Raw genomic sequence first — 115,343 nt, forward strand, 5'->3', positions numbered from 1 at the left:
TGCAAATCGAATACCTGACCGAGGAGCACCCGTTGGGAACCGGCGGCGCCATCGCCAACGTCGCGGGGCAACTGCGTTACGACACCGTGATGGTGTTCAACGGCGACGTGCTCTCGGGCGTGGATCTGGGTCGGCTGCTCGAGTACCACCGCGACAGCCGGGCCGATGTCACTTTGCACCTCACCCGGGTTTCTGACCCCCGGGCATTCGGCTGTGTGCCCACCGAGAACGGCCGGGTCACCGCATTTCTCGAAAAGACCGAGGACCCGCCGACCGACCAGATCAATGCGGGTTGCTATGTCTTCTCCCGCGAGATCATCGGCCGCATTCCCCGGGGCCGGGAGGTCTCGGTGGAGCGCGAGGTGTTTCCGGCGCTGCTGTCCGCGGGGGTCAAGATCTGCGGCTATGTGGACGGCAGCTACTGGCGGGACATGGGCACGCCGGAGGACTTCGTGCGGGGTTCTGCGGATTTGGTGCGTGGCATTGCCCTGTCTCCGGCCCTGCACGGTCACCACGGTGAGAAGTTGGTGCACGACGGGGCGGCGGTGTCCCCGGGGGCGGTGCTCATCGGCGGGACGGTCGTCGGGCGGGGCGCCGAGATCGGCCCCGGTGTCCGGTTGGACGGTGCGGTCATCTTCGACGGCGTGCGGGTCGAGGCCGGCAGCGTGATCGAGCGGTCGATCATCGGCTTCGGGGCTCGTATCGGCCCGCGGGCACTGATCCGGGACGGTGTGATCGGCGACGGCGCCGATATCGGCGCCCGCTGTGAGCTGCTGCGTGGTGCCCGGGTGTGGCCCGGGGTCGTTATTCCCGACGGCGGTATCCGCTACTCCAGCGACGTCTGAGTCGCCCGGGAGACCGGGTAGGCCAGCGCGTCGTCGCTGCCCGGCGGCAACGACTCCACCGGCCACCAGCGCAGATTCATCGACTCGCGGCTGATCGCGATCTGCGCCCCGGGCGGCGCGTGGGCCGTGAACTGCGGGTCCAGGTGGCGGGTCGAAAGGCCCGGTGAGCAGCTGACCGGGGCACTTATTTGCTCATTTGCGCACCAGCAGATCCGCGGGCGGGGCCGGGTCCCGCGGTTGTACCGGCTGGTGGGGGTAGCCGATCGCGATGGCGCCCAACGGTTCCCAGTCGTCGGGCAGCTCCAGCTGGGCGCGCACCACCTCGGCCGCGAAGATCGTCGATCCGATCCAGCAGCTGCCCAGGCCACGCACCGCCAGCGCGACCAGCAGGGCTTGCACGGCCGCGCCTCCCGCGACCGTGAACATGGTGTGCTCGGCGGTGCTGCGAGCGGCATCGGGGTAGCGGTGCGCGCCGTCGGCCACCAGCATCGGGAGAACGACTTCGGGTGCCTCGTAGAGGATCTGGCCCCGCGCCACCCGCCGCTCCACGGCGTCGGTGGGCCGGCCGTCGGCGATCAGGTCGGAGCGCCACTTGGCGCGCATCGCGTCCAGCAGCCGGGTGCGAACCGGGGGTGTCTGCAGCCACACGAACCGCACCGGGTGGGTGTGATGCGGGGCCGGGGCGGTCAGGGCCTCGGCGACGGCGGCCTCGAGGAGGTGCGCGGGCACCGGCCGGTCGGCGAACTGGCGGATCGACCTGCGCAGCAACTGGGCCTGTCGGCGGCCCAATTCGAGGGCTTCGGCGGTGCCGAGCCAAAACAGATCCTCGTCGCCGGGTCGCAGCAAGTCTTGTGCCGTGGAGCCGTTGTCGGTCACGATGCGGCCGCCAAGTCCGCGCACCACCGCCACCGGCACGGCGCCCAGTTTGCCTTTGACCAGATCCGCCGCGGCCGCGATCTCGTCGGCCACGGCGATTTCGCTGACCCGCAACTCGTTGCCGTGCCGGTCGAAGGCGCCGGTATACCTGTGCAGCACAGTCAGACCGGCGGCGCCGACGGCGGCGTCGATCTGGCCGGTGCGCCAGGCGCGGCCCATGGTGTCGGTGACCACGACGGCGACCGTGACACCGAGACGTTCCCGCAAGGCGGCGCGCAGCGCCGCGGCACTGGCATCCGGGTCGACGGGCAGCAGCGCCAGTTCGGCCGGGCCGACGTTCGAGGCGTCTACCCCGGCGGCGGCCTGCACCACACCCAGGCGGCCCTCGGTGATCAGGGTCCGGCCCTTGCGGGCCAGCACCCGCACCGACTCCTGGCTGATCAGCTTGCGCCGCAACCGGTCTCGTTTCACGGCGTCGTTGGGTGCTGGTATCAGCCGGCCCTCGCACTTCGACACCACCTTGCTGGTCACGACCACCACGTCGCCGTCGCGCAGCCAGGGCGCGGCCGCCGCCAGGGCCGCGCCGAGGTCGTCGCCGGGCCGGAATTCGGGAAGCCCGGCGACGGGAAGGATCTCGACGGGCGAGCCGGAGCCGTGGTCCGGCGGCACCGGATCCCCGACGTTCACGCCGGCACCCCCGCCAGCTCCAGGCCGGCGCTCACCATCTTGGCCGTCGCTTCCGGGTCGGTCATCAGCAGGGGAACCGATCGCACGGCCACACCGTCGATCGCGGCGTGCTCGCCGTCATGCACGAGCCAGCAGTCCAATATCCCGGTGTCGCTGCGGGCCCCGTAATAGCGGCCCACCGCCTCCGCGGTGGACTCCACACCGATTGCGGTAAGACACTCATAAGCCATGCCGCGCAACGGCTTTCCATCGATGATCGGCGAGTATCCGACAACCGGGGCAGTGGCTGAGCGCAGTGCCGCCCGGATGCCGGGGACCGCCAGGATGGCGCCGATACTCACCACCGGGTTCGACGGCGCCAACAAAATGATGTCAGCCTCGGCGAGGGCTTGCGCCGATTCGGTTGCTGCGCTGGCCGTTTCAGAACCGATGAAGGCGAAGCCGTGCGTGGGCACCTGGGCGCGGTAGCGCACCCACCATTCCTGAAAATGGATTGCCCGCCGGGTGCCGTCAGCAGGGTCGGTGATGACCACGTGGGTTTCGCACCGATCGTCGCTGGCCGGCAGCAACCGCGCCCCCGGCCGCCAGCGGTCGCAGAGCGCAGCGGTGATCTGCGACAGCGGGTAGCCGGCCCGCAGCATCCGGGTGCGCACCAGATGGGTTGCCAGATCGCGATCGCCCAGGTGAAACCAGTCGGGTTGCACACCGTAGCGGGCCAGTTCCTCCATTGCGTGCCAGGTTTCGTCGCGGTGGCCCCAGCCGCGCTCCGGGTCGACACCGCCGCCGAGGGTGTACATGCAGGTGTCCAGATCGGGGCAGACCCGCAGCCCGTGGATCCAGGCGTCATCGCCGATGTTGACGATCGCGGTCAACTCGTGGTCACCGCTCGGAAGGTGTTGGGGGGCAAACTGACCCAGGCCGAGCAGGCGCTGCACCCCAAGCAGGAAACGGGCGCCGCCGACTCCGCCGACGAGAACCGTGACCTTCACACCGCAGACAGTACGCGGAGTTCGCGAGGCCGCGGGGGTGGGCCGCGCTTCCCCATCTCCCGGCGACAGCCGGCGAGAGCGCAACCAGCCCACCCGGTGCGACACGCCGCAGGCCAAAGCACCGCAGAACCGCCAAATTTTGATCACGAGATGGTATGAAATTGCATTCCGGATCTTGACCGCGGTTGCTTACGCGTGTGTAATCACATGAGTGTCATTTCTCGGCCCGACCAATTACCGTGTCGCAGCCGGGATTCGGTCACATGTTCGAATATTGAGATGGTCGCAGATCCAACCACATCACAATAGCGGGCGACATTCACGAACAACCAGGTGAGGAGTCGGAGCATGTCCTGTGAGCACCTGCGGGGCGTGGTGGGAGGCACCCCGCACGTCAATGCCGGCACCGCGAGAACGGCCGCGATAACACGGCCGCATTTGAGTTTGGTTGCCGATGCGCCCGAGCTATTTCCGCGGGTGGCGGTAACGGCGGTCACCAGGGAGCAGTGGCAAGACCGGGCATTGTGTGCGCAAACCGACCCCGAGGCGTTCTTTCCCGAAAAGGGCGGCTCCACCCGCGAGGCCAAAAAGATCTGCCTCGGCTGTGAGGTCCGCGCCGAGTGTCTGGAGTACGCCCTGGCGCACGACGAGCGTTTCGGCATCTGGGGTGGTCTCTCCGAGCGGGAGCGCCGCCGGCTCAAGCGCGGCGTCGTCTAGCGGCGCGGGCGATCAGCCCCCGTTCTCATCGATCGTCGGGTCGATCACCGACGGCTCGACGTCGAGATAGGTGGCTACCTGAGCCACCAGGATTTCATGCAGCAATTCACCCAGTTCCACGGTGTCCTTGGCGCGTCGCTCAATCGGCTTGCGGAACAGGACGATTCGCGCCCGCGTAGCGTTGCCGCGGACATCGACTCCCGCGGGGATCAACCGGGCCAGCGGGATCGCGCCGTCAGCGAGCACCTCGGGCGGCCACTGCACGCTGTCGGGATCCTTAGGGGCAATCCGGGGGATCTCGTCGACCGCGATGTCCAGTTCCGACAGCCGCTCATGCCAGCGCTGCTCGATGGGTTCATACGCCTCCAGCACGGCCATGTCGAATCGCTCGGCCCGGCTGCGCCACCCGGGCACCGTCGGCGGTAGCAGCGGCCCGCGGATATCCCGGCCCCGCCGCAACGCCGATCTGCCCGGCGACCGGGCGCGTCGGTGGAAGCCCCGCGAATCACCCATTGACCGATGGTAACGGTTGCACATCGCGGCCCGGGGCACTGCGCGTGTCCGGCGCTGCCGGGCCGTTTGTTGACGATAGCCTCTGGGTCGTGACCGTTCCCCGTCGCTGTTGCCGGCCCGGGTGTCCGCATTACGCGGTGGCGACGCTGACGTTCGTCTATTCGGATTCCACCGCGGTGATCGGTCCGCTTGCCATCGTGCCCGATCCCCATTCTTGGGATTTGTGCGTGGGTCACGCCGGGCGGATCACCGCGCCGCGGGGCTGGGAACTCGTCCGCCATCCCGGCCCGCTGCCCGCCAATCCCGATGAGGACGACTTGGTTGCGCTCGCCAACGCGGTACGTGAGGGGCGGCAGCGGTTGACGACCGCCCCCTCGCTTAACGGTGTTCCTCCACAAGCAGCGGATGCCGCCGCCGATTCCGGCCGACCCGTCGGTGGCCACGCCGGCATGGCGGATGCCGGGCGGCACGCCCCGACCGGGCGCTCCAGCCGCGCCGGACGCCGGCGGGGCCATCTGCGGGTGCTGCCCGATCCCCCCGACTAGCGGCGGCTCGGCGGAAACTCACAGGGGTTCGGCGCAGCGACGGGCAACCGAATTCGCAACGACTAGGCTTGGGTGCCAAGAGTCCACGTCGTCAGGAGCCCGGTATGTCTCGGCCCGTCGCGGCTGTCAACCACGTGATCAAGGCCTATGACGTGCGGGGATTGGTCGGCCAGGAGATCGACGAGTCGCTGGCAGCAGACATCGGCGGCGCGTTCGCCAGGATGGTGCGCGGGGAGGGTGCGCGCCGGGTGGTGATCGGCCACGATATGCGAGACAGTTCGCCATCGCTGGCCGCCGCCTTTGCCCGCGGGGTTCTCGCTCAGGGCCTGGATGTGGTGCGCATCGGCCTGTCCTCCACCGATGAGCTGTATTTCGCCTCGGGGCTGCTGGATTGCCCCGGCGCGATGTTCACCGCCAGCCACAACCCGGCGGCCTACAACGGCATCAAGATGTGTCGGGCCGGCGCCAAACCGGTGGGTCAAGACAGCGGGCTCGCCGCAATCCGAGACGAGCTGATCGCCGGTGTCCCCGGCTATGACGGGCCGCCCGGCCAGCTCACCGATCGCGACGTGCTGGGTGACTACGGAGCGTTTTTGCGCTCGCTGGTGGATTTATCGGGGCTGCGTCCGCTGCGGGTGGCCGTCGACGCCGGCAACGGGATGGCCGGGCACACCGCTCCGGCGGTGTTCGGCGCGATCGATTCGATTACCTTGCTGCCGTTGTACTTCGAACTTGATGGCAGGTTTCCCCACCACGAGGCCAACCCGCTCGATCCCGCGAACCTGGTGGATCTGCAGGCCTACGTGCAAGAAAACGGCGCCGATATCGGGCTGGCCTTCGACGGCGACGCCGACCGGTGCTTCGTGGTCGACGAACGTGGCCGTGCGGTCGCGCCGTCCACGGTGACCGCCCTGGTTGCCGCGCGCGAGCTGAACCGGGAAGCGGGTGCGACCGTGATTTACAACCTGATCACCTCGCGGGCGGTGCCCGAACTGGTGCTCGAGCGTGGCGGCACGCCGGTGCGTTCCCGTGTCGGGCACTCCTACATCAAGACCCTGATGGCCGAGACCGGCGCGATTTTCGGTGGCGAGCATTCCGCGCACTACTACTTCCGCGATTTCTGGGGCGCCGATTGCGGGATGCTGGCCGCGTTGCATGTGCTGGCCGCCCTCGGCGAGCAGCGGCGGCCGTTATCGGAGCTGACCGCCGACTACCAACGCTATGAGTCCTCCGGCGAGATCAACTTCACCGTTGCCGACGCGGCGTCGGCGATCGACGCGGTGCTGAGGTCCTTCGGCCCCAGGATCCGCTCCGTCGACCACCTCGACGGGGTGACCGTGGACTTAGCCGATGGCAGCTGGTTCAACTTGCGCAGCTCCAACACCGAGCCGCTGCTGCGGTTGAATGTCGAGGGGCGCAGCGTCAAGGAGGTCGAGGCGGTGGTGCAGCAGGTCGCTGGGCAACTGGCTGCAACGGGTGCCGTGCGCGAGCGACCGCGTGAAAAGGCGCGGCGGTGAACGCTATTCCTGCCGTGATCGACCTCGATGACGCCCCCGGCCTGATGGCCGCCGACCGTGACGGTCTGCTGCGCGCCGCGGCGAGCGCGGGCGCGCAGGTGCGGGCCACCGCCGCAGCGCTCGACGAGGGCCTTTTGGACTCGGTGCGCGAGCAGGGTCGCCCGCGCACCGTGACCTGGGTGGCCGGCCGGGGCACCGCCGAGACCGCCGGCGCCATGCTGGCGGCGGCGTTGGGCGGTCTGGCCGACGAGCCGATCGTTGTCACGGCCCAGCCACCGCGGTGGCTGGGGACGCTCGATGTGCTGATCGTCGCCGGCGACGACCCGGGCGACCCCACGCTGGTCGGTGCGGCTGCGGCCGGGGTGCGTCGTGGCGCTCGGGTGGTCGTGGTGGCGCCCTACGAAGGTCCGCTGCGCGACGCCACGGCGGGCCGGGTCGCGGTGCTGTCGCCGCGGCTGCCGGTGCGCGACGAATTCGGGCTCTGTCGATACCTGGCCGCCGGCCTGGCCGCGCTGGGATGCGTGGACGCCAAGCTTGGCACCGACCTGGCGGTGCTGGCCGACCAGCTGGATGCCGAGGCGTTGCGCAATAGTCCCGGCCGCGAACTGTTCACCAACCCGGCAAAGACGCTCGCCGAGCGCATGTCCGGCCGGCGGGTGGCATTGGTCGGCGACTGTGCGGCCACCCTGGTGCTGGCCCGCCACGGGTGCTCGGTCTTGCTGCGGGTAGCCCATCAGGTGGCCGCCGCGGCCGGGCTGGCGGATGCCGTGGCGGCGCTGCGCTCCCCGGCGGTGTTCGGGCCCACCCCGGTGGAGGCGCTGTTTCACGACGACCAGATCGACGGTCCGCTGCCCGAGCGGCTGCGGGTGCTGGCCTTGACGTTGCCCGGCGACCGGACGGTGGTGGCCGCGCGAGTCGCCGGGCTTGACGACGTGGACCTCGTCGGCGCCGAGGATGTACCCGATTCGCCCGATTCGCCCGGCAGTGCGACGCCGCCGGGTGCGCGACGGACCGAGCAGCAGCTGGCCATTTTGGCGCTTCGGCTGGAAATGGCCGCGGTTTACTTGCGACTGGTGCGGGGATAACACGATCGTGGAACTGCTACGCGGAGCGATACGGACCTACGCTTGGGGCTCGCGGACCGCAATCGCCGAATTCACCGGACGACCGGTGCCGGCCGCTCACCCCGAGGCCGAACTGTGGCTGGGCGCGCACCCCGGGGACCCGGCGTGGCTGGAAACCGAGCACGGCGAAACATCGCTGCTAGACGCGCTCACCGCCGATCCAGACGGACAGCTCGGCACGGCGGTGCGGGCCCGTTTCGGGGAAACGCTGCCGTTCCTGGTCAAGGTGCTCGCGGCCGAGGAGCCGCTGTCGCTGCAGGCCCATCCCAGCGCGGCGCAGGCGCGGGAAGGCTATCAGCGCGAGGAGCAGCTCGGCATTCCGGTCACCTCGCCGGAGCGAAACTACCGCGACAGGAGCCACAAACCCGAGCTGGCTATCGCGCTGGCGCCTTTTGAGGTGCTGGCCGGGTTTCGACCGCCGGGGCGCACCGTGCAGCTGCTCCGGGCGTTGGCGGTCTCAGACCTCGACCCGTTCATCGATTTGCTGAGCGGCCAGTGCGACGCCGACGGCCTGCGAGCACTGTTCACCACGTGGATCACCGCTCCGCAGCCCGACATCGACGTGCTGGTGCCCGCCGTGCTCGACGGCGCTATCCACTATGTCAGCTCGGGGGCGACGGAGTTCGCTGCGGAAGCCAAGACGGTGCTGGAGCTGGGGGAGCGCTACCCCGGTGATGCCGGTGTGCTGGCGGCGTTGTTGCTCAACCGGATCAGCCTGGCCCCGGGGGAAGCGATCTTCGTCTCGGCCGGTAATTTGCACACCTATTTGCGCGGGGTAGCGCTAGAGGTGATGGCCAACTCCGACAACGTGTTACGCGGCGGGCTTACCCCCAAGCACGTGGATGTGCCCGAGCTGCTGCGGGTGCTGGACTTCACCCCCGCTACCGAGGCCCAGTTGCGGGTCCCGACACACAAAGACGGACTCGAGCTGGTCTATGACACGCCCGTTGAGGAGTTCGCGGTGTCGCTGTTGAGCCTCGAGGACGGCTACCTCGGCCATCAGGTCGACGTACCGTCGGCACACGACGGGCCGCAGATGCTGTTGTGCACCGAGGGGCGCGTGACGGTCTGCGGGAAGTCGGGGATGCTCACGCTTCGCCGCGGCATGGCCGCCTGGGTGGCGGCCGACGACGGGCCGATCCGGCTGCTGGCGGGCCGGCCGGCCGCGTTGTTCCGGGTGACCGTGGGCCTATGAGCGGAACGGGGAGCGGTAGGGCGGCCTCCGCTAGCAGGCGGGCCATCATGGCGGCACTGGCGGCCAACGCCGGTATCGCGTGTGCCAAGTTCGCCGGGTATCTCATCACCGGCAGCTCGTCGATGCTCGCCGAGTCGGTGCACTCGCTGGCCGACACCGCCGATCAGGGCCTGCTGCTGCTGGGCCAGCGGACGGCGGTCAGGCAAGCCGACAGCCTGCATCCCTTCGGCTACGGGCGCAGTCGCTACTTTTGGTCCTTTATGGTCGCGCTGGTGTTGTTCGCGGTCGGATCGGTGTTCGCGCTCTACGAGGGCTACCGCAAGATCACCCACCCGGCGTCGCTGAGTTCACCCGTGGTGGGGATCGTGATCTTGGTGGTGGCAATCACGCTGGAAAGCTACAGCTTTCGCACCGTGATAGCCCAGTCGCGGCCGTTGAAGGGCAACGACGGCTGGTGGCGGTTTATCCGGGGCTCCCGCAATCCCGAGCTGCCGGTGGTGTTGCTGGAGGACACCGCGGCGCTGATCGGGCTGGCGGTCGCGCTGGCCGGCGTGGGCCTGACGGCGGTCACCGGGGACCCGGTGTGGGACGGCCTCGGCACGATCGGCATCGGGGGGCTGCTCGGGGTCATCGCGATCATTCTGATGGTCGAGACGCACAGTCTGCTCATCGGCGAGGGCGCCACCGGGGCCGAGGACCGGGCCATCCGCGCGGCGCTGGAGCACACCGCGCACGTTGATCGCCTGATCCATCTTCGGACCCAGTACCTGGGCCCCGACGAGATGCTCGTCGGGGCCAAGATCGCGCTGGCTCCCCAGGTGCAGCTGGCAACCGTGGCGGCCGTTATCGACGCCGCCGAGGCCAATATCCGCGCGGCGATACCGACCGCGCGGGTCATCTATATCGAGCCCGACCTGGATCGGTCGGGCACCCGGTAGCGGCCGCGCCGCGTCCGCCCGCGCTTTCCGGGCGCGGCGGTCCGCTCCGTCACCAGCGTCTGCCCGGACGGCAACATCCTCGGTTCCGTCTCCCCGGGTCAACAACCGCGACACCCGGACAACCCCGGCAACCCAGCGAGCACCCAGGAAACCCGCCACCCCACGAGGCAACCGGCAGCTGACACGCACCAAGACCGTGCTCACAGAACCACGGCAAAAATCCAGGCGACCCACGACCGTTCGGGGCCGCCCACCGGGCGAAACTCAGTTTCACCCAGTGTTGAGGAACGGTGTCGGACAACCCGGGCGGTCGGCCCCGGCCGACGGCACCGGATCGCCGCCGTCCAGAAGGGCGAAGCGACGCAAAAACTCGCCGCGCAGCTGCGCACCGTAGTCGGTACTGTGCCCACGAAAGGAACAAGAAACGCAAAAGGCAAAAGGAAAGACGGAAGCAAAGCTGAAAGGAAAGGTGCATGACCGGCCGCTGGCGCACGAAGTCGGTCGAGCAGTCGATCGCCGGCACCGACGTACCGGGAACGCGGCTGCGCAAGGAGCTTAATTGGCGCGACCTGGTGGTATTCGGGGTCTCCGTGGTGGTCGGGGCCGGTATTTTCACGGTCACCGCGTCCACCGCGGGTGACATCACCGGGCCGGCCATCTGGGTCTCTTTCCTGATCGCTGCGGTCACCTGCGGTCTGGCGGCCCTGTGCTACGCCGAATTCGCTTCGACCGTTCCGGTTGCGGGCAGCGCCTATACCTTTTCGTATGCCACCTTCGGCGAATTTTTCGCCTGGACTATCGGCTGGAACCTGGTGCTCGAGCTGGCGATGGGCGCGGCCGTGGTGGCCAAAGGCTGGTCGAGCTACCTCGGCACGGTGTTCGCCTTCATCAACGGCACCATCGCTGTCGGCTCGTTGAAGGTCGATTGGGGCGCGCTGCTGATCGTCGCGCTGGTGGCGGTGTTGCTTTCGCTGGGCACCAAGTTGTCGTCGAAGTTTTCCGCGGCCGTCACCGCGATCAAGGTTTCGGTGGTGGTGCTGGTCGTCATCGCCGGCGCTTTTTACATCAATCCCGCAAACTTCTCGCCGTTCATCCCGCCGCCCCGGGCCGGCCGCGCCGGAACGGGTGTCGACCAGTCGGTGCTGTCGCTGCTGACCGGCGCCCATACCAGCCACTACGGTTGGTATGGCGTGCTGGCGGGGGCGTCGATCGTGTTTTTCGCGTTCATCGGGTTTGACATCGTGGCGACCATGGCAGAGGAAACCAGGTGTCCACAGCGTGACCTGCCGCGGGGAATCCTGGCCACGCTGGCAATCGTCACCGTGCTTTATGTCGCGGTTTCGGTCGTGTTGTCCGGGATGGTCCCCTACACCGACCTGCGGACCACCCCGGCCGGCCGGCACGCCAACCTGGCCACCGCGTTCGCCGTTGACGGGGTGTACTGGGCATCGGGCGTGATCTCCGTCGGTGCGCTGGCGGGGCTGACAACGGTGGTGATGGTGCTGATTTTGGGGCAGTGCCGGGTGCTGTTGGCAATGTCGCGTGACGGACTGCTGCCCCGGCCATTGGCCAAAACCGGCCCCCGCGGCACGCCGGTGCGGATCACCGCACTGGTGGCGTTGTCGGTGGCCGCGGCGGCGCTGGTGTTACCGATGGGCAAGCTGCAGGAAATGGTCAACGTCGGAACGCTGTTCGCGTTTGTGCTGGTGTCCGCGGGGGTGATCGTGTTGCGCCGCACCCGACCGGACGTGCAGCGGGGTTTCCGGGCCCCCTGGGTGCCGCTGCTGCCGATCGCATCGGTGTGCGCGTGCCTGTGGCTGATGCTCAACCTCACCGTGTTGACCTGGATCCGGTTTGCCGTCTGGATGGTGGCGGGGACGGTGATCTACCTGGGCTATGGTCGCCGGCACTCGGTGCTGGCCGGCCGCCGGGCGGCACACCCCGCGGCCGAGCGCTCCGGTGGCTCGGCGCGGCTGCGGGCCGGATGACGGAGCCACGGGTAGGGTGCTCAACCGACTCAACCGGCCGGCTTTCCCACCCCCGCTGCGTCGTGGCTAACGTGGAGCCCAGCCAAGCAGTTGCACCGACGACGATGGGGTTCAGGATGACGACTACGGAAACGGCACTGACCGCCGATGTTCGCAACGGCATCGAGTTCAAGGTCGCCGACCTGTCGCTGGCGGACTACGGCCGCCGCGACATTCAGCTCTCCGAACACGAGATGCCGGGGTTGATGTCGCTGCGTCGCGAATACGCCGGGGTTAAGCCGCTGAAGGGCGCCCGCATCTCCGGCTCGCTGCATATGACCGTGCAGACCGCAGTGCTCATCGAAACCCTCGTCGAGCTGGGTGCCGACGTCAGGTGGGCGTCGTGCAACATTTTCTCCACCCAGGATCATGCCGCCGCGGCGGTGGTGGTGGGCCCGCACGGCACCCCCGAGGAGCCCCGTGGTGTCAGCGTGTTCGCGTGGAAGGGTGAGACCCTCGACGAGTACTGGTGGGCTTGCGAGAAGGCGCTGACCTGGCCCGATCCCGACAAGCCGGTCAACATGATCGTCGACGACGGCGGGGACGCCACCCTGATGGTGCTGCGCGGCAAGCAGTATGAGAAAGCCGGTGTGGTGCCGTCCGCCGACGAAGACGACCCGGCCGATCTTAAGGCGCTCCTGAACCGGCTGCGGCAGGGTTTCGAGGCCGACAAGACCAAATGGACCCGGATCGCCGGGTCGGTCAAGGGCGTCAGCGAGGAGACCACCACCGGTGTGCACCGGTTGTACCAATACGCCGCCGCCGGGGATCTGCCGTTCCCGGCGATCAACGTCAACGACTCGGTGACCAAGTCCAAGTTCGACAACAAATACGGTTGCCGGCATTCGCTGATCGACGGCATCAACCGTGGCACCGACGTGTTAATCGGCGGCAAAAACGTGCTGATCTGCGGTTACGGTGACGTTGGCAAGGGCTGCGCGGAGTCGATGAAGGGCCAGGGAGCCCGGGTCACCATCACCGAGATCGACCCGATCAACGCGTTGCAGGCGCTGATGGACGGCTATGACGTCAAGACCGTCGAGGACGTGATCGGCGAGGTCGACATCGTCATCACCGCCACCGGCAACAAGGACGTCATCACGCTCGAGCACATGAAGGCGATGAAAAACCAGGCGATCCTGGGCAACATCGGGCACTTCGATAACGAGATCCAGATGGCCGCGTTGGAACGCTCCGGTGCGAGCAAACTCAACATCCGGCCCCAGGTCGACCTGTGGACCTTTCCCGACACCGGTAAGTCGATCATCGTGCTCTCCGAGGGCCGGCTGCTCAACCTCGGCAACGCCACCGGGCACCCGTCGTTTGTGATGAGCAACAGCTTCTCCAACCAGGTGATCGCCCAAATCGAACTGTGGACCAAAAACGATAAATACGACAACGAGGTCTACCGGCTGCCCAAGCACCTCGATGAGAAGGTGGCCCGGGTGCACGTCGAGGCGCTCGGCGGCAAGCTGACCAAGCTCACCAAGGAGCAGGCCGACTACATCGGTGTCGACGTCGACGGCCCCTACAAGCCCGACCACTACCGCTACTGAGGGTCTGTTTCGGTCGGCGCGTGGCGACCGGGGCAACGTCGCGGGCGAGATCGCGACCGGCTGCGGTGGCAGTGTCCCGGTCAGCGAGGACCGCCTGGCGCGCTGCGGCGCACTGCCGCCGAATGTCGGCAGGCGGCCGGGTTTTCTGGGTAGGCTCGCGCCGTGTTGATCGCCATCGAAGGGGTGGACGGTGCCGGGAAGCGCACACTCTGCGACGCCCTACGCGCAGCGATCGAAGCCGATGGGCTCTCGGTGGCCACATTGGCGTTTCCGCGCTACCGGGAGTCGGTGGTGGCCGATATCGCCGCCGAAGCGCTGCGCGGGCAGCACGGTGACCTGGCGTCATCGGTCTACGCCATGGCGTTGCTGTTTGCACTGGACCGTGCGGGCGCCAGGGACCAGATCGGCGGGCTGTGCCGCGACCACGACGTGGTGATCCTCGATCGCTACGTGGCCTCCAACGCCGCCTACAGCGCCGCGCGCCTGCACCAGGACGCGATGGGCGAGGTGGCGGCCTGGGTGTACGCCATCGAATACCGCCGGCTGCGTCTGCCGGAGCCGGATTGCCAAGTGCTGCTCGGTGTGTCCCCCGAGCTGGCCCGGCGGCGGGCACGCCGCCGGGCCCGGCTGGACGCCGGCCGCGGGCGCGACAGCTACGAACGCGACGACGACCTTCAGCGGCGCGCCGGCGCGGTGTACGCGGGGCTGGCCGCCGCCGGATGGGGTGGGCGATGGGTGGTCGTCGACGCCGGGGTGGACCCCCGCCGGCTGGCCGCCACCCTGATCCCCCGGTGAGCCGGGGTCTTCGGTCGCTGCCCCGGGCGAGTGTTTGCCGGCCTCGTCTGCAAGAAACGCGCGTGTGATACCTCAGATTTGTCGCGAACTGGTGACACCATGGACACCATGAAGCAAAGGATTCTGGTCGTCGATGACGACGCCTCGCTGGCCGAGATGCTGACCATCGTGCTGCGTAACGAAGGGTTTGACACCGCGGTCATCGGCGACGGCAGCCAGGCGCTCACCGCGGTCCGCGAACTGCGCCCCGACTTGGTGCTGCTGGACCTGATGCTGCCGGGGATGAACGGTATCGACGTCTGCCGGGTGCTGCGTGCGGACTCCGGTGTGCCCATCGTGATGCTGACCGCCAAGACCGACACCGTCGACGTGGTGCTGGGGCTGGAGTCGGGCGCAGACGATTACATCATGAAGCCGTTCAAGCCCAAAGAGCTGGTCGCTCGGGTGCGCGCGCGGCTGCGGCGTAACGACGACGAGCCCGCCGAGATGCTCTCGATCGCCGATGTCGACATCGACGTGTTGGCCCACAAGGTCACCCGCAATGGTCAGCAGATTTCGCTCACCCCGCTGGAATTCGACTTGCTGGTGGCGCTGGCACGCAAACCCCGCCAGGTGTTTACTCGTGATGTGCTGCTCGAACAGGTGTGGGGTTACCGACATCCCGCGGACACCCGTTTGGTGAACGTGCACGTCCAGCGGTTGCGAGCGAAGGTCGAGAAAGACCCGGAGAACCCGCAGGTGGTACTGACCGTTCGAGGAGTAGGTTACAAGGCCGGACCTCCGTGATCCGCGCCGGCGACGATGCAGAGCGCCGCGATGCCGGCGATATTCGGGGGCGGCGCCGGTGATCTTGACCTCGAGGCGGCGTATTCACCGCCGCTCGGCACCGCTGACGCGCGGGCTGACCGCGCTAAGTCGAGCCGTGGGTGTTCTTTGGCGTCGTTCGTTGCAGCTGCGGGTAGTGACACTGACCCTGGGGCTTTCGCTCGCGGTGATTTTAGTGCTCGGCTTCGTGCTGACCAGCCAGATCACCAACCGGGTGCTTGACATAAAACTCAAGGCCGCAACCGAGCAGATCGAGCGGGCGCGTAACACGGTGAGCGGCATCGTCAATGGTGAAGAGGCGCGCTCCCTGGACAGTAGCCTGCAACTCGCGCGCAACACGTTGACATCGAAGACCGACCCGACCTTGGGTGCCGGTCTTGCGGGTGCGTTCGACGCGGCACTGGTGGTTCCCGGTGACGGCCCGCGGGCCGCCACCGCGGCCGGGCCCATCGACCAGGTTCCCGTCGCCCTGCGAGATTTCGTCAAGGCCGGGCAGGTGGCCTACCAGTACGCGACGGTGCGCACCGAGGGCTTCTCGGGGCCGGCGCTGATCATCGGCACCCCGACGCGCTCGCGGGTGGCCAACCTGGAGTTGTACCTCATTTATCCGCTGAACAACGAGCAGGCCACGATCGCCCTCGTGCGCGGCACCATGGCCACCGGCGGTCTGGTGCTGTTGGTGTTGTTCGCGGGCATCGCGCTGCTGGTATCGCGTCAGGTAGTGGTGCCGGTGCGCTCCGCGTCGCGCATCGCTGAACGGTTCGCCGACGGGCATTTGTCGGAGCGGATGCCGGTGCGCGGCGAGGACGACATGGCCCGATTGGCGCTGTCGTTTAATGACATGGCGGAGAGTTTGTCGCGACAGATCACCCAACTCGAAGAGTTCGGCAATCTGCAGCGCCGCTTCACCTCCGATGTCAGCCACGAGCTGCGGACCCCGCTGACGACCGTGCGGATGGCCGCCGACCTGATCTATGACAACAGCGAAAACCTCGACCCGGCGTTGCGGCGGTCGGCTGAGCTGTTGGTCAGCGAGTTGGACCGGTTTGAGGCGCTGCTGAACGACCTGCTGGAAATCTCACGGCACGACGCGGGTGTGGCCGAGCTGTCCGTCGAGTCGGTCGACCTGCGCTCCACCGTGACGAGTGCGCTGACCAGCGTGGGTCACCTGGCCGCCGACGCCGGTGTCAAGCTGATCGTGGATCTGCCCGAGTCCGCGGTGATCGCCGAGGTCGACGCGCGCCGGGTGGAGCGCATCTTGCGCAACCTGATTTCTAACGCCATCGACCATGCCGAGCACAAGCCGGTGCGAATTCGGATGGCCGCCGACGAGGACACCGTCGCGGTCACCGTGCGCGATTACGGGGTAGGGTTGCGGCCCGGCGAGGAGAAGCTGGTGTTCAGCCGATTCTGGCGGGCCGACCCGTCGCGGGTACGGCGCTCCGGGGGGACCGGGCTGGGTTTGGCGATCAGCCTCGAAGACGCGAGGCTGCACCAGGGCCGGCTGGAGGCCTGGGGCGAGCCCGGCAAGGGCTCCTGCTTCCGGCTGACGCTTCCGTTGGTACGCGGACACAAGGTCACAACCAGTCCGCTACCGCTGAAACCGATTGCACCGGAACGATATTCTCAACACGAGCGTGAGCACGCCGAAAGGAGCGGGTAATGCGGCGGCTGGCCGTGTTGCTCCTGGCTGTGGTACTCGCCGGCTGCGCCGGGGTGCCCGGCATGTCGGCACCGCAGGCTATCGGTACCGTGGAGCGGACTGCTCCGTCGAACCTGCCTAAACCGGCCGCGGGCATGGATCCCGATAAACTGCTGCGCGAATTTCTCAAAGCCACAGCCGATCCGGCGAACCGGCACCTGGCTGCCCGGCAGTTTCTGACCCAGTCGGCATCCAATGCCTGGGATGACGGGGGCAGCGCCACCCTGATCGACCATGTGATGTTCGTCGAAAACCGCGGTGCGGACCGGATTTTGGTCACCATGCGGGCCGATATTTTGGGTTCGTTGTCTGACATGGGGGTTTTTGAAACTGCTGAGGGCGCACTACCGGATCCGGGGCCGATCGAATTGGTCAAGACACCCGGCGGCTGGCGCATCAATCGGCTGCCCAATGGGGTGTTTTTGGATTGGCAGCAGTTCCAGGCGACCTACAAGCGCAACATGCTGTACTTCGCCGATCCGACCGGGAAAACCATGGTTCCCGATCCGCGCTATATCGCGGTGGCCGACCGCAATCAACTGGCTACCGAATTGGTGTCCAAGCTGATTTCAGGTCCGCGTCCCGAATTGGCGCACGCGGTGCTGAATCTCCTGGCGCCGCCGCTGCGCTTGAGCGGCCCGGTTACCCGGGCCGATGGCGGAAAGACCGGCGTCGGGCAGGGTTATGCCGGTGCGCGGATCGACTTGCAAAACCTTTCCACCACCGATCCGCACAGCCGGCAATTGGTTGCCGCGCAGATTATTTGGACGCTGGCCAGGGCGGACATCAAGGGGCCGTATGTGATCAACGCCGATGGTGCTCCCCTGGATGACAGGTTCGCCGACGGGTGGACCACCTCCGATGTCGCGGCCACTGATCCGGGCGTGGCCGACGGCGCCGGCGCCGGGGTGCATGCGTTGGTGGGCGGGTTGTTGGTAGCGCTGGACGGACAGCATTCCGTCCCGGTGCCGGGAGACTTGGGGCGGATACCGGATCAGACCGCCGCCGCGCTGTCGCGCAGCGGGCATCGGGTGGCGTCGGTGGTGACCCAGCACCCCGGCTCCCCGGATATGGCGGCCACGCTGTGGATCGGTGATCTAGGTGGTGAGGCGGTGGCGTCCGCCGACGGGCGCAGTCTGTCGCGGCCCAGCTGGGCGCTCGACGACGCGGCATGGGTGGTGGTCGACACCACCAGCGTGCTGCGGGCTATCCGGGAGCCGGCTTCCGGGCAGCCCACCCGCATCCCGGTGGATTCCGCGGCGGTATCCAGCCGTTTCCCGGGGCCGATCAGCGAGCTGCAGCTGTCGCGGGATGGCACCCGGGCGGCGATGGTCATTCAGGGGCAGGTGATCTTGGCCAGTGTCGAGCAGCGGCAGCCGGGCCAGTTCGCCCTGACCTACCCCCGACGGCTGGGATTTGGGCTGGGGTTTTCGGTGGTGTCGTTGGCGTGGCGCACCGGTGATGACATTGTGGTCAGCCGCACCGACGCGGCTCATCCGGTGTCGTACGTGAACCTGGATGGGGTGAATTCTGATGCGCCCAGCCGTGGTTTGCAGCCTCCGGTGTTCACGGTTGCGGCCAACCCGTCAACGGTGTATGTGGCCGCCCCCCCGGGGGTGGCGCAGTTGTCGACTTCGGCGCCGGAAAACGAGCAGGGCTGGTCGATCGTGGAGGGGTTGGCGACACCCGGGGCGCTGCCGGTGCTGCCGGGCTAGCAGCACTTTTCGGATCTAGTCGTCGGATCTAGTCGCCGGTGGCTTCGCCGCGGTTCTCGGCTAGCTCGCGGGCACGCTTTTGAGGAAGTCCCTGCCGATCGCGTCGGCGGTGAGGATCGCGTCGATGACCGTCTCCGGGACGACTTCGAATGGCTCGTTGTGAATGGTTTCGCCGGGGGCGGTAGCACGGTCGGCGATCGGCGCCAGGCGTTCCCGAGTGGCGTCGCCAAGGCCGATCTCGTTGAGAGTGATGGGCAGATTCACCGCTCGGGAGAACCTCAACACCTCGGTGAGCGTTTCCTGCGGCGCCCCTTCGAGCACCAGCTGCACGAGAGTGCCGAACGCGACTTTTTCCCCATGGTAAAAATCGTGGGTTTCGGGGGCTACGGTCAGACCGTTATGGACAGCGTGGGCAGCCGCCAATCCGGCTGATTCGAAGCCGAGCCCCGAAAGAAGCGTGTTGGCCTCGACGAGCCGTTCGAGGGCCGGCGTGACCGACCCGGTGGCAACGGCGGCCAACGCGTCGGTGCCGTCAGCCAGCAGCGTTCGATAGCACAGCTCGGCGAGACCCAGGGCGGAACGCGTCGACGCGCCCCCCCGCATGTTGCGGACCGAGGTGGCGGCGCAGGTCCGGGCCTCGAACCAGGTGGCCAGCGCGTCACCCATGCCGGCCGAGAGCAGCCGCGCCGGTGCCTGCGCAATAACCGCGGTGTCGACCAAGACCAGCTCGGGGTTCTGTGGATAAATGCGGTATTCCTCGAAAACGCCGTCGTCGGAATAGACCACCGACAGGGCGCTGCAGGGGGCGTCGCTGGAGGCAATCGTCGGGCAGTTCACGATCGGAAGACGCAAATCAGCCGCGGCGGCGCGCGCCGTGTCGAGCACCTTGCCGCCGCCGGCGCCGATGATGGTCCGGGCCGAAAGCTCACGCGCCTGTGCCTTGACCCGTTCGATCTCGGTATTGCAGCATTCGCCCGTGAAATGGTGCACGCCGTAGGTGATGTTCTCGGCGGCCAGGCTGGTTTTCCAGGTGGGGCCCAACAGGTGAGCGACCCGTTGGCTCGCCACGATCAGCGCGGGGCCTTGCAGGCCGATCGTGGTCATTTCGGCGCCGAGGGCGGCAGTTGCGTTCTTGCCCTGGGTGTAGCGGGTCGGGGAGCAGAAGACCGAAAGCATTATCAGCCTGCCTTCCTATGAGTTGGTTTCGTCGGGTTGCAGCGGGCGACCGCCAATCGGCGCCGGAGCGTATCGACCGCTTTCGACGATGGTGAACACGGTAGAAGGTGCGGCTCACGGGATGGGGGTCGCCCCACGCTGTTTTGTGGCGTCGTTTTTGTGACGCTACGCCCCTGTCACCCGCTGCTGCCACACTGCGGTTGTGCTCGATCTCATCCTGCCGTTGGCATGCGGCGGCTGCGGCGCGCCGGCCACCCGCTGGTGTGACGTGTGCGCACAGCAACTCGAGGTCGGCCCCGACCAGCCACACGTGGTGAGCCCGCGCGTCGACCCGACGGTGCCGGTGTTCGCGCTCGGGCGCTACGCCGGTGTGCGTCGTCAAGCGATCGTCGCGATGAAAGACCACGGCCGTGCCGATCTCATCCCGCCGCTGGCGCGCGCCCTGGCCCTCGGTGTGCATCGGCTGCTGACCTGGGGAATGCTTCAGACGCCGCTGACGATCGTGCCGGCACCGACGCGACGCGCGGCGGCGCGGCGGCGCGGAGGTGATCCGGTGAGCCGGGTAGCGGTGGCCGCGGTGGCGGGTCATCCGGGGATCGGGGTAGTTCCGGGGTTGCGCCTTAAGGGGTGGGCCCGCGATTCGGTCGGCCTGAGCTGCGCTGCGCGGGAGCGCAACATCGTCGGCCGGGTGGTTTTGCGAGGGCCGCTTCCCGAAGCCGGCGAGGTGCTGATCGTCGACGATGTCGTCACCACCGGGGTGACGGCGCGGGAGTCTGTTCGTGTCCTGCGAAGCGCGGGTGCTCGGGTAGCCGCGGTGCTGACGCTCGCCGCCGCCTAATTCGCCACCGGTACCTGAGGGGTGCTCATCGGACCGCGGATGTCAACAACTCGCAACAGGTGCGCGCAAGCACTAGCACTTGCCGGTGAACACAGGCTACCGTCGGATCAGATACCCGTGAACCGACTCGCGGTGACGATTTTGCGAGGTTGAGCGCCACTTCACCGGTAGCGGTAGGAGGTGACTTCCCGATACCTTTCATCCGCGGGTGGTCTGCCGCAGATGCTGCGTGAACCCCCGCCGGCAGCTGTGGATCAAAAGCAGGGCACGCCCGGCGCGTGCAACGCGAGAGAGAAACGAGATGTCAGGTATGTCAAGCCAAATCGTGGATTCCGGCCAGGGGGGTTCAGGAGTGGTTGAAGCCCAAGAGCGGGACGAGGCGGCACCGCGTGCCGAGGTCGTCGTCAAGGGCCGCAACGTCGAGATCCCCGATCACTTCCGCGTCTACGTTTCGCAGAAACTCGCCCGCATGGAGCGGTTCGACCGGAGCATCTACCTGTTCGACGTCGAACTCAAGCACGCACCCAACCGCCGCCAGCGCAAATCGTGTCAGCGTGTCGAAATCAGCGCCCGCGGCCGGGGGCCGGTGGCCCGCGGCGAGGCCTGCGCCGACAGTTTCTATGCCGCGTTCGAATCCGCCGTCAACAAGCTAGAGAGCCGGCTGCGTCGGGTCAAGGATCGCCGCAAGGTCCATCACGGCGACAAGACCCCGGTCTCGGTGTCCGAGGCCACCGCGACGGCGGTGCCGCCGACGGCCTTCAGCACCGAGGCTGCTGCGGCGCATGAGCATGGCGGTGCCGCGACCGACCACGAACCCGGCCGGATCGTGCGTGTCAAGGAACACCCGGCCACGCCGATGTCGGTCGATGACGCGCTCTATGAAATGGAGCTTGTCGGCCACGACTTCTTTTTGTTCCACGACAAAGACACCGACCGGCCGTCGGTCGTCTACCGTCGCCGCGGCTACGACTACGGCCTGATCCGGCTCTCCTGAACCCCCGGCGGGCCCCGGCCGTCGGGTTGTCAAAGCCCGTGGGTCGACGCGGCACCCCGCAACGTGCGGTCACCTAGGATGGACTGGCGAGAACGCCCAACCACACCGTCTACCCATAGGGGACCTAGCTGTGCTGAGTAAGTTGCTGCGGCTCGGTGAAGGCCGCATGGTCAAACGCCTGGCGAAGGTCGCCGACTATGTCGAGACTTTGTCCGATGACGTGGCCAAGCTCACCGACGCCGAGCTGCGGGCCAAAACCGACGAGTTCAAAAAGCGCCACGCCGACGGGGAAAGCCTCGATGACCTGCTGCCCGAGGCGTTCGCGGTGGCCCGTGAGGCCGCCTGGCGGGTGCTTGATCAGCGCCCGTTTCACGTGCAGGTGATGGGCGCGGCGGCGCTGCACTTCGGCAACGTGGCCGAGATGAAGACCGGTGAAGGCAAGACCCTGACCTCGGTGCTGCCCGCCTACCTCAATGCGCTGGACGGCAAGGGTGTGCACATCGTGACGGTCAACGACTACCTGGCCAAGCGCGACAGTGAGTGGATGGGCCGGGTGCACCGCTTCCTGGGCCTGGATGTCGGGGTGATCCTGGCGGGGATGGGCCCCGACGAACGCCGTGCCGCCTACGCCGCCGACATCACCTACGGCACCAACAACGAGTTCGGCTTCGACTACCTGCGCGACAACATGGCCCATTCGCTGGACGAATGCGTGCAGCGCGGCCACCACTACGCCATCGTCGACGAGGTCGACTCGATCCTGATCGACGAGGCGCGCACCCCGCTGATCATCTCCGGCCCGGCCGACGGCGGCACCAACTGGTACGCCGAGTTCGCCCGGATCGCGCCGCTGATGCAAAAAGACGTGCACTACGAGGTTGACCTGCGCAAGCGCACCATCGGCGTGCATGAGGCGGGCGTGGAGTTCGTCGAAGACCAGCTGGGCATCGACAACCTCTACGAGGCCGCCAACTCCCCGCTGGTCAGCTACCTCAACAACGCGCTGAAAGCCAAAGAGCTGTTCCACCGCGACAAGGACTACATCGTCCGCGACGGCGAGGTGCTGATCGTCGACGAGTTCACCGGCCGGGTTCTGATCGGCCGGCGCTACAACGAAGGCATGCACCAGGCCATCGAGGCCAAAGAGCACGTCGAGATCAAGGCCGAAAACCAGACGCTGGCCACCATCACGCTGCAGAACTACTTCCGCCTCTACGAGAAGCTGGCCGGGATGACCGGGACCGCCCAGACCGAGGCGGCCGAGCTGCACGAGATCTACAAGCTGGGTGTGGTCAGCATCCCGACCAATAAGCCGATGATCCGCACCGATCGGCCTGATCTCATCTATAAGACCGAGGAAGCGAAGTACCAGGCGGTCGTCGATGACATCGCCGAACGCTACGAGAAAGGCCAGCCGGTCCTCGTCGGCACCACCAGCGTCGAGAAATCCGAGTACCTGTCCCGGTTGCTGACCAAGCGGCGCATCCCGCACAACGTGCTCAACGCCAAATACCACGAGCAGGAGGCGGCCATTATCGCCGAGGCGGGCCGCCGCGGCGCCGTCACCGTCGCCACCAATATGGCCGGCCGGGGCACCGACATCGTGCTGGGTGGCAACGTCGACTTTCTCACCGACAAACGGCTGCGCGAGCGTGGCCTTGACCCGATACAAACACCCGAGGAGTACGAACGGGCCTGGCACCAGGAGTTGCCCCTCGTCAAAGCCGAGGCCGCCAAGGAGGCCAAGGAAGTGATCGAGGCCGGGGGGCTGTACGTGCTGGGCACCGAGCGTCACGAGGCCCGGCGCATCGACAACCAGCTGCGCGGGCGCTCCGGGCGTCAGGGCGACCCCGGCGAGTCACGCTTCTACCTGTCGCTGGGCGACGAACTCATGCGCCGTTTCAACGGCGCCACCCTGGAGGCATTGCTTAATCGGCTTAACCTGCCCGACGACGTGCCGATCGAGGCCAAGATGGTCACCCGCGCGATCAAGAGCGCGCAAACCCAGGTCGAGCAGCAAAACTTCGAGATCCGAAAGAATGTCCTCAAATACGACGAGGTGATGAACCAGCAGCGCAAGGTGATCTACGAGGAGCGCCGCCGCATCCTCGAAGGTGAAAACCTCAAGGAGCAGGCGCTGTCGATGATTCGCGACGTGATCACCGCCTATGTCCACGGGGCGACGGCGGAAGGCTACGCCGAGGACTGGGATCTGGAAAAGCTGTGGGAGGCACTAAAGACGCTCTATCCGGTGGGGATCGACCACAAGCAGCTGCTCAACAGCGACGCGGTCGGTGAACCCGGTGAGCTGACCCGTGAGGAGCTGCTGGAGGCGCTGCTCAAGGATGCCGAACGTGCTTACGCCGCACGGGAAGCCGAGATCGAGGCGCTTGCGGGTGATGGCGCGATGCGCCAGCTGGAGCGCAGTGTGCTGCTCAACGTGATCGACCGCAAGTGGCGCGAACACCTCTACGAGATGGACTACCTCAAAGAAGGCATCGGGCTGCGCGCGATGGCGCAGCGGGATCCGCTGGTCGAATACCAGCGCGAGGGCTACGACATGTTCATGGCCATGCTCGACGGCCTCAAAGAGGAGTCGGTCGGATTTTTGTTCAACGTGGCCGTCGAGGCGATGCCCGCGCCCCAAGCCGCCGCGGAGCCCGATGAGCTCGTCGAGCTGGCCACCGCGGCGGCGGCCACCGCTCAGCAGCGGGTCGCGGCCGGGTCACCCGGGGCGACTCCGAATACCGTGCGCGCCAAAGGTGTTGACGACGAGTCTCGGGCACTGACCTACACCGGACCCTCGGAAGACGGGTCTGCCCAGGTGCAGCGCCGCGGCGACGGTTCCCCCCGGACACCGGCGGCGGCGCACGCCGTGCCGGGTGCCAGTCGGCGGGAACGGCGCGAGGCCGCGCGCCGTCAGGGTCGTGGCCCCAAGCCGCCGAAATCGGTGAAGAAGCGGTAGGCGGTAGGGCGACGAATTCGCTTCCCGCAGCTAGTCCTCGACGAGCTCGGCGATCCGTTCCAGAGTGGCGCGCATCGCGTTCTCGGTTTGCTTGGCGGCCAGCTTGACCAGTGGTCGCTGCCGATCGGTGGATATGTCCCACGTTTCCCGCACCAGGGTGCCGCCGTCGGTCGGGGTCAGCTCGTAGCGCCAGATGCGGCCGCCGATCAGCCCGCCCAAAGCGGTGGTCTTCCAAGCGATGCGGCGATCCGGCTCGTACTCGACGACGGTGTTGCTGGTGCGGTAGGGCAGAAACAGCGATTCCCGCCGGCCCCGCATCGCCATGGTGAACGTCGTTCCCAGCGATAACGGCACCGAATCCCGGGCGGCGTGGTCGACCCCGCCCGACCCGTCGAAACTGGCATGTTTGCCGGCGTCGGCCAGCAACGCGAAAATCTTGCTGGCGGGCGCGTTGATGGCTCGCTCGACACTGATGGTATTTGGGTCCATCCGCCTACAGTACGGCGGCTCGGCGGGCCGAATCCACGAAATCGGTCCCGAGCGCGCCGCATTGCCGGTGTTGTGGCAGGTGGTGGAGGATCAAGCGCATGGACGTCAAGGAGGTGCGGCTACCGGGCATCGGTGTGCGCTACGAGTTCACCAGCCACGACGGTGACCGGATCGGCATCATCGCCCGGCGCAGTGGGGGCTTCGAGATTTGCCGATACGCCCGCGACGACCCGGACCGGGCGCAACCGCTGCTGCGCTTCACCGATGACGAGGCCGACGCGGTGGCCCAGATCCTGGGTGCACCCCGGATCGCCGAACGGTTCACCGAGCTGACCCGGGAAGTTCCCGGGCTGGATGTCGGGCAGGCTCACATCGAGCCGGGCAGTCCGTTCGTGGATCGTCCGCTCGGCGATACCGGTGCCCGTAGCCGCACCGGCGCGTCGATCGTGGCGATCGTGCGCGACAAAAAGGTGCTGCCGTCGCCCGCGCCGGCGGAAGTCCTGCGCGCCGGAGATGTCCTGGTCGTGATCGGCACCGAAGAGGGCATCGCCGGGGTCGAGCAGACCGTCGACAAGGGCTAAGCCGGTGGCGATCCCGGTGGCGCTGCTGCTGCAACTGGGCGCCATCTTGACCGTGCTCGCCCTGTTGGCCGGCGTCGCACGGCGATTCGGGTTGTCGGCGATACCCGTATATCTGCTTGCCGGCCTGGCGCTCGGCAAGGGGGGAATCGCCCCGGTGGCCGCCGCAGGTCAATTTATCACCACGGGCGCCCCGATCGGCATCGTGCTGCTGCTGTTGACCTTGGGTTTGGAGTTCTCTGCGGCGGAATTCGCCAGCAGCCTGCGCCACCACCTGCCGTCCGCCGCGCTGGATCTGGCGCTGAACGCCACGGCCGGTGCGCTGGCCGGGTGGCTGGTGGGGCTCGACGGGGTCGGCATGCTGGCTCTGGCCGGCGTCACCTACGTCTCCTCCTCGGGGGTGATCGCCCGGTTGCTGGAGGACTTGCAGCGGCTCGGCAACCGGGAAACACCGGCGGTGCTGGCGGTGCTGGTGCTCGAGGACTTCGCGATGGCGGGCTACCTGCCGCTCTTTGCGGTGCTCGCGGCGGGCGGCACGTGGTTGCCCGCGGTGGCCGGCATGGTCGCCGCGGTCGGCGTGTTATGGGCGGTGTTTACCCTGTCGTATCGCTGGGGCCACCACGTCGGGCGGCTGGTGACCCACCCGGATTCCGAGCAGCTGCTGCTGCGGGTTTTGGGCGTCACCCTGCTCGTGGCCGCGGCGGCCGAATCGGTGCATGCGTCGGCCGCCGTCGGCGCGTTTCTGGTGGGGCTCACCCTGACCGGTGAGACCGCGGAGCGGGCCCGCAACGTGCTCGGCCCACTTCGCGACCTGTTCGCCGCGATTTTCTTTCTCGGGATCGGCCTTTCCACGGATCCTCGAGAGCTGCTCCCGGTGCTGCCGACCGCCCTGGCGCTGGCCGCGGTCACCGGTGCAACCAAGGTGGTCACCGGGGTTGTCGCCGCCCGGCGGGACGGTGTGGCGCGCCGCGGGCAGTTGCGGGCCGGTGCCGCGCTGATCGCCCGGGGCGAGTTTTCACTGGTCATCGTCGGATTGGTCGGCTCGTCGATCCCCGGGCTCACCGCGCTGGCGATGTCGTATGTGTTCGTCATGGCGATCGCCGGCCCGCTTCTGGCCCGTTTCGCCGGTGCTCCAAGGCCGGTTGTCGCCGGCGTGCAGAAGTAGCGCGGAGGTAGCGCGGTTGCGGATCGATCAGCCGATGTGCAGGGCGACTATCTGCCACCGGGTTCCGCCGGTGGCGGGCAGCAGTTCGACCCGGCAGGCGATGGCGTGCACGCGGCGCCCGCGGCTGTAGGTGCCGAACACCTCGGCGGCGCGGAACTCGCCGTCGCGGCCGGCCGTTTGCAGCCGCAGCCGGCGCAGCACCGCCGCCCCGTGCCCGCCCACCGCCCGGTTTCCCGCGAGCACGGCGTCGAGCAGGCCCGCCGCCAACACCGGACGCAGCTGGGCCGCCGGGCGACGACGGTCGATGACTTCCAGCACTCGGCGCAGTGCCGAGTCGGCGAAAATCGCCGCCTGCCGCATCGGCGGGGAAAGGCCGGGCGCTTCGGGCGCCGGCGGCCGCGGGCCGCCGGGCCGCTGTGGCGCGCGGGTGGGGCGCTGCCGCAGCGTCGCGGGCGACACGCCCCGGCAGTGCTCGACGGTCCCCGGCGGCGGCTCATAGTCCACGACGGGTGTGACGGCGAACGCGGCGCGCGGTTCGGGCGTGCGGGTCAACTGGCACCTCTCCAGTGTTCGGGCTACCGGATGGGCCTGCTGGAGAGTGGCAGACAACAGACAACCGCCGATGATCATCGCACAACTCGCGTTGTCAGGTATGCGCCCCGCGGCCCGGCCGAATCGGCGGTACCGTGACGGCAGGTCTCGATCGGCGGATCCCGGGCGGATCTCGCGACGGATGCAGGGAGGACGGCCGCCATGGTGACCCGGCTGACCACCGCGGACGCCGCCTTCTACCGGTTGGAGAACACCGCCACCCCAAGGTATCTCGGGTCGGTGTGGATTTTGCGCCGGCCGCGTGCCGGGTTGAGCTATGAGACCTTGCTGGACACCGTCGAAAAGCGGCTGCCGCAGGTGCCGCGGTATCGCCGGAAAGTCCGCGAAGTGACGATGGGCCTGGGCAGGCCGGTGTGGGTCGATGATCGCGATTTCGACATCACCTACCATGTCCGCCGGTCAGCGTTGCCGTCGCCGGGCAGCGACGAGCAACTGCATGAGCTGGTCGGGCGGCTGGCCGCGCGGCCGCTGGACAAATCCCGGCCGCTGTGGGAGATGTACCTGGTCGAAGGCCTCGCCGACAATCGCATCGCGCTCTACATCAAGTCCCATCAGGCACTGGTCGCCGGGGCGGGCGCGGTGGCGCTCGAGCATGTCATCGCCGATCGGACGCGACACCCGCGATCGTTCCCCGAAGACATCTGGGTACCGGAGCGCGACCCCAGCGGCACGCGGCTGCTCCTGGGCGCGATCGGTGACTGGATATCCGGCCCGCGGGCTCAGCTGCACGCCACAGGTTCCGCACTTGCGGGCCTGGCAACGAATTCCGGGCACGTTGTGCGCCCCGGTCGGCGGCTCCTCGAGATGGCGCGCACCTGGGCCCGGGGCGCCGCGCCCAGCAGCCCGCTTAATGCCCCGGTCTCCCGCCACCGGCGTTTCACGGTTGCCCGCGGGCGCCTGGACGATTACCGGACCGTGCGGGCCCGCTACCACTGCGACGTCAACGACGTGGTGCTGGCGGTGATTACCGGTGCATTGCGCAACTGGCTGCTGTTGCGCGGTGAGCCGCTGGCGCCGACCGCGACGATCCGCGCGATGGCACCGATGCCGGTCTACCCGGACGATCATTCCGATTCGGGCCGCCGCGGTGGGGCGATCGGCCAGGTGGCACCGTTCCTTGTCGACCTGCCGGCGGGGGAGGGTAACGCGGTGGTGCGGCTTTCGCAGATCGCCCACGCCACCGAAACGCACCCGACGGCCCCCAGCCTGATCGACGCGCGCACCATTTTGACGATGCCGGGCTTTGTCCCACCCACCCTGCACGCCATGGGCATTCGGGTCGCCAGCGGTTTTTCCTCGCGGTTGTTCAACCTGCTGATCACCAACGCGCCCGGTACCCAATCGCAGATGTTTGTCGCCGGCGCCAGGCTGCTGGAGACGTACCCGGTGCCCCCACTGCTGAACAACCAGGTGCTGGCCGTCGGTGTGACGTCCTATGACGGCATGCTGTATTTCGGGATCAACGCCGACCGTGAGGCGATGAGCGATGTCGATGTGCTGCCGACGCTGCTCGGCGAATCACTTGACGAACTGCTGGAAGCGGCCCGGTAATCGGGCTACCCGGGCCGGGACGCTGACATAGCATTGGCTGGTGAGCAAGGCCGGTAAAAACAGCGCCGCAACCGAGGCGGACGGCACCGGGCCGATGGCGCGTAAGCTCCCCAACCACGTCTATAAAGCCGAATTGTTCCGGCTACAAACAGAATTCGTCAAACTGCAAGAGTGGGTGCGCCATTGTGGAGCGCGCATCGTGGTGATCTTCGAAGGTCGTGATGGCGCGGGCAAGGGGGGTACGATCAAGCGGATTACCCAGTACCTCAACCCGCGGGTGGTGCGGATCGCGGCACTGCCCGCCCCGACCGATCGAGAACGTGGCCAGTGGTACTACCAGCGATATATCGCGCATCTGCCGGCCAAAGGGGAAATGGTACTTTTCGACCGGTCGTGGTACAACCGCTCCGGTGTCGAGAAAGTCATGGGATTCTGCACCCCGAAGGAATACGTACTGTTCCTGCGCCAGACGCCGATCTTCGAGCAGATGCTCATCGACGACGGGATTCTCCTGCGGAAGTATTGGTTTTCGGTGTCCCAGCAAGAGCAGCTGCGACGGTTCAAAGCACGCATGAATGACCCTGTGCGGCAATGGAAACTCACCGCCATGGACCTGGAGTCGGTGTATCGGTGGGAGGATTACTCGCGGGCCAAGGACGAGATGATGGTGCATACCGACATTCCGGCAAGCCCCTGGTATCTCGTCGACTCCGATATCAAAAAGCACGCCCGGCTGAACATGATGGCGCACCTGCTGTCCAGTATCGACTATCACGATGTCGAGAAGCCGAGGGTCGAGCTGCCCGCGCATCCGGTGGTGAGCGGCAACTACCAGCGCCCGCCTCGCGAGTTGTCGACCTATGTCGATGATTACGTGGCCACGCTGATCGGGGCTTGAGGCGTGCCGGCGGGCATCCGGGTTGGCGTCTCGTGACGCGGGTCTACATTCCGGCCACCCTGGCCATGCTTCAGCGTTTTGTCGCCGACGAGTCGCTATGGCCGCCCGGCGGCACCGCGTTCGCGGTGACGCCGGCGTTGCGCGAGGCGTACCTCGAGGGTGACGATGACGAGCTCGCCGAGGTGGCGCTGCGGGAGGCGGCGCTGGCCTCGCTGCGGCTGCTTGCCACCGACACGCCTGACGAGTTGCCGCCGCGGCGCGCGGTGGTGGTCGCCGACGTGGACGACGTCACCTCGCGCCCCGACCTCGACGCCGCCGTCGTCAGGCTGGCGGCTCCCGTGGCGATCACCCGGGTCATCGCCGTGTTCGTCGACACTGCTGACGCCGAGGCGGACGTGGTGGCCGCGCGAGCGGTCATCGACGCGGCCGATCTCGGTGACGAGGACGCGGAACTCCTCGTCGGTGACGCCCAGGACCACGATCTGGCGTGGTACGCCACCCAGGAGCTGCCGTTTCTGCTTGACCTGCTGTAACCCCGATCGATCTGCCGACGATTGCCCTACCAGAGCAAGTTACGGTACCGTAGGTTCGTCGAGGATGGTTGACTTCCGGGCCCATCGCAAGGAGCTTTGTCACGAACACGTTTCCCAGGAACATGAAAACGACCAAGGTGACTGCCAAGGTTACCGCCAACCTCGTCGACACCAAGCCGCCCACCGTCGTCGGCGCGGACCGCCATCCGGGATGGAACGTGCTGCGCAAGCTCGGCACCCGCATCACCACCCCGCTGTTGCCCGACGACTACCTGCATTTGCTCAATCCGCTATGGTCGGCGCGGGAGTTGCGGGGCCGCGTGCTGGAAGTCCGCCGCGAGACAGCCGATTCTGCAACTCTGGTCATCAAACCGGGATGGGGTTTTAGCTTCGACTACCAGCCGGGCCAGTACATCGGGATCGGCCTGCTGGTGGACGGGCGCTGGTGGTGGCGGTCGTATTCGCTGACGTCGAGTCCGGTGACCGCCGGTGCCCGCCGGCGATCGCGCACCGTGACCATCACGGTCAAAGCGATGCCGGAAGGGTTTCTGTCGGCGCATCTGGTGGGTGGGGTTGAACCCGGCACGATCGTGCGTCTGGCCGCCCCGCAGGGCAATTTCGTGCTGCCCGATCCGGCGCCGCCGGCGATCCTGTTCATCACCGCGGGATCCGGGATCACGCCGGTGATGTCGATGCTGCGGACGTTGGTGCGCCGTAACCAGATCACCGACATCGCGCACCTGCACTCGGTGCCTACCGCGGCGGATGTCATGTTTGCCGACGAACTGGGCGAACTGGCTCGCAGCCACCCCGGTTACCGGTTGCGGATCCGCACCACCCGCACCGAGGGCCGACTCGACCTTGCCCGGCTGTCCGACGAGGTGCCCGATTGGTCCGAACGCCAGACCTGGGCCTGCGGGCCGGAGGGCATGCTGCACCGGGCCGAGCAGGTCTGGTCGTCGGCGGGAATCGCCGAACGGCTCCACGTGGAGCGGTTTGCGGTGTCGCGGGCGGCCCCGGCCGGGGTGGGCGGCACGGTCACCTTTGCGCAAAGCGGCAAGAGCACGGCCGCCGATGCCGCGACGTCGCTGATGGACGCCGGTGAGCGGGCCGGTGTGCAGATGCCGTTCGGCTGCCGGATGGGTATCTGCCAGTCGTGCGTGGTTTCGCTGCTGGAGGGCCACGTGCGTGATCTGCGGACCGGTGTCGAACACGAGCCCGGCACCCGGATTCAGACCTGCGTCTCGGCCGCATCCGGCGATTGCGTGCTCGACATCTAACGATTACTCCCTGGTAACCTACGCTTTCGTAGGTTACGATAGCGTAGGTCAGTGACTACCGACCCGGAAGGCGACAGATGGCGATCACCGATGTGGACGAATACACGCGCCTGACCGACGCCGACATCGACAGCCTGGCCGCCGAGCTGGACGCGATCCGCCGCGACATCGAAGATTCCCGGGGCCAACGCGACGCCCGCTACATTCGCCGTACCATCGCCGCGCAGCGTGCGCTGGAGGTGACCGGGCGGGTGTTGTTGACCGCCGGCTCGCGGCGGCTGGCGTGGTGGGCGGGCGCCGTCACCCTGGGCGTGGCCAAGATCATCGAGAACATGGAGATCGGCCACAACGTCATGCACGGCCAGTGGGACTGGATGAACGACCCGGAGATTCACTCCTCGACCTGGGAGTGGGACAACCTCGGGGCATCCAAGCACTGGCGCTACAGCCATAACTTCGTGCACCACAAATACACCAACATCCTGGGCATGGACGACGACGTGGGCTACGGCCTGCTGCGGGTCACCCGTGATCAACGCTGGAAGCGACACCACCTGTTCAACCTACTGTTTAACACCATCCTGGCGATCGGCTTCGAGTGGGGAGTGGCGTTGCAGCACGTGGAGCTCGGCAAGGTTTTCAAGGGCCGGGCCGCCCCCGAGGACACCCGGGCCCGGTTGCGGTTGTTCGCACGCAAAGCCGGTCGCCAGCTGTTCAAGGACTATGTCGCCTTCCCGGCGCTCACCGGGCTCTCACCGGGCGCGACCTTCAAATCGACGCTGAAGGCCAACGCGCTGGCCAACGTGATCCGCAACGTATGGTCCAACGCCGTGATCTTCTGCGGGCATTTTCCCGACGGCGCCGAGAAATTCACCAAGACCGACATGGCCGGAGAGACCAAGGGCCGGTGGTATTTGCGGCAGATGCTGGGCAGTGCCAACTTCAACGCCGGGCCGGTGATGCGGTTCATGAGCGGCAACCTGTGCCATCAGATTGAGCACCACCTGTATCCCGATCTGCCCAGCAACCGGCTGGCCGAGATCTCGGTACGGGTGCGCGAGGTCTGCGACAAATACGATCTGCCCTACACCACGGGCCCGTTCTTGCTGCAGTACGCGAAGGCGTGGCGGACGATTGCCAAGCTGTCGCTGCCGGACAAATATCTGCGCGCCACTGCCGACGATGCGCCCGAGACCCGCAGCGAGCGGATGTTCGCCGAGTTGGAACCCGCTTTGGTGGCGGGCACCGATCCGGCAACCGGCCGCCGGCGTGGCCTTAAGACCGCGATCGCAACCGTGCGGGCCTGGCGACGCAACAAGCGGGCCAAGGCGGTTGATGCCACGCCACCGGGCAGCACGCGCCGGCCGTGCGGCCTAGCGGCTTAGGTGATCGCGGTCGGCCCACGCTACGTTTCCCGCAGCACGGCCAGCAGCCGCCGGGCGGCGGCCACCCGACGAGCTTGCGCCGGCGAGGTCAGGCGATCCAGGGCGCACTCGGGGTCGGCTGGCGGACCCAGGTGTCCGCAGCCGCGCGGGCAGTCCTCGATGGTCGTGGCCAGATCGGAAAACGCCAGGAGCACGTCGTCGGGCTTGATGTGCGCCAATCCGAACGAGCGCACGCCGGGGGTGTCGATCACCCAACCGGAATCGGGAAACGGCAGCGCCACCGACTGCGCCGACGTGTGCCGCCCCTTTCCGAACTCGGTGACCTCACCGACAGTTCGATCTGCCTGTGGCACAAGACGATTCACCAATGTCGATTTGCCCACTCCGGAATGTCCCAGCAACACGGTCACTTTCCCGGTCAACAAGGGAGCGACGGCATCAAGCGGGTCGTCGCGCCCTGCGGTGACGATGGTCAGATCCAGGCCGGTGAACTGCGCGGCGAACGGTTCCGGTGGGGCGAGGTCGGTCTTGGTCAGGCACAAGATCGGGGTCAGCCCGCCGGCGTAGGCGGCTATCAATGCCCGGTCCACCAGCCCGGTGCGCGGCGGCGGGTCGGCCAATGCCACCACGATCAGCAGCTGGTCCGCGTTGGCCACCACCACGCGCTCGGTGGGGTCGGTGTCATCGGCCGTGCGCCGCAACACCGTTCGCCGCGGCCCCCGACGGACAATGCGGGCCAGGGTGTGCGGACGCCCGGACAGGTCGCCGACCAGGTCGACGTCGTCGCCGACGACGATTGGCGTCCGGCCCAGCTCGCGAGCCCGCATCGCGGTCACCCGGCGCTGCGGATCCCCGTCGAGCACGCAGCCCCAGCGGCCCCGATCGACGCTGACCACCATGGCCGTTCTGGCGTTGGCATGGCGGGGGCGGGTCTTGGTCCGCGGCCGCGATCCTCTACCTGAGCGGATCTTGACGTCGGACTCGTCGTAGTCGCCGAGCCTCACCCGCCGGGCCCCTGACCCGCCATGTCCGCCCAGAGCCGCGGAAACTGGGGCAGTGTCTTGGCCGTGGTGGCGATGTCGTCCACCTCGACCCCGGCGACCCGAAGCCCGACGATCGCGCCGGCCATCGCCATCCGGTGATCGGCATACGAGTGCCAGACGCCCGGCCGCAGCGGTGTCGCGGTGATCACCAGACCGTCGGGTGTCTGCCGGCAGTCGCCGCCCAGCCGGTTGATCTCGGTGCTCAGCGCGGCCAGCCGGTCGGTCTCGTGGCCGCGCAAATGCGCGATCCCGGTGAGCCGTGACACCGACCCCGGGTCGGCCAGTGCCGCCAGCGCCGCCAGTGCCGGTGTCAGCTCACCGACATCGTGCAGGTCGGCGTCGAGGCCGCCGTAGCTCGCTGATCCGCGAAGTTCGAGGAACGAATCGGTGTGAATGACAACGGAGTTCAGCCGTCTCAGGAGACCCAGAACGGTATCGGTGGGTTGGGTGCTGCGCTGCGGCCAACCGGTGATGCGTACCGTGCCGCCGCTGACCACGGCGGCCGCCAGGAACGGAACGGTGTTGGACAGATCCGGTTCCACGGCCCAGTGCCGGGCCGCCACCGTGCCCGGCCGCACCGCCCAGCGATCGGGGACCGAGTCGTCGATGTCGACCCCGGCTTGGCGCAGCATGGCCACCGTCATCGCGATATGAGGTGCCGAGGGCAGTTCCGGACCGATGTGCCGCACGGTGAGCCCCTCGACGAATGCGGCCCCGCACAGCAGCAGGCCGGAGACGAACTGCGAGGACGCCGAGGCGTCGATTACCGCGGTGCCGCCGGGCACCGATCCGCGGCCGCGCACCCGAAACGGCAGACCCGCGCCATCGACGTCGACGCCGAGACCGCGCAACGCGTCCAGCAGCGGTGTGATCGGGCGGGCCCGGGCTTGCTCGTCACCGTCGAAGGCGACCGGCGCGGCACCCAGCGCGGCCAGCGGCGGGACAAAACGCAACACCGTGCCGGCCAGACCGCACTCGACGCGGGCGTTCGGGGGCACCGCGATTCGGCCGCGGACCAGCAGTTCGGATCCGGCCGCGTCGACCCGCAGACCCAGGGTGCGCAGCGCTGCGATCATCAGGTCGGTGTCGCGGCTGCGCAGGGCACCGCTGATGGTCGAGGGACCCTGACCCTGCGTGGCCGCCAACGCCGAGAGCACCAGCGCCCGGTTGGTCTGGGATTTCGAGCCGGGCACGGACAGGGTCGCGTGCACCGGTCCCGATGGGCACGGGGCCGTCCAGGTCGTCACTCGTCCATCATCGCTTGTCCTGAGATCATGGAGGGGTGTGCGGTCGATTTGCGGTGACCATCGACCCGGCGCAGCTGGCCGAGAAGATCACCGCGATTGACGAGGCCACCGGCCACGGGGTTGCCGGAGGCCCGAACTACAACGTGGCCCCGACGGCCACCATCGCGGTCGTGGTGAGCCGGCACGGCCAACCCGGCGATCAGCCGACCCGGCGCGTTCGGGCGATGCGGTGGGGGCTGGTGCCACCGTGGGCGAAGCCGGGTCCCGCCGGCGGGCTCGAGGGCCAGCGGCCGCAGCTGATCAACGCCCGCGCGGACAAGATCATTACCTCGCCCGCGTTCCGGTCGAGCGCTCAATCCAGGCGCTGCCTGGTTCCGATGGACGGCTTCTACGAGTGGCGTGTCGCAAATGACCTGCCCAGCGGTATGAAGCGGCGCAAGACGCCGTTTTACATCTACCGCGAGGACGGCGAGCCGCTGTTCGTGGCGGGCCTGTGGTCGGTGTGGCGGCCGGCCCCCGCCGCCCCCCCGTTGCTGAGCTGCGCCATTATCACCACCGGCGCGGTCGGTGAACTCGCCGGGATCCATGATCGAATGCCGTTGCTGGTGCCCGAGGGTGACTGGGATCGCTGGCTGGACCCCGACGCCCCACCGGATACCGAGCTGCTGGTCCGCCCGCCCGAAGTCAGCGGTGTCCGGATACGTGAGGTCGCCACGCTGGTCAACAACGTGCGCAACAACGGTCCCGAGTTGATCGAGCCGGTCGGCCCACGGCGCGAGTCGCCGACACTGCTGTAGCGGCAGCAGCGCGCCGGCGTGCGCGGAGGGCGACGGCGGGGGAAACCCGGTGTCCGTTGGGCGGCGGAGAAGGGCGCATTACGGCAGCATTACGGCCGGCATTACGGTCGGAGGTAGCCCGGAGGATTGACGGAGTCCACCCACAGGTCGACGACGAGCTCGGCGCCGGGCACCACGTCATATACCGACAAGTCGGTCACCCCCGACTCCAGCAGCACGTCCTCGCACAGCAGCGAGTTGCCGGTGAAGTCGCGGGCGGGCTTGTTGAGGATGACGTAGGCGGCGTCGGCGTACACCTCGGGTTTACGGGCTTTCGCCATCGCCTCATCGCCGCCCAGGAGGTTTCGCACCGCGGCGGTGGCGACCAGGGTGCGCGGCCACAAGGTGTTGGAGGCGATGCCGTCGGCGCGCATCTCCTCGGCGATCGCTAGCGCGCACAACGTCATCCCGAACTTGGCCATCAGGTACGCCGTGGGCCGGAGCCATTTGGGCTCCAGCCGCACCGGCGGGGAGAGCGTCAGGATGTGCGGGTTCTCCCGGCCTTTCAGGTGTGGAATGCACGCCCGCGACACCGCATAGGTGCCACGCACCTGAATGCCGTTCATCAGGTCGAAGCGCTTCAACGGTACTTCGGTAATGGAGCCAAGGTTGATCGCCGACGCGTTGTTGACGCAGATATCGATACCGCCGAACTGTTCGACGGTGCGCGCCACCGCGGAATCCACCGAGTCGGCGTCGCGGACGTCACCGACGATCGGCAGTGCCTGCCCGCCGGCCTCCTCGATCTCCCGGGCCGCGGTGTAGACGGTTCCCGGCAACTTTGGGTGTGGTTCGGCGGTCTTTGCGAGCAACGCGATATTGGCTCCGTCGCGCGCCACCCGCTTGGCGATGGCCAGGCCGATCCCACGGCTGGCACCCGAAATGAACATGGTCTTGCCGGAAAGCGACATGGCCGTCACCCTAGCGTTATGCCCGGTTGCACCGCCGGCGTGGCCCGGCGCCGGGTGAGGCCGGATACCGCGCCGGAAATAGCGGGCCGGTGTAGACGGTTGACTGAGGCGATCTGGCGTGCCTGCCCCGGGCCGCAGCAGACGGCCACGGTGGCGGCCTCTAGATTGGTGAGGAGGGAAGTCTGGTGTCGGCGGCGATGAGTCTGCTGGACGGGAAGCCGTTGACGCATTGCCTTGAGGGCCCGGTGTTGGCATCGGAGCCGTCCGGTGGCACTGCGGCGGAAGGGACTGTGTTACTCACCATGGCCGATGTCGATGGCGCGACTGGGCCCGAGGTGGCGGAGGGTCCGGAGCCCGCCGGCGCCGAGGAAACCGACGAACAGCTGACGGCGCGTTTCGAGCGTGACGCGATTCCGTTGCTGGACCAGCTCTACGGCGGCGCGTTGCGGATGACGCGCAATCCGGCCGACGCCGAAGATCTGCTTCAGGAGACCATGGTGAAGGCCTATGCGGGTTTCCGGTCCTTTAAGCAGGGCACCAACCTCAAGGCGTGGCTGTATCGGATTTTGACCAACACCTACATCAATAGCTACCGCAAGAAGCAGCGCCAACCACCGGAGTATCCGACCGAGGAGATCACCGATTGGCAGTTGGCGTCCACGGCCGAACACTCCTCCACCGGTTTGCGTTCGGCCGAAATCGAGGCCCTCGAGGCGTTGCCGGACACCGAGATCATTGAGGCGTTGCAGGCATTGCCGGAAGAGTTCCGCATGGCGGTCTATTACGCCGACGTCGAGGGCTTCCCGTACAAGGAGATCGCCGAGATCATGGATACGCCGATCGGGACGGTGATGTCGCGGCTGCACCGTGGCCGGCGCCAGTTGCGCGGCCTGTTGGCCAATGTGGCCAAGGAGCGGGGCTTCACCCGCGGGGGATCAAGCACCCGAGGAGGTGTCGCCATGACCGAGTTTTCGTGTGGGCGCAACCCCGCTGACCATCCGGGTCATGTCGGCGGCAGCGAATTCACCCTCGACTGCAGGCAGGTGATCGCCGAGATCTGGACCCTGCTGGACGGGGAATGCACACCCGACACCCGAAAGAAGCTGCGACAGCACTTGGAGGACTGCCCCGAATGCCTGCGGTACTACGGGCTTGAGGAGCGGATCAAGGCGCTGATCAGCAAGAAATGCAGCGGCGAGAAAGCCCCCGAACGGCTGCGCGAGCGGCTGCGGCTGGAGATCCGCCGGACCACCATAATTCGTGACCGGCAGCCCTTCTAATCCCTCAGCGCGGCCGTTGCTACGAAGCGTTGGGACGTTTGCCGTGGTTGGCCTTGCTGTACTTGCGGTCGCGTTTCTTGCGGCCACGCTTGGCCATGACTGCTCCTCCCTGCAGGACCTGACGCTACGTCAGTCTCTCACGGGAGTCTCTCACGAGGCCGGCGGTACCCGGGATCGACTACACCACCGGGCTGGTGGTCACCGACGTATTCGGGCTGAGGTAGCCCGGTGATGCGGGATTCTGTCCCGGCAACAGCGGGCCCTGCCCCGGCAGCGCCGGGGTTTGCCCCGGCAACAGCGGACCGGTAGAGCCGGGAGTCAAGGGATTGGCACCGGAGGCGGCGGGCATGAAGATCGGGCCGAGGCCGGGGAACACCTGATTGAGGAGAGAATCGAGCTCGCCGAAGATCGCGTTGGCGGCACTTACGCCCGCGGCGGGGTTCGGCGCGACGGGAGCGGGATCGTCGACGAGCACCGGCTGCTGGGGGGAGGCTCCGGCGACCCCGCTGCCGAGCCCGATCACGCCTAGTGCCGCCAATGCGAGCCCCGCACCGGCGGTCGCCCGGGCCAACGACCCCCGATTCTTAACGACCGTAAACATGTTCACGGACAAGGGAGACTCCTCTCACGCAAGCAACGAACGAAGAGTGCTTCACACACTTAAATCACTGTGGTAACGATTCTGCTCAGAAATCACAGCTGTAAGACGACACGATCACAAATCGGATTCTATAGATTCACTTACTAATCTTGGGGTTCGCTTATTCTGCTGCTAGTCGGGGCGACGTGTGGCTCTTCACAGTCCTGAGCCACGCCACCCGCAGCAGAGTCGATGCTCACCGATCAGCCGCCGATTGTGGTTCGATGGAGCGACAGAATTACCCAAGCATCGACTCGGGGATGAATGAGGTGATGATGGCTGAGGACGTCCGCGCGGAGATCGTGGCCAGTGTGCTCGAGGTCGTGGTCAACGAGGGCGACCGGATCGGGGAGGGTGACACTCTGGTGTTGCTGGAGTCGATGAAGATGGAAATACCCGTCATCGCCGAAGTCGCCGGCACGGTCAGCAAGGTGAATGTCTCGGTGGGCGATGTCATCCAGGCCGGCGACCTAATAGCGGTGATCAGTTAAGCCGTTGATTTTCTGTGCCGGCCGTCCGGGATCGGCCCGGAGGTAGCAGATGTCGACTCTGGGTGACCTGCTTGCTGAACACACCGTGCTGCCGGGGAATGCCGTCGACCACTTGCACGCCGTGGTCGGGGAGTGGCAGCTGCTGGCCGACTTTTCGTTCGCCGATTATTTGATGTGGGTTCGCCGCGATGATGGCGCGTTGGTCTGCGTAGCGCAATGCCGCCCCAACACCGCGGCTACCGTCCTGCTGACCGACGCGGTGGGCACGGTGGTTGCCGCTGACCGCCTGCCGCTGGTGGCAGCCGCGTTCGAATCGGGCACGATAGGAAGAGAAAATAATGCGGTCCAACACTTTTCGTGGCAGCAGAAAGGCCTGAACGTAGAAGCCGTGCCGGTGCGCTACGGCGAACGGGTAGTCGCGGTGCTGACACGTCAAACCGCTCTGACCGCGACCCGCAAATCCAGCCCGCTGGAAACCGCCTACCTGGACTGCGCCGCGGATCTGGTCCACATGCTGTCGGAGGGCACCTTTCCCAACGTGGGTGACGTCGCCATGGCACGATCCAGTCCCCGGGCCGGAGACGGCTTTATCCGCCTTAATGTAGACGGTGTCGTCTCCTATGCCAGCCCGAATGCGCTATCGGCCTACCACCGGATGGGCCTAACCTCGGAATTGGAGGGTCACAACCTTATTGAGGTCACCCGGCCGCTGATATCCGACCCGTTCGAGGCGCAGGAAATGGCCGAGCACGTGCGCGACTCACTTACCGGGGGGGCAAGCATGCGGATGGAGGTCGACGCCGGTGGTGCTACGGTGCTGCTGCGCACACTCCCGCTGGTGGTGCATGGCTCGGCGGCAGGTGCAGCGGTGCTGGTCCGTGATGTCACCGAGGTGAAGCGCCGCGATCGCGCGCTCATGTCGAAGGACGCCACGATCCGGGAAATTCATCACCGCGTCAAGAACAACCTGCAAACGGTGGCGGCGCTGTTGCGCCTGCAGGCGCGCCGGCTGACCAACGCCGAAGGACGGGAGGCATTACTGCAGTCGGTGCGCCGGGTGTCATCGATCGCCTTGGTGCACGACGCGCTGTCGACGTCGGTGGACGAGCAGGTGAACCTCGATGAGGTGATCGATCGGATCTTGCCGATCATGAACGACGTGGCGTGTGTGGACTCGCCGATCCGGATCAGTCGGGTCGGTGCGCTCGGTGTCCTGGACTCCGACCGCGCGACGGCACTGATGATGGTGATCGCCGAACTCGTGCAAAACGCCATCGAGCATGCGTTCAAGCCCGAGGCCGACCACGGGCAGGTGACGATCCGCGCGGAGCGCTCGGCACGTTGGCTGGACGTGGTGGTCCACGACAATGGGCGCGGCCTGCCTGAGGGCTTCAATCTGGAACGGTCCGATCGCTTGGGCCTGCAGATTGTCCGGACGCTGGTATCGGCCGAACTGGACGGCACACTGCACATGCAGGCCGCCCCTGCGGGCGGTACCGACGTGGTGTTGCGGGTTCCGATCGGCCGCCGCTCCAGGCCGACCCAATGACGGTGCAAAGGCGCATAGTGCGGCCCCGGCGACTGCCGGGGCCGCACTATGCGCAAATGCCGTGGTGAGGTCAGACTCCGCTGCGCGCCGTTGTCCGGACATTGCGACGCTTCAGTGCGCGCCGCTCGTCTTCACTCATTCCGCCCCAGACGCCGGAGTCCTGGCCCGTGTTCAGCGCCCAGGTGAGGCACTCTGTGGTCACCGGGCACCGGGCACAGACCAGTTTCGCTTCAGCGATCTGCGCGAGCGCCGGGCCGCTGTTTCCGACCGGGAAGAACAGCTCCGGATCCTCGTCGCGGCAGACCGCCCTGTGGCGCCAATCCATACGTCGTTACTCCTTACTATGTGCGCAGCACAGCGCACTGGCGTTTTCTTCGGCTGTTACCTGCACGAAAAAGGTTTCGCTACCGTTACGTGCGACCTGTTCGATCGTGTCACAGGCTCGACGGATGTCAATAGTGCACGTTAACACGTGGGAAATCTCACTTTGATGATTCGTTTCCGCAACCCGTACCCCGGTGCCCCAGGCTGAGCCCGCAGTTGCCCCCTGAGCCGGCCTAGTAGGTTCGATCACCGCAGCTCAGAACGGGTTTTCGTGGGTGGGGCGACCACCGCCAGGGCATTGGGAACCGCCCGGAACGTCATGGTTTCGCGCACGCCGAGGTAATCTCCGTCGAACTGGCTGGCGATCGGAGCCCCGGCCGAAGTGACCCGCAGGCAGGCCACATCATCGTCGCGGATGAGCTGTTTGGCCTGTAACTTGGGCCGCTTCGACAGCATCTGGCGGAGCAGCCGCAGCGTAGGGATCGCCTTCATGCTGGTGAGCGCGAACACTCCCAAACCCGTGTCGAAGCTGCAGCCCGGATTGGTCACCATCGGACGGTTGTTGCTGTAAGTCCACGGGCTGGTGTTGGACACCCAAACGAAGTGCACGCCCGGGATGGGCTCGCGATCAGGCAACTGCAGCGTCAGTCTCGGCTCGCGGCGCGCGTAGGCCATGGTGATGGGCACCGCCACCCGCCAGTAGCGCAACGGGGTGACCTTGACACCCTTATCGCGTTGCGCCTCGACCGCCGCCACCACCTCGGCGTCGACACCCATGCCGGCATTGAGCACGGCCCAGCGTTCGCCGCAGTCGATCAGCCCGATGCGCCGCCACTCCTGGCGGCGTTCGTAGGCGTCGAGAAGGCTAAGCAGCTGGTTGGTGGCGTCGATCGGGTCGGGCGGGATGCCCAGCGATCTGGCCAGAGCGTTCGCTGACCCGCCCGGCACTATCGCTACCGCCGGAACGTGGCCTCTCGGTAGCGGGCCGGGCGGGCCGAGCAGGCCGTTCACCACGTTGCTTACCGTGCCGTCACCGCCATGCACGACGACGAGATCGACTCCGTCCTTGGCGGCCGCACGCGCTATTTCCCCTCCGTGACCACGGTAGCCGGTGTGCTCGACGGTGAGTTCGAGGCGGCTTCGCAGCGCATGCGCGAGCAGGTCACGACCGGCCGGGGTGGTGGAGGTGGCGGTGGGGTTGACGATCAGCACGGCGCGCATGACGCCCGAGCTTAGGCCCGGCGACGATGCGGGTCGTGGAGCGACCCGGGGAGGAGCGGGCGGTTGGGGTGGGCCCGGCGACGATGCGGGTCGTGGAGCGACCCGGGGAGGAGCGGGCGGTTGGGGTGGGCCCGGCGACGATGCGGGTCGTGGAGCGACCCGGGGAGGAGCGGGCGGTTGGGGTGGGCCCGGCGACGATGCGGGTCGTGGAGCGACCCGGGGAGGAGGCTACGCTGGTGGCGTGATTGTTCCGGCCACGGTACGCGGGGCGGGACTGATCGTCGCGGTACAGGGCATGGCCGCACTGGGGGTCGCCGCGGCTCTGGTTGTGCGTGGCTTGGCCGGAGCCGACCAGCGCCTGGTCAACGGTTTCGGCACCGCGGTGTGGTTCGTTCTGGCCGGTGCCGGGGTATTTGCCGCCGGATGCGGGCTGTTGGCCGGCAAGCGTTGGGGACGTGGGCCGGCGGTTTTCACGCAGTTGCTTCTGCTGCCCGTCACCTGGCATCTCGCGGTGGACTCGCACCGGCCGGAGTTCGCGATCCCGGCGGGGATCATGGTGGTGGCGGTGTTGGCGTTGCTCTTCAGCCCGCCCGCAGTGCGCTGGGCGGCCAGCGGCGAGCAACACGATCTGGCCGGCTTCGCCAATCGCTCGCGGAGAGCCGAGCGCTGATTCGCCGATTCAGTTGCGCAGCGGCTGTGCTTGTTCATCCTCGGACTGCCCCAAACGTGCTGCGTGGATTTGTGTTTCGCTGATCACACGCCGATAGGTGCTGCGCTCGCTCAGCCTTCACCGAATCGCGCCGTCCGGCGGCAGTCATCGACGGGTGCGGTACGGCCTGGCTGATGTGTGCACCTCCTGCGCTACTCCCAGGGCGGTCAATATCGTCGCGAATTTCGTTGTTGTCTCGTCAATTTCCTCATCAGGGTCGGATTCGGCGACGATGCCGCCGCCGGCATGGGCGAGCGCGCTGCGGCGGTCGGCCGACAGTTGCGCGCAGCGGATGGATACTACCCACCGGCCATCTCCCCGCATGTCGCACCAGCCAACCGCTCCGGCGTAGAAACCACGGTCGCCTTCCAGCGCGGCGATGAGCCCGGACGCGGCATCCGCCGGGACACCGCCGACCGCCGGGGTCGGATGCAGTGCCAACGCCAGATCCATTGCGGTGGTGGAAGTGTCACGTAACAGACCGGTGATCGGTGTGCACAGATGCCACAGCGCCGCGGTGCGGCGCAATTGGGGCCTGGGCGCGATCGTCAGCCGGGTGCACAGTGGGCGCAGGACGTCATGCATGGCGTCCACGACCAGTTGGTGTTCGCGGCGATTCTTGGTCGACGCGGCCAAAGCGGCACCAATGGCGACATCAAGCTCAGGGTCGTCAGCGCGTGGCGCCGAACCGGCGAACGGCTGGCACGTCACCCGGTCGCCCTGGCGGGCGACCAGCAGCTCCGGACTGGCGCCGACCAGGGCGCTACCCGAATAGCCTGGGCCGGCCGCCGACAGGTCCACCAGATACCCGAAAGCGGCCGGATCGGTGGTGAGCAGCCGGCGCAAGATGATCCGGCCGTCCAACGGGCCGTCGGCGAGCAGCCGTAACGCGCGAGCGAGCACTACTTTACGCAACCCGGAATCGGTCGCCGCCAGCTGATCCCGTGCCTGGCAGATCCGGATGCGGTGCTGCTCGGGCGGGGGTAACGCCGCGGCGATACGCGTCGCCGGCAAGGGCGCGTCCGGCCAGTCAGGCGGCCCGCCGGTGCGCCGCACGGCGTCGGGCACCATCAACGCGACCGGTCTGGTCACGTCGAACGGTAACGCGCCCACCAGCATCGGCACCCTGGTAGACCGCAGCGCTGATTGGGCGGCGGTGACCTCGGAATAACAGGCCGTCACGCGGTCGGCGATCAGGGTCCCGTCTGGCCCGCACAGCGTGAACGGCGGTTCCACGGACCCCGCCCCCGTATCACCGGTCACCCTGGTGCAACCGGATCCGGGCAGCCGGCCAGCCCGAGCGCGACCAATTGATGCGCCCCATGCTCGAAACCACACACCGCGATCGACCCGGCCGCCATGCTGAAGCGCAGCCCCTCGGCCAGCGCCAGCTGGAGCCAGCGGGCGATCACCGCGCGGGAGAAATGGCCGTGGCCGACGAACACCACGTCGCGTGATCGCATGTGCCGCAACCCCACCCCGATGGCTTCATCGGCGCGATCGCGGACCTGGGCCACGCTTTCCCCGCCGGGGCACCCGTGCGTCCACACCAGCCAGTCGGGCACCGATTGCCGGACCTGCTCCGTGGTCAACCCCTCGTAGGAGCCGTAGTCCCATTCGGCAATCAGCTCGGTTACCTCGTCGACAAGCAGCCCGGCCAACTCGGCGGTGGCCAGCGCGCGCCGACGCGGGCTGCAGATCACCGTCGGGTTGTCGAGCTGCAACCGCTTCAGGATCCCGGCGGCCGCTTGGGCCCGTTTCCGCCCGGTGGCGGTCAACTCCAGCTCGGTGCGCCCGGTGTGCCGGCCGGACTGCGACCACTCGGTCTCTCCGTGCCGTAACAACACCAGCCGGTGGTTCTGCACGCCCATGCGGATCGATTGTGCCGCACCTTCGCTACTTGGCTCGCGGCAGGACGAGAAAGTGCCAGGATGTCGGTGTGACGAAGACCCGGATACTGGCGGTGGCCAACCAAAAGGGTGGGGTGGCCAAGACGACGACGGTGGCCTCGCTGGGTGCCGCGATGGTGGCGGAGGGCCAGCGGGTGCTGCTCGTCGACCTTGATCCGCAAGGCTGTCTGACGTTCTCGCTGGGACACGACCCGGACAAGCTGCCGGTATCGGTGCACGAAGTGCTGCTCGGCGAGGTCGAGCCGGCCGCGGTGCTGGTGACCACAGCGGAGGGCATGATTTTGCTCCCGGCCAACATCGACCTGGCCGGTGCGGAGGCGATGCTGCTGATGCGCGCCGGCCGCGAGTACGCGCTCAAACGCGCGCTGGACAAGCTGTCCGGGCAGTTCGACGTCGTCGTCATCGACTGCCCGCCCTCGCTGGGGGTGCTGACCCTCAACGGGTTGACGGCCGCCGACGAAGTGATCGTTCCGCTGCAGTGCGAGACCCTGGCGCACCGCGGCGTCGGCCAATTCCTGCGTACCGTCGCCGACGTGCAGCAGATCACCAACCCCCGCCTGCGGTTGCTGGGTGCGTTGCCCACGCTCTACGACTCTCGCACCACCCACACCCGCGACGTCCTGCTTGATGTCGCCGACCGCTACGACCTGCCGGTGCTGGCCCCGCCCATCCCGCGCACGGTGCGGTTCGCCGAGGCCACCGCGTCGGGGGCGTCGGTGCTGGCCGCCCGCAAGAACAAAGGCGCACAGGCCTACCGCGAGCTGGCGCTGGCGCTGCTCGAGCATTGGAAATCCGGCCGGTCGCTACCCACGTTCACCGTGCCGCTCTGACGTTCGGGTGACCCGTCGGCGGTGGTCCGCGCCGAGACCGCCCGGTAAAACCCGTTCAACCCAGAGCGACCACCACGGTGTCGCGTTGCTCGAACACCCGCGTCCCGGAGACGGCCGGGATCACCGCCGATTTGGCAGGCCCCCGGCTGACCGGCAGGTAGCGCTCATTGGCGCCACTGACCGGGTCGTAGACCCCCATGCCCCCGGTGACCGGGACCAGCAGCCGGCCCGCCATGATCGTGGCCGGTCCGATCGGGACGGCGGGCCCAGCCGCGGCAATGGTGTAGCGGTACGTCAGGCTCGCCGCGTCGAACACCATCACGGCATCGCCCGTCCACCAGCTCACCAGGTTGCCGGGCCGCGACACCGCCGTCGACGGCGCGGCCGGGTGCGGCAGCAGGGTGCTGGCGACCGTGGTGCCGGTCTCGTCGATCACCTCGACTCTGGGCGTCGGGGACGGCAGATATACCGCCGTGGTGGTGTCCGAGACGGTCAGCACGCGGGCATTGGAATCCGCGCCGATCCCCGGCTCCGGGACAACGCGTTGCTCGGGTTCGTCCTCTTCCTTGCCCGGGCGCAGCAGGACGAGCCGCAGACCGGTCTGCTGACCGCAGGCCTCAAGCACCGCGGCCGCTGACGAGCTGGCCGCCGCCGAGACCAGGGTGCATCCGCTGTGCAGCCCCCGCGCCGAGGGTTTCACCCGGGCGTCGGTCTCGCCGTAGGACAGCATCCGGACCATGTCCGAGCGCCACAGTTCCAGTCGAGTGTCGCCCACCGATAAAACCGTCGTCCCGTCGGAGCTGACGTGCACGTGGTCGTCGGCGTAGCCGGTGCGGGCCGGCCCGCGACGCCCGGTGGTCGCGTCGATGGTGCTCACCTGGCCGCAGCCACGGTCGTCCCGATACACCGCGACGGCGTAGCGATAAACCCAGGACACCGCGCACAAGTCGCTGTCACGCGAGTAGCTCCAGCGCACCTTGCCGGTGGCCGGATCGCGGCCGTCGACCTCCCGTCCCTCGCCGGTGACGACCGTGCCGCTCACCACCACGGGCCGAGCGGTGGCGGTGCTGGTGGCGGTCCAAAGCTGACGCAGCGCGTCCGGCACCGCCCGGGCCGGTACCGGCGGGGGTGGCAGTTGGGTGGCCGGCCGGCTGATGGTGGCCCGGGCGTCGCTGGTCCACCAGATCAGGGCCGCGACCGTGGCCACCACGACCGCGATCGCCACAGCGGCCGCCACATCGGCTGTGGTGCGGCGTTCGGGTCTGACCATGCCCCGCCCGGCAGCTCAGTTAGCGCCGGCGGCCAGTACTTCCGGCGGCGCTGCCCGGTGCGGGCGCCGGCGGCGACTGTGGCGCACGGCATCGGACTGCGGCTGCGGGGCGGCCTCGCCGGCGGTGCCGGCGTGGCCGGTCACGGGTTTGCCACCGCGGGTGCGCCGTCGCGACCGGACCCGGTTGCGGGGTCGGATGGTGCGCGACCGCCGGCGCTCGGGGTCGGGCTGGTGGCGGTCGACCGCAGAGGAGCCGGCCCCGCCGACGCTGCCGCCGGCATCGGCCGGAATGTTCAACTCGGTGTATAGATGCGGCGAGCTGGAGTAGGTCTCGGCCGGCACCGGGCAGCCCAGACCCAGTGCTTTGTCGATCATCGCCCAACGCTCCAGCTCGTCCCAGTCGACGAGGGTGACGGCGATCCCGGCGCGGCCGGCCCGGCCGGTGCGGCCGATGCGGTGCACGTAGTTGTGCTCGTCGTCCGGGCACTGGTAGTTGATGACGTGGGTGACCTCGTCGATGTCCAGACCGCGAGCGGCCACGTCGGTAGCGACCAGCACGTCGATCCTGCCGGTGCGAAACGCCGCCAGCGCCTTCTCCCGGGCCGCCTGTCCGAGATCACCGTGCACCGCGCCGGCCTTGAAGCCACGTTCGGCCAGCTCGTCTGCCACCTTCTGTGCGGTGCGCTTGGTACGAGTGAAAATCATGGTGGCGCCGCGGTCCCGGGCCTGCAGTATCCGGCTGACCAACTCCACCTTGTCCAGCGCGTGAGCGCGGTACACGAACTGTTCGGTGGCGTCATGCACGGCCGAGCTGTGCGGTGCCTCGGCGCGTATGTGGGTGGGCCGGCTCATGAATGTCCGCGCCAGCCTGATGACCGTATCCGGCATGGTCGCCGAGAACAGCATCGACTGCCGGTTGTCCGGGATCTGGCGCAAGAGGCGCTCGATGTCGGGTAGGAAACCCAGGTCGAGCATCTCGTCAGCTTCGTCGAGCACCAGCACCGACACCCCGCCCAGCCGCAGATGGCCCTGCTGGGCCAGGTCAAGCAGCCGGCCCGGGGTCCCCACCACCACGTCGGCACCGGCGCGCAGTCCGTTGATTTGCGGCTCGTAGGCACGCCCGCCATAAATGGCCACCACCGACGTTCGGCGGCCGTCGGGGGTGGTGAGGTACTTGGCCGCGGCCGCCAGGTCACCGGTCACCTGCAAGCACAGCTCGCGGGTGGGCACCACGACCAGGGCCCGTGGAATGCCGGTCAGCGGCTGCGCGCTGGCCGGCGCGGTAACGCGCTGAAGCAGCGGCACCCCGAACGCGAGGGTTTTACCCATGCCGGTGCGGGCCTGACCGATGACGTCCTCGCCGGCGAGCGCCAGCGGCAGTGTCAGCTCCTGAATGGCAAAGGGACGGTCAATGCCGTCGTCGGCGAGCGCGCGCACTATTTCGTCGCGGACCCCGAGTTCGGCAAACGTGGGATGAGTTGTCGTTGGAAGGTGGGTCATGCGCAGGCAATGGGCCTTTCGGTTTTCGGTTGGTCACGTCTCGTCGCGGTCCACGCGCGCACGAGCGGACTCCCGAAGACGTTGCCGAGTCGCGGGCCCTGCGCTGAATCAGGCGGGCCAACCGTGCACGCACATTTCGCATTAGCGGCCGTAACGAAACAGCCGCTACATCTCATAGTAGCGGGTCGGTCGCCGCGGTCCCGCTTCGCGCAGCGTACGCCGGCCAACGCGCCGACTAGAGTGTTGCCATGTCTTCGCTGTCGGGTGCCGATCGGGCGACCGATCCACCTGCGCCGCGCCTGCCCGCGGATCATCCCGGGGTCAACGAGCTGTTCGCGGTGCTGGCCTACGGCGAGGTGGCCGCGTTTTACCGACTTGCCGAGGAGGCGCGGATGGCACCGGACCTGCGGGGGCGGATTTCGATGGCGAGAATGGCGGCCGCCGAGATGGGGCACTACGAACTGTTACGCGAAGCCCTGGAGCGCCGCGGTGTCGACGTGATACCGGCGATGGCCAGGTACGCGTCGGTGCTCGACGACTACCACCGGCTGACCACGCCGAGCACCTGGCTGGAGGCTTTGGTGAAGACCTATGTCGGCGACGCCCTGGCCGCCGATTTCTACCTGGAGATCGCCGACGGGTTGCCCGACGAGGTCGCCGATGTGGTGCGGGCAGCGCTGGCGGAGACCGGGCACTCGCAATTCGTTATCGCCGAAGTGCGGGCCGCGGTGACGTCGAGCGCCAAGCAGCGCAGCCGGCTTGCGCTGTGGTCCCGACGCCTGCTCGGTGAGGCGGTCACCCAGGCCCAATACGTGCTGGCCCTGCACGACGAGCTGGCGGATCTGGTGCTGTCCGCCGCGGAAGGGCTGAGCCAACTGGGGGCGTTTTTCGACCGTCTCCAGCAAACCCACGACAGGCGAATGCGCGAACTGGGCCTGCGGTAACCCGCTGGTGCCGTCGCTCGCCCCGGGCGAGCCGGAAGGTCAGCGGGTGCAGGTTGCGATCATCGTATTGCCGGTGGACGCCACGATCGTCTGACCCTCGGCGTCGATGATCGCGCAGTTGAGCCGGGCGTACAGGCTGGTCGCGACGACGGAGCGGGTCTGTACCCCGGGGTCGAGGACCACGGTCTTTCGCCATGGCAGCGCCACGTTGAAGTCGGTGCGGGGCAGGCCCTGGGCGTCGGTGTAGATCACGGTCACCAAATCGAGGAGTTGTTTGGTCCCGGTCACCGTGTAGACGACGGCGCGCGGATTCACGGCAGGCGGTGCGGGCGGGCTGGCTGCCGGCGGTGGGGCGCTCGGTTCCGCGGTGGGGGTTTCGACGGGACCCGCGGTGGGCGTCGTGGAAGGCGGCGGTACCACGGTGGTAACCGTTTCGGGGGGGAGCACGGCGGTGGGCGCCGTTGTCGGGTTTGCCGGCCGCGGCACGGCGGTCACGGTTCGGCTCGGTGAGGGAACCACGGTGGCGGTAATTGACGCGCTGTCCCCCCCGTTGACGATGACGACGGTGGCGATGACGGCGAGCACCAGCACACCGCCGGCGATTGCGGCGACCGGGCGCCAGTGATGGCCGTCCGCCGCCGCGGACCCGTCGTCGGTGCGGGCCGCGTCATCGTCCGGGGAATCTTCGACGGCGATGCCGAGGTGGTTGGTGGTGCTGATGATGCTGATGATATCGATGGCTCTTGACCGTGCCTACGTGATGTCTGGGCGTGTCGGGCGATCGCTGCGGCAGTGGTGATGCCGGATTGCCGCCCCGGTGCTCCGGGCGGCCGGGTCCCATCTGCCGCGTGCGTCCACTAGCCTGCTGCTAAGACGGTGTTGTCTGAAGCTTTGTCTACAGGTGGACGGAAGGGACCGGCGTGGAGGTCAAGATCGGTATCACGGACAGCCCCCGCGAGCTGATATTCACGACGAGGCAAACACCCGATGAGGTCGAAGCATTGGTCACCGCCGCCCTGCGCAAGGACTCCGACGTGCTGAGCCTGTCCGACGAGAGAGGACGCCGGTTTTTGATCAACACCGCCAAGATCGCCTACGTCGAGATCGGTGTCGCCGACGTGCGCCGGGTGGGTTTCGGGATCGCGGTGGAGTCCGCCTAGCCCCGTCGAGCCCCCACCTGGCCCGACGACGATACGGGCCGTAACGCAGCCTGGGGAGGCGTGGGGCGGCCACCTTTTTAGGAACGGGTAAGCGTTAGGAACGGGTGAGCGGCACGTGTGAGAGCCCGCCCCAGGCGAACTGCACGGTGCCCTCCACGGCTTCTTCTTTGGAGATCGGACGATCGGCGTCCAGCCAGTACCTGGCGCAGTCTACGCTGATGCCCACTAGTCCGACCGCGATCATCCGCGCCCGATGGGGCTCCAGCCCGGAATCGGCACTGATCAGGTCGAACACCGCGTCGGTGCACGCCTCGGTGGCCACCCGCACCTGTGCCGCGACCTGTGGCTCGTTGACGTAGTCGTTTTCGAAGATGAGCCGGTACCCCTGGTTCTCATGCTCGATGAAGTCGAAGAACGCCTGCACCGCCGCGCGTAATCGTTGCCGGTTGTCGGTTGTGGTGCGCAACGCTTGGCGCACGCTGGACACCAGATTGTCCACATGCCGCTTCAGCACCGCCAAATACAGTTCCAGCTTACTTGAAAAGTGTTGGTACAGAACAGGTTTACTAACTCCAGCCCGCTCGGCGATTTCGTCCATGCCGGCCGCGTGGTAGCCGCGGTCGACGAAAACCTCGCTGGCGGCGACAAGCAGTTGGCTTCGGCGCTCGTCTCGGGGCAGTCGGTTGCCGCGTCGGTTGATGGCCGCGTTGTCCGATGACGCATCGCTGTCGGACGGTTTCCCGGCGCCCGGTGCCGCCGCGTTGGCGAGATCGCTCATCGAGTCCTCAATGTGAGTTGGGGTCGCCGCGGGCTGTCGCTCCTCGCAGGCGGCTCGTCGCACCGACACTACTACCGTTGGGTTGGTTCCCCCGCATCACCGGCGCGATGCCCTGGCCGGCGCAAAGGGCCGCCGGGACTATCAGGCGCGCCGCAGGTCACAGCGTGCCGCGGCTGTGTCATCCTGGGGCTGTGACATCGTCGCGGCACTGGCAAAGCACCGGGCGGCTGCCGATGCTCCGCGACGACTGGCGAGAGCCATTACGCGCGCAGCGTGACCCCCTCGCCGGGAGTTCCGGCCGGTCACGGACCGACCGCGACCGGCGCCGGTGGCGCAAACAAACCCGGCTGGGTCGCTTCGTGTCCACCTACGGGTGGCGCGCGTACGCGCTGCCGCTCCTGGTGGTGCTCACGGCGGTGGTGGTGTACCAGACGGTGACCGGGACCAGCGCGCCGGCCCCGGCGTCGCGGGGACCGGCTCAGGGGCCCCCGGCCATCGGGGCGGTGGGCACGGCGATCATCGACGCGCCACCCCCTGGCCTGGGCCGCCTCGACGCCGGCCTGCCCACCGGGATGCTGCCGGACGGCGGTCCGTTCACCTCGGCCGGTGACAAGAGCTGGCATGTCATTCCGGGCACCGAGCCGCAGGTCGGCCGCGGCACCGCCAAGGTGTTCAGCTACACGGTGGAGGTCGAAAACGGCATCGATCCGGCGATGTTCGGCGGCGACGATGCGTTCGCCCGGATGGTCGACCAGACGCTGGCCAATCCCAAAGGCTGGACGCACAATCCACAGTTTGCGTTTACCAGGGTCGATAGCGGAAATCCGGACTTTCGGATCTCGTTGGCGACCCCGATGACGGTGCGTGAGGGATGCGGTTACGAGTTCCCGCTGGAGACGTCCTGCTACAACCCGTCGTTCGGGCCCGCGGGTCAGGCGAGGGTATTCATCAACGAGGCGCGGTGGGTCCGCGGGGCGGCCCCCTTCGAGGGCGATGTGGGCTCCTACCGGCAGTATGTGATCAACCATGAGGTCGGCCATGCGATCGGGTATCTGCGCCACGAGGCATGCGACAAGCAGGGCGGGCTCGCGCCGGTGATGATGCAGCAGACGTTTTCCACCGCCGATGACGATGCCGCGAAGTTCGACCCCGAATGGGTCAAGCCGGACGGCAAGACCTGTCGCTACAATCCCTGGCCCTATCCGACCGCCTGATTCGGCTGCGACCAGACCGGGCGGTGAGCCGGCAAATCGGGAGGCGGACCGACGCCACTGGGATCCGGTCGGCGGATCCGGTCGGCGGGAAGCTGCCCGGTCCCGTTACCGTTGACCTGTTTACCCCTGTTTGCCGTGGACAAAGAGAACTGCTGTGATGGTGGTGGTTAGCACTGGTGCGAAACGCGACATTGCCTGGGCAGGTGGGCCGAGCATCGGCGGAGGAGCGAGCCGAGAAATCAGAAAGAGGAGATAACGAGGAGACAGTGGTGTCGACATCGTTGCCGCCGCTGGTGGAGCCGGCGGCCGAGCTGACCCGAGAAGAAGTTGCCCGCTACAGTCGGCATCTCATCATCCCCGACTTGGGCGTGGACGGGCAGAAACGGCTGAAAAACGCCCGGGTTCTGGTGATCGGGGCCGGTGGGCTGGGGGCGCCGGCGTTGCTGTATCTGGCCGCGGCCGGCGTCGGCACCATCGGCATCGTTGACGATGATGTCGTCGACGAGTCGAACCTGCAGCGCCAGATCATCCACGGCATGTCCGATGTCGGCCGACCCAAGGGGCAGTCGGCACGTGACTCGATCGCCGAGATCAACCCGCTGGTGCAGGTGCACGTGCATGAGGTGCGGCTGCAGCCGGCGAACGCCGTCGATCTGTTCCAGCAGTATGACCTGATCCTGGACGGCACCGATAACTTCGCCACCCGGTATCTGGTCAACGATGCCGCCGTGCTGGCGCATAAGCCGTACGTGTGGGGGTCGATCTACCGCTTCGAGGGTCAGGTCTCGGTGTTCTGGGAGGATGCACCGGGCGGGCGCGGTCTTAACTACCGCGACCTGTACCCGGCACCACCGCCGCCCGGCATGGTGCCGTCCTGCGCCGAGGGCGGTGTGCTGGGCATCTTGTGCGCGTCCATCGCGTCGGTGATGGGCACCGAGGCCATCAAGCTGATCACCGGGATCGGTGAGCCGTTGCTCGGCCGGCTGCTGATATACGACGCCCTGGAGATGAGCTATCGCACGATCACGATCCGCAAAGATCCGTCGACTCCCAAGATCACCGAGTTGGTCGACTACGAGGAGTTCTGCGGTGTGGTGTCCGACGAGGCCGCCAACGCGGCCGCCGGGTCCAGCATCACTCCCCGTGAGCTGCGTGAGCTGCTGGACTCCGGCAAGAAGCTGGCCCTGATCGACGTCCGCGAGCCGGTGGAGTGGGCCATCAACCGGATCGACGGCGCGCAGTTGATCCCGCAATCGTTGATCAACTCCGGTGAGGGTCTGGCCAGGCTGCCGCAGGATCGGACACCGGTGCTGTACTGCAAGACGGGGGTGCGCTCCGCGGAGGCGCTGGCCGCGGTGAAGAAGGCGGGTTTCTCCGACGCGGTTCACTTGCAGGGCGGCATCGTGGCGTGGGCCAAGCAGATCCAGCCCGACATGGTGATGTATTGATCATTGCGGGAGTTCAGCGCGGTTACCCTGAGCCTGTGAGTGTCGAGGACCGTTTGAGTGTCGAGCGGCCGCCCGAGCACGTTTTGGCGGCGTTCGGCCTGAGCGGTGTGCGCCCGGTGCCGCTGGGTGACGGGTGGGAAGGCGGCTGGCGGTGCGGTGAGGCGGTGCTGTCGATGGTGGTCGACCACGCCCGCGCCGCCTGGTCGGCGCGGGTACGGGAGACCCTTTTCGTCGACGGTGTGCGTCTGGCCCGGCCGGTCCGCTCCACCGACGGGCGCTACGTGATTTCCGGCTGGCGGGCAGATACCTTCGTGGCCGGCGCACCGGAGCCCCGGCACGACGAAGTCGTCTCGACCGCGGTGCGGCTGCATGAGGCCACGGCCAAACTGGAGCGGCCCCGGTTTCTCACCCAAGGGCCCACGCTGCCGTGGGCGGATGTCGATGTTTTCATCGCCGCCGACCGTGCCGCGTGGGAGGAGCGGCCGTTGCAATCCGTTCCACCGGCGGCGCAGGTGGCCCCCGCGACGGCCGACGGGCAGCGGTCCGTTGATCTGATCAACCAGCTCGCCGGGCTGCGCAGGCCAACGAAGAGCCCCAGTCAACTGGTGCACGGAGACCTTTATGGGACGGTGCTTTTCGAGGGTACCGCGGCGCCCGGGATCACCGACATCACGCCCTACTGGCGACCCGCCTCGTGGGCGGCGGGAGTGGTCGTCGTCGACGCACTTTCCTGGGGTGACGCCGACGACGGGCTGATCGAGCGGTGGAGTGCGCTACCGGAATGGCCACAAATGTTGTTGCGTGCGTTGATATTCCGCCTAGCGGTTCATGCGTTGCACCCGCGGTCCACTGCGGACGCCTTTCCGGGGCTGGCTCGCACCGCGGCTCTGGTCCGGCTGATGCTCTAACCCCATTGCCCGGCTCCTCCCCGACCGTAACCCGGCCGCATCGTCGCCGGAAGAGAAGTCGTAACGGGCCTCACGCAACGCAACCCGGCCACCGACACTCAGTACCCCTTCGGCACGCAATAGTTCCAGCTGCCGGGCGGCGAGATGCCGAGCCGGGCGTCCGGATGCGCTGATCACCCGGTGCCAGGGCAGGTCGCCGGAGTCGGTGCGCATGACCCATCCGACGATCCGCGGACTGGCAAGTCCGGCCGCGGCGGCGATATCGCCATAGGTGGCGACCCGCCCCGCGGGGATGGCCGCCACCAGCGCACGGACCCGTTCGATCTGGTCATCGGAAACTCGCGCCATGGTCAACAGTTAGCAGTTAGCGATCGCAGTCAGCGGATCTGCTCGCGGATCACCGCGGCGACTTCAGCGGGCTTGGCCTGCGCGACCATGTGCCGGCACTCGAAATCCAGCAGCCGAAAGTCGGCTCCCAGCTGCCGCCGAAGCCCGGTGACGAGCTCCCTGGCGACATACGGCGGAGAAGTCCACTTCGCCCGCACAAGGGTCGTCGGAGTTCCCTTGTGCGGCAGCACAATAGCACGGGCTAGCTCACTCCAGTAGGAGATCATCGCCGGCAGGCTGATCCGCCAGCGGTAGCGACCATCGGGCAGCGCGACCAGGTGCTCCTCGAGCTCGGCGTCAAGCACGGCGGGCGCCACGTCAGCCCAGGCACCCGCCGCCTTGTCCGCGCGGGCTTCCGTGGCGCTCGGATAGTCAGGGGAGGCTAACATCGCATCGGCGATCGCGCGCACCCGCTCGCCGTTCAAACCGATCGCCGGGTCCAGCAGCACCAGCGCCGTGACCAGGTCCGGGCGCTGGGCGGCCAGATGCAGCGCGACCGCGCCGCCGAACGAGTGCCCAACCACCAGCACCGGGGCCTCGGCGCGCTCCTCGAGCACAGCGGCCAGCGCCCGGACGTTGGCGTCGATGGTCCATGGTGCAGCCCATGACGACCTCCCATGGCCGAGCAGATCGGGTGCGGCCAGAGCGATTTCCGCCAAGTGGTCGAAGGCCAGCCGTTGCCAGCGCTGCCCGTGGCCGGTCAGCCCGTGTAGTGCCAGCACCCGCGGGGGGCCGGGCGGTCCGTAATGGTGAACGTAGAGGTCGCAGCTCACGACTAGATGGTGCCAGGGGGGTGCGCCCGCGGTCGGCCGGCCCGCCGCATCCGGCGACGGGTCCGCATGCCGACAGCGCGAAATATGTGTTCAGAGCCACAAGTTATACCTGGCGTCAAAACCAAGCTGGCTCGATGAGCGGGGAGGTGATGACCATGCCGAGACCTCGTGATCCCCCGGCTGAATTGCAGCGGCCCCTCAACAACCGTCGAACAGCGCTACCCACCCGTCGGGGAAGCGAATGGCGGCCTGGCGAGACCACGACCAGCCGCAGCGCAGAAAACCCTGAGCACCTGAGCGCGGGCAACGGAGGGCTACGTCAAAGTGGCCCAACCCCTGTCAAGCCCCACTGTGGTGCCCTCTGATGAAAGACATCTCAGGAAGTTGAAAGTCAAGCCGTGAGTGGGAGAGGAGGTGGAAACGCCCGGTGTTCGTCGTAGGGCTGGCCGGTTTGCAGGCAGTGGTGAAGCTGGCCGAGGAACTTGTTGAACAGGTGCCGTTGGGCTTGGCGGTTCCAGTCTCCGGCCGCGCGGCGGGCGTCGTAGTGGCGGCGGGCTCCCGGGGAGCTGCGCAGCGCGGCCAGCGCCCAGATCGACCCGACAGTTGCCAGGCGCCGGTTCTTGATATGGCGGTGTGTCACTATGGTTTTCTTGCCGCTGGCTCGGGTGATGGGGGCGGATCCGGCGAAGGCCTTCAATCCGCGGGCGTCGGCGAAGCGGGTTCGGTCGTCGCCGATCTCGGCCAGCACCCGGGCGCCGGCCAGCTTCCCCAGCCCGGGAAAGCTGGTGATGATCTCGGCGTCCGGGTGTCGCTCAAAATGGGCGGTCGCCGCCTCAGTCAACTCATCAGCGGCGGCGCTGGCGGCCTGGAACTGGCGCAGCAGCGCCGTCAGCTGAATGCCCATGGCGTTTTCGACTGCGGGCGGCTGGTGCAGGTAGGTGCCGGTGAACACCGCGCGCAGCCGCTCGACGTCGCGGTCGAGGTCGCGGCGGCGGCCGGCTTTGATCAGCAGTCGGCGCAGCCGCGCCGGGGTCAACCGGGCAGCCTCGGCGGGAGTGGGTGCGGCGGCCAGGATGGCGCGGGCATCGGCGCGGGCCAAACCCCCGCTGGGCAGCCCGGCAAAGGCGATGATCGCGGCCGGGTAGAAGTCCTTGAGCAGGTCACGGATCTGGTTGCCGATCTGCTGGCGCGCCCACACCGCGTCTTGCTGAGCCCGGGCCAGCACCCTAATGGCCTGGGCCAGCTCGGTGTCGGCAGGCAGCGGGCGGTGCGCGTCGGGGTCGGTGCGCACCATGTTGGCCAGCAGCACCGCGTCGGTGGCATCGGATTTGGCCCCCGACAGCGCATACCGCGCCCGATAGCGGGAGGCCGCCAGCGGGTTGATCGGATAGATCACCCGACCGGTCTCGCGCAGCGCAGCGACCCACAGCCCGCGGTCGGTTTCGATCCCCACCGGGATCGGATCATCGGCGGTGTCGCCGGCATCGGCCAACAGCGTCAACAGCTGGGCGAAGCCGGCCGCGTCATTGCTGACCCGTCCGCGCGCCACCACACGCCCGTCGTCGTCGACGACCGCGACATCGTGATGATCAGTGGCCCAATCAATTCCACAAAACAGTGCCAAGGCATCCCTCCGGTACTCGGTGATTGTGTTGTCCCCGGCGGAGTTGTGCGGCGCCCTAATCGCAGGACTCGATGGTCCGTCATCTCAGTAGCCGTCCGTGACTCCAGCCCACCGCGAGACCTCGTTCTATCGAAGAGCTCAAGGCTCGGGAACAACCATCAGGAAGTCAACCCCGCGGCAAGCTCGGGCAACAGCATCCCACCACCCACACACGTGACCTGCCGCCAGGCGCGCCGCTCTTTCACAAGGCGTCGAACGCCGGGAGACACCAGGCATCAACCCGGCGGCAGACCCCGCCAGAAACAGACCCCGGTCAACACGACCAGCACCCATCCCTACTAACCGATTAGGAGGCAACAAACCATGCCCGACGAGCGTCGGCCTCGCGAGGCGCGCTGGGTCGGCGCGCGGATTTTGGATACCGCCGAAGGGGTTCTCATCGCCCTGCGCCGCTGCCGGCTCGACGAGGCGTTTGTCGACATCATGCAAACGGCTAAACGACACAATGTGAACGCAGTCGAGCTGGCGGGCGCGCTGGTCAGCATCGCCGAAAGCCAACACGGCAAGAATCTCGATGACCCCGCCGTCGCCGCAGCCCTTACCGCGTGGGGCCACTTGTTTGGCGCTAGCGCGCGCGATCGCGCGCCCGCCGAGGCGCTGCCCGGTGAGAACGCCTAAACGGTAGGGAAGGCGGGTCTCCCGCTACCGTTCAGGCGCGACCGCTACCGTTTAGGCGCGACCGCGCGGGGCTGTCAGCGGGGGAATTCGCCCTCCTCGTCAGGAATGGGGACGACAATCGCTTGATCGATCAGGTCGGCCTCATTGGCTTCGCGCTCGTTGATGTCGGTCAGATAGGAGATGTCCAGGCCCGCATCGTCCCCGGAAACGATCGCTCGTTGTTCAGCCGCGTCGGCTTCAGGTTTTTCGCCGGTCCCCGCGGTTTCCCTGGCGTCCATCGTTCGAGCCCCTCCTTCCCCTTCTCGACCCGACGCTACCAGCTGCCGCGCGTTGACCAGCCTTCAACTTGGCATTATCCAAGCGCAACTGGGTGTTGTGAGACTCCAGTTGGCTGTTTCGGCTTTCCAGATCCAGTATCCGAGCGATACCGGCAAGGTTGACACCCTGCCGGACCAAATCGGTGATCTGCTTGAGTCGGTCGAGGTCGTCGTCGCTGTAACGACGGGTGCCGCCAGGGGTGCGGGACGGCCTCAACAGTCCCCAGCGCTCGTAGAGCCGCAACGTCTGCGGACCGATTCCGGACAGCTCGGATGCCACCGAGATGCCGTATACGCCGCGCGCAGACCGCGAGGTGGTGTCATCGCTCGAATGGCGGTCTCTGTCGCGAGGAAACCTGTTAGTGTCCACATACATAAAGATACCATGTCAGACATGGGTAATCTATGTACCATAACATAGGTTTATACCCGGCCTTCTCTCGCTACTGTCTCACTCTGTCGATCCGTATCGGTTCGGGCTCCGAGGCATCCACATCCGCATCACACTGCAAGGATTCCGTTTAACGCCTGGTTGATCCGGGTTCAGGGTAAGAAAATATCTATCTTATGCTTGCATAAGTCTTCACGAAGTGGTATTACAAAGCTATGTCCGCAGACATAGATGATCTGCACTAGCCCGGGAGGTGAACATGGTGTTGATCCGCACCGATCCGTTCCGTGAGCTGGACCGGCTGACCCAACAGGTGCTGGGGACGGCGGCCCGTCCGGCGGTGATGCCGATGGATGCCTGGCGGGAAGGCGACCGGTTTATCGTCGAATTCGATTTGCCTGGTGTGAAGACCGACTCGCTTAACCTCGACGTCGAGCGCAACGTGCTGACCGTCCGCGCGGAACGCCCCGAACTCGATCCGAGCCGGGAGATGGTCTCGGCGGAGCGGCCGCGCGGCGTGTTCAGCAGGCAGCTGTTTCTCGGAGAGAATCTGGACACCGACAAGATCGAAGCCAGCTACCATGACGGGGTGTTGCGGCTCACGATTCCGGTGGCCGAGCAGGCAAAGCCGCGGCGCATCGCGATCAGCCACGACAGCGAGCGTACGGCGATTAAGGGCTAGCAACCCCGGGTCGCGCGCCCGGCCGGTCAGCCGGGAACGCTCCCCACCGGTGCCGGGCGCGCCTTACTCCCGGATACTCGCGGTCGGTAGCGGCGGAGGTGCTGCGTCGACGGTCGACGATCCGGGTGGTCGCGGGTAACATCGAGGTGTTCAGCGCGTGCACCCGGGCATCTCACGCCGGCGCGGCGAAAGGCGCGATATTCACAGATGACCGACCCCTACACGGTGCTGGGTGTGTCGCCGACCGCGACGCAAGACGAGATAACCCGTGCCTACCGGCGTCAATTGCGTACTTTTCACCCCGACAGCCGACGCGACCCCGCGAATACCGGCGCCGATGAGAAGCTGCAAGAAATCCTTGCCGCCTATGCGCTGCTGCGCGACCCGTGCCGGCGCGCCGAATACGATCGCAGCGCTCATCCGGTGAAGCATGCCGGCACGCCCACCGGGCCGGTTCGGATTGTGGTCACCCGCGTGCAACCCCGGGATGATCGGCCTCCACTGTGGGCGGGGCCGGTTCGCTGGCACCGTTAACCGCGGCCCGCCCACGCACGGCGACGGCCAAGGTCTAGGTGTCGGACCCTCGTGGTGTGATCCCCGCATGCAACGCACTTGGGATTTTCCGGCGCGGGCCGTGCTGGACCCGGGTTTGCGCGGGCGGATACGCATCCTGGGAGGCCCCGGCACCGGGAAGAGCAGCCTGCTGGTCGACGCCGTCGCTGCCCGGATCGCCGCGGGCATCGACCCGGCATCGACCCTGCTGATCCCCGGCACTGGCCGGCTCGACACCCGGGCCCGCAGCGCATGGACGACGTCGGTGTTGGCCGCGCGCCCGGGGGGCCCGCAACCCACCGTGATCCGGGAGCCGTTGGTGCGCACCGTGCACAGCTACGCCTACGCGGTGCTGCGCCGGGCCGCTCAGCGCCGCGGCGAGCGGCCGCCGCGGCTGGTCACCGGTTCCGAGCAGGACGCCATCATCCGGGAGCTGCTCGCCGGCGACGTAGCGGACGGTGCGGTCACCTGGCCGGTGGCGCTGCGCCCCGCCCTGGGCACGGCGGGCTTTGCCACCGAGCTGCGAAACCTGCTGTCACGCTGCGCCGAACGCGGGGTGGGCCCGCTTGAACTGCAGCGACTGGGCCGATCATGCGGACATCCCGAGTGGACGGCAGCAGGCCGGTTCGCGCAGCAGTACGAGCAGGTGATGCTGTTGCGGGCGGCGGTGGGAGCCGCGGCCCCGCAGGCCAGCACCCCGGCGTTGGGTGCCGCCCAACTCGTCGCAGCGGCGGGGGATGCCCTGGCGGCCGATCCGCAGCTGCTGGCCGACGAGCGCTCCCGGATCCGGGTTCTGCTGATAGACGATGCCCAGCAGCTGGATCCGCAGGCCGCCCAGCTGGTTCGCCTGCTGGCGGCCGGCACCGAGCTGACCCTGGTCGCCGGAGATCCCAACCAGGCGGTGTTCGGCTTTCGGGGGGCCGAACCGGCCGTGTTGCTGGCCGATGACACCCCCGCGGTGACGTTGACGGTGTCCCATCGTTGCGCGCCCGCGGTGGCGCACGTCATCAGCGGGGTCGCGAGCCGGCTTCCCGGTAGCGGCGCCGGCAGGCGTATCGACGGCACCGGAACCGATCACGGATCGGTCACGGCGCGCCTGGCGGCCTCGGCACCGGCGGAGGCGGCGCTGATCGCCGACGCGCTGCGGCGCGCGCACCTCATCGACGGGATGCCCTGGTCGCAGATGGCGATCATCGTCCGATCGGTGCCGCGGGTGGGGTCGCGGTTGCGGCGAGCGCTGGCCGCGGCCGGTGTCCCGGTGGCCGTGCCGGCGGACGGTGTCCCGTTGGCTCAGCAACCCGCGGCACGGGCCTTGCTGACGGTGCTGGCGGTCACTGCACATGGGCTCGACGCGGAGCGCGCACTCGACCTGCTGACCGGTCCGATCGGGCGTGTCGATCCGGTGGCGCTGCGGCAACTGTGGCGGACACTGCGCCGGGAGGCCGCCGATCGCGCCCCCGATGACCTCGGGCACCTGCTGGTGGAGGCGCTCTCCGGCGACCCGCCCGCGCGGCTGCCGCCGGCACAGGCGCGCCCGCTGCGTCGGGTGCGTGCCGTGCTGGACGCGGCCGCCGGCTGTCACCAAAACGGCCTGGACCCGCGTTACGCCCTGTGGGCGGCGTGGCGGCGATCCGGTCTGCAGCGCCGCTGGTTGACGGCCAGTGGGCGGGGCGGACCGGAGGGCGCCCAAGCCGCCAGAAACCTGGACGCGGTGAGCGCGTTGTTCGCCGTCACCGATCGGTATGTTTCCCGCACGGCCGGCGCCTCACTGAGCGGACTGCTCGAGCACGTCATCGGGCTGCAGCTGCCCCCGGTCAGCCCCGATCCGGTGGCACCCGCGGAGCATGTCACCCTGCTCAGCGCGCACGCCGCGCTGGGACACGAATGGGATTTGGTGGTCATCGCCGGACTGCAGGACGGGTTGTGGCCGAATACCGTTCCGCGCGGTGGCGTGCTGGGCACCCAGTTGCTGCTGGATGTGCTCGACGGGGTGAGCCGGGAAGCCTCGATGCGCGCGCCGCTGCTGGCCGAGGAGCGCCGACTGCTGATCGCGGCCATGGGAAGAGCGCGCCGGCGGTTGCTGGTGACCGCCGTCGAGGGAGAAGCCGCAGACGGTGAGGTCGGGGCCGCGCTGCCCTCGGCGCTGTTCTTCGAGATCGCGCAGTGGGCCGGCGGCGATGATGATCCGGACACGCTTCGACCGGTTGCCGCGCCGCACGTGCTATCGGCGCCGGCGGTGGTGGGACGGTTACGCGCCGTGGTGTGCGCGCCGGAAGGCACCGTGGACGAGGCCGATCGCGGCCGTGCCGCGACGCAGTTGGCGCGGCTGGCCCGGGCCGGCGTACCGGGTGCCGACCCTGCCGGATGGCACGGCCTGATCCCGCTCAGCACCGTCGAGCCGTTATGGCGCGGCGCGGATCACGGTGTCACGTTGACCCCGTCGAGCCTAAGAACGCTCCTCGACTGCCCACTGCGCTGGTTGGCCGAATGCCACGGCGGTACCGACGGCGCGGATCTGGGTTCGATGACCGGCTCGCTGCTGCACGCACTGGTGGCCCGGCCGGCCGGCAGCCCGGCCGCGCTGCTGGCCGAGCTGGACCGGGTGTGGCACCACCTGCCCTACGACGCGCCGTGGTATGCGGCCAACGAGCTGGCCCGCTACCGGGGCATGATCCAGGCCTTCCTCGAATGGCGCTCTCAGACCCGCCACGAGCTGGTTGAGGAGGGCGTCGAGGTCGACGTCGACGGGGTCATCCACACACCGGGTGGCCCGCCGGTCCGGCTGCGTGGCCGGATCGATCGGTTAGAGCGCGACCGGGCGGGCCGGCTGGTGGTCGTCGACGTGAAAACGGGTAAGACGCCGATCAGCCGGCAAGACGCGCAGCGGCACCCTCAGCTGGGGGCCTATCAGCTGGCGGTGGCCGAGGGGTTGTTGCCTTTCGGCGAGGAGCCGGGTGGCGCACGTCTGGTCTATCTCGCCGCAAGCGGGGCTGCCGGCGCCACCGAACGCGAGCAAGACCCGTTGACACCGGCGGCCCGCGAGGAATGGCGCGCGCTGGTCGGGCAAGCGGCCGCCGGGAGCGCCGGGCCACACTTCCCGGCCCGGGTGAACGAGGGCTGTGTGCACTGCCCGATCCGGCCAAGCTGTCCGGCCCACACCGTGACCGGATCGGGGGACCGATGACCATCCCACCGCCGCGTTACAGTCCGGCCGAGCTGGCCCACGCGCTGGGTCTTTTCGAGCCCACCGCCGAACAGGCCGCAATCATCGCCGCGCCCCCCGGCCCGCTGGTGGTGATCGCGGGTGCCGGTGCCGGCAAAACCGAGACGATGGCCGCGCGGGTCGTGTGGCTGGTCGCCAACGGCTACGCCGAGCCCGGTCAGGTGCTGGGGTTGACGTTCACCCGGAAGGCCGCCGGGCAGTTGCTGCGCCGGGTCCGGTCCCGGCTCGCCCGACTGGCCGGCACCGCCCTGGCCGGGAACGGCCCGCCCGGGCCGGCCGCGGAGCCGGCGGGCAGCCCGATGGTGGCCACCTATCACGCCTTCGCCGGCGCGTTGCTGCGCGACCACGGCCTGCTGCTGGCCATCGAGCCCGACACCTTGCTGTTGGGCCAGACCGAGCTCTGGCAGTTGGCCTTCGAGGTGGTCAGCGGGTACCGCGGTGAGCTGCGCACGGATAAAACACCGGCCGCGGTCACCTCGATGGTGCTGCGGCTGTGGGGTCAGCTCACCGAACACCTGGTTGACATCGACCGGCTGCGGGAAACCGATGCCGAGCTCCACCGATTGGTGCACACCCTGCCGGCGGGTCCGCACCAGCGCAGCGGCCCCAGCCAGTGGTTGCTGCGGATGCTGGCCGCCCAGACCGAGCGTGCCGCGCTGGTGCCGTTACTGGATGCGCTGCAGCGCCGGATGCGCGCCGAGAAAGTGATGGACTTCGGTCTGCAGATGGCGTCCGCGGCCCGGCTGGCGTCGGGGTTTCCCCAGGTCGGGGAGCAGCTGCGGCAGCGTTACCGGGTCGTGTTGCTCGACGAGTACCAGGACACCGGATACGCCCAGCGCGTCGCGTTGTCGTCGCTCTTCGGCGGCGGCGCCGATGATGGGTTGGCGCTGACGGCCGTCGGTGACCCGATCCAGTCGATCTACGGCTGGCGGGGCGCCTCGGCCACAAACCTGCCGCAGTTCTCCACCGACTTTCCCCGCTCGGACGGTACCCCGGCGCCGGTCCTGGAGCTGCGCACCAGCTGGCGCAACCCGCCGGAAGTCCTCGAGGTGGCCAACGCCGTCTCGGCCCCGGCGCGGCGACGCGCGGTCGCGGTGCATGCCCTGCGCTCGCGTGTCGGCGCGCCACCCGGCACGGTCCGCTGCGCGCTGCTGGCCGACGTGCGGGCCGAACGCGAGTGGGTCGCCGATCACCTGCAGCAGCGCTACCGGCGGGCCGCGGCCGACGGTGTCAGCCCGCCCACCGCCGCCGTGCTGGTGCGGCGCAACAGCGAAGCCGCCCCGATGGCCCGGGCGCTGCACGCCCGCGGCATCCCGGTGGAGGTGGTGGGGATGGCGGGGCTGCTGTCCATTCCCGAGGTTGCCGACGTGGTGGCGATGCTTCGAGTGGCCGTCGACCCGACCGCCGGTGCCGCGGCGATGCGGGTGCTCGCCGGCCCGAGGTGGCGCCTCGGCGCCCGCGACATCGCCGCCCTGTGGCAGCGCGCTCGGGAACTTGCCGGCGAGAAACCCGTTGGCGCGATGCTTTCCCCCGCGATGCCTTCCCCGCAATGGATTGCCGCCCGATCCGGTTCGGGTGCCGAAGTCCCATGCCTGGCCGACGCGCTCAGCGATCCGGGGCCGGCCAGCCGGTATTCCGCCGCGGGATATCGGCGCATCCGGGCGCTGGCCGGGGAACTGAGCGCGCTGCGTCATGGCCTCGGTCAGCCGCTGCCCGACCTCGTCGCCGAGGTGCGCCGGATGCTGGGCGTTGACTGCGAGGTGCGCGCCGCGCACCCGGGACCCGCGGACTGGACCGGCGCCGAACACCTCGAGGCGTTCGCCGACGTGGTCGGCGCCTACACCGAGCGGGCCTCCCGCAACGGTGGATCCGGGCCCTCGGCCGCGAGCCTGCTGGCCTACCTGGACGCCGCGGCGATGGTCGAGGATGGATTGCCGAGCCCTCAGTTCGCCGCCGCCCGGGATCGGGTCCAGGTGCTCACGGTGCACGCGGCCAAGGGTTTGGAGTGGCAAGTGGTGGCGGTGCCGCATCTCTCGGCCGGGGTGTTCCCGAGCACCGCACCGGCCCGCACCTGGCTGACCGACCCCGCCGACCTGCCTCCGCTGCTGCGGGGTGACCGCGCGTCGGCCCACGCCCACGGCGTACCGGTTCTGGACACGTCGGACGTCAGCAATCGAAAACAGCTGTGCGACAAGATCTCCGCACACCGCCACCAGCTCGAGCAGCGGCGGGCCGATGAGGAACGGCGACTGTTGTATGTAGCCATCACCCGGGCGGAGGACACGCTGCTGCTGTCCGGCCATCACTGGGGCGCCACCGGGATCAAAGCGCGGGGCCCGTCGGAGTTCCTGGGCGAGCTCAAGGACGTCATCGACCGCTCGGCGGCGGCCGGTCGGCCTTGCGGGGTGGTGGAGCAATGGGCGCCGCCACCTGCTGCGGGTGACGAGAACCCGCTGCGCGACACTGCCGTGGAGGCGACGTGGCCTGCCGACCCGTTGGGGGCGCGCCGCCACGACGTGGAACGCGGGGCGGCGCTGGTCGCCGCGGCGCTGTCGGCCGAGCCCCCGGCGCCGCCCACCGGGACCGACGGCTGGGCGGTTGACGTCGATGCGCTGCTGGCCGAACGGCCCCGCGCCGCACCGCCCGCTGCGCGCGCGCTGCCCACCCAGCTGGCGGTGAGCAGCCTGGTGGAGCTGGCCCGCGACCCGGTGGGCGCGGTGCCGCGCCTGATACATCGGCTGCCCACGTGTCCAGATCCCAATGCGGTGCTGGGCAACGCTTTCCATGAGTGGGTGCAGCAGTTCTACGGTACCGCCCGGCTGTTCGAGCTCGACGACCTGCCCGGCGCGGCGGACAGCGACCCGGAGCGGTCGACCTGCGAGGAGCTCGCGACGTTGCAGGCGGCGTTCACCGGCTCGCAGTGGGCGGCCCGCACGCCGGTCGCGGTGGAGGTGCCGTTCGAGATGCCGATCGGAGACACCGTGGTGCGCGGACGCATCGACGCGGTTTTCGCCGAGCCGGATGGCGGGGTCACCGTGGTGGACTGGAAAACCGGCGAGCCGCCGGCGGGCCGGGACGCGATGCGGGCGGCCGCCATCCAACTGGGCGTCTACCGTTTGGCCTGGGCTGCACTGTGCGGCTGCCCGGAGTCGTTGGTGCGCGCCGCGTTCCACTATGTTCGCAGCGGAATCACGGTGGTTCCGGACGTGCTGCCCGGCCCCGACGAGCTGGCGGGGTTGCTGGCGGCGGCCCGCACCGGCAGCACCGGCCGGGGCGCCGGTGCCGGAGTCGCTGCGTGGGGCGGAGGTCGGTCGCGGTCATGATGCTTACATGGTGTCGTGCACCGCACACCGATGACGGATCGCCATGCTCAGACCTAAATCGCCACCAGGGGGTCTTGACGAGTCTCTGACCGCCCAGCCCGATTACGCACTGGTCGGGGTGCTGCGGATTCCGCAGAGTCGGGACCCTACACGCGCCATCTGGGGGCGGGTGGGCGTCGTGGTGCTCGCGTTGCTGTTCACGGCGGTCGTCGTCTACCTCGGCCGTGGCGGGTACACCGACGTGCGAGGTAAACCGCTGTCGCTGCTGGACTGCGTGTACTTCGCCACCGTGTCGCTGACCACGATCGGTTATGGCGATGTCACCCCGATCACCGAGTCCGCAAGGCTGATCAACATCTTGCTGATCACTCCGCTGCGGGTGGCATTCCTGATTGTGTTGGTGGGCACCACCGTGCAGGTACTCGCCGAACGTCAGCGGCAAGCACTCAAGATCCGGCGATGGAGGAGGACAATGCGCAACCACACCGTCGTCGTCGGCTACGGCACCAAGGGCCGCACCGCGATCGCCGCCATGCTCGGCGACGATGTCAAGCCCTCCGACATCGTCGTGGTCGACGTGGACCGGGCGGCACTCGACCATGCCAACGCGGCCGGCCTGGTCACCATCCACGGCAACGCCACTCGATCCGACGTCCTGCGGCTCGCCGGCGGCCCGCAGGCCGCGGCGATCATTGTCTGCACCGGCCGCGACGACACCGCGGCGCTGGCCACCCTGACCGCCCGGGAGGTCGCGCCCGGGGCCAGGATCATCGCGGCCGTCCGGGAAGGTGACAACAGGCACCTGCTGCGCCAGTCGGGCGCCGACGTGGTGGTGACGTCCTCGGAGACCGCAGGCCGGTTGCTGGGCATCGCCACCACCACCCCGAGCGTGGTGCGGATGATCGACGACTTACTGACGCCCGAGGCCGGATTTGCCCTTGCCGAACGTCCGGTCGAACCGACCGAGGTGGGCGGATCGCCGCGGGCACTGCGCGACATCGTGCTCGCCGTGGTCCGCGACGGTCAATTGCTGCGTGCCGACGCGCCCCAGCTCACCGCCATCGAGGCCGGCGATCGGCTGCTCTACCTCCGCGGCGGAAGTTACTGACATGGACTTTCGGCTACAAAGCGTGCCGTTGCTGTCCCGCGTCGGGGCGGACCGCGCCGGCCAGCTGCGTACCGATGCGCAGGCCACCGCCGCCGGCTGGGCGCAGGCGGCCGTGTTGCGGGTGGATTCCCGAAACCAGGTGCTGGTCGCGGGTGGGCGGGTGGTCCTCGACCCCGCGATCGAGGTGGCCGACGAACCACCCCCGGAGGCGGTGTTTTTGGGGCGGATCGAAGGCGGCCGCCATGTCTGGGCCGTCCGCAGCCCGGTGGCTGCGCCCGGGGAGGGCGACATGGGCGCCGAGGTGGCCGACATCCGGCGCGCCGGCCAGCTCTTCGACGATGTCAGCGCCCAACTGGTGGCATCGGCCGTGGCGCTGCTGAACTGGCATGACAGCGCCCGGTATTCCGCCGTGGACGGCTTGCCCACGACACCGACCAGGGCCGGCTGGTCGCGGACTAACCCGATCACCGGGCACGAGGAGTTCCCGCGTATCGACCCGGCGGTGATCTGCCTGGTCCATGACGGTGGCAATCGCGCGGTGCTGGCCCGCCAGCGGTCCTGGCCCGCGGGCAGGTTCTCGCTTTTGGCCGGGTTCGTCGAGCCCGGCGAGTCGTTGGAGGCCTGCGTGGTGCGCGAAGTCCGGGAGGAAATCGGCCTGGCCGTCCGCGACGTGCGCTACCTGGGCAGCCAGCCCTGGCCGTTCCCGCGCTCGCTGATGATCGGCTTCCATGCGATCGGCGACCCGGACCAAGGGTTCTCGTTCAACGACGCCGAGATCGCCGAGGCGGCGTGGTTCACCCGGGGTGAAGTGCGCGCCGCCCTCGACGCCGGTGACTGGGGCAGCGCCTCGGAATCGGGGCTTCGGCTGCCGGGTGTGGCGTCGATCGCCCGGGCGATCATCGAGTCGTGGGCGGCGATGGACCGCGAAACGGCTCAGCCTTAGCCGCGCAGCCGGGCCAGCTTGGCCTCGATCTCGCGGGCGGTGGGGTTGGTCAACGTCGACCCGTCGGCGAACCGCACCGTCGGGACCGTGCGGTTTCCGGCGTTGACCGAGCCGACGAATTCTGCTGCGGCGGTGTCCTTTTCGATGTCGATCTCGTCGAAGGGGATTCCGGCGGCTTTCAAGCTCGTTTTCAGCCGTTTGCAGTAGCCACACCACGATGTGGTGTAGACGGTAACGACAGCCTCGGTCATCACGAGACACCCTAAGCCACGCTCACCGAACCCTTACCCGCGGGCTGTCGGCTCCGGCTGCCAAGATGGACGTCATGCCGGTGACCGCAAACCCCGTGCTGGCCGGCTTGGATGACGGGCAGCTCGAAGCGGTGCTGGCGCCTCGCGGACCGGTCTGTGTGCTGGCAGGGGCCGGAACGGGCAAGACCCGCACCATCACCCATCGGATCGCCCAGCTCGTCGCCGGCGGCCACATCGCCGCCCACCAAGTGCTCGCGGTGACGTTCACCCAGCGTGCGGCCGGTGAGATGCGCCTGCGGCTGCGCTCACTCGAGGCCGCCGTGGGCCGCAGCTGCGGTCTTGGCGCGGTGCAGGCTTTGACGTTTCACGCGGCCGCCCACCGCCAGCTGCGCTACTTCTGGCCACGGCTGGTCGGAGATATCCGCTGGCAACTGCTGGAGAGCAAGTTCGCCGTCGTCGCGCGGGCCGCCAACCGGGCGGGGCTACGCCTGGGCACCGACGAGGTCCGGGATGTGGCCTCGGAAATCGAGTGGGCCAAGGCGTCACTGATCGGCCCGGAGCAGTACCGGGCCGCCGCGGCGGCCGCGGGCCGGGCGTCATCGCTGGACGCCGCACGGCTCGCCGACGTCTACTCGGCGTACGAAACGCTGAAGACCCGCGGTGACGGCGTCGTGCTGCTGGACTTCGACGACTTGTTGCTGCACACCGCGGCCGCCCTCGAAACCGACCCCGGTGTCGCCCAGGAGTTTCGCGACCGGTATCGCTGTTTCGTCGTCGACGAGTACCAAGACGTCACCCCGCTGCAGCAGCGGGTGCTGTCGGCTTGGCTGGGCGACCGTGACGACCTCACCGTGGTTGGCGATGCCCACCAGACCATCTACTCATTCGCCGGCGCGTCGCCGCGGTTCCTGCTCGACTTCGGCCAACGGTTTCCCGAGGCCACCGTGGTGCGCCTGGAGCGGGATTATCGCTCCACCCCGCAGGTGGTGGCGCTGGCCAATCGGGTAGTCGCCGCCGCCCGCGGCCGGATGGCGGGCAGCAGGCTTCACCTGTCGGGTCAGCGTGCCGGCGGCCCGGCCCCGTCCTTCCGCGAGTATCCGGACGAGGTCGCCGAGGCCGCCGCGGTGGCCGCCTCGATCAAGGAGCTCATCGACGCGGGCACTCCGCCGGCAGAGATCGCGGTGCTCTACCGGATCAATGCCCAGTCCGAGGTCTACGAGGAGGCGCTGACCGAGGCGGGTATCGGCTACCAGGTGCGTGGCGGCGAGGGGTTTTTCAGCCGTCAGGAGATCCGGCAGGCGCTGCTGGCTTTGCACCGTGCCTCGCAGCGCAGCGGCGACCGGGGCGTCGACGCCGACCTGCCCGCCATGGTGCGCCGGACGCTTGAACCCCTGGGGCTGACGGCGCAGCAGCCCGCCGGCGTTCGGGCCCGGGAGCGCTGGGAGGCGCTGAGCGCACTGGCCCGGATGGTCGACGACGAGGCTGCCGAACACCCGCAGCTCGACCTGGCGGGGCTGGTGGCCGGGCTGCGCGCCCGCGCCGACGCCCGACACCCGCCGGTGGCGGCGGGTGTCACGCTGGCTTCCCTGCACGCGGCCAAGGGGCTCGAGTGGGACGCGGTGTTTCTGGTCGGGTTGGCCGACGGCACCCTGCCGATCTCGCACGCGGTGGCTCACGGCGCCGCCAGCGACGCCGTCGAGGAGGAACGCCGACTGCTCTACGTCGGGATCACCAGGGCGCGTGTGCATTTAGCGCTCAGCTGGGCGCTGTCCCGTACCCCCGGCGGACGGCAGGCCCGCAAGCCGTCGCGGTTCCTCAACGGGATCGCCCCCCAGCCCCACCCCGGCCGGGTAGCGCCCCGGCCGGGTCGCGGCCGGGGTGCCAGCACACGCTGCCGGATCTGTGACAAGACGCTCGACACGCCGGCTTCCGTCCTGCTCCGGCGGTGTGAGACCTGTGCCGCCGACATCGATGAGACGTTGCTGCGCCAGCTCAAGGAATGGCGGCTGCGCACCGCGAGACAGCAGAACGTGCCGGCTTATGCCGTTTTCACCGATACCACGCTGACCGCGCTCGCCGAACTGCGGCCCACCGACGAGACCGCCCTGATCGCGGTTCCCGGGATCGGCGCGCACAAGCTGCACCGGTACGGGTCGGCGGTGTTGCGGCTCATTCGGGACCGGTGTCACCCCACGGCGACGCACCGGCCCGGACCACGCCCGGAGTGATCGCGCGCGGTGCCGACGGCCGGTTCAGGCGACGATTTCAGACGACAATGGCGTCGGGCTCGGCGAAACCCGGGACCAGCTCCTCCGACAGGGCCTTGATCGGAACGTGCGCGTCCAGCTGGCAGAGAATCGCCCCCACCGACGCGATCACCCGCAACGGGATCGCCAGCTTGGCCGGTAAGTCCAGCCGCCGCGCCGTCCTGATCTGCGCCACCGACCGGTCGAGGTGGCGCGTGGTGATCCGCTGCAGCCAGGCGCGGGTGTAGTGGAAGACCTCCACCTCGATCGGCTCGACATACTGGCGCAGCATCTCGTCGATCTCGCGCACCGAGACCTGCTGACCCTTTTGGATGAAGCCGGCTTTTTCCATCGTCGGCAGCAGCAAATCGTAGTTTTTGTCGCGGGCCAACCGGATTGTCATCCCCAACTCCACCGGGAATCCGCCGGGCAACGGCGCGACCGCGCCGAAGTCGATGACGCCCATCCGGCCGTCGGGCATCAGCATGAAATTGCCGGGGTGCGCGTCGCCGTGCATCATCTCCAGTCGGCGTGGCGCGTCGAAGGTGAGCTCGGCCAGCCGGGTGCCCATCAGATCACGCTGTTCGGTGGTCCCGTTGCGGATGATCTCCGACATCGGCACACCCTCGATCCACTCCTGGATGACGACTTTCGGAGCGCTCGCCACGACGTGCGGGACGAGGAAGTGCGGGTGGTTGTCATAGGCCTTGGCGAAGGCGCGCTGGTTGTCGGCCTCCAGCCGGTAGTCGAGCTCCATCTCGGTGCGTTCGATCAGCTCGTCGACCACGGCCTGCACGTCGGCGCCCGGCACCAGTTGCTTGAGGACGCCGACCATGCGCTGCATCGTTTTCAGGTCTGCGCGCAGCGCCTCGTCGGCGCCCGGGTACTGAATCTTGACGGCCACCTCACGACCGTTCGACCACACCGCTTTGTGCACCTGCCCCAGGCTGGCCGAGGCCCTCGGGGTGTCGTCGAACGAGGCGAACCGGTCCCGCCATCTGGTGCCCAACTGGGCGTCGAGCACCCGGTGCACCTTGTGCGCAGGCAACGGCGGGGCGTCCTTTTGCAGCTTGGTCAGTGCTTCCCGGTAGGGCTGGCCGTACTCCTCGGGGATGGCGGCTTCCACCACCGAAAGCGCCTGCCCGACCTTCATCGCGCCGCCTTTGAGCTCACCGAGCACGGTAAAGAGCTGGTCGGCCGCCTTCTGCATCAGCTCAGCGGTCACCTCGTCCCGCGACTTGCCGGTAAGCCGTTTGCCAAACCCGAGCGCCGCCCGGCCCGCGATGCCTACCGGCAGGCTGGCAAGCTTCGCGTTGCGAGCCGCGCGCCCGCGTTTGATGTCCGTCACATACCCATCATCCATCACGGCTGGGCGGCCGCCCGCATCAAGCTGGCAACACGGGATGTCAACACCGGCACAGTGGGTGCCGGGTCCATTGCCGGGCGCGGATCGTGCCGGCGTGGAGATCGAACTCCAGGGTGGCGTTCAACGCCGCCGGCGGCCCCGGATCGGGTGTCATCGCCCGCCCCTGCACCACCCCGATCACGCGGTTGATTTGGCTCAGCGCTAGCGCCGCGGTCCCCAGCAGGGTGGCGTGATCGGCCGTCCCCACGGTGTCTCGCAGCTGGGCGGCGACCACCGGCCACGCCGCATCGCGGTCGCGACGGTGCAAATCCGCACACCCGAGACAGCTCGTCACCCCCGGGATGACCAGCGGACCTACCAACCCGGTTCCGTCGCGCACCCGCACCGGGAGGTGCGCAATCCCCGCTTTGTGCAGATCACGGACGACCCGCGGATCGGCGATCAAGTAATCCGACAGCACCACTAAATCCGCCGCACCGGCGGATGCCGCGGCATGGGGCTGGTAGCTCTGGCCGATCCGGGCTCCCGAGCAGCGCAGCGCCTGCATCAGCAGCTCCGCCAGCGGTCCGCGGCCGTGCACCCGGATCGCCGCCGACCGCCCACGGCGCCGCTGCGGGCCACTGGTCGCGACACCGGCGTCGACCAGTTGCGAGACCAGGCCGCAGACCGCCCGCTCGTCGATCACCCCGTGATGGGCGGCCCGGCGCGCCAGCTCGGTAATCGATGCCGGGGTACGCATGGAACGCAGCAGCGCGGCCAACTCGCCCGCCGTCAGCCCGGAAGGCGGATGGATCAGCACGGCCCGGCGGGGATCCCAGCCCACCTGCACCGCACCGGTGGGGCGAAGTAACACCGGCAGAGTCGGGTCGAGCGCGTAGCGCCGGACGGTCGGTGACATGTGTGGACTGTGCCACGTGGGTGCCTCCGCCGGCTTCAATTATCCACAGCGTCGCTAGCTCTCCGGGGAGTCCGCGTCATCGCCGAGGTCGCCCTGGACCTCGGAGCCCTTTTCGAATTCGGCGAGGGCCTCGTCGATACCGCTGGTGTCACCGCCGATGACTCGGTCGATAAAGGCGGCGGGCTCGTCGAGATCCGCCGACTCGGGCAGCAGATCCGGGTGCTGCCACACGGCGTCCCGGGCGTCCACGCCGGCGGCTTGCGTCAGGCGTTCCCACAGCACCGCGGCCTCCCCCAGTTTGCGGGGACGCAGCTCCAGCCCGACCAGTGTGGCGAACGTCTGCTCGGCCGGACCACCCGTGGCCCGGCGTCGGCGCAGCGTCTCGGCCAGCGCGGCGGCACCGGGAATCCGGTCGTCCAGCGCCGCGGCCACCACGGTTCGCACCCAGCCCTCGATCAGGGCCAGCAGCGTCTCCAGCCGCTCTAGCGCGTGCATCTGTTCCGGGGTCGCCTGGGGCTCGAACACCCCTTGGCTCAGCAGTTGTTCCACGGCGGTGGGATCGCTCAGCGAGGCCGGGTTGAACTCACGCGCCAGGTCCTCGATGCCGGCCATGTCGATCTTCATGCCCCTGGCGTAGGCCTCGATCGCACCCAGCAGCTGGCTGGACAGCCAGGGTACGTGGCTGAACAGCCGGTGGTGCGCGGCCTCGCGGGCCGCCAGGAAAGTCAGGATCTCGCCGCGCGGCTGCTGCAGGCCGGTGGCGAACGATTCGATGGCCTCAGGCAGCAGCGCGGCCACCCCCTTGGGCCCCAGGGGCAGACCGATGTCGGTCGAGGTGAGCACTTCGCGAGACAGCCGCGCCAGGGCCTGGCCGAGCTGCGAACCGAAGGCCACGCCCCCCATCTGCGACATCATCGCCACCAGCGGGCCGGCCATGTTCTTGGCCTCCTCGGGCAGCGCTGCCGCCCACACCGTGGCGATCTGGTTAGCCATCGGATCGCACAGCCGCTTCCATGTCGCCAGGGTGTTGTCGACCCAGTCGGTGGGGGTCCAGGCGACGGCTTTGGTGGTGCCCGCGGGCAGCGAGGTCACCCCGTCCAACCAGGTCTCGGCAAGGTGCACCGCGTCGGCGACCGCCGAGTTGGTTGCCGCGGAGATCGGCGTGACGAACCCGATCGAACTGGACGCCACCTGCCGAGCCAACTCGTAGTTGACCGGACCGGAAGACTTGCCGGCCACCACGGTGCTGGCACCGCTGAACATCTGACCCAGGCGGGTAAAGATCTGGCCCAGATCGGCCATGTTGAACTCGCCGCCGAAACCGAACGGGCCGGAGCCAGGCTCGTTGTCTCCGGGCTTGTCGCGCTCGGGATCGTCTCCGCCGGAGAAGCCGAAAGGCAGCTCAGCCATACCATCAACGGTACTCACCAAGAAGGCAGAACGCGCTATCCACGCTCATGCCGTTAGTGAACGGGTTCCCGGGATTGCGGGTGCCGGGAAACGCCACCCGGGGCGGCCGGGCAATGCGGGTCCGGCGGCGATGACGTGCCCGGCGCCACCGTCGACGAGCCAGCCCGGCGATGTCGTCGCCGTCTAATGTTGGCGGCGTGAACAGGCGGAGTCTGACGTTGACGGTGGCGCTGGTGCCGATCGTGCTCTTCGGGGTGCTGTTCGCGGTGGTGACCGTGCCGTTTGTGTCGTTGGGTCCCGGCCCGACGTTCGACACCCTCGGCACGGTCGACGGCAAGCAGGTGGTCGACATCAAGGGAATCCAGACCCATCCGACGTCGGGCCACCTGGACATGACGACGGTGTCGCAGCGCGACGGCCTGACCCTCGGTGAGGCCCTCACCTTATGGCTGTCGGGGAATGAACAGCTGATACCGCGCGACCTGGTGTATCCGCCCGGTCAGTCGAGGGAAGAGGTCGATAAGGCCAACAACGCCGAATTCAAGCAGTCCGAGAACAACGCGGAGTACGCCGCGCTGGGCTACCTCAAATACCCTAAAGCCGTCACCGTCGCGGCGGTCAACAACCCCGGGCCGTCGGCGGGCAAGCTGCAGGCCGGTGATGCCGTGGACGCGGTCGACGGCACCCCGGTCGCCACCGTGGGCCAGTTCACGTCGCTGTTGAAAAACACCCGGCCGGGCCAGCAGCTGGCGATCGCCTACCGCCGCAAGAACGCCCCGCCGGGTATTGCACGGATCACGCTGGGAGCCAACAAAGATCGCGACTATGGCTTTTTGGGTATCGCGGTTCTGGATGCGCCGTGGGCGCCGTTCGTCATCGACTTTAACCTCGCCAACGTCGGCGGGCCGTCGGCCGGATTGATGTTCAGCCTGGCGGTTGTCGACAAACTCACCACCGGTGATTTGGTCGGGTCGAAGGTCGTCGCGGGCACCGGGACGATCAGCGCCGACGGCAAGGTGGGCCCCATCGGCGGCGTGGGCCACAAGATGGTCGCCGCCCGCGCGGCCGGGGCGACGGCGTTTTTGGTGCCCGCCAAAAACTGCTATGAGGCCAGCGTCGACCGGCTACCGGGCCTGCAGTTGATCAAGGTCGACAGCCTCGGTCAGGCGGTGGCCGCACTGCACACCTTGACCACGGGCGGCCAACCCCCGGGCTGCTAGACCGCGGCAGCCGCCGGGGACATGCAGGACGCAGATCCGCCGACGGGATGCGTACAGTGGTGACCGTCGATAACAGAAGTCCCGGAAACGTCCATAGAACGCCGACGGCACCATCGATGATTGTGAAGCAGGGAGTATAGCCAGTGGGCATGCGGCCGGCCGCCAGGATGCCGAAGCTTACCCGGCGCAGCCGGATTCTTGTCAGTGTTGCGCTGGTGGCGCTGGTGCTGCTACTCGCAGGACCACGGTTGATCGACGGTTACGTCGACTGGCTATGGTTCGGTGAACTCGGCTACCGCTCGGTGTTCGTCACCGTTTTGCTTACTCGCCTGGTGGTGTTTCTGGTCGTCGGATTGGCGGTCGGCGGCATCGTATTCGGTGGGATGGCAATGGCATACCACACCCGCCCGGTGTTCGTCCCCGGAAACGGCAACGATCCGGTGGCGCAGTATCGGGCCGTCGTGATGTCGCGGCTGCGGCTGGTGGGATTCGGAATACCGGCGGTGATCGGCCTGTTGTCCGGTGTCATCGCCCAGACCTATTGGGCGCGGATTCAGCTGTTTTTGCACGGCGGCGACTTTAAGATCCGCGATCCGCAGTTCGGCAAGGACCTGGGCTTTTACGCATTCGAGCTGCCGTTCTACCGACTGGTACTCAGCTATCTGTTCGTGGCACTGTTCCTGGCACTGATTGCGAATCTGCTGGCGCACTACGTCTTTGGTGGAATCCGCCTATCCGGGCGTACCGGTATGCTGACCCGATCGGCGCGCATCCAGTTAATGAGCCTGCTCGGCGCGCTGGTGCTGCTCAAGGCGGTCGCCTACTGGCTGGACCGCTACGAGCTGCTTTCGCACTCCCGCAACGGCAAGCCGTTCACCGGCGCCGGCTATACCGACATCAACGCCGTACTGCCCGCTAAGCTGATCATGGTGGCGATCGCGCTGATCTGTGCGGTCGCCGTATTCGCTGCAATCGCATGGCGGGACTTGCGGATTCCTGCTATCGGCCTGGTCCTGCTACTGCTGTCCTCGCTGATCGTCGGCGCCGTCTGGCCGCTGATCGTGGAGCAGATCAGCGTCAAACCCAACGCCGCGCAGAAGGAAAGCGAATACATCAGCCGAAGTATCACCGCTACCCGCCAGGCGTACGGGCTGACCGCCGACGTGGTGAGCTACCGCAATTACAGTGGTGACGCGCAGGCAACCGCGCAGCAGGTCGCCGCCGACCGCGCCACCACCTCCAACATCCGGCTGCTGGACCCGACCATCGTCAGCCCGGCGTTCACCCAGTTCGAGCAGGGCAAAAACTTCTACTATTTCCCCGACCAGCTGTCCATCGACCGCTACCGCGACCGCGATGGCCACCTGCGCGACTACGTCGTGGCCGCCCGCGAACTCAACCCCGACCGGCTGATCGACAACCAGCGTGACTGGATCAACCGCCACACCGTATACACCCACGGCAACGGGTTCATCGCGTCACCGGCGAACACCGTGCGGGGTATCGCCAACGACCCGAACCAGAACGGCGGTTACCCCGAGTTTTTGGTCAACGTGGTCGGCGCCAACGGGAGTGTGATCTCCGACGGCCCGGCGCGGCTGGACCAGCCGCGCATCTACTTCGGGCCGGTAATCTCCAACACCCCTGCGGATTACGCGATCGTCGGAAAGAACGGCCCCGACCGCGAATACGACTACGAAACCAACACCGAAACCAAGAACTACACCTATGCTGGCAAGGGCGGCGTCCCGATCGGGGACTGGTTGTCGCGCAGCGTGTTCGCTGCCAAATTCGCCGAGCGCAATTTCTTGTTCTCCAACGTGATCGGGGCCAACAGCAAGATCTTGTTCAACCGGGATCCAGCGCGGCGGGTGCAGGCGGTGGCGCCGTGGCTGACCACCGACAGCAGGGTATATCCCGCCGTCGTCAACAAGCGACTGGTGTGGATCATCGACGGTTACACCACACTCGACAACTATCCATACTCCGAGCTCACCTCGCTGTCGTTGGCCACCGCCGACTCCAACGAGGTGGCGCTCAACCAGCTGGCGCCCAACAAGCAGGTCTCCTATATCCGTAACTCGGTGAAGGCCACCGTCGACGCCTACGACGGAACCGTCACGCTGTATCAACAGGACGAAAACGACCCGGTGCTGAGGGCGTGGATGGAAGTATTCCCCGGGACCGTCAAGCCCAAAAGCGCGATCTCTCCCGACTTGGCCGAGCATCTGCGCTATCCCGAAGACCTGTTCAAGGTGCAGCGACTGCTGCTGGCCAAATACCACGTCAACGACCCCGTGACGTTCTTTTCCACATCGGATTTCTGGGATGTTCCGCTGGATCCGAACCCGACCGCCAGCAGCTATCAGCCGCCGTACTACATCGTGGCGAAAAACCTCGCCAAAGATGACGATTCGGCGTCATATCAGCTCACCAGCGCGATGAACCGGTTCAAGCGCGATTACCTGGCCGCCTATATCAGTGCCAGCTCGGATCCCGACACCTATGGCAAGATCACGGTGTTGACCATTCCGGGGCAGGTCAACGGGCCGAAACTGGCCAACAACGCGATCACCACCGACACCGCGGTGTCCCAAGATCTGGGGGTGATTGGGCGGGACAACCAGAACCGGATCCGGTGGGGCAACCTGCTCACGCTGCCGGTGGCCCACGGCGGGCTGCTCTACGTCGAACCCGTCTACGCATCCCCGGGCGCCAGCGACGCCGCGTCGTCCTACCCGCGCCTCATTCGGGTCGCGATGATGTACAACGACAAGGTCGGCTACGGCCCCACGGTCAGCGACGCGCTCACCGGATTGTTTGGTCCCGGCGCCGGGGCCACCGCCGCGGGTATCGCGCCCACCGACACCGGGGGGGCGACGAACCCGCCGTCGGGCGCTCCGCCACCGGCCACCGCATCGGGTGCCAAGCCGCCGGCCGCGGTGGTGCCGCCGTCGCCCAACGGGGAGGCTACGCTGTCCCCGGCCAAGGCCGCAGCCCTCAAGGAGATCCAGGCGGCGATCGGCGCGGCGCGCGAGGCCCAAAAGAAGGGTGACTTTGCCGCCTACGGGGCCGCCCTGGAGCGTCTCGACGACGCCATCAACAAGTTCAACAACGTCAAATAGCCGTGAAATAGCCGTGAAATAGCCGTGAAATAGCCTGGCCATCCGGGGGATTTGGCGGCCCCGCCGAGCGTTCGGTAACCTGGTGTTTACCGTCGCGGGGTGGAGCAGCTCGGTAGCTCGCTGGGCTCATAACCCAGAGGTCGCAGGTTCGAATCCTGTCCCCGCTACCAGCGCAAACGGCCCCCGGGGAGGACTCTTCGGGGGCCGTTTTATAGCTGCCATCCGCCGGCACGGGCCGGCAGGTCGTCATCGGCGTAGCGAAGGCACGGTGTGCGAAGGGCGACGCGACCGGGTGCACCGTGGTGCCAGCAGCCGGCCGTTGTTCGTCACCGCGGCGGGCACAAGCGTGCTCGAGGCGGCCGAGATCGTTGGGGGTATGCATGATCGCTATCGCCTGCCCACGCTGCTGAGACGTGCCGACCAGCTGGCGCGTGGGCTGGCGCTGCCCGCTGGTCAGTGCGTGGCCGAGGAAGGCCCGTAATCGGGCTCGTTGCCGGGTTTCCACTTGATGTTGCAGCCGATGCTGGGCACCTGCTCGCCCGGAACCGGCCGGCCCGCCAGCACGGCCTGAACGGCCCGGTCGAGGTCATCGCCGGTGACCGGTCGGGAGTTGCCGGGCCGGCTCGCGTCGAACTGACCGCGATAGGCCAGTTTGTGCTCCCGGTCGAAAAGGAACAGATCCGGGGTGCAGGCGGCCCGGAACGCGCGGGCCACCTCCTGGGTCTCATCCAGCAGGTACGGGAAGCTCCACCCGTTGCGCTCGGCGAAGACAGGCATGTGCTCGGGCCCGTCTTGCGGATAGGCGGTGGTGTCGTTGGCGTTGATCGCCAGGATCGCCACCCCCTGATCCATCCATTGACGGGCCCGCCGCCCGAGTGTCGGTCCGATGTGGATGACGTACGGGCAGTGATTGCAGACGAAGGCCACCAGCAGCCCTGCGGCCCCGGCCGCGTCGGCCGGGCCGTGGAGCTTTCCCTGCGCGTCGGGGAGCCGGAAGTCGGGCACCGGCGTGCCCAGCGGGAGCATCGTCGAGTGAACAGCGACCACGGGCCCAGGATGCCATCGCCCCCGGCGATTGACCAGACCCTAGGCCGGCACCACACTACCCTGCGCCCTTGTCTTCCTTGCGGATCAGTCGCCAGAGCGCCGCGCGATCGGGTGCCAGCAGCTCGGCGATGCGGGGGTGGTTCACCTCGGCGACGATGATCTCGCCCACATCCTGGTTGACTTCTCGGAAGATGCCGTGGGATTTCATCTTCGAGGTCTGATAGAGATTGTCCTCGGTGGGGGTGACGTAGTGCACCGCGTCGGCCTTGAAGCGGTGCACCAGCCACAGGTGGATCAAGGTCATCAGGCGCTTTTGACGCAACTGCTCGGCGAACGTGTTCTGGTCCCGCACCGAGAGAATGGTGCTGCCGCGGCGGTCTTGGAAGGGTGAGAAGATGACGTTGGCCAGCTCGTCCTCCCCCTTGCCGTAAATGGCGAGCTCGAGCAGCTCCGAGCCGGCGCGGTGCGGGCGCAGCTGCACACGCAGTTTCTCGCCCAGCTGATAGTGCTCGCTCCACATCGCCAACCAGTCCTCCAGCAGCTTTTTCGGCACCTCGGTCTGCACCAGGTGCTGATGCTGGGTGGAGCCCTTGCCCATGGCCTTGGTGGTCGCCGTGCGCCCCGAGGAAGCCAGCAGCGCGGCGTCGGCGCGCGGCCCGCCGGCCAGAGTTTGCGGCGTGCGGTAGGGCGACTCGATCAGCCGCAGCTGGCGCTGCAGTCGGGCCAATGCCAGCATGCCGTCTTGCCGCAGCGAGGTGGCGAACTCCTCGGCGGCCAGTCCGTCGATCTGGTGACCCCCGTAGGTGATGAAGTTGAAGACGAAGCCCAGCTTGCCGAGCTCCTCGGGGAAGGCCCGCATTTCCTCGTCGGTCATCCCGGTGGTGTCCCAGTTAAACGACGGGGAGAGGTTGTAGGCCAGCATTTTGTCGGGATACTCGGCGTGGATCGCCTCGGCGAACTGGCGGGCCTCGGCGAGGTCCGCGGTCTTGGTCTCCATCCATAGCAGGTCGGCGAACGGCGCGACGGCCAGCGACTTGGCAATCGCGTACGGGATGCCACCGCGAACCTGGTAATAGCCTTCGGGGGTCTTCGCCCGCTCGCAATCCCAGCCCACGTCGGCCCCCAGTTCCCTGGCCTTCTCACGGGCCTCATACAGCGACGCCCGCTGCGCGAATCGCCGCCATTCCGCAACGCTCATGTCGGGGGGTTCGCCCTCGCTTTCGCGGAATTCGAGGAGGTTAGCGACGGCCTCGCCGTAGGTCATCAGCCCGGCGTCTCGCTCCCAGGCGTCGACGAACCGCGATTCGACGTTGTCGAACAGCGCGTCGATCGATTGCCGGCCGTTTTGCCGCCACGCCCCGGCCGCCTCCTCGATCAGCTCCGAAATACCTTGGCGCTTCAGCCAGGCCTCGGCGGCGGCGTATTCCCCCTCGGGAAGCGCGTAGAGCAGATGACCATTGAGCTCTTTGACTCCCAGGTCGTAGAAGCGCCGCATCATCGCCAGGAAGCACGCCTTATACGGGGGGATCTTCAGGTTGGTCGCGCCCAGCAGGAACGGTTGGTCGCGTTCGTCGGCACGGCTGTCGATCAGGTTGCCCGCTTCGGCGTCGGTGCGGGCCACGATGATTCCGGGCACCCGCATCACATCGAGCTGAAAGCGGGCGGAGTTCAGGCGTTTGATCTGTTCGTCCGAGGCCACCAGGACCTTGCCGCCCTGATGGCCGCACTTTTTGGTTCCGGGGCGCTGGTCTTCGATGTGATAGCCCGGCACACCGGCCTCGACGAAGCGGCGAATCAGGTTCCGCACGTGCGGGTCACCGCCATGGCCGGTATCGGCATCGGCGATGATGAACGGACGGAAGTCGGTGGGCGGGGTCGCGGCGCGTTGCTCATCGCTCATCTGCAGACGCAGGTACTGCTGGTTACGGTCGGCGGTCAACAGTGCGCGCACCAGCCCGGCGGCCTCATCGGGTACTTGGCTCAGCGGGTAGCTGGCCAGATCCGGACCCGGATCTTCGGTGGTGGAGCCCTTCGCGGAGGTCGCCCACCCGCCGAGGTAGATCCCCTCGATGCCCATCCGCTTCATGGTGACGGCCTGCCCCGGCGAGTAGGGTCCGAACGTCGTGATGCTCTTGCGCTGAGCGAACAGCTCGCGCAGGCGGGCATAAAACGCCGTCGCCGCCTCGCGGGCCACGGTGTAGTCGACGGGAATCGTGCCGCGCTGCTCGACAACCTGGCGGGCGGTGTAAAGCCGGATGATCCCGTCAAAGCGCGGACTGTCGAAGTATCGCTGCGTGGCGGCGACTTCCTGCTCGAACGCGGTGCGGGTCGCGGTGTCCGCCTCGGTAGTGGTGGCCATGAATTGCGCTCCTCTTCAGCCCGGTTGCCGCTGCTAACCAGAGTCTATCCCGGGGGTGCCCGGCCCCCACGGCGTTTGCCGTCAGCGCTATCAGCGGCTTGTCAGGCTGTAGGCCGGGTTCTTTTTCGGCGCTCCGGTTGGGCGGCCCGCGCCGGCCGTTGCCGCCGGGGCGCTACTGACGCAGCCTGATGACGACCTTGCCTCGGGCGGTTCGGCTTTCCAGTGATGCGATCGCCTCGGCGGCCCGTTCCAGCGGATAGATCACCGGCCGCGGCACCGGAACCACGCCCGCGGCCAGCAGCGGCTCCACCTCCGACCATTGCCGGGTGAGATATTCCGGGCGTGACGCCACCCACGCCCCCCAGCCGACGCCGACGGCCTCGATGTTGTTCAGCAGCAGCCGGTTCACCTTGATCGTCGGGATGTCACCACCGGTGAAGCCGACGATCAACAAGCGACCGCCGGGGGCCAGCGCGCGCAACGAGTCGGTGACCCTGTCGCCGCCGACCGGGTCCACGACGATGTCGACCCCGCGGCCGTTAGTCAGCTCTAGCACCGCGTCTTTGAAGCCGTCGGCGCTTACCACGTCGGTGGCGCCGGCCGCCGTGGCGACGTCGGCTTTCTCGGGCGTGCTGACCACGGCGACGGTCCGGGCCGCGCCAAGCGCCGGGGCCAGCCGCAGCGTCGACGTGCCGATGCCGCCGGCGGCCCCGTGCACCAGCACGGTTTCGCCGGGGGTCAGCCGGCCACGGGTCCGAAGCGCGAAATGCACGGTGAAGTCGTTGAACAACAAGCCCGCGCCGGCCTCCAGGGACACCGTGTCGGGCAGCTTGAACACCCGATGCGGTGCCGCCGCGATCACTTCGGCCATGCCACCGGTGAGCATCGTCAAGGCGGCCACCCGGTCACCCGGGCGCACCTGAGCGCCGGCGGGCGCGCTGCGCACGACGCCCGCCGCTTCAGCGCCGAGGACGAAAGGCAGGGCCGGCCGGTGCTGGTAGCGGCCGCGCGTCAGCAGCACGTCGGGAAATGCCACGCCCGCGGCATGGACGTCGATGACAACGGCCCCGTCACCGCCCGGTTCGTCGAGGTCGACCACCCGGACCGCGTCCGGGCCGTCGAGGCGGGCTACCTGAACCGCACGCATTCCCACTCTCCTTAAGACACCCCCAAGCGCGGACGCGTTATCACCGGGCACCCGATCCGCGGCCGGCACCGGTTGCCGTCTCGGTGCAGATCGCAGCCTAACGACACCACGGCTGCGGCGTTGGGGCGGCTTTAGACTCGGGGTATCCGAAGAAGTGGTGGGTGATGGGCGGCATCGATGGGTTCTCGTCGAGTGACTCGCGGCGGTGCGCCCGCCCGGCTGCCCGTCGCGTTGCCGCCGAGCCGCACCGTGGCCGTGCGGGCCGCCGACGGCACCCTGTTGCACACCCAGGTGTTCGGGCCCGACGAGGGCTACCCGATTGTCCTGGCGCACGGCATCACCTGCGCGATCCCCGTGTGGGCCCACCAGATCGCCGATCTGGCCGCCGACCACCGGGTGATCGCGTTCGATCATCGCGGCCACGGACGCAGCGGGGTTCCGCGGCGTGGCGGTTACAGCCTCAACCACCTGGCGTCCGACCTCGACGCCGTGCTTGAGGCCACCCTCGGGCCGCATGAGCGCGCGGTAATCGCCGGGCACTCGATGGGCGGTATCGCCATCACCGCCTGGTCGGACCGCTACCGTCACAAGGTCGCACGACGAGCCGACGCCGTCGCGCTGATCAACACCACCACCGGCGATTTGCTGCGGAAAGTCAGACTGTTGCCGGTACCGGCGCAGCTGGCGCCAGCGCGGGTCTGGGCCGCCCGGGGCCTGATAGCGACGCTCGGCTCGGTACCGCTGCCGGGTGCGGGACGACGGGTGGCCCGCGAATTCATCGCCATGATGACCGTCGGCGCTGACGCCGACCCGGGGGTCGCCGCGCTGATCTGCGATCTGTTCCTGGGCACCGCACCGGCGGGCCGTGGCGGTTGCGCGAAGATGCTCAGCACCATGGGATGCCGCCACCTCAGCCTGACCGGGTTGACGGTGCCCACCCTTGTCATCGGCAGCAGACGCGACCGACTGACCCCGATCAGCCAATCCCGCCGGATCGCCGCGACCGTGCCCAACCTCGCCGGCCTGGTCGAATTGCCCGGTGGACACTGCGCGATGCTGGAACGCCCCGCCGACGTCACTCGTGAGCTTCGGGCGCTGACCGAATGGGCCCGCGGGGCCCGGCGGATCAGCTCATAGCCGGGCTGACGGCACAGTGCTGCAACGAGTTCCGGGTGCCAACGCCCCTAGACCCAGACACCGCACTCCGACAGTGGCGCCACCCGAGCCGCGCCCGCTCGCGTCGCGCGGAACGCTCACGCCGCTATCGTGAGCGCTGCACGCGGATGTCCCGGCTGTCTCGCCGGGTCGACGATGACCGAAAGCATCGGATCACGCAACCTTCCGGTCGACGTCCCTGCCGCAGAACATGCGCGACTACGACCGCGACTCCGACACCGTCGCCGAAAGAACGGGTTAACCGCTTTTGTACGCGGGCCCCGGAACCCCGTCGCGGTACGTGACGCATTGCCGCGATCCACCACTGCCGGTGCAACACGTCTCGATGAGGGTGGGCTCGGCACCCCAGTGAGGTTGCACCTGCTCCGACGAATATTCGCCGCCGGAATTCTTGCACGCGGTCTCGACATCCGTTTGCGCGCGAGCAACCCCGGCGCCCGAGAGCATCACTGCGGCCGCCGTCGCGAAGGTCGCCACGGGCAAGGCGCTTAATACCGGACGTTTCATGTTCCTCCATAGCCAGGCGATATCCCGGAGCCATTCCTCAACGAGGGTGCGGACCAGAACCGGCAGCGCCAGTTTACCGGGGCGGGATGCGGTATCGGAGTGCTCGGGCGGTACCGACCCGCGGCGTGGTCCGAGCCCAGGCCTGGCGCGGGTGCGGCATGGTCCGCGGGATGGGCGGCGATACCGCGCCGTCGATCGATCTCGCGGTCGGGGTCGAGGGGGCCGTCAGCAGTGCGGGGCGCACCGGCCGGAGTCGGGTGGCCCCGGGTGGTGCGGTGTTGCCAAGAGCTCAGGTCGCCTCCACGGCGACCGTCAACGCGGGGACCTGGCTGTCCGCGCCCCGCAGGAGGGCGGCACACCCGAGCCAGATCACGAGCGACCCCAATGACAATCCGCCAAGCAGCACAAAAGCGGCCGGAAAACCGAATATCTGAGCGACGAATCCGCCCAGCACCGGGCTGAGCGCTCCACCGAGACCCTGAGCAGCCATGATCGCGCCCTGGCCGACGTTGATGTGGCCGGTGCCATCGAGAATCCGGGCCACCAGCCCGGGCACCGCCACCGACAGCATGCCCGACCCCACCCCGTCGAGGATCTGCACCGGGATGACTCCCCAGGGGGTGATCACACCGGCGGCGATGAGCGCGCGGACGGGCAGCGCAGCGAATGCGATCAGTATCGCCAGCCAGTAGCCGCGGGTTTGGGCGATCTTCATGGCCGCCAGCGACGCCGGGATCATCACGGCCTGGGCCACGACAACGGTGCTGGCCACGGTGGTGAACGGGTTGGCGTGGGTGGCGACCACGGCCAGTCCGTACAGCGGCAGCATCGCCGCATTGCCCAGCCAGAACAGCATCACCGCGCCGGCCACCGCCAGCAGCGGGCGGGACTCGATCAGCACCCGCAGCCGTTTGACCGGGGCCTGACCACCCCCCAGCGCCTCGCCGCGCGCCACGTGATGGTCGATGTGCCCGGCGGGGATTCGCAGCACAGCGACAACGGTGATCACCGCGAACACCGCGGCGAGCCAGAACACCCCGGGGTATCCGAACACCCAGCCGAGCAGACCCCCGAGCGCGGCGCCGGCCAGGTTGCCGGCGTGGTTGTAGGCCTGATTGCGACCGTTTTGGCTGGTGAAGCCGGCTTGGCCGGCCATGCCGAGGGTGATGCCGATGACCGCGGGGGCGATCGTCGCACCCGAGATGCACATCACGGCTTGCGCGGCGGCGACGACCCAGAACTGTCGCGATGTCAGGATCACCGCGGAGGCCGCGACCGCGGCCAAACCGACGACGATGACCACGGTTCGCTTGCGGGTGGTGGCGTCAACCAGCGCGCCGGCGGGCCCCACGGTGCACATCCCGACGATGGCGCCCAGGGTCATGACGGTGCCGATCGTCCCGGTGCCCCAGCCACGCCCGGCCAGCAGTACGCCCAGGAAAGGGCCCATGCCGGCTTCCATGTCCGCCATGAAAAAATTGACCGCCCGCAGGGCGGCCCGATCCCGCACCGGCACGGTGAGCGCCGACGTATCGCGGCTGACCATCCATCGAATGTTCCGATATCGCAGCGCAACCTCGCAAGCCGGGTGAGACGTCAGGTCCGGGAACGGGTCGCCGTCCAGGACAACGGGCCGGCCGGCATCAGCCGGTCACCGTCAGAAAAATCAGCGCCCCGTTGAGCAGGCTGATCAGCGCCGTGACCGTCCAGCCGGCGACGGCGGTGAGGCGACCGTTCGTGTCATCGCCCATCAGCACGGGGTCACCGGTCAGGCGCACCAGCGGCACCAGCGCAAAGGGAATGCCGAATGACAAGACCACCTGCGAGAGCACCAGTGCGCGGGTGGGGTTCAGTCCGCTGGCCAGGATCACCAGCGCGGGGATCAAGGTGATCACCCTGCGCACCAGGACCGGGATCGAGCGGTGTAGTAACCCGTGCATGATCACGGCGCCGGCGTAGGCGCCCACCGAGGTGGACGCCAAACCCGACGCCAGCAACCCCACGGCGAACAGCAGCGCGATCGTGGGACCCAGGGTGGTGTGGACGGCCTCGTAGGCGCGCCGGATTGACCCACTGTTGTCGCGGCCCTGCAGGTTGATCGCGGCGACCAACAGCATCGCCGCATTGACCGCCCCCGCGATAAACATCGCCAGCCCGACGTCCCAGCGGGTGGCTCGCAGCAGCCGGCGCCGCTGAGGTCCCGTCTCCGGATGGCCGTGCCGGTCGAGGGCCAGACCGGAATGCAGATAAACCGCGTGCGGCATGACGGTAGCGCCCAGGATGGCGGCGGCCAGCAATACGCTTTCGGTGCCGCGAAAGCGGGGCAGCAGGCCGGTGATGACGGCACCGGGGGGTGGCGTCTTGACAAAGAAACTGGCGGCAAAGCCCACCGCGATGACGACCAATAGCCCTTCGATGACGCGCTCGAACATGCGCTGGCCGTGACGATTCTGCACTATCAGCAGCAGCAGTGACACCGCCCCGGTGATCACCCCGCCGATCAGCAGCGGTAGATGAAACAAGATGTCCAGCGCGATGGCTCCGCCTACCACTTCGGCCAAATCGGTTGCCATTGCCACAAGTTCGGCCTGCGCCCAGTAGGCTAAACGGGTGGAGCGGCGCATCCGGGCACCGACCGCCTCGGGAAGCGATTTCCCGGCGACCAGGCCCAGTTTGGCCGAGAGGTATTGAACCAGGGCTGCCGTCGCATTGGCCGCCATGATCACCCACAGCAGCAGGTAACCGTACTCGGCGCCGGCGCTGACGTTGGCCGCTACGTTCCCCGGGTCGACATAGGCGATGGCCGCGACAAATGCCGGCCCGAGCAGATACCAGCCTGTTTTGAGGGGGGTGCGGGTGTCCTGGGCCAAGTCACCGACCTTCGATCCGATTGGGCGAATGCGAAAGTTAGGTTATCCGAAAAATTGAGGGTCCCCTCGGCGAGGTGCTGACGTCGAGGAAAAGCCCAGGTAAAAGCAGAACCTCGTGATGGGTGATGCGAGTGCACCCGGGGCCAGGCTGCGCACCCGGATTACAGCGCCCGGGGGTGACCCCGGTAGGTCCTCATTCACCGCAGGTCAGAATTAAGGCGCTGAAACCACCCGTGAGGTTCGGTCCTCAGGGGCTGGTACCCGATGTCGCGGTAGTCTTTTTGGCGGGTGTCTTCTTGGCGGGGACTTTCTTGGTAGGTCGCTTCCTGGTCGGTGGCGCACCAGTACCCGATCGCGCCTTCACACTGGCCTCCAGCTTGGCGAGCAAGTCGGAGACATCCTCGGTCTCGTCGAGCGCAGACGGCTGTTGCTCAACCGTAAATGCTTGTCCGCCTTCAAGTTTAGCATCAATAAGCTCACGCAAGTGGTCCTGATAGGTGTCGCGGTAGCGGTCTGGGTGGAACTCTTCGGCCATCGATTCGACCACCTGCCCCGCCATTTTCAGCTCCGCCGGCCTGATCTCGACCTTTTGGTCCAGAACGGGAAAGTCGGGGTCACGGATCTCGTCGGGCCACAACAACGTCTGCACCACCATCACGTCGCGCTTGCTGAAATCCTTGACCCGCAAGGCCGCAAGCCGGGTCTTGTTACGCAGGGTGAAATGCACGATCGCAACACGGTCGGTCTCGGCTAGCGTCTTAGCAAGCAGCACATACGATTTCGACGACTTTCCGTCTGGCTCCAGGAAATAGCTACGGTCGTACATCATCGGGTCGAGGTCGCTGGCCGGGACGAATTCCAGCACCTCGATCTCGTGGTTGCGCTCCTCCGGCAACGTCGCGATGTCGTCATCGGTGATCACCACCATCCTGCCGTCAGCGGATTCGTATGCCCGCGCGATATCGCTGTACTCGACGAGCTCACCGCAGACCTCGCACACCCGCTGATAGCGGATCCGCCCGTTGTCTTTGGCGTGCACCTGACGGAACTTGATGTCGTGGTCCTCGGTGGCGGCATACACCTTGACCGGCACGTTGACCAGCCCGAAGGAAATCGAACCCTTCCAGATGGAACGCATAGCGTCCAGTATGCCCACATCGGATTGGGTGGACCCGGATACCGCAAACGCATCGGGGGCATCGGGGTCGTGGCTGAGGGCGACCGTCGGGTGGTGGGCAGCTCGGCAGAGCCTCATCGGCCGTTTCACGTGGCGTACCAGGTGCCGCGAGGGGGTCGCTCGCCGGCCGGTTTCCTCCCGGTGACGCACCATGTTTCGACGCGACCCGCGCCCTTGACCTCGATGGTGCCTCGCGCCTGGCAATCGAATTCATCGCCGACGAGGTCGAAGGTGTTGCGGGTGATCTGGATGATGCCGCTTTGGCCGTGAGACTCCATGCGGCTGGCCATGTTCACGGTGTCGCCCCACAGGTCGTAGATGAACTTTTTGCGGCCGATGACGCCCGCGACCACCGGGCCGGAGTTGATGCCGATGCGGAAGGCGAGTCTTCGCCCGGCGAAGGTCCGCTCGTTGACCTCGGCCCGCATGTCCAGCGCGAGGTTGACCAGGGTCTGGGCGTGATCGGCACGCGGGCGCGGCACCCCGGCGGCGACCATGTAGCAGTCGCCGATCGTCTTGATCTTCTCCAGGTCGTACTTGTCGACGAGCGCGTCGAAGCACTGGAACACCTCGTTGAGCAGATCGACCAGACTCAGCGGCGCCATGGTCGCCGCCATCGGGGTGAACTCGACGATGTCGGCGAACAGGATGCTGGCGCTGTCATAGTGCGCGGCGATGGCGCGCGGTTGCGTCTTCAGTGCCTCACAGATCTCCTTCGGCAGGATGTTGAGCAGCAACATCTCCGAGCGTTCCTGGAAGAAGTTGCGGGCACCGACGAAATGGTGCAGCAGCCCGAAAGTGATCGCAACCACCGATCCGACATTGAGCACGAAGAACCAGGTGACAAAGGTGTCGGAGAGGTGTGCCGGCGTCAGATGGCCCTGCAGCAGCGCCGTCGCGACCAGCAACGCGACGAAACCTACGATCCAGAGCACTGTCCGTCGGGGCTCTTCGAGCAGAAGCGATCCCAGCGGACACAGTGCCGCCCAGATGATGACCACGCTGGATTGTCGGAAGCCACCCAGCGCGATCGTCACCAGCCACGGCAAGATCAGGATCAACAGCAGTTGTGTGAAGCGGTAGAACGCGAAATTGCGGGTCCAGGCAAACAACGCGGTGTTCCATGGGGTGACGAGCGTGTAGAACGCCGGTATCGCCGCGGCCAGCGGGGCGTGCGCCAGCAAATAAATCGCGCTCCACAGCGCCGTGAGCGGCAAGGTTCCCGCGCACAGCACGACGGCCAGACGCTTCTGCAGGGCCGTGTGGTCGGTGTCGCTCGCTGCGGCGCCGATGTGTCCCGCCCACGCGGTGAGATCGTGGGCAGCCCGGGCGCGCCGGGACAGCAAACCAACGTGCATGGGCACCTCCGGCGGCCGAACGTTCCCGCTACCCCCGATACGTTAGCTGGCAGCGGCGCTTGCTACGGCATTTCGGTCGGCTTGACCCGCCATGTTCCGGCCGTTGCGGCGGCCGGCAGCGCGGCCCGATCGGGCAGGTCAGCGCCGGTGCGGGCGACGGTAAGCGCCGACGATAGGCTGGCCGCCTCAAGCGCCGCCGTCAGCGCATCGAGTGCTATCCGGCGAAGTTCGCCACGCCGGGCGCCGCCCAGCAAACCCATTCCCCACAGCGCGTCGATCAGGCCGACCATGAAGGCGTCACCGGCGCCGATCGTGTCCACCACCTGCACCGGCCGGGCTGCCACCCGGGTCTCACCGTTCGCGCACACCGCGATCGCGCCGCGCTCGCCCATCGTCACCGCGACGATCGCGGGACCCATCGTCAACCAGGCGCGGGCGAGCTGCCGGGGCGCCCGGTGAGGGTCGATCCAGCGCAGATCCTCCTCGCTGGCTTTAACGACGTCGCTGCGTTCGACGAGGTGCTCGATGCGTTCGCGGGCCAGACCCCGGTCGAGAAGCGCCGAACGCACATTGGGGTCGAAAGTGACGGTGGCCGACACCCGGTAGGTGTCGACCAGGGCCGCGACGGCCAGACACCCGGGCTCCCGCACGTCGCGGCCTGGCCGCGCTGTTCATGGGCGCCGCTTCTCCTCATCGCTTCGCTCTGCTTCGTCGCCGGCGCGGTTCATGGGCGCCGCTCGTTGCGAAGCAATCTCGTCAGCGTCACCCGTGCCCCGTGGCGATGCAACGAATCCAGCGCCCAGCGATAGGCCTCGACGAAGCGCGGCACCTGCGCCAGATCCCCGAACACCGCAGTGTTCTCGATGAAGGCGGTGGGGTGCGCACGCTGCGAGCGGGCGATCGGCACCAGCGAATCGGCTAGCCGGTCGACGACTTCGATCGGTTCGCCGCGCTCGTCGACACCCTCGGCGTAGCGCGCCCAAGCGGCTACCGTCGCCGACGCCAGCCGGATGGGCGCCCCGGCGGCCAGGTTGGCGCGGATCACCGGAAGCACCCATTTCGGGATGCGATCCGACGAGTAGGAGCACAGCCGCGCGACGGTGTCGCGCACCGCGGGGTTGGCGAACCGCTCGATCAGCGTGCGCTTGTAGTCATCCAGATCGATTCCGGGCACCGGCGGCAGCGTCGGGGTGGCTTCGGAGTCGAGGTAGACCCGTAGGAATTCGGCCAACAGTGGGTCCCCCGCGGCGTCGTGGACCAACCGGTACCCGCACAGATAAGCGAAATAGCACAGGCATTGGTGGCCGGCGTTGAGCAGCCGCAGCTTCATCAGCTCATAGGGGCCGACATCGTCGACCAGCAGAACCCCCGCCTGCTGCAGCGGCGGGCGACCGTCGGCGAAGTCGTCCTCGAGCACCCAGGCGGTGAACGGCTCCGCCACCACCGGCCACCGGTCGGCGACACCGAAATCGCGTTCCACCGAGGCGACGACATCCGGGGTGGTGGCCGGGGTGATGCGGTCCACCATCGAACTGGGAAACCGGGTGTGTTCAGCCACCCAGTCGGCCAGGGCGGGATTCCGGTGTTCGGCATGCGCGAGGACGGCCCGCCGCGCGGCCTCGCCGTTGCGTTCGATGTTGTCGCAGGACACGATCGTCGGCGAGGCGATCCCCCGCTCGCGGCGCCTGGCCAGCGCCTCGGCGATCAACCGGAACGCCGGCCCGTCGGGGTCGTGGTAGCCGCCCTCGGTGACGGTCAGCGAGATGATCCGGGTGTTCGGCGCGGCCAGCAACTCGATCACCGCCTCCGGATCATCGGGTGCGTAGCGGTAGTCCAGGATCGAGCCGATCACCCGGGCATCCCGGCGGCCGTCGGGGTGCTGCAGAACCAGGGTGTACAGACCGTCCTGGGCGCGCAGGATGTCTCTCATGCGGCGGTCGGCGGGCAGCACCCCGACCCCGCAAATGCCCCATTCGCGTGCCAAGCCCCGCTCGAGCAACCGGTCGATGTAGGCGGCCTGATGGGCGCGGTGAAAGCCACCGACCCCGATGTGGGCGATGCCCACACCGACACGGTCACGGTCATAGCCCGGCGTCGCGATCGGCAGTCGGGCCAGGGTCGCGCTGTTCAGCTGCAGGGCGTCAGGCACGGGTCCGCGGCACGTCTCGACACTACGACAGGTGTGGCTGCCGGCGGGTGCCGCCACGGCCCGGGCGACGTACCGTGAGCCTATGACGCGGGTGCAGGCTCGGCCGCCGGTGCTGCTCACCAACGCCGAGAAGGTGCTGTATCCGGCCACCGGGACAACCAAGAAAGACGTCTTCGACTACTACACCGCCATCGCCGGCGTAATGCTGCCGCACCTCGCCGGTCGGCCCGCCACCCGCAAACGCTGGCCCAACGGTGTGCATGAGCCGTCGTTCTTCGAAAAGCAACTCGCCTCCTCCGCGCCGGATTGGCTGTCGCGTGCCAGCGTGACACACCGGAACAGAACAACGACCTATCCCATCCTCGACAGCCCCGTCGCGCTGGCCTGGATCGCCCAGCAGGCGGCGCTGGAGGTGCACGTGCCGCAGTGGCGGTTCGTCGCCGAGTGGACGCGCGGTGGGGAAACGCTAAAGCCCGGTCCGGCAACCCGGTTGGTGTTCGACCTCGACCCGGGTGACGGTGTGGCGATGGACCAGCTGACCGCGGTGGCACGCGCCGTTCGAGACCTGATCACCGAGATCGGGCTGAGCACCTTCCCGGTGACCAGTGGCAGCAAAGGCCTGCACCTCTACGCCCGGCTGGATGAACCGGTGAGCACCAGGGGTGCGACCGTGTTGGCCAAACGCATTGCGCAGCAACTGGAAAAGACGATGCCGCGGTTGGTCACGGCGAGCATGGCAAAAAGCGTGCGAGCGGGCAAGGTGTTCGTGGACTGGAGTCAGAACAATGCCTCGAAGACCACCATCGCGCCGTACTCGCTGCGCGGCCGAGAACAGCCGACGGTGGCCGCGCCGCGGACCTGGGAGGAACTCGACGACCCGGCATTGCGCCAGTTGCGCTACGACGAAGTGCTCGCCCGTGTTGCCCGGGAGGGCGATCTGCTGGCGCCGCTGGATGCCGCGGCATCCGTCGACCGGTTGACGAGATACCGCGCCATGCGCAACCCGTCAACGACACCCGAACCGGTGCCCGCTGCCAAACCCGCTGCAGGTCAAAATAATACGTTCGTCATCCAGGAGCACCACGCCCGCCGGCTGCACTACGACTTCCGGCTGGAGCGCGATGGCGTGCTGGTGTCGTGGGCGGTGCCGAAAAACCTCCCGAAGACCCCATCGGTGAATCACCTGGCGATACACACCGAGGATCATCCCCTCGAGTACGCCACCTTCGAGGGCACCATCCCCGAGGGCGAATACGGTGCCGGCAGGGTCGTCATCTGGGACTCCGGCACCTATGACACCGAGAAGTTCCACGACGACGAGATCATCGTCGTCCTGCACGGCAACCGGATCTCCGGGCGCTACGCGCTGATTCACACCAACGGCAACCAGTGGCTGATCCACCGGATGAAAGACCAGAAGTATTTCCGGTTCGACGAGCTCTACCCGATGCTCGCTACCGAGGGCCCGGTGGCCAACCTGACATCGGGGCGGTGGGCGTTCGAAGGCAAGTGGGACGGGTATCGCATGCTGGTCGACGCCGATCACGGCAGGGTACGGCTGCGGTCCCGCAGCGGACGCGATGTCACCCTGGAGTATCCCCAATTACACTCGATGGCAGCTGATTTGGCCGATCATCACGTTGTGCTTGACGGGGAGGTCGTCGCGCCGGACAAATCCGGAATACCGCGATTCACCGGAATCCAGAATCGGCTGGTTTCCACCCGCCTCGAGTTCTGGGCGTTCGACCTGCTCTACCTTGACGGCCGCTCGCTGCTGCGTGCCACGTATAGCGATCGCCGCCAGCTGCTGGAAACCCTTGCTACCGGAACCAAGCTCATCGTTCCCGGCTTGCTGCCCGGCGACGGCGCCGACGCGCTGGAGTTCTCCCGCAAGCAGGGCTGGGAGGGTGTGATCGCCAAGAAACGCGACTCCACCTATCAGCCGGGCCGGCGCTCGGCCTCGTGGGTCAAACACAAACACTGGAACACCCAGGAAGTCGTCATCGGCGGCTGGCGGGCCGGCGAAGGCGGGCGCCCCATCGGCTCACTGCTGATGGGCATCCCGGGGCCGCGTGGCCTGCATTTCGCCGGGCGTGTCGGCACCGGTTTCACCGAGCGCGCGCTTGCCGATCTCAAAAAGCGGCTCGCACCGCTGCGCACCGGCGAGTCCCCCTTCGATGCACCGCTTTCCGCGCGGGACGCCAAAGGCGTGACGTTTGTTCAGCCGGTGCTTGTCGGGGAGGTGCGCTACAGCGAGTGGACCGCCGACGGCCGGCTGCGCCAGCCGAGCTGGCGGGGTCTGCGGGAGGATAAAACCCCGGGTGAGGTAGTGCGGGAAGGGGCGAATCCGGATGCGGTCCGCCTATCGCACGGTTGAGCGCGCCCCAGCCCCCATACCGTCTAGGTGCGGGTGGCGCGAACGAAACTGATCGCGGCCGCCGGCCCGGTCTGCGCGCCGTCCGGCAGCGGCGGCAGCCCGGCGGCCGCGAACAGCTCGGCGAGCACCGACCTGGTCGTCTGCCAGCCGTTAGCCGCCAGATGCGCCGCGACATCGGTGTGCTCGCCGGGATAGGTCAGCTCCGCCATGTCGAGATCCAGGCCGTATTCCCGCCACCGTTCGGTCACCGCCTTCGCGCGGTCTTGCGCCTCGAACTCACCGGTGACCGAGCCGTAGTCGGCGGCCAGCCTGCTGCCGGCGGCGCTGAGTGCGGTGATGGTGTCCAGCAACCGAACCTCGGCCTGCGGGGGCAGAAATCCGATGAGCACCCCCTCGGCCAGCCACGCCGTCGGCCGGGCGGTGTCGAAGCCGGCCTGCCGCAGCGCGGCCGGCCAGTCGCCGCGAAGGTCGATGCCCACCGGGCGGTGGTCGGTGGTCGGCTCGGCGCCGAGCCGGGACAACGTCGTGGTTTTGAACTCGATCACCTCGGGCTGGTCGATCTCGTACACGACGGTCCCCGCCGGCCATTCCAGCCGGTACGGACGGGCATCCAGCCCGGAGGCGACGATCACCACCTGCCGAACGCCCGCCCTGCCGGCGTCGGCGAAGAAGTCGTCGAAGAACCGGGCACGGGCGGCAAAGGTGTCGACCATCCGCGGGAACCCGGCGTCGCGTCCGACCTCGTCGAACTCCAGCTCACCGGCCGCCACCCGGGTGAACACGTCGATCCCGACCGCCCGCACCAGCGGCTCGGCGAACGGGTCTTTGAACACCGGATGCGGTTGTCTGGTTGCGGCCGCGCGGGCCGCGGCGACCATGGTGGCGGTGGCTCCGACGCTGGTGACCAGATCCCAGGTGTCGTCGTCGGTGCGTGCCATGTTCATCCCTTCGATATCGCGTCGCGCTACCTTCCGGTCCCACCTTAGGCGTCCGATCACACGTTTCCGCGTCGCGGCCGTGTCACGCTCACGGGCATTGCGCGGGTGCGCCGTTCGCCGGAACCCGCACCCCGTAAGGCGGTGCCCCCACCCCGACGATCGAATGGCCGCCCCACGGTGTTTGCTCGGTGATGCGCGCCGGGGCGCTGCGCTCTCCCACGCTGAGCGTCACCGTTCGCGCCTTGCCCAGAAGCTCGGCCGGCAGTGACTCCAACACCATTCCCCGCCAATGGAATTGACCATCGATCGGGTCGAGATAGCCGCTCAGCCGGACATGCACGTGCCGGCTGACGGTGGCGATCGTGAGCGTAGCTGTGCCGTCGTAGACCGTGTCATCGCTTGCGTGGCACGACAAGTCGAAGGCCGACGGCACCACATGAAGGCGGCCGGATCGCAGCCGCACGCGTTCGTTGAAAACCTGCTGGACGCTGCGGCGCACCTCGATGCGGGTGGCGCCGGCACGGTTCATCAGGGCAAGGCACCCGACGATGTAGCGCGTTTGCGCCTCGGTGTCCGGCCCGCCCAGCAGAAAGTAGTTGGGGAAACCATGCACTGCGACGCCCCGGTAGGGCTCCATGCCGTCATACCACGCACGCCGGAGGGTCACACCGCGGGCACCGACGAGCGTCGGGCCGGTTATCTCCTCGGGAATGGTGAACCCGGTGCCGTAGACGATCGCGTCGACGTCGTGATGGGCGCCCTCACGGGTGCGAATACCCGACGCCGTCACCGCGGCGATGGGCGTGCTCACCAGTTGGATGGGGCGGTGTCGCCGCGCACCGGCGGTCCGCCGCCCGCCCAGTAGCTGGCCGCGCAGCCACCGCCTGGCGCGGCTGCCCGGCGGTGGCAGCTGCGGGATCACCCGGCGCGGGGGATGGGCGAAGACAACGACCGACGCCGCTGCGGCGGTCAGCTCGGCCAGACGGTTTGCGGCGGTGGCGTCGACGCCGATCACGGCGATTCGCTTGCCGGCCGGATCGAAATCGTGATCCCAGGCGGCAGCGTGAAACGACGGCCCGTGAAAATCGCTGCGCCCGGACAAATCCGGGATCCACGGGAGATAGCTGGGCCGGTGCGCCGCGATGACTATCCGAGCGTGGCAGACCTCGCCATCACGGGTTTGCAGCGTCCAGGCGTCGGCGTCGTCATCGAACACCAGGCAGACGACGTCCCGGTTGGGTCGCAGCCGACCCCGCAGGGCCGGCGGGACGCTGCCGCCGGGCCCCCGCTCGACTAGCACGAAATCGGTAATGCCGGTTGCGAGCAATTCCGCCCCGATACGCACCCCGGCCGCACCCGCGCCGATGACGGCGACGTGGTGGGGATCCACGGCTGTCCGGCTCACAGAAACCCGCTGCGCGCCCACATTCGGCGCGCGATCGGACCCAGCAAGCCCACCTCCGTCAAAAACGCTGCCAGCGGGGCGAATCCGGCCACCAGGACGTCGCGGCGGTGCGGGCTGGTGCGTGCGGTTTCACGAGCCTGACGCACGTTGAGGCCGGCTCGCGCGTAGGGGACCGGATTGGTGAGCAGGTAGCGGAAAAACCACCCCCCCAGCCCGTTGATGTTCGCCACGAACCACCGGCTCAGCGGTGACATTTCGGGCACCCGCCTGCGCAGGCCATCCCGTGCGAACTGGATGTGGCGGGATTCTTCGGTGACGTGAATCCGCATCAGCCGCTGGACCAGCGGCTGCAATTCGGGGTCGTCCATCATCTGGCGCTGCAGGGCGTCGAAGATTTCTTCGCCGATCAGCGCGGCCACCCATAACAACGCCCCGCGGAACAGCAGCGGCAGGACGTTGATGATCATCCGTTGGTAGCGCCGCGGGGTCACCGGTTTGGCACCGACGCGCTCGATGGCCTTGCCGAACATCACCATGTGGCGGGTTTCATCGCCCAGTTCGGTCAGGGCATAGTGCGATTCCCGGGCGGTGGGATCCTCGTGCAGGAGTCGTCGCAGCAACCCCTGGTTGAGGACGTTCTCAAACCAGATGCCCGCCGAGAGCGTGTTGGCCAGCTCCTGGCGGGACAACTCGATGCGCTGCGCACGAGTCATCCGATCCCACATCGGGGTGCCGTACAGCGACACCGTCTTGGGTGGCAGGTAGAACTTGTCCGGGTCAAGCGGCGCGTCCCAGTCGATATCGACGACCGGCGCGTAGGACGTTTTGACCGAGCCCTTCAGCAGCCGCTCGGAGAACTCTTCGCGACTCGGCCCGGTTGGCTTCACCGCAGCGGCCATCCTGGTCGTCCCTTCATCGATGATGGTGTTCCAGAAAGTAAGAAGAGCCCGGGCAAGATGTCAATACCCATGGTACCGGATACCGTCAGTCCCCGATAGTCGGCGGGACCCTCCGGTTATAGGCTGTGCACGCGTGTTGAGTCGGCATGTCCACGTGATCGGCATCGGAGCCGGGGATCCGGACTATTTGACGGTCCAGGCTATCGATGCGCTCAACGACACCCGGGTGTTTTTCGCCCCGGAAAAAGGTGAAGCCAAACGTGACCTGATGGCATTGCGCCGGCACATCTGCGAGCGGTTCATCCGCGAGCCCGGCTACCGCTTCGTCGAGCTGCCCGATCCGCCACGGTCGGCGGTCGGCGATTACCGGCGGGCGGTGACGGACTGGCATGCGGCGCGCGCGCGGATCTGGGCCGAAGCCATTGCCAGGGAACTGAGCGCCGGCGCCGTGGGCGGGTTTCTGGCCTGGGGAGACCCCTCGCTCTACGACAGCACGCTGCGCATTCTGGATGCCGTAGCCGCCGAGGTCGACCTGAGCTACGACGTCATCCCGGGTATCACCGCCGTGCAGGCGCTGACGGCGCGGCACCGCATCCCGCTCACCGACGTCGGCGAACCCGTGCTGATCACCACCGGCCGGCAGCTGCGCGCCCGCGGGTGCTCCGGAACCGCCGTGGTCATGCTCGACGCGGAGTGCTCGTTTCGTACCTGCCCGCCGCAGACCCGGATCTGGTGGGGTGCCTACCTGGGCACCGACAGGGAGCTGCTGGTGTCGGGCACGGTCGGTGAGGTGGGGGAGCGGATCGCCACACTGCGGGCCGACGCCCGGGCCCGCAACGGCTGGATCATGGACACCTATCTGCTGCGGGCGCAGACTGGCTAGCGTGCCCGAACTCCCCGAGGTCGAAGCGCTGGCTGCCCAGCTGCGTCGCCACGCGGTCGGAAGGACCATCGGCCGCGTCGACCTCGTGGCCTTTTCGGCGCTCAAGACGGTTGATCCCCCGATCAGCGCGCTGCACGGCCAGACCGTTGCCGGGGCCCAGCGGTGGGGCAAATACCTGGGTCTGCGGGCCGGCGAGCTGGTTTTGGTCACCCATCTGGCGCGGGCGGGCTGGTTGCGCTGGTCGGAGACGCTGCCCGCCGCACCGCCGCGCCCGGGGAAGGGACCGGTCGTGCTGCGCGTCCACCTCGGCACCCCCGGTGCGGCCCCGGGCTTCGATCTCACCGAGGCCGGCACCCAGAAACGGCTGGCGGTGTGGCTCACCGACGAGCCGACCAAGGTTCCGGGGATCGCCGCCCTGGGTCCGGACGCGCTGGACGTCACCGCCGACGAGCTCGCCGGGCTGCTGGCCGGCAACACCGGCCGGATCAAAACCGCGCTCACCGACCAATCCGTGATCGCCGGCATCGGCAACGCCTACAGCGACGAGATTTTGCACCAGGCCAGGATCTCTCCGTTCGCCACCGCCGGGAAGCTCACGCAGCCGCAGGTGGGCGCGCTGCACGCGGCACTTCAGTCGGTGCTCACCGACGCCGTGACCCGCTTAGCGGGTCAACAGGCCGCGACGCTCAAGGGTGACAAACGGTCCGGTTTACGGGTGCACGCGCGCACCGGTCTGCCGTGTCCGGTGTGCGGTGACACCGTGCGGGAGGTGTCGTTCGCCGACAAATCCTTCCAGTACTGTCCAACCTGCCAGACCGGCGGCAAGGTGTTGGCCGACCGGCGAATGTCGCGGCTTTTGAAATAGGCCCTGGAATAATCCCGGGGTAATTGGCGGTGGTTATGCTGCCCTGGTGACCCGGCGCAGGATCCTCATCACCGGCGCGAGTTCGGGTCTGGGCGCCGGCATGGCGCGCGCATTCGCCGCCAAGGGCCGGGATCTGGCGCTGTGCGCTCGTCGAGGTGACCGGCTCAGTGAACTTAAAGCCGAACTGACACAACGCTATCCGAGTATCAAGGTAGCCGTCGCCACCCTGGACGTCACCGACCACGAGCAGGTTCCGAAGGTGTTCGCCGAACTCAGCAGCGAGCTCGGCGGGGTCGACCGCGTCATCGTCAACGCCGGCATCGGCAAGGGCGCACCGCTGGGCTCGGGCAAGCTGTGGGCGAACAAGGCGACCATCGAGACCAATCTGGTTGCCGCGCTGGTGCAGATCGAAACGGCGTTGGAGATGTTCAAGAAAGTCGGCTCGGGGCATCTGGTGCTGATGTCGTCGGTGCTGGCCCACCGGGGCGTGCCGGGCGTCAAAGCCGCCTACGCGGCCAGCAAGGCCGGGCTATCGTCGCTGGGTGAATCGCTGCGCGCCGAGTATGCGACGGGGCCGATCAAGGTCACCGTGCTGGAGCCGGGCTACATCGAGTCCGAGATGACCGCCCAGGCGGTCAGCACAATGTTTTTGGTGGACAACGAAACCGGAGTGCGGGCGCTGGTCAGCGCCATCGAACGCGAGCCCGGCCGGGCGGTGGTGCCGTGGTGGCCGTGGGCGCCACTGGTCCGGCTGCTGCGGGTGTTGCCGACGCCGCTGACCAGGTATTGGTCCTAAGAGCTGACCACCTATTAGCTGCCTCTAGACCAGACCTCAAGCCGGTCTAAGCCGCTTGCGGGTTTGCCGGTGCATGCCGGCGGGCGCGCCGACTCAGCTGGCCCGGCCACGCCCGGCGCGGTAGCGGCGCACCAGCGCGTCGGTGGAGCTATCCGGCTGCCGAGCGGGCGAGGCGGCGCCGCTGATCACCGGGTACAGCGTTTTGGCCTGCGTCTTGCCCAGCTCCACCCCCCACTGGTCGAACGAGTCGATGCCCCACACCACGCCCTCGGTGAACACCTGGTGCTCATACAGCGCGATCAGCTGACCGAGCACCGAGGGCGTGAGCCGGGTAGCCAGGATCGACGTGGTAGGCCGGTTGCCGGGCATCACCTTGTGCGGCACCAGGGCGGCCGGTGTGCCCTCGGCGGCGATCTCTGAAGCCGTTTTGCCGAACGCCAGCACCTGCGTTTGGGCGAAGAAATTGCTCATCAACAGGTCGTGCATGCTGCCGCTGCCGTCGGCGGTGGCCAGGTCGTCAAGGGGTTGGCAAAATCCGATGAAATCGGCCGGCACCAGCCGGGTGCCCTGGTGCAGCAACTGGTAAAACGCGTGCTGTCCATTGGTTCCCGGCTCGCCCCAATAGATTTCACCGGTGTCGGTAGTGACCGGCGTACCATCGGCGCGCACCGACTTGCCGTTGGACTCCATCGTCAGCTGCTGCAGATAAGCCGCGAACCGCGCCAAGTCGTTGGAATACGGCAGCACCGCGCGCGACTGCGCGCCGAAGAAATTGGCGTACCACAGTCCGATCAATCCCAGCAGCACCGGCGCATTGCACTCCAGCGGAGCGCTTTTGAAATGCTCGTCGATGAGGTGGAATCCGGACAGGAAATCGGCGAAGGCCGCACGCCCGATCACGGCCATCACCGAAAGCCCGATCGCGGAATCCACTGAATACCGTCCGCCGACCCAGTCCCAGAAACCGAACATGTTGGCGGCCTCGATGCCGAACTCCTCGACCAGCTTTTTGTTGGTCGACACCGCGACGAAATGCTTCGCGACCGCCGCGTCGCCGAGCGCGCCGGTGAGCCAGCGCCGGGCCGCGGCGGCGTTGGTCAGCGTCTCCAGGGTCGAGAAAGTTTTCGACGCGACGATAAAAAGGGTCGTCTCGGGATTCAAGCCGGCCAGCTTGGCGGTCAAGTCCGCGGGGTCGACGTTGGAGACGAACCGCGCCGAGATTCCCGCGTCCGCGTAGTGGCGCAAAGCCTGACACACCATCGCCGGACCGAGGTCTGAGCCACCGATCCCGATGTTGACCACGGTGGTGATCTTCTGTCCGGTGGCACCGGTCCACTCGCCGCTGCGCAACCGGTCGGTGAAGTCGCCCATCGCCTCCAGGACGGCGTGCACGTCGTCGACGACGTTCTGGCCGTCGACGATCAGCTCCGCGTCCCGCGGCAGCCGTAATGCGGTGTGCAGCACCGCGCGGTTTTCCGAGGTGTTGATGGGCACACCGGCGAACATCTCGTCCCGGCGCCGCTCGAGGCCGGCCGCACGGGCCAGGTCGATCAACAACGTGATGGTGTCGCGGGTGATGCGGTGTTTGCTGTAGTCGATGTAAAGGTCGCCCACCGTAATGGTCAGCTCGTGGCCGCGCTCGGGATCGTCGGCGAAAAATTGCCGCAAATGGGTGTCTTTGACCTGCTCGTGATGCCTGCGCAGGGCTTGCCACGCGGCCGTAGCCGAGATGTCGGGTACTTCTCGAACCCCGGTCATGCGGTTCTCCCTGCTCTGGTGACGATGCGGGCCGAAAGGCCCGAGGCGGAGCGCTTCAGCGGCGGCAAAGCCGCGCGATCGGCCCGGCCAGCGGGCGGTAGCCGCCGCCGGCGGCGGGATCACGAGAAATCACGGCGGGGCTCAATGGCCGAGCCGGCCGCGGCCCAGGCGGAGCAACACGATCGCCAGGTCCTTACCCTCGGGTCCCAGCTCGCTGTAACGCTCGATGACCTGCATTTCGCGGCTGTGGACCAGCCGGGTGCCGCCGGAGGCCATCCGGGCCTTACCGATAGCGCGGGAAACCTCGGTCCGTCGTTTGACGGCGGCGAGGATCTGGGTGTCCAGGCGGTCGATCTCCCGGCGAAGCCCCTCGATATCGGGAAGCTCTTGAGTCTCGGTGTTCATTCTTGCTGACTCCGCGTGCTGGTCGTGTGTGGCAGGTCTGGTCTTTCATCCAGTATCGGGTCTCAGACAAAAACACAGTATCGGGTCTGACACAAAAACCGGGCCCCGAATCCGCAACGCGGACCGCAGGGCCCCGCAGCGCAGCTAGACCACGAGCACCGCTCGCGGGTACCCGCAGCAAAATCGGTGGTGAGAACCCGGGGCCCATCGGCGAAGCTGCGCGTCGGGCATTGCCAGAGTGTGCCACAACCGGCGGCGCGGGCGTAAAGCCCGCCACCCGACGGCGGTAAGTTGGGATCGACATGAGCGTGTATGCGACCGATGCGGCGACCGAGGCACAGCCCGGCGGCGACGCAGAGCGGCTTTTGGACGGCCTCAATCCCCAGCAGCGTCAGGCGGTGCTGCACGAGGGTTCACCGCTGCTGATCGTCGCCGGCGCGGGTTCGGGCAAGACCGCTGTGCTGACCCGGCGCATCGCCTACCTGATCGCCGCGCGGGGTGTCGGGGTGGGTGAGATCCTGGCGATCACCTTCACCAACAAGGCCGCCGCGGAGATGCGCGACCGGGTGGTTCGGCTGATCGGAGCCCGCGCCGGCCGGGCGCTGTGGGTGTCGACGTTTCACTCGATGTGTGTGCGCATCCTGCGCAACCAGGCAGCGCTGATTCCCGGTCTCACCGCGAACTTTTCGATCTATGACGCCGACGACTCGCGGCGTTTGCTGCAGATGATCGGCCGTGACCTGGGGCTGGACATCAAACGGTACCCGCCGCGGCTGCTGGCCCATGCCATCTCCAACCTGAAAAACGAGTTGATCGACCCGCAACGGGCGCAGGCCGACGCTGCAGAGAATCCCGATGACCTGGCCGTCACCGTCGCCGCCGTCTACGGCGAGTACCAGCGCCGACTGCGGGCGGCCAATGCCCTGGATTTCGATGACCTCATCGGGGAGACGGTGGCGGTGTTGCGGGCCTTCCCGCAGATCGCCCAGCACTATCGTCGGCGCTTCCGCCACATCCTCGTAGACGAGTACCAGGACACCAACCACGCACAATACGTGCTGGTGCGGGAATTGACCGGGCGCGACGCCGCAGATGACGTCCCGCCCGGTGAGCTTTGCGTGGTCGGTGATGCCGACCAATCGATCTATGCGTTCCGCGGGGCCACCGTTCGCAACATCGAAGATTTCGAGCGAGACTACCCCAACGCCACCACCATCCTGCTGGAACAGAATTACCGATCCACGCAGAACATCCTGTCGGCTGCGAATTCGGTGATCGCCCATAACACCGGGCGCCGCGAGAAGCGGTTATGGACCGACGCCGGCGCGGGGGAGTTGATCGTCGGCTACGTGGCCGATAACGAACACGACGAGGCGCGGTTCGTCGCCGAGGAGATCGACGCGCTCGCGGAGCGCGGTGAAATCACCTACAGCGATGTAGCGGTTTTCTACCGGACCAACAACTCGTCGCGGTCCCTGGAAGAGGTGTTCGTCCGGTCCGGAATCCCTTACAAAGTTGTCGGGGGAGTTCGGTTTTACGAGCGCAAGGAAATTCGCGACATCCTTGCCTACCTGCGGGTCCTGGACAACCCCGGTGACGCCGTGAGTCTACGGCGCATTCTCAACACACCGCGCCGCGGGATCGGCGATCGCGCCGAGGCTGCCGTGGCGGCGTACGCCGACAATTGCGGCGTCAGCTTCACCGAGGCCTTGGTGGCCGCGGCCGAGGGCAAGGTGCCGCTGCTGACCGCTCGATCCGTGAAGGCGATCGCCGGTTTCGTCGAGTTGCTCGACGACCTGCGGGGGCGCCTCGATGACGATCTCGGTGATCTGGTCGAGGCGGTGCTGGACCGAACCGGATACCGCATGGAGTTGGAATCCTCCACCGACCCACAAGATCTCGCCCGGTTGGATAACCTCAACGAACTCGTCAGCGTCGCACACGAATTCAGCACCGACCGGGCCAACGCCGCCGCTATCTCCGGGTCGTTGCAGACCCCGGCCGATGAAGACGTCCCCGACGCCGGGGTGTTGGCGGATTTCCTGGAGCGGGTGTCGTTGGTCTCCGACGCCGACGACATCCCCGAGCAGCACGCGGGTGTGGTCACCCTGATGACGTTGCACACCGCGAAGGGTTTGGAATTTCCGGTGGTGTTCGTGACGGGCTGGGAGGACGGCATGTTCCCGCACATGCGCTCGTTGGATGACCCCACCGAGCTCTCGGAGGAGCGCCGATTGGCCTACGTCGGCATCACCCGGGCACGGCACCGGCTGTATTTGACTCGTGCCAGGCTGCGGTCCTCGTGGGGACAGCCGGTGCTGAACCCGGAGTCGCGGTTTTTACGGGAAATCCCGCAGGAGCTCATCGAGTGGCGGCGCACCGATCCCACCCCGTCGCTCAGCGGGCCGCTCAGCGGTGGCGGATGGGCCGGCACCGCCCGACCGTCACCGGCCCGCCCGGCGGCACGGCCACGCCCGCTGCTGGTGCTGCGACCAGGCGACCGGGTATCGCACGACAAGTACGGGCTGGGACGGGTGGAGGAAGTGTCCGGCACCGGGGAGTCGGCGACGTCGCTGATTGACTTCGGCAGCTCCGGACGGGTGAAGCTGATGCACAACCACGCCCCGATTACCAAGCTGTAGGGCGTTGCTCCCCCAGAACCCAGCGTTTGGTGTGCGGGTGCAGCGCCAGCACCACAGCGGCGATCGGCAACACCGGCAGCGTGTGCACGATCCACGCGACCCGGGCGCCGGCGATGAACACACCAAGGTAGGTCAGCAACGCGACCACGGCGCCGGCCACGATAAGGTAGCTGCCGTAGCGGCGGCGCTGTAACAGCGTGATCACGCCCGCCACCGTGGCCGAACCGAAAACCAGGGCGAGGAATCCGACCGCGATGCAAAACAGGCGGTCGGATTTCCACCATCCGGCGATCAGGTCGGTGGCCACCACCGAGGTAGCCCACCCGCCGACAATGCTCACGGTGCACGCGGCGATGACCGTCTTGGGAGCCGGTTCTGCGGTGCCGGCGGTCAGCGAGTCGGCCGGGCTGTCCCGCAGGACCCCCCCGCCCGGCCCGCCCCAGCCGGGCGGCGGGTGGGCAACCTGGGCGGTCTGCGGCAGCGGGGGCAGGGGCGCGGTCGGGGCCCGCCGGATGATGCGGGTCCGGGTGTCATCCGCGGATCGCGTGGTCTCAGGCCTTCGTGGGTCGTGGGGCGATGTCGTCACCGCAGGCCTTTCTGCAGCATGTTCCGTTCCCCGCCAAACGACCACGGCCTCGGCGATATCGGGGCGGGCCGACGCCGGGGAGCGATCGTTGGTTATGCCACCAGGTTAACCGGCGATATTGCCGAGGCTGAGACCCCGCGCGGCCAGCCAGGGCACGGGATCGATGCGCTCGGTGCCGCCCTGCAGCACCTCGAAGTGCAGATGCGGGCCGGTGGAATTGCCACGATTGCCCATCGTTGCGATCTGATCTCCCGCCATGACGCGCTGACCCACGTTCACCGTTGTGGTGTTGACATGCCCGTACAGTGTGACCGTGCCGTCGGCGTGGCGCAGCTTGACCCACATTCCGTAGCCGGCGGTGGGGCCGGCATCGACGACGACTCCGTCGGACACCGCGACGATCGGGGTGCCGATCGAGTTGGCGATATCGATGCCCGCGTGCAGCACCCCCCAGCGGTAACCGAAACCCGAAGTGAAGGCGCCCCTTGTCGGCATGACGAACAACGGTTGCCGCAGCCGGGCTTCGCGCTGGGCACGCTCCTGGGCGAAGGCCATCCCCTTGGCGAGCTCTTCGTTGTGCACGGCGGTATTCGCCGCGGACTTGACGGTGATCATCTGCATGCCCCGCGGGTACTCGCTGGCGGCGGTGCGGCCGAGGGTTGACGTGCTGGCCGCCAGCACGGTCTCGGCCTTGGTGGTACCCGGGTGATGAGTTGCCGAATGCGCAGCCGCGGCCGCCGCACCTGCGGCCATGGCGGTGATCAGCACCCGGCTCTTGACGGCCCCGGCCAGTTGCTGTCTGCGATGCTGCCCGCCGCGCCAGGGCGCGCCGATCACCCCCGACGCGGTCAACCGCTCCTGCAGCCGATACCGGTACGGTTCGGTCCGACAGTCCAGGTCTTGATCACGGCCCCGATCAAAGTCCAGGTCCAGACCCCGCTCGAGGCCCCGATCGGCGTCACATTCGCCGGGTGGCTGCAGCGGCAGCGGCGTCAGGTCGTCGGTATCGTGCAGGTCGTCGAGCTCGGGCGCCCGAAGCACCTGCGCTTCGACGGTGAAGACGGAGTTGTGGCTGAAGTCCAGGTCATCGAGGTCGCCGAACTCATTGAACGGGATGATCTCGGTGACCTCGGTGGAATCGAGGTCCTGTCGGTAGTCGCGGAAACGGCGAGGTCCTGTCGCAGGAGACCGGATATAACGGTGCTGGCTCAAACCTGGAACACCCTCGGGTCGTGACCAAAACGTTATCTGGACCCAGGTACGTTAACCGGAGTGTCAGCAACTTACAACCCCATGTGAACGATCCGGCCACGAAATGTGATTTGGATCACGTAACGCCGGGGTGCGCGCGGCGGGTCTGCGGGGCACCGCGGAAGCTCGCCGGGTCATCGGGTCATCGGCGGCCGGTGAGATGGGCCACATCGGTGGATGCGACGTCGGAACCGTCCGGATGGGTCGATACAGTTCCTCCGGGCGCGTTGCCGAATCCGGCGACCGTCGACGAGCAGGCCGACCCGAGACAGTGAGCCGATGGATCTTTTCGAGTATCAGGCGAAGCAGCTGTTCGCCAAACACAACGTGCCAACCACGCCCGGTCGGGTGACCGACAGCGCCGAGGGCGCCAGGGCGATCGCCGCGGAAATCGGCCATCCGGTGATGGTTAAAGCGCAGGTCAAAACCGGCGGCCGCGGCAAGGCCGGTGGCGTCAAGTACGCCGCCACCCCCGAGGACGCGTACCGCCACGCCAAGAACATCCTGGGCCTGGACATCAAGGGTCACATCGTGAAAAAGCTGCTGGTCGCCGAGGCCAGCGACATCGCCGAGGAGTACTACATCTCGTTCCTGCTGGACCGGGCGAATCGCGGTTACCTGGCGATGTGCTCGGTGGCGGGCGGCATGGACATCGAGGAGGTCGCCGCCACCCAACCGGAGCGGCTGGCCAAGATTCCGGTGGACGCCGTGAAGGGTGTAGACCTGGCGTTCGCCCGGTCCATCGCCGAGCAAGGCCACCTGCCCGCCGAGGTCCTGGACACCGCGGCGATCACCATCGCCAAGCTGTGGGAGCTTTTCGCCGCGGAAGACGCCACCTTGGTCGAGGTCAACCCGCTGGTGCGCACCCCGTCCCGCGGGACGGGTGATCCCGGCCGGATCCTGGCGCTGGACGCCAAGATCACCCTGGACGACAACGCCGGCTTCCGCCATCCCGACCATGCCGCGTTCGAGGACCGCGAGGCCACCGATCCGCTGGAGCTCAAGGCCAAAGAACACAACCTCAACTACGTCAAGCTCGACGGGCAGATCGGCATTATCGGCAACGGCGCCGGCCTGGTGATGTCGACCCTCGACGTCGCGGCGTATGCCGGGGAACGGCACGGCGGGGTGAAGCCGGCCAACTTCCTCGACATCGGCGGCGGCGCGTCCGCCGAGGTCATGGCCGCAGGGTTGGACGTGGTTCTCAGCGATGAGCAGGTCAAGGTCGTCTTCGTCAATGTGTTCGGCGGTATCACGGCCTGCGACGCGGTCGCCACCGGCATTGTCAAGGCGCTGCAGATCATCGGTGACGAGGCCGACAAGCCGTTGGTCGTTCGCCTCGACGGCAACAACGTCGAGGAGGGCAGGCGCATCCTCCTCGAAGCCAACCACCCGCTGGTGACCCTGGTGCCCACCATGGACGAGGCCGCTGACAAGGCCGCCGCGCTGGCCAGCGCCTGAGACCGGATGAGAAAGGACTCCCCACCTCTTATGGCTGTTTTCCTGACCGCAGAGTCCAAGGTCATCGTGCAGGGCATCACCGGCAACGAGGCCACCGCGCACACCGCGCGGATGCTCAAAGCGGGCACCCGGATCCTCGGCGGTGTCAACGCCCGAAAGGCCGGCACCACCGTCACCCACACGGGCGCCGACGGCAGCGCCATCGAACTCCCGGTGTTCGGCACCGTGGTCGAAGCGATCGAAAAGACCGGCGCGGACGTCTCGATCATCTTCGTGCCGCCACGGTTCGCCAAGGACGCCATCCTGGAGGCTATCGACGCCGAAATCCCGCTGCTGGTCATCATCACCGAGGGAATCCCGGTGCAAGACACCGCCTACGCGTGGGCCTACAACCTCGGTAAAGGTCACAAAACCCGGATCATCGGCCCCAACTGCCCCGGCATCATTTCCCCCGGCCGGTCGTTGGCGGGCATTACGCCCGCCAACATCACCGGCCCCGGCCCGATCGGTCTGGTATCCAAGTCGGGCACCTTGACCTACCAGATGATGTTCGAGCTGCGGGATCTGGGCTTCTCTACCGCCATCGGCATCGGCGGGGACCCGGTGATCGGCACCACCCACATCGACGCCCTCGAAGCGTTCGAGAAGGATCCCGAAACCAAAGTCATCGTCCTGATCGGCGAGATCGGCGGCGACGCCGAAGAACGCGCGGCAGATTACATCACCGCCAACGTCTCCAAGCCGGTGGTCGGCTACGTGGCCGGATTCACCGCCCCGGAGGGCAGGACGATGGGTCACGCCGGCGCGATCGTGTCCGGCTCGTCGGGCACCGCGGCCGCCAAGAAAGCGGCCCTGGAAGCGGCCGGTGTCCAGGTCGGTAAAACCCCGTCCGAAACCGCGACACTGGTGCGCAAAATCCTGCAGAACCTGTGAGCCGCGCGGCCGCGCGAGTCATCGCGCGGCAGGACGCAAAACCCGGGTCGGTCACGGAGATCGGTCGGGGGACACGCGGACCGCCGCACGGCCCACGCCCCGACGTGCGCTAGCGTGGGATCACGTGGCATCGCAACGCCCGCGCAGCCCCAGTGTTTCCGGTGTTTCCGGCGCGGCGTCGCGCGGCAGTAGCGCAGTGGCGGAGCCCAGAAAGAGGCACCGCAGACCATGAGGCCCAAACAGTACAACAGCACAGGAGCGGTCATGACCTACACGCCCGGCAGCCCCGGATACCCGCCCGCGCAGCCCCCGGGCTCTTATGGAGGGCCCACCCCCTCATTTGCCAAAGTCGATGAGAGTGCCGGCCGGGTGCAGTTGTACCTGACCATCGTGGTGGTGGCGCTCGGCCTGGGCGCCTATGCGGCAAGCTTCCTTCCGATGTTCACCCTCAGCTCGGAGACGGGGCCCGGCGGCGGTGAACTGCTCCCCAGTGACCTCGGAGCGGTGGTTGGCGTGATTGCTGCGCTGCTGGCCGGGTTGCTGGCCGCCGTGGGCCTGCTGCCCAAGGCCGGAAAACACACCGGCACCGTCGCGGCGATCGCGGTGCTGGGCGCGTTGCTGGCGATTGCGCAGGCGCTCAGCGGGCACAGCGGTTTAACCATCGGCGTGGGGTTGTGGCTGGTGCTTGCCTTTAGCGTGATCCAGGCGATCGCCGCAGTGGGCGCGGTGCTGCTGGAATCGGGGGTCATCACCCCGCCGGTTCCACGACCCCGGTATGACCAGTACGGACAGTACGGCCAATACGGGCAGTACGGCCAGTACGGTCCACCACAATCGGGTGGGTATTTCGGTCAGCAGCAGCACGCGCCGGTGCAGCACGGACCGCAGTATGGCTATCCGCCCCCGCCGAGCGCTGGGTTCGGCACGCCGGGCACACCGCCCGGCTCCCCCCAGGGGCCGCAGCACGGTTCGCAGCAGGGCTCGCCCACCCCGCCGACCGGGTTCCCCAGCTTCAGCCAGCCGCCCTCGGCCGGGTCGGGTACGGATTCCCACCGGCCCGGCGACTCCGGGCACGGCTCCACCGAAACCTCCCAGGAGCCGCAGTCGCACAGCCAGGGCCAACGGCAGTCGCCGTCGTCACCCTCGGGACAAACCCCGTCCTGAGTGGCCGCTCTCGTGCCTAGCCGGCCGCGGACCGGGGAGTGACGCCGGTGCAGCACGACCGGGCGGCGGGCGCTCGCCAGGCACGGGACCTGCTCAGGGTGGCGTTCGGTCCGGCTCTGGCGGCGCTGGCCATCATCGCCGCGATCACGTTGGTGCAGCTGCTGATCGCCAACAGCGACATGACCGGCGCACCGGGTGCCATAGCCAGCATGTGGCTGGGGGTGCATCGGGTGCCGATTTCGATCGCCGGCCGCGAACTCGGGGTGATGCCGCTGCTGCCCGTGCTGCTGATGGTGTGGGCCACCGCGCGCACCACGGCTCAGGCAACCCTTCCGCAGGCTTCCTGGCTGGTCATCCGCTGGGTCGTGGCTTCGGCGCTGGGGGGGCCGGTGCTGGTCGCGGCCATCGCCCTGGCGATCATTCACGACGCCGCGTCGGTGCTCACCGAACTGCAGACCCCCAACGCGTTGCGCGCGTTTCTCAGCGTCCTTGCGGTCCACGCGATCGGCGCCACGATCGGGGTGGGATCCCAAGTCCGTCGGCGACTAGTGGCGGCCTTGCCGCTGCCGGACTGGTTGGGTGATTCGCTGCGGGCCGCGATGGCCGGGGTGTTGGCGCTGCTGGGGCTCTCCGGTGTGGTGACGGCCGGGTCACTGCTCGCGCACTGGTCCGCGATGCATGAGCTCTACGGCATCACCGATTCGGTATTCGGGCAGTTTAGTCTCACCGTGTTGTCGGTGCTCTACGCGCCCAACGTCATCGTCGGCACCGCCGCGGTCGCGGTGGGATCCAGCGCACATCTGGGTTTTGCGACGTTCAGCCCGTTCAGCGTCTTTGGCGGCGACATCCCGGCACTGCCGGTCCTGGCCGCGGTCCCGACACCGCCGCTGGGCCCGGTGTGGGTGGCCTTGCTGATCATCGGCGCGTCCTCGGGGGTGGCGGTCGGCCAGCAGTGCGCACGTCACGCGCTGCCGTTCACCGCGGCGATGGCCAAGCTGTTGGCCGCCGCGGTTTTCGCGGCGCTGGTAATGGCGGCACTCGGCTACGCCGGGGCCGGGCGGCTGGGCAACTTCGGCGACGTCGGCGTGGACCAGGGCACGTTCCCCGTGGCGGTCTTCCTCTGGTTCGCGGGTGTCGGTGGGGTCACAGTGGTGATGGCCGGGGGCATCAGGCGCCCGGTTAAACGGCCCCAGCCGCCGCCGGCGCCGGCGTCCTCGGCGGGTTTCGGTGCGCAACCCGCCCCGCCGGCGGGGTCTGCGGGCCGGCGCGACGGCGGGTTGGTCGGCGATGACACCGTTGCCGATGCTGTCGAAGCTCTCGCAGGCGACGCGCTCCCCGCGGAGCCCACGGATGCTGACGTCGGCGTGGCGGCCGCCGCGGCGGAGCCCCCGCCCGTGGAGTCCGGCACCGACCGGCCCCCGGGGGAAAGCGGTTAGGCTCGCGCTGTGCAGCAGCCGCTCCGGGTGCCTCCCAGCGTGCCGGCACGGGTGGTGGTGCTGGCCTCCGGTACCGGCTCGCTGCTGCGTTTCCTCATCGACGCCGCCGTCGGTGACTATCCGGCGCGGGTGGTCGCTGTGGGTACCGACCGCGATTGTGGGGCCGTCGCGATAGCCCAAGCGGAATCGTTGCCGGCCTATACCGTCCGGCTGGCCGACTATCCGAGCCGAGATGCCTGGGACGGCGCCCTCACCGACGCGACCGCGGCACATTCGCCCGATTTGATCGTTTCGGCGGGCTTCATGAGAATTCTGGGCCCGCAGTTCCTCTCCCGTTATCTCGGACGAGTTATCAACACCCATCCCGCGTTATTGCCGTCGTTTCCCGGTACTCACGCGGTGGCCGATGCGCTGGCGTACGGGGTGAAAGTCACAGGCTGTACAGTGCATTTGGTAGACGCCGGCATGGATACCGGACCGGTACTTGCTCAGCGACCGGTACCGGTGTTCGACGATGACGACGAACAGACTCTGCACGAACGCATCAAGGTCGTGGAGCGGCGGCTGTTGACAGACGTGGTCGCCGCGGTGGCGACAGGCGGCGTGACCTGGGAGGGACGGAAGGCGAGAATAGGATGAGCACAGATGCCGGGCAGGCCATATCACGCAGGCCGATCCGCCGCGCGCTGATCAGCGTCTATGACAAAACCGGCCTGATAGATCTTGCCCGCGGGCTGCACGCCGCCGGTGTCGATCTTGTCTCTACGGGTTCGACAGCGAAAACGATTGCGGAGAAAGGTATCCCGGTAACACGCGTCGAGGAGGTGACAGAGTTTCCGGAGGTGCTCGATGGACGCGTCAAGACTCTGCACCCGCGGGTGCATGCCGGGCTTCTGGCTGACGTGCGCAAACCGCAACACACTGCGGCGCTCGAGAAACTTGGCATCGCGCCGTTCGAACTGGTCGTGGTCAATCTGTATCCGTTCCAGGAGACGGTCGGCTCCGGCGCAGGAATCGAGGAGTGCGTCGAGCAAATCGATATCGGCGGGCCGGCGATGATTCGGGCGGCTGCGAAGAACTACGCGAATGTCGCCGTGGTGGTGGATCCACGCGGATATGACGGCGTTCTGGCCGCTGTTCATCATGGCGGATTCACACTTGCCGAACGTAAGAGGTTGGCTTTTCTGGCATTCCGGCACACCGCCGAGTATGACATCGCGGTTGCCAACTGGATGGCCTCGGTATTGGCTCCTGAGCAACCGCGAACGGCGTTGCCCGAATGGTTCGCTGGAAGCTGGCGTCGCTCGGCGCGGCTGCGCTACGGCGAGAATCCGCATCAGCAGGCTGCGCTCTACAGCGACCCCAGTTCTTGGCCGGGCTTGGCGAATGCCGATCAGCTGCACGGAAAAGAGATGTCCTACAACAACTACACCGATGCAGACGCGGCTTGGCGCGCTGTCTTCGACCACGATCAGATCTGTGTGGCCATCATCAAGCATACCAATCCGTGCGGGATCGCGATCTCGTCGATTTCGGTCGCGGACGCGCATCGCAAGGCGCACGCATGTGATCCGCTGAGTGCCTTCGGCGGAGTGATCGCGGCCAACACTGAAGTCAGCGTCGAAATGGCGGAGTATGTCAGCACCATCTTCACCGAGGTGATCGTCGCGCCCGCTTATGCGCCGGGCGCTGTGGATATCTTGGCGCGCAAGAAGAATATCCGGGTGCTGGTGGCTCCGGAGCCGGTGCGCAACGGTATTGAGCTGCGTCAGATCAGCGGGGGGCTGCTGATGCAGCAACGCGACCAGGTCGACGCGTCCGGGGACAACCCGATTAACTGGACGCTGTCAGCTGGGTCACCAGCAACCCAGGATATGTTGAGAGACTTAGCTTTTGCATGGCGTAGCTGCCGTGCGGTCAAGTCGAATGCGATCGTGATCGCGGTCGATGGCGCCACCGTCGGCATCGGCATGGGCCAGGTGAACCGGGTGGAC

General features: G+C 67.7%; 99 protein-coding genes, 1 tRNA gene and 7 pseudogenes (2 of these 107 running past the window's edge). 63 read left to right on the top strand and 44 right to left on the bottom strand.

The annotated features are described in order from the left end of the window. A protein-coding gene (locus QJR12_RS11295) for an NDP-sugar synthase (protein ID WP_300582038.1) crosses the window boundary here: on the top strand, window positions 1-845 show its 3' portion. The gene continues 229 nt to the left of window position 1, outside the view; the window shows 845 of its 1,074 coding nt (coding positions 230-1,074); its start codon lies off the left edge, out of view; it ends in the stop codon at window positions 843-845. Here QJR12_RS11295 and QJR12_RS11300 read toward each other — a convergent pair. The 3 genes and pseudogenes from QJR12_RS11300 to cofD form a co-directional block, all read right to left on the bottom strand. After that, window positions 827-1,024: pseudogene (locus QJR12_RS11300) on the bottom strand (NUDIX hydrolase); the annotation flags it as partial. The gene QJR12_RS11295 and the pseudogene QJR12_RS11300 overlap by 19 nt on opposite strands. Before the next feature lie 13 nt (window positions 1,025-1,037). Continuing rightward, window positions 1,038-2,390, bottom strand: coding sequence for a coenzyme F420-0:L-glutamate ligase (locus QJR12_RS11305; RefSeq protein ID WP_300582445.1), 1,353 nt, complete (start codon window positions 2,388-2,390; stop codon window positions 1,038-1,040). Between the two features lie 14 nt (window positions 2,391-2,404). Then, window positions 2,405-3,397, bottom strand: a complete 993-nt coding sequence (cofD, locus tag QJR12_RS11310) for a 2-phospho-L-lactate transferase (protein WP_300582041.1) — start codon at window positions 3,395-3,397, stop codon at window positions 2,405-2,407. Between the two features lie 348 nt (window positions 3,398-3,745). On the opposite strand from cofD, the gene QJR12_RS11315 reads away from it, so the two are divergent. Further along, on the top strand, window positions 3,746-4,114 hold the full coding sequence (locus QJR12_RS11315) for a WhiB family transcriptional regulator (RefSeq protein ID WP_366526304.1): 369 nt from the start codon (window positions 3,746-3,748) through the stop codon (window positions 4,112-4,114). Window positions 4,115-4,126: 12 nt separating this feature from the next. On the opposite strand, the gene QJR12_RS11320 is transcribed toward QJR12_RS11315, so the two are convergent. Further along, on the bottom strand, window positions 4,127-4,555 hold the full coding sequence (locus tag QJR12_RS11320) for a metallopeptidase family protein (RefSeq protein ID WP_300582451.1): 429 nt from the start codon (window positions 4,553-4,555) through the stop codon (window positions 4,127-4,129). 161 nt (window positions 4,556-4,716) lie between these two features. Between QJR12_RS11320 and QJR12_RS11325 the strand changes: the two genes are divergently transcribed. The 11 genes from QJR12_RS11325 (at window position 4,717) to lpqB (ending at window position 18,566) form a co-directional block, all read left to right on the top strand. Next, a complete protein-coding gene (locus QJR12_RS11325) occupies window positions 4,717-5,172 on the top strand; it encodes a DUF3499 domain-containing protein (protein WP_300582044.1) in 456 nt (151 codons plus the stop codon). A gap of 104 nt (window positions 5,173-5,276) precedes the next feature. Then, a complete protein-coding gene (locus QJR12_RS11330) occupies window positions 5,277-6,689 on the top strand; it encodes a phosphomannomutase/phosphoglucomutase (protein ID WP_300582047.1) in 1,413 nt (470 codons plus the stop codon). Continuing rightward, window positions 6,686-7,774, top strand: a complete 1,089-nt coding sequence (locus QJR12_RS11335) for a TobH protein (RefSeq protein WP_300582049.1) — start codon at window positions 6,686-6,688, stop codon at window positions 7,772-7,774. Before QJR12_RS11330 ends, QJR12_RS11335 begins: the two co-directional genes overlap by 4 nt. Window positions 7,775-7,781: 7 nt before the next feature. Beyond that, a complete protein-coding gene (gene manA / locus QJR12_RS11340; RefSeq protein ID WP_300582052.1) occupies window positions 7,782-9,008 on the top strand; it encodes a mannose-6-phosphate isomerase, class I in 1,227 nt (408 codons plus the stop codon). Next, on the top strand, window positions 9,005-9,946 hold the full coding sequence (locus tag QJR12_RS11345; RefSeq protein WP_300582054.1) for a cation diffusion facilitator family transporter: 942 nt from the start codon (window positions 9,005-9,007) through the stop codon (window positions 9,944-9,946). Before manA ends, QJR12_RS11345 begins: the two co-directional genes overlap by 4 nt. 473 nt (window positions 9,947-10,419) lie before the next feature. Beyond that, window positions 10,420-11,934 carry an amino acid permease gene (locus QJR12_RS11350; RefSeq protein WP_300582057.1) on the top strand — a complete coding sequence of 505 codons (1,515 nt, stop codon included), beginning with the start codon at window positions 10,420-10,422 and terminating at the stop codon, window positions 11,932-11,934. Window positions 11,935-12,050: 116 nt separating this feature from the next. Continuing rightward, the gene (gene ahcY, locus QJR12_RS11355) at window positions 12,051-13,529 is read left to right on the top strand and encodes an adenosylhomocysteinase (RefSeq protein WP_300582060.1); all 1,479 of its coding nucleotides are present in this window, start codon (window positions 12,051-12,053) and stop codon (window positions 13,527-13,529) included. A gap of 162 nt (window positions 13,530-13,691) precedes the next feature. After that, a complete protein-coding gene (locus tag QJR12_RS11360; RefSeq protein ID WP_300582062.1) occupies window positions 13,692-14,324 on the top strand; it encodes a dTMP kinase in 633 nt (210 codons plus the stop codon). A 99-nt stretch (window positions 14,325-14,423) separates the two neighbouring features. After that, on the top strand, window positions 14,424-15,110 hold the full coding sequence (gene mtrA / locus QJR12_RS11365) for a two-component system response regulator MtrA (protein WP_300582065.1): 687 nt from the start codon (window positions 14,424-14,426) through the stop codon (window positions 15,108-15,110). A gap of 58 nt (window positions 15,111-15,168) precedes the next feature. Beyond that, the gene (mtrB, locus tag QJR12_RS11370; protein WP_366526305.1) at window positions 15,169-16,812 is read left to right on the top strand and encodes an MtrAB system histidine kinase MtrB; all 1,644 of its coding nucleotides are present in this window, start codon (window positions 15,169-15,171) and stop codon (window positions 16,810-16,812) included. Beyond that, window positions 16,812-18,566 carry an MtrAB system accessory lipoprotein LpqB gene (lpqB, locus tag QJR12_RS11375; protein WP_300582068.1) on the top strand — a complete coding sequence of 585 codons (1,755 nt, stop codon included), beginning with the start codon at window positions 16,812-16,814 and terminating at the stop codon, window positions 18,564-18,566. Before mtrB ends, lpqB begins: the two co-directional genes overlap by 1 nt. Window positions 18,567-18,626: 60 nt before the next feature. Here the strand turns inward: lpqB and QJR12_RS11380 are convergent, their stop codons facing one another. Next, window positions 18,627-19,742, bottom strand: coding sequence for a glycerol dehydrogenase (locus QJR12_RS11380; RefSeq protein ID WP_300582071.1), 1,116 nt, complete (start codon window positions 19,740-19,742; stop codon window positions 18,627-18,629). A gap of 202 nt (window positions 19,743-19,944) precedes the next feature. Between QJR12_RS11380 and QJR12_RS11385 the strand changes: the two genes are divergently transcribed. From QJR12_RS11385 to secA, 3 genes are all read left to right on the top strand, one after another. After that, a complete protein-coding gene (locus tag QJR12_RS11385) occupies window positions 19,945-20,580 on the top strand; it encodes a phosphoribosyltransferase family protein (RefSeq protein ID WP_300582073.1) in 636 nt (211 codons plus the stop codon). A gap of 301 nt (window positions 20,581-20,881) precedes the next feature. Continuing rightward, the gene (gene raiA, locus QJR12_RS11390; RefSeq protein ID WP_300582076.1) at window positions 20,882-21,574 is read left to right on the top strand and encodes a ribosome-associated translation inhibitor RaiA; all 693 of its coding nucleotides are present in this window, start codon (window positions 20,882-20,884) and stop codon (window positions 21,572-21,574) included. A gap of 130 nt (window positions 21,575-21,704) precedes the next feature. After that, the gene (secA, locus tag QJR12_RS11395; RefSeq protein WP_300582079.1) at window positions 21,705-24,539 is read left to right on the top strand and encodes a preprotein translocase subunit SecA; all 2,835 of its coding nucleotides are present in this window, start codon (window positions 21,705-21,707) and stop codon (window positions 24,537-24,539) included. 30 nt (window positions 24,540-24,569) lie between these two features. Here secA and QJR12_RS11400 read toward each other — a convergent pair whose 3' ends face one another. Continuing rightward, window positions 24,570-25,028: an SRPBCC family protein gene (locus tag QJR12_RS11400; RefSeq protein WP_300582081.1), complete on the bottom strand. Its 459-nt coding sequence runs from the start codon at window positions 25,026-25,028 to the stop codon at window positions 24,570-24,572. A 98-nt stretch (window positions 25,029-25,126) separates the two neighbouring features. Here QJR12_RS11400 and QJR12_RS11405 point away from each other — a divergent pair, with 98 nt between their 5' ends. Together QJR12_RS11405 and QJR12_RS11410 are read left to right on the top strand one after the other, a co-directional pair. Further along, on the top strand, window positions 25,127-25,609 hold the full coding sequence (locus tag QJR12_RS11405) for a cation:proton antiporter regulatory subunit (protein WP_300582084.1): 483 nt from the start codon (window positions 25,127-25,129) through the stop codon (window positions 25,607-25,609). A gap of 4 nt (window positions 25,610-25,613) precedes the next feature. Further along, on the top strand, window positions 25,614-26,771 hold the full coding sequence (locus QJR12_RS11410; RefSeq protein WP_300582086.1) for a cation:proton antiporter: 1,158 nt from the start codon (window positions 25,614-25,616) through the stop codon (window positions 26,769-26,771). Between the two features lie 27 nt (window positions 26,772-26,798). On the opposite strand, the gene QJR12_RS11415 is transcribed toward QJR12_RS11410, so the two are convergent. After that, a complete protein-coding gene (locus tag QJR12_RS11415; protein ID WP_300582089.1) occupies window positions 26,799-27,323 on the bottom strand; it encodes an Rv3235 family protein in 525 nt (174 codons plus the stop codon). 201 nt (window positions 27,324-27,524) lie between these two features. On the opposite strand from QJR12_RS11415, the gene QJR12_RS11420 reads away from it, so the two are divergent. From QJR12_RS11420 to QJR12_RS11440, 5 genes are all read left to right on the top strand, one after another. Then, the gene (locus QJR12_RS11420) at window positions 27,525-28,934 is read left to right on the top strand and encodes a wax ester/triacylglycerol synthase family O-acyltransferase (protein WP_300582090.1); all 1,410 of its coding nucleotides are present in this window, start codon (window positions 27,525-27,527) and stop codon (window positions 28,932-28,934) included. 94 nt (window positions 28,935-29,028) lie between these two features. Continuing rightward, complete coding sequence (gene ppk2 / locus QJR12_RS11425) at window positions 29,029-29,832, top strand: polyphosphate kinase 2 (protein WP_300582453.1); 804 nt, start codon at window positions 29,029-29,031, stop codon at window positions 29,830-29,832. Window positions 29,833-29,864: 32 nt separating this feature from the next. Beyond that, entirely contained in the window at window positions 29,865-30,365 is a 501-nt protein-coding gene (locus tag QJR12_RS11430) for a hypothetical protein (RefSeq protein ID WP_300582092.1), read from the top strand. Window positions 30,366-30,487: 122 nt separating this feature from the next. Further along, window positions 30,488-31,645 (top strand): ferredoxin reductase, encoded by a 1,158-nt coding sequence (locus tag QJR12_RS11435; RefSeq protein ID WP_300582095.1) that lies wholly within the window; start codon window positions 30,488-30,490, stop codon window positions 31,643-31,645. Between the two features lie 77 nt (window positions 31,646-31,722). Further along, the gene (locus QJR12_RS11440) at window positions 31,723-33,030 is read left to right on the top strand and encodes a fatty acid desaturase (protein ID WP_300582097.1); all 1,308 of its coding nucleotides are present in this window, start codon (window positions 31,723-31,725) and stop codon (window positions 33,028-33,030) included. A 20-nt stretch (window positions 33,031-33,050) separates the two neighbouring features. On the opposite strand, the gene rsgA is transcribed toward QJR12_RS11440, so the two are convergent. After that, complete coding sequence (gene rsgA / locus QJR12_RS11445; RefSeq protein WP_300582099.1) at window positions 33,051-34,034, bottom strand: ribosome small subunit-dependent GTPase A; 984 nt, start codon at window positions 34,032-34,034, stop codon at window positions 33,051-33,053. Continuing rightward, window positions 34,031-35,320, bottom strand: coding sequence for a 3-phosphoshikimate 1-carboxyvinyltransferase (gene aroA, locus QJR12_RS11450; RefSeq protein ID WP_300582102.1), 1,290 nt, complete (start codon window positions 35,318-35,320; stop codon window positions 34,031-34,033). Before aroA ends, rsgA begins: the two co-directional genes overlap by 4 nt. Before the next feature lie 35 nt (window positions 35,321-35,355). Between aroA and QJR12_RS11455 the strand changes: the two genes are divergently transcribed. Beyond that, on the top strand, window positions 35,356-36,117 hold the full coding sequence (locus QJR12_RS11455; protein WP_300582105.1) for an SOS response-associated peptidase: 762 nt from the start codon (window positions 35,356-35,358) through the stop codon (window positions 36,115-36,117). A gap of 101 nt (window positions 36,118-36,218) precedes the next feature. Here the strand turns inward: QJR12_RS11455 and QJR12_RS11460 are convergent, their stop codons facing one another. After that, window positions 36,219-37,067, bottom strand: a complete 849-nt coding sequence (locus QJR12_RS11460; protein WP_300582108.1) for an NAD(P)-dependent oxidoreductase — start codon at window positions 37,065-37,067, stop codon at window positions 36,219-36,221. Between the two features lie 302 nt (window positions 37,068-37,369). On the opposite strand from QJR12_RS11460, the pseudogene QJR12_RS11465 reads away from it, so the two are divergent. Next, window positions 37,370-38,030 (top strand): annotated as a pseudogene (locus QJR12_RS11465) (sigma-70 family RNA polymerase sigma factor). Beyond that, a complete protein-coding gene (gene rsrA, locus QJR12_RS11470; RefSeq protein ID WP_300582111.1) occupies window positions 38,027-38,347 on the top strand; it encodes a mycothiol system anti-sigma-R factor in 321 nt (106 codons plus the stop codon). The pseudogene QJR12_RS11465 and the gene rsrA overlap by 4 nt, the downstream one beginning before the upstream one ends. Window positions 38,348-38,525: 178 nt before the next feature. Here rsrA and QJR12_RS11475 read toward each other — a convergent pair whose 3' ends face one another. Then, window positions 38,526-38,954 carry a hypothetical protein gene (locus QJR12_RS11475; RefSeq protein WP_300582113.1) on the bottom strand — a complete coding sequence of 143 codons (429 nt, stop codon included), beginning with the start codon at window positions 38,952-38,954 and terminating at the stop codon, window positions 38,526-38,528. Between the two features lie 308 nt (window positions 38,955-39,262). Between QJR12_RS11475 and QJR12_RS11480 the strand changes: the two genes are divergently transcribed. Continuing rightward, window positions 39,263-39,478, top strand: a complete 216-nt coding sequence (locus QJR12_RS11480; RefSeq protein WP_300582455.1) for a biotin/lipoyl-binding carrier protein — start codon at window positions 39,263-39,265, stop codon at window positions 39,476-39,478. A 49-nt stretch (window positions 39,479-39,527) separates the two neighbouring features. After that, a complete protein-coding gene (locus QJR12_RS11485) occupies window positions 39,528-41,027 on the top strand; it encodes a sensor histidine kinase (RefSeq protein ID WP_300582116.1) in 1,500 nt (499 codons plus the stop codon). A gap of 70 nt (window positions 41,028-41,097) precedes the next feature. On the opposite strand, the gene QJR12_RS11490 is transcribed toward QJR12_RS11485, so the two are convergent. Together QJR12_RS11490 and QJR12_RS11495 are read right to left on the bottom strand one after the other, a co-directional pair. Further along, complete coding sequence (locus tag QJR12_RS11490) at window positions 41,098-41,352, bottom strand: WhiB family transcriptional regulator (protein ID WP_300582117.1); 255 nt, start codon at window positions 41,350-41,352, stop codon at window positions 41,098-41,100. A gap of 245 nt (window positions 41,353-41,597) precedes the next feature. Then, window positions 41,598-42,572: a diacylglycerol kinase family protein gene (locus tag QJR12_RS11495; RefSeq protein ID WP_300582120.1), complete on the bottom strand. Its 975-nt coding sequence runs from the start codon at window positions 42,570-42,572 to the stop codon at window positions 41,598-41,600. Window positions 42,573-42,607: 35 nt separating this feature from the next. On the opposite strand from QJR12_RS11495, the gene QJR12_RS11500 reads away from it, so the two are divergent. Next, the gene (locus tag QJR12_RS11500; protein ID WP_300582123.1) at window positions 42,608-42,817 is read left to right on the top strand and encodes a hypothetical protein; all 210 of its coding nucleotides are present in this window, start codon (window positions 42,608-42,610) and stop codon (window positions 42,815-42,817) included. Window positions 42,818-42,867: 50 nt separating this feature from the next. Further along, window positions 42,868-43,242: a hypothetical protein gene (locus QJR12_RS11505; RefSeq protein WP_300582458.1), complete on the top strand. Its 375-nt coding sequence runs from the start codon at window positions 42,868-42,870 to the stop codon at window positions 43,240-43,242. 144 nt (window positions 43,243-43,386) lie between these two features. On the opposite strand, the gene QJR12_RS11510 is transcribed toward QJR12_RS11505, so the two are convergent. Both QJR12_RS11510 and QJR12_RS11515 read right to left on the bottom strand, forming a co-directional pair. Then, complete coding sequence (locus tag QJR12_RS11510) at window positions 43,387-44,544, bottom strand: isochorismate synthase (RefSeq protein ID WP_300582126.1); 1,158 nt, start codon at window positions 44,542-44,544, stop codon at window positions 43,387-43,389. Continuing rightward, entirely contained in the window at window positions 44,541-45,152 is a 612-nt protein-coding gene (locus tag QJR12_RS11515; RefSeq protein WP_300582128.1) for an acid phosphatase, read from the bottom strand. The genes QJR12_RS11510 and QJR12_RS11515 overlap by 4 nt, the downstream gene beginning before the upstream one ends. Before the next feature lie 68 nt (window positions 45,153-45,220). Between QJR12_RS11515 and QJR12_RS11520 the strand changes: the two genes are divergently transcribed. Further along, window positions 45,221-46,021 carry a ParA family protein gene (locus QJR12_RS11520; protein ID WP_300582131.1) on the top strand — a complete coding sequence of 267 codons (801 nt, stop codon included), beginning with the start codon at window positions 45,221-45,223 and terminating at the stop codon, window positions 46,019-46,021. A gap of 55 nt (window positions 46,022-46,076) precedes the next feature. On the opposite strand, the gene QJR12_RS11525 is transcribed toward QJR12_RS11520, so the two are convergent. Beyond that, on the bottom strand, window positions 46,077-47,291 hold the full coding sequence (locus tag QJR12_RS11525; RefSeq protein WP_300582134.1) for a PQQ-binding-like beta-propeller repeat protein: 1,215 nt from the start codon (window positions 47,289-47,291) through the stop codon (window positions 46,077-46,079). 15 nt (window positions 47,292-47,306) lie between these two features. Beyond that, a complete protein-coding gene (locus tag QJR12_RS11530; protein ID WP_300582136.1) occupies window positions 47,307-48,791 on the bottom strand; it encodes a DEAD/DEAH box helicase in 1,485 nt (494 codons plus the stop codon). A gap of 248 nt (window positions 48,792-49,039) precedes the next feature. Between QJR12_RS11530 and QJR12_RS11535 the strand changes: the two genes are divergently transcribed. Then, window positions 49,040-49,735 carry a ferritin-like fold-containing protein gene (locus QJR12_RS11535; RefSeq protein WP_300582139.1) on the top strand — a complete coding sequence of 232 codons (696 nt, stop codon included), beginning with the start codon at window positions 49,040-49,042 and terminating at the stop codon, window positions 49,733-49,735. A gap of 39 nt (window positions 49,736-49,774) precedes the next feature. Here the strand turns inward: QJR12_RS11535 and QJR12_RS11540 are convergent, their stop codons facing one another. Next, entirely contained in the window at window positions 49,775-50,023 is a 249-nt protein-coding gene (locus tag QJR12_RS11540) for a hypothetical protein (protein WP_300582141.1), read from the bottom strand. Window positions 50,024-50,102: 79 nt separating this feature from the next. On the opposite strand from QJR12_RS11540, the gene QJR12_RS11545 reads away from it, so the two are divergent. Together QJR12_RS11545 and QJR12_RS11550 are read left to right on the top strand one after the other, a co-directional pair. Continuing rightward, window positions 50,103-50,360 carry a hypothetical protein gene (locus tag QJR12_RS11545; RefSeq protein ID WP_300582144.1) on the top strand — a complete coding sequence of 86 codons (258 nt, stop codon included), beginning with the start codon at window positions 50,103-50,105 and terminating at the stop codon, window positions 50,358-50,360. 295 nt (window positions 50,361-50,655) lie between these two features. Further along, on the top strand, window positions 50,656-50,895 hold the full coding sequence (locus tag QJR12_RS11550; RefSeq protein WP_300582147.1) for a DUF3107 domain-containing protein: 240 nt from the start codon (window positions 50,656-50,658) through the stop codon (window positions 50,893-50,895). 94 nt (window positions 50,896-50,989) lie between these two features. Here QJR12_RS11550 and QJR12_RS11555 read toward each other — a convergent pair whose 3' ends face one another. Next, window positions 50,990-51,673, bottom strand: a complete 684-nt coding sequence (locus QJR12_RS11555; protein WP_300582150.1) for a TetR/AcrR family transcriptional regulator — start codon at window positions 51,671-51,673, stop codon at window positions 50,990-50,992. A 233-nt stretch (window positions 51,674-51,906) separates the two neighbouring features. Here QJR12_RS11555 and QJR12_RS11560 point away from each other — a divergent pair, with 233 nt between their 5' ends. The 3 genes from QJR12_RS11560 to QJR12_RS11570 all read left to right on the top strand — a co-directional run bounded on the left by QJR12_RS11560 (window position 51,907) and on the right by QJR12_RS11570 (window position 55,243). Next, complete coding sequence (locus tag QJR12_RS11560) at window positions 51,907-52,887, top strand: DUF3152 domain-containing protein (RefSeq protein WP_300582460.1); 981 nt, start codon at window positions 51,907-51,909, stop codon at window positions 52,885-52,887. A gap of 269 nt (window positions 52,888-53,156) precedes the next feature. Then, window positions 53,157-54,335 (top strand): adenylyltransferase/sulfurtransferase MoeZ, encoded by a 1,179-nt coding sequence (gene moeZ, locus QJR12_RS11565; protein WP_300582153.1) that lies wholly within the window; start codon window positions 53,157-53,159, stop codon window positions 54,333-54,335. 53 nt (window positions 54,336-54,388) lie between these two features. Beyond that, window positions 54,389-55,243 carry a TIGR02569 family protein gene (locus QJR12_RS11570; protein ID WP_300582464.1) on the top strand — a complete coding sequence of 285 codons (855 nt, stop codon included), beginning with the start codon at window positions 54,389-54,391 and terminating at the stop codon, window positions 55,241-55,243. Window positions 55,244-55,288: 45 nt separating this feature from the next. Here QJR12_RS11570 and QJR12_RS11575 read toward each other — a convergent pair. The 3 genes and pseudogenes from QJR12_RS11575 to QJR12_RS11585 all read right to left on the bottom strand — a co-directional run. Then, window positions 55,289-55,591: pseudogene (locus QJR12_RS11575) on the bottom strand (MGMT family protein); the annotation flags it as partial. A gap of 29 nt (window positions 55,592-55,620) precedes the next feature. Then, entirely contained in the window at window positions 55,621-56,403 is a 783-nt protein-coding gene (locus tag QJR12_RS11580; protein ID WP_300582155.1) for an alpha/beta hydrolase, read from the bottom strand. 391 nt (window positions 56,404-56,794) lie between these two features. Continuing rightward, on the bottom strand, window positions 56,795-58,021 hold the full coding sequence (locus QJR12_RS11585) for an IS110 family transposase (RefSeq protein WP_300576469.1): 1,227 nt from the start codon (window positions 58,019-58,021) through the stop codon (window positions 56,795-56,797). A 369-nt stretch (window positions 58,022-58,390) separates the two neighbouring features. Between QJR12_RS11585 and QJR12_RS11590 the strand changes: the two genes are divergently transcribed. Next, complete coding sequence (locus tag QJR12_RS11590) at window positions 58,391-58,705, top strand: ANTAR domain-containing protein (protein ID WP_300582158.1); 315 nt, start codon at window positions 58,391-58,393, stop codon at window positions 58,703-58,705. 74 nt (window positions 58,706-58,779) lie between these two features. On the opposite strand, the gene QJR12_RS11595 is transcribed toward QJR12_RS11590, so the two are convergent. Both QJR12_RS11595 and QJR12_RS11600 read right to left on the bottom strand, forming a co-directional pair. Next, entirely contained in the window at window positions 58,780-58,983 is a 204-nt protein-coding gene (locus QJR12_RS11595; protein ID WP_300582160.1) for a hypothetical protein, read from the bottom strand. Beyond that, window positions 58,943-59,398: a helix-turn-helix transcriptional regulator gene (locus tag QJR12_RS11600; RefSeq protein ID WP_300582162.1), complete on the bottom strand. Its 456-nt coding sequence runs from the start codon at window positions 59,396-59,398 to the stop codon at window positions 58,943-58,945. The genes QJR12_RS11595 and QJR12_RS11600 overlap by 41 nt, the downstream gene beginning before the upstream one ends. 274 nt (window positions 59,399-59,672) lie before the next feature. Between QJR12_RS11600 and QJR12_RS11605 the strand changes: the two genes are divergently transcribed. The 6 genes from QJR12_RS11605 (at window position 59,673) to nudC (ending at window position 69,244) form a co-directional block, all read left to right on the top strand. After that, a complete protein-coding gene (locus QJR12_RS11605; protein WP_300582165.1) occupies window positions 59,673-60,095 on the top strand; it encodes an HSP20 family small heat-shock protein in 423 nt (140 codons plus the stop codon). A 207-nt stretch (window positions 60,096-60,302) separates the two neighbouring features. Beyond that, a complete protein-coding gene (locus tag QJR12_RS11610; protein WP_300582168.1) occupies window positions 60,303-60,629 on the top strand; it encodes a J domain-containing protein in 327 nt (108 codons plus the stop codon). A 67-nt stretch (window positions 60,630-60,696) separates the two neighbouring features. After that, window positions 60,697-63,831, top strand: coding sequence for an ATP-dependent DNA helicase (locus QJR12_RS11615; protein ID WP_300582170.1), 3,135 nt, complete (start codon window positions 60,697-60,699; stop codon window positions 63,829-63,831). Next, on the top strand, window positions 63,828-67,193 hold the full coding sequence (locus QJR12_RS11620; RefSeq protein ID WP_300582173.1) for an ATP-dependent DNA helicase: 3,366 nt from the start codon (window positions 63,828-63,830) through the stop codon (window positions 67,191-67,193). The genes QJR12_RS11615 and QJR12_RS11620 overlap by 4 nt, the downstream gene beginning before the upstream one ends. A gap of 43 nt (window positions 67,194-67,236) precedes the next feature. After that, window positions 67,237-68,301 carry a potassium channel protein gene (locus QJR12_RS11625; RefSeq protein WP_300582176.1) on the top strand — a complete coding sequence of 355 codons (1,065 nt, stop codon included), beginning with the start codon at window positions 67,237-67,239 and terminating at the stop codon, window positions 68,299-68,301. Between the two features lies 1 nt (window position 68,302). Beyond that, on the top strand, window positions 68,303-69,244 hold the full coding sequence (gene nudC, locus QJR12_RS11630; protein WP_300582178.1) for an NAD(+) diphosphatase: 942 nt from the start codon (window positions 68,303-68,305) through the stop codon (window positions 69,242-69,244). Here the strand turns inward: nudC and QJR12_RS11635 are convergent. Then, window positions 69,241-69,495 (bottom strand): mycoredoxin, encoded by a 255-nt coding sequence (locus tag QJR12_RS11635; RefSeq protein ID WP_300582181.1) that lies wholly within the window; start codon window positions 69,493-69,495, stop codon window positions 69,241-69,243. The two genes, nudC and QJR12_RS11635, sit on opposite strands and share 4 nt — an antisense overlap. Window positions 69,496-69,569: 74 nt before the next feature. Here QJR12_RS11635 and QJR12_RS11640 point away from each other — a divergent pair, with 74 nt between their 5' ends. Continuing rightward, on the top strand, window positions 69,570-71,723 hold the full coding sequence (locus tag QJR12_RS11640) for an ATP-dependent DNA helicase UvrD2 (protein WP_300582184.1): 2,154 nt from the start codon (window positions 69,570-69,572) through the stop codon (window positions 71,721-71,723). 37 nt (window positions 71,724-71,760) lie between these two features. On the opposite strand, the gene QJR12_RS11645 is transcribed toward QJR12_RS11640, so the two are convergent. Genes QJR12_RS11645 through QJR12_RS11655 form a run of 3 tightly spaced genes read right to left on the bottom strand, consistent with a single transcriptional unit; the run spans window position 71,761 to window position 75,433 of the window. Beyond that, window positions 71,761-73,104 (bottom strand): AarF/UbiB family protein, encoded by a 1,344-nt coding sequence (locus tag QJR12_RS11645; protein WP_300582186.1) that lies wholly within the window; start codon window positions 73,102-73,104, stop codon window positions 71,761-71,763. Window positions 73,105-73,147: 43 nt separating this feature from the next. After that, complete coding sequence (locus QJR12_RS11650; protein WP_300582189.1) at window positions 73,148-74,005, bottom strand: cyclodehydratase; 858 nt, start codon at window positions 74,003-74,005, stop codon at window positions 73,148-73,150. Between the two features lie 54 nt (window positions 74,006-74,059). Beyond that, on the bottom strand, window positions 74,060-75,433 hold the full coding sequence (locus tag QJR12_RS11655) for a zinc-dependent metalloprotease (RefSeq protein ID WP_300582191.1): 1,374 nt from the start codon (window positions 75,431-75,433) through the stop codon (window positions 74,060-74,062). Between the two features lie 179 nt (window positions 75,434-75,612). On the opposite strand from QJR12_RS11655, the gene QJR12_RS11660 reads away from it, so the two are divergent. The 4 genes from QJR12_RS11660 to QJR12_RS11675 all read left to right on the top strand — a co-directional run bounded on the left by QJR12_RS11660 (window position 75,613) and on the right by QJR12_RS11675 (window position 80,241). Continuing rightward, window positions 75,613-76,635, top strand: coding sequence for a PDZ domain-containing protein (locus QJR12_RS11660; protein ID WP_300582193.1), 1,023 nt, complete (start codon window positions 75,613-75,615; stop codon window positions 76,633-76,635). A 143-nt stretch (window positions 76,636-76,778) separates the two neighbouring features. Next, entirely contained in the window at window positions 76,779-79,760 is a 2,982-nt protein-coding gene (locus QJR12_RS11665) for a UPF0182 family protein (protein ID WP_300582196.1), read from the top strand. A 93-nt stretch (window positions 79,761-79,853) separates the two neighbouring features. Further along, a tRNA-Met gene (locus QJR12_RS11670) sits at window positions 79,854-79,930 on the top strand. A 98-nt stretch (window positions 79,931-80,028) separates the two neighbouring features. Then, window positions 80,029-80,241 carry a hypothetical protein gene (locus tag QJR12_RS11675; RefSeq protein WP_300582197.1) on the top strand — a complete coding sequence of 71 codons (213 nt, stop codon included), beginning with the start codon at window positions 80,029-80,031 and terminating at the stop codon, window positions 80,239-80,241. Here QJR12_RS11675 and QJR12_RS11680 read toward each other — a convergent pair. The 3 genes from QJR12_RS11680 to QJR12_RS11690 all read right to left on the bottom strand — a co-directional run bounded on the left by QJR12_RS11680 (window position 80,214) and on the right by QJR12_RS11690 (window position 84,313). Continuing rightward, a complete protein-coding gene (locus QJR12_RS11680) occupies window positions 80,214-80,786 on the bottom strand; it encodes a thioredoxin family protein (protein ID WP_300582466.1) in 573 nt (190 codons plus the stop codon). The genes QJR12_RS11675 and QJR12_RS11680 overlap by 28 nt on opposite strands. Before the next feature lie 76 nt (window positions 80,787-80,862). Next, window positions 80,863-83,166 carry an isocitrate lyase ICL2 gene (gene aceA / locus QJR12_RS11685; protein ID WP_300582200.1) on the bottom strand — a complete coding sequence of 768 codons (2,304 nt, stop codon included), beginning with the start codon at window positions 83,164-83,166 and terminating at the stop codon, window positions 80,863-80,865. 172 nt (window positions 83,167-83,338) lie between these two features. Then, entirely contained in the window at window positions 83,339-84,313 is a 975-nt protein-coding gene (locus QJR12_RS11690; RefSeq protein WP_300582202.1) for an NADPH:quinone oxidoreductase family protein, read from the bottom strand. A gap of 177 nt (window positions 84,314-84,490) precedes the next feature. Between QJR12_RS11690 and QJR12_RS11695 the strand changes: the two genes are divergently transcribed. Together QJR12_RS11695 and QJR12_RS11700 are read left to right on the top strand one after the other, a co-directional pair. Continuing rightward, window positions 84,491-85,450, top strand: coding sequence for an alpha/beta hydrolase (locus tag QJR12_RS11695; RefSeq protein WP_300582205.1), 960 nt, complete (start codon window positions 84,491-84,493; stop codon window positions 85,448-85,450). Window positions 85,451-85,512: 62 nt separating this feature from the next. Further along, a pseudogene (locus QJR12_RS11700) lies at window positions 85,513-85,638 on the top strand (hypothetical protein); the annotation flags it as partial. A 647-nt stretch (window positions 85,639-86,285) separates the two neighbouring features. Here the strand turns inward: QJR12_RS11700 and QJR12_RS11705 are convergent. The 6 genes and pseudogenes from QJR12_RS11705 to QJR12_RS11730 form a co-directional block, all read right to left on the bottom strand. Beyond that, window positions 86,286-87,542 (bottom strand): MFS transporter, encoded by a 1,257-nt coding sequence (locus tag QJR12_RS11705; protein ID WP_300582207.1) that lies wholly within the window; start codon window positions 87,540-87,542, stop codon window positions 86,286-86,288. Window positions 87,543-87,639: 97 nt separating this feature from the next. Further along, window positions 87,640-88,896 carry an Nramp family divalent metal transporter gene (locus tag QJR12_RS11710; RefSeq protein ID WP_300582469.1) on the bottom strand — a complete coding sequence of 419 codons (1,257 nt, stop codon included), beginning with the start codon at window positions 88,894-88,896 and terminating at the stop codon, window positions 87,640-87,642. A 217-nt stretch (window positions 88,897-89,113) separates the two neighbouring features. After that, window positions 89,114-90,004, bottom strand: a complete 891-nt coding sequence (locus QJR12_RS11715) for a Ku protein (RefSeq protein ID WP_300582210.1) — start codon at window positions 90,002-90,004, stop codon at window positions 89,114-89,116. Between the two features lie 125 nt (window positions 90,005-90,129). Continuing rightward, window positions 90,130-91,401 carry an adenylate/guanylate cyclase domain-containing protein gene (locus QJR12_RS11720; protein WP_300582212.1) on the bottom strand — a complete coding sequence of 424 codons (1,272 nt, stop codon included), beginning with the start codon at window positions 91,399-91,401 and terminating at the stop codon, window positions 90,130-90,132. A gap of 62 nt (window positions 91,402-91,463) precedes the next feature. Continuing rightward, window positions 91,464-92,051: pseudogene (locus QJR12_RS11725) on the bottom strand (PfkB family carbohydrate kinase); the annotation flags it as partial. Between the two features lie 74 nt (window positions 92,052-92,125). Further along, on the bottom strand, window positions 92,126-93,550 hold the full coding sequence (locus QJR12_RS11730) for a mannitol dehydrogenase family protein (protein ID WP_300582214.1): 1,425 nt from the start codon (window positions 93,548-93,550) through the stop codon (window positions 92,126-92,128). Window positions 93,551-93,632: 82 nt separating this feature from the next. On the opposite strand from QJR12_RS11730, the gene QJR12_RS11735 reads away from it, so the two are divergent. Continuing rightward, window positions 93,633-95,927 carry an ATP-dependent DNA ligase gene (locus tag QJR12_RS11735; protein ID WP_300582217.1) on the top strand — a complete coding sequence of 765 codons (2,295 nt, stop codon included), beginning with the start codon at window positions 93,633-93,635 and terminating at the stop codon, window positions 95,925-95,927. A 23-nt stretch (window positions 95,928-95,950) separates the two neighbouring features. On the opposite strand, the gene QJR12_RS11740 is transcribed toward QJR12_RS11735, so the two are convergent. The 3 genes from QJR12_RS11740 to QJR12_RS11750 all read right to left on the bottom strand — a co-directional run bounded on the left by QJR12_RS11740 (window position 95,951) and on the right by QJR12_RS11750 (window position 99,169). Beyond that, a complete protein-coding gene (locus tag QJR12_RS11740; RefSeq protein WP_300582219.1) occupies window positions 95,951-96,865 on the bottom strand; it encodes a class I SAM-dependent methyltransferase in 915 nt (304 codons plus the stop codon). Between the two features lie 88 nt (window positions 96,866-96,953). Beyond that, a complete protein-coding gene (locus QJR12_RS11745; protein WP_300582222.1) occupies window positions 96,954-98,270 on the bottom strand; it encodes a DUF4873 domain-containing protein in 1,317 nt (438 codons plus the stop codon). Next, window positions 98,267-99,169 carry a diiron oxygenase gene (locus QJR12_RS11750; RefSeq protein WP_300582225.1) on the bottom strand — a complete coding sequence of 301 codons (903 nt, stop codon included), beginning with the start codon at window positions 99,167-99,169 and terminating at the stop codon, window positions 98,267-98,269. The genes QJR12_RS11745 and QJR12_RS11750 overlap by 4 nt, the downstream gene beginning before the upstream one ends. A gap of 133 nt (window positions 99,170-99,302) precedes the next feature. Here QJR12_RS11750 and cobF point away from each other — a divergent pair, with 133 nt between their 5' ends. The 4 genes and pseudogenes from cobF to QJR12_RS11770 all read left to right on the top strand — a co-directional run bounded on the left by cobF (window position 99,303) and on the right by QJR12_RS11770 (window position 101,713). Beyond that, window positions 99,303-100,052 (top strand): precorrin-6A synthase (deacetylating), encoded by a 750-nt coding sequence (gene cobF / locus QJR12_RS11755; RefSeq protein ID WP_300582228.1) that lies wholly within the window; start codon window positions 99,303-99,305, stop codon window positions 100,050-100,052. Between the two features lies 1 nt (window position 100,053). Beyond that, window positions 100,054-100,308: pseudogene (locus QJR12_RS11760) on the top strand (DNA-formamidopyrimidine glycosylase family protein); the annotation flags it as partial. A 150-nt stretch (window positions 100,309-100,458) separates the two neighbouring features. Then, window positions 100,459-100,917: a zinc finger domain-containing protein gene (locus tag QJR12_RS11765; RefSeq protein WP_300582471.1), complete on the top strand. Its 459-nt coding sequence runs from the start codon at window positions 100,459-100,461 to the stop codon at window positions 100,915-100,917. A 46-nt stretch (window positions 100,918-100,963) separates the two neighbouring features. Then, entirely contained in the window at window positions 100,964-101,713 is a 750-nt protein-coding gene (locus QJR12_RS11770) for an SDR family oxidoreductase (RefSeq protein WP_300582231.1), read from the top strand. 93 nt (window positions 101,714-101,806) lie between these two features. Here QJR12_RS11770 and pgi read toward each other — a convergent pair whose 3' ends face one another. After that, window positions 101,807-103,471 (bottom strand): glucose-6-phosphate isomerase, encoded by a 1,665-nt coding sequence (pgi, locus tag QJR12_RS11775; RefSeq protein ID WP_300582233.1) that lies wholly within the window; start codon window positions 103,469-103,471, stop codon window positions 101,807-101,809. Between the two features lie 141 nt (window positions 103,472-103,612). Next, window positions 103,613-103,903, bottom strand: a pseudogene (locus QJR12_RS11780) (chorismate mutase); the annotation flags it as partial. Window positions 103,904-104,178: 275 nt separating this feature from the next. On the opposite strand from QJR12_RS11780, the gene pcrA reads away from it, so the two are divergent. Next, on the top strand, window positions 104,179-106,518 hold the full coding sequence (gene pcrA / locus QJR12_RS11785; RefSeq protein WP_300582236.1) for a DNA helicase PcrA: 2,340 nt from the start codon (window positions 104,179-104,181) through the stop codon (window positions 106,516-106,518). On the opposite strand, the gene QJR12_RS11790 is transcribed toward pcrA, so the two are convergent. Then, entirely contained in the window at window positions 106,505-107,104 is a 600-nt protein-coding gene (locus QJR12_RS11790) for a hypothetical protein (protein ID WP_300582239.1), read from the bottom strand. The genes pcrA and QJR12_RS11790 overlap by 14 nt on opposite strands. A 105-nt stretch (window positions 107,105-107,209) precedes the next feature. Continuing rightward, window positions 107,210-108,223: a M23 family metallopeptidase gene (locus QJR12_RS11795; RefSeq protein ID WP_300582473.1), complete on the bottom strand. Its 1,014-nt coding sequence runs from the start codon at window positions 108,221-108,223 to the stop codon at window positions 107,210-107,212. Window positions 108,224-108,634: 411 nt separating this feature from the next. Here QJR12_RS11795 and sucC point away from each other — a divergent pair, with 411 nt between their 5' ends. The 6 genes from sucC to purH form a co-directional block, all read left to right on the top strand. Beyond that, window positions 108,635-109,816, top strand: a complete 1,182-nt coding sequence (sucC, locus tag QJR12_RS11800) for an ADP-forming succinate--CoA ligase subunit beta (RefSeq protein ID WP_300582241.1) — start codon at window positions 108,635-108,637, stop codon at window positions 109,814-109,816. A 30-nt stretch (window positions 109,817-109,846) separates the two neighbouring features. Next, window positions 109,847-110,749, top strand: coding sequence for a succinate--CoA ligase subunit alpha (gene sucD, locus QJR12_RS11805; RefSeq protein WP_300582244.1), 903 nt, complete (start codon window positions 109,847-109,849; stop codon window positions 110,747-110,749). 264 nt (window positions 110,750-111,013) lie between these two features. Continuing rightward, window positions 111,014-111,913, top strand: coding sequence for a DUF5336 domain-containing protein (locus QJR12_RS11810; protein ID WP_300582246.1), 900 nt, complete (start codon window positions 111,014-111,016; stop codon window positions 111,911-111,913). A 47-nt stretch (window positions 111,914-111,960) separates the two neighbouring features. Then, entirely contained in the window at window positions 111,961-113,349 is a 1,389-nt protein-coding gene (locus QJR12_RS11815; RefSeq protein WP_300582249.1) for a DUF6350 family protein, read from the top strand. Between the two features lie 9 nt (window positions 113,350-113,358). Next, the gene (gene purN / locus QJR12_RS11820; RefSeq protein ID WP_300582252.1) at window positions 113,359-113,988 is read left to right on the top strand and encodes a phosphoribosylglycinamide formyltransferase; all 630 of its coding nucleotides are present in this window, start codon (window positions 113,359-113,361) and stop codon (window positions 113,986-113,988) included. Beyond that, window positions 113,985-115,343 carry the 5' portion of a bifunctional phosphoribosylaminoimidazolecarboxamide formyltransferase/IMP cyclohydrolase gene (gene purH, locus QJR12_RS11825; protein WP_300582254.1) on the top strand. 225 nt of this gene lie beyond the right edge of the window, so 1,359 of the gene's 1,584 nt are visible here — the first part of the coding sequence; it begins with the start codon at window positions 113,985-113,987; its stop codon lies off the right edge, out of view. The genes purN and purH overlap by 4 nt, the downstream gene beginning before the upstream one ends.

The sequence above is a fragment of the Mycobacterium sp. genome (assembly GCF_029961025.1).
Lineage (GTDB): Bacteria > Actinomycetota > Actinomycetes > Mycobacteriales > Mycobacteriaceae > Mycobacterium.

What these genes read in the sequence shown, in the direction of transcription:
- QJR12_RS11315 (WP_366526304.1), top strand. Translation starts at nt 3,746, where the DNA reads ATGTCCTGTGAGCACCTGCGGGGCGTGGTGGGAGGCACCCCGCACGTC.
- QJR12_RS11330 (WP_300582047.1), top strand. Translation starts at nt 5,277, where the DNA reads ATGTCTCGGCCCGTCGCGGCTGTCAACCACGTGATCAAGGCCTATGAC.
- QJR12_RS11345 (WP_300582054.1), top strand. Translation starts at nt 9,005, where the DNA reads ATGAGCGGAACGGGGAGCGGTAGGGCGGCCTCCGCTAGCAGGCGGGCC.
- QJR12_RS11350 (WP_300582057.1), top strand. Translation starts at nt 10,420, where the DNA reads ATGACCGGCCGCTGGCGCACGAAGTCGGTCGAGCAGTCGATCGCCGGC.
- ahcY (WP_300582060.1), top strand. Translation starts at nt 12,051, where the DNA reads ATGACGACTACGGAAACGGCACTGACCGCCGATGTTCGCAACGGCATC.
- mtrA (WP_300582065.1), top strand. Translation starts at nt 14,424, where the DNA reads ATGGACACCATGAAGCAAAGGATTCTGGTCGTCGATGACGACGCCTCG.
- lpqB (WP_300582068.1), top strand. Translation starts at nt 16,812, where the DNA reads ATGCGGCGGCTGGCCGTGTTGCTCCTGGCTGTGGTACTCGCCGGCTGC.
- QJR12_RS11380 (WP_300582071.1), bottom strand. Translation starts at nt 19,742, where the DNA reads ATGCTTTCGGTCTTCTGCTCCCCGACCCGCTACACCCAGGGCAAGAAC.
- raiA (WP_300582076.1), top strand. Translation starts at nt 20,882, where the DNA reads ATGTCAGGTATGTCAAGCCAAATCGTGGATTCCGGCCAGGGGGGTTCA.
- QJR12_RS11400 (WP_300582081.1), bottom strand. Translation starts at nt 25,028, where the DNA reads ATGGACCCAAATACCATCAGTGTCGAGCGAGCCATCAACGCGCCCGCC.
- QJR12_RS11405 (WP_300582084.1), top strand. Translation starts at nt 25,127, where the DNA reads ATGGACGTCAAGGAGGTGCGGCTACCGGGCATCGGTGTGCGCTACGAG.
- QJR12_RS11420 (WP_300582090.1), top strand. Translation starts at nt 27,525, where the DNA reads ATGGTGACCCGGCTGACCACCGCGGACGCCGCCTTCTACCGGTTGGAG.
- ppk2 (WP_300582453.1), top strand. Translation starts at nt 29,029, where the DNA reads ATGGCGCGTAAGCTCCCCAACCACGTCTATAAAGCCGAATTGTTCCGG.
- QJR12_RS11435 (WP_300582095.1), top strand. Translation starts at nt 30,488, where the DNA reads ATGAAAACGACCAAGGTGACTGCCAAGGTTACCGCCAACCTCGTCGAC.
- QJR12_RS11440 (WP_300582097.1), top strand. Translation starts at nt 31,723, where the DNA reads ATGGCGATCACCGATGTGGACGAATACACGCGCCTGACCGACGCCGAC.
- QJR12_RS11460 (WP_300582108.1), bottom strand. Translation starts at nt 37,067, where the DNA reads ATGTCGCTTTCCGGCAAGACCATGTTCATTTCGGGTGCCAGCCGTGGG.
- rsrA (WP_300582111.1), top strand. Translation starts at nt 38,027, where the DNA reads ATGACCGAGTTTTCGTGTGGGCGCAACCCCGCTGACCATCCGGGTCAT.
- QJR12_RS11480 (WP_300582455.1), top strand. Translation starts at nt 39,263, where the DNA reads ATGGCTGAGGACGTCCGCGCGGAGATCGTGGCCAGTGTGCTCGAGGTC.
- QJR12_RS11485 (WP_300582116.1), top strand. Translation starts at nt 39,528, where the DNA reads ATGTCGACTCTGGGTGACCTGCTTGCTGAACACACCGTGCTGCCGGGG.
- QJR12_RS11490 (WP_300582117.1), bottom strand. Translation starts at nt 41,352, where the DNA reads ATGGATTGGCGCCACAGGGCGGTCTGCCGCGACGAGGATCCGGAGCTG.
- QJR12_RS11495 (WP_300582120.1), bottom strand. Translation starts at nt 42,572, where the DNA reads ATGCGCGCCGTGCTGATCGTCAACCCCACCGCCACCTCCACCACCCCG.
- QJR12_RS11505 (WP_300582458.1), top strand. Translation starts at nt 42,868, where the DNA reads ATGGCCGCACTGGGGGTCGCCGCGGCTCTGGTTGTGCGTGGCTTGGCC.
- QJR12_RS11515 (WP_300582128.1), bottom strand. Translation starts at nt 45,152, where the DNA reads ATGGGCGTGCAGAACCACCGGCTGGTGTTGTTACGGCACGGAGAGACC.
- QJR12_RS11525 (WP_300582134.1), bottom strand. Translation starts at nt 47,291, where the DNA reads ATGGTCAGACCCGAACGCCGCACCACAGCCGATGTGGCGGCCGCTGTG.
- QJR12_RS11530 (WP_300582136.1), bottom strand. Translation starts at nt 48,791, where the DNA reads ATGACCCACCTTCCAACGACAACTCATCCCACGTTTGCCGAACTCGGG.
- QJR12_RS11535 (WP_300582139.1), top strand. Translation starts at nt 49,040, where the DNA reads ATGTCTTCGCTGTCGGGTGCCGATCGGGCGACCGATCCACCTGCGCCG.
- QJR12_RS11555 (WP_300582150.1), bottom strand. Translation starts at nt 51,673, where the DNA reads ATGAGCGATCTCGCCAACGCGGCGGCACCGGGCGCCGGGAAACCGTCC.
- QJR12_RS11560 (WP_300582460.1), top strand. Translation starts at nt 51,907, where the DNA reads ATGCTCCGCGACGACTGGCGAGAGCCATTACGCGCGCAGCGTGACCCC.
- QJR12_RS11590 (WP_300582158.1), top strand. Translation starts at nt 58,391, where the DNA reads ATGCCCGACGAGCGTCGGCCTCGCGAGGCGCGCTGGGTCGGCGCGCGG.
- QJR12_RS11595 (WP_300582160.1), bottom strand. Translation starts at nt 58,983, where the DNA reads ATGGACGCCAGGGAAACCGCGGGGACCGGCGAAAAACCTGAAGCCGAC.
- QJR12_RS11600 (WP_300582162.1), bottom strand. Translation starts at nt 59,398, where the DNA reads ATGTATGTGGACACTAACAGGTTTCCTCGCGACAGAGACCGCCATTCG.
- QJR12_RS11605 (WP_300582165.1), top strand. Translation starts at nt 59,673, where the DNA reads ATGGTGTTGATCCGCACCGATCCGTTCCGTGAGCTGGACCGGCTGACC.
- QJR12_RS11610 (WP_300582168.1), top strand. Translation starts at nt 60,303, where the DNA reads ATGACCGACCCCTACACGGTGCTGGGTGTGTCGCCGACCGCGACGCAA.
- QJR12_RS11615 (WP_300582170.1), top strand. Translation starts at nt 60,697, where the DNA reads ATGCAACGCACTTGGGATTTTCCGGCGCGGGCCGTGCTGGACCCGGGT.
- QJR12_RS11620 (WP_300582173.1), top strand. Translation starts at nt 63,828, where the DNA reads ATGACCATCCCACCGCCGCGTTACAGTCCGGCCGAGCTGGCCCACGCG.
- QJR12_RS11625 (WP_300582176.1), top strand. Translation starts at nt 67,237, where the DNA reads ATGCTCAGACCTAAATCGCCACCAGGGGGTCTTGACGAGTCTCTGACC.
- nudC (WP_300582178.1), top strand. Translation starts at nt 68,303, where the DNA reads ATGGACTTTCGGCTACAAAGCGTGCCGTTGCTGTCCCGCGTCGGGGCG.
- QJR12_RS11635 (WP_300582181.1), bottom strand. Translation starts at nt 69,495, where the DNA reads ATGACCGAGGCTGTCGTTACCGTCTACACCACATCGTGGTGTGGCTAC.
- QJR12_RS11640 (WP_300582184.1), top strand. Translation starts at nt 69,570, where the DNA reads ATGCCGGTGACCGCAAACCCCGTGCTGGCCGGCTTGGATGACGGGCAG.
- QJR12_RS11645 (WP_300582186.1), bottom strand. Translation starts at nt 73,104, where the DNA reads ATGGATGATGGGTATGTGACGGACATCAAACGCGGGCGCGCGGCTCGC.
- QJR12_RS11650 (WP_300582189.1), bottom strand. Translation starts at nt 74,005, where the DNA reads ATGTCACCGACCGTCCGGCGCTACGCGCTCGACCCGACTCTGCCGGTG.
- QJR12_RS11680 (WP_300582466.1), bottom strand. Translation starts at nt 80,786, where the DNA reads ATGCTCCCGCTGGGCACGCCGGTGCCCGACTTCCGGCTCCCCGACGCG.
- aceA (WP_300582200.1), bottom strand. Translation starts at nt 83,166, where the DNA reads ATGGCCACCACTACCGAGGCGGACACCGCGACCCGCACCGCGTTCGAG.
- QJR12_RS11690 (WP_300582202.1), bottom strand. Translation starts at nt 84,313, where the DNA reads ATGCGTGCGGTTCAGGTAGCCCGCCTCGACGGCCCGGACGCGGTCCGG.
- QJR12_RS11695 (WP_300582205.1), top strand. Translation starts at nt 84,491, where the DNA reads ATGGGTTCTCGTCGAGTGACTCGCGGCGGTGCGCCCGCCCGGCTGCCC.
- QJR12_RS11705 (WP_300582207.1), bottom strand. Translation starts at nt 87,542, where the DNA reads ATGGTCAGCCGCGATACGTCGGCGCTCACCGTGCCGGTGCGGGATCGG.
- QJR12_RS11715 (WP_300582210.1), bottom strand. Translation starts at nt 90,004, where the DNA reads ATGCGTTCCATCTGGAAGGGTTCGATTTCCTTCGGGCTGGTCAACGTG.
- QJR12_RS11720 (WP_300582212.1), bottom strand. Translation starts at nt 91,401, where the DNA reads ATGCACGTTGGTTTGCTGTCCCGGCGCGCCCGGGCTGCCCACGATCTC.
- QJR12_RS11735 (WP_300582217.1), top strand. Translation starts at nt 93,633, where the DNA reads ATGACGCGGGTGCAGGCTCGGCCGCCGGTGCTGCTCACCAACGCCGAG.
- QJR12_RS11740 (WP_300582219.1), bottom strand. Translation starts at nt 96,865, where the DNA reads ATGGCACGCACCGACGACGACACCTGGGATCTGGTCACCAGCGTCGGA.
- QJR12_RS11750 (WP_300582225.1), bottom strand. Translation starts at nt 99,169, where the DNA reads ATGGCCGCTGCGGTGAAGCCAACCGGGCCGAGTCGCGAAGAGTTCTCC.
- pgi (WP_300582233.1), bottom strand. Translation starts at nt 103,471, where the DNA reads ATGACCGGGGTTCGAGAAGTACCCGACATCTCGGCTACGGCCGCGTGG.
- pcrA (WP_300582236.1), top strand. Translation starts at nt 104,179, where the DNA reads ATGAGCGTGTATGCGACCGATGCGGCGACCGAGGCACAGCCCGGCGGC.
- sucC (WP_300582241.1), top strand. Translation starts at nt 108,635, where the DNA reads ATGGATCTTTTCGAGTATCAGGCGAAGCAGCTGTTCGCCAAACACAAC.
- sucD (WP_300582244.1), top strand. Translation starts at nt 109,847, where the DNA reads ATGGCTGTTTTCCTGACCGCAGAGTCCAAGGTCATCGTGCAGGGCATC.
- QJR12_RS11810 (WP_300582246.1), top strand. Translation starts at nt 111,014, where the DNA reads ATGACCTACACGCCCGGCAGCCCCGGATACCCGCCCGCGCAGCCCCCG.